114 protein-coding genes, 2 tRNA genes, 1 rRNA gene and 1 other RNA gene (1 of these 118 running past the window's edge) are annotated in these 115343 nt (G+C 48.8%); 86 read left to right on the top strand and 32 right to left on the bottom strand.

The window, feature by feature from the left end:
• From CLV36_RS03320 to CLV36_RS03240, 17 genes are all read left to right on the top strand, one after another.
• On the top strand, window positions 1–798 hold the final stretch of the coding sequence (locus tag CLV36_RS03320) for a phage tail protein (RefSeq protein ID WP_106341754.1). 936 nt of this gene lie to the left of the window's left edge; only the last 798 of its 1734 coding nucleotides appear in the window; its start codon lies off the left edge, out of view; it ends in the stop codon at window positions 796–798.
• Window positions 798–1559 carry a distal tail protein Dit gene (locus CLV36_RS03315; protein ID WP_181352804.1) on the top strand — a complete coding sequence of 254 codons (762 nt, stop codon included), beginning with the start codon at window positions 798–800 and terminating at the stop codon, window positions 1557–1559. The genes CLV36_RS03320 and CLV36_RS03315 overlap by 1 nt, the downstream gene beginning before the upstream one ends.
• 72 nt (window positions 1560–1631) lie before the next feature.
• Window positions 1632–2669: a hypothetical protein gene (locus CLV36_RS03310; protein ID WP_106341752.1), complete on the top strand. Its 1038-nt coding sequence runs from the start codon at window positions 1632–1634 to the stop codon at window positions 2667–2669.
• Between the two features lie 37 nt (window positions 2670–2706).
• Window positions 2707–4176, top strand: a complete 1470-nt coding sequence (locus tag CLV36_RS03305) for a phage tail spike protein (RefSeq protein ID WP_106341751.1) — start codon at window positions 2707–2709, stop codon at window positions 4174–4176.
• 55 nt (window positions 4177–4231) lie between these two features.
• Window positions 4232–4426, top strand: a complete 195-nt coding sequence (locus tag CLV36_RS03300; protein WP_106341892.1) for a hypothetical protein — start codon at window positions 4232–4234, stop codon at window positions 4424–4426.
• 5 nt (window positions 4427–4431) lie between these two features.
• Window positions 4432–5076 (top strand): hypothetical protein, encoded by a 645-nt coding sequence (locus CLV36_RS03295; RefSeq protein ID WP_106341750.1) that lies wholly within the window; start codon window positions 4432–4434, stop codon window positions 5074–5076.
• A complete protein-coding gene (locus CLV36_RS03290) occupies window positions 5073–7583 on the top strand; it encodes a glycosyl hydrolase family 18 protein (RefSeq protein WP_181352803.1) in 2511 nt (836 codons plus the stop codon). The genes CLV36_RS03295 and CLV36_RS03290 overlap by 4 nt, the downstream gene beginning before the upstream one ends.
• A gap of 24 nt (window positions 7584–7607) precedes the next feature.
• A complete protein-coding gene (locus CLV36_RS03285) occupies window positions 7608–8147 on the top strand; it encodes a phage holin family protein (RefSeq protein WP_245888274.1) in 540 nt (179 codons plus the stop codon).
• 50 nt (window positions 8148–8197) lie between these two features.
• Entirely contained in the window at window positions 8198–8899 is a 702-nt protein-coding gene (locus tag CLV36_RS03280; protein ID WP_106341748.1) for a peptidoglycan recognition protein family protein, read from the top strand.
• Window positions 8900–9064: 165 nt separating this feature from the next.
• The gene (locus CLV36_RS03275) at window positions 9065–10132 is read left to right on the top strand and encodes a phage major capsid protein (RefSeq protein ID WP_106341747.1); all 1068 of its coding nucleotides are present in this window, start codon (window positions 9065–9067) and stop codon (window positions 10130–10132) included.
• Window positions 10133–10175: 43 nt separating this feature from the next.
• Window positions 10176–10979: an HK97 family phage prohead protease gene (locus CLV36_RS03270; protein ID WP_106341746.1), complete on the top strand. Its 804-nt coding sequence runs from the start codon at window positions 10176–10178 to the stop codon at window positions 10977–10979.
• 34 nt (window positions 10980–11013) lie between these two features.
• Window positions 11014–11220, top strand: coding sequence for a hypothetical protein (locus CLV36_RS03265; protein WP_146130588.1), 207 nt, complete (start codon window positions 11014–11016; stop codon window positions 11218–11220).
• 492 nt (window positions 11221–11712) lie between these two features.
• Window positions 11713–12375, top strand: coding sequence for a TerC family protein (locus CLV36_RS03260; RefSeq protein WP_106341890.1), 663 nt, complete (start codon window positions 11713–11715; stop codon window positions 12373–12375).
• Window positions 12376–12490: 115 nt separating this feature from the next.
• A complete protein-coding gene (locus CLV36_RS03255; protein WP_106341744.1) occupies window positions 12491–12946 on the top strand; it encodes a hypothetical protein in 456 nt (151 codons plus the stop codon).
• Window positions 12947–12954: 8 nt separating this feature from the next.
• Complete coding sequence (locus CLV36_RS03250; RefSeq protein ID WP_102993554.1) at window positions 12955–13239, top strand: hypothetical protein; 285 nt, start codon at window positions 12955–12957, stop codon at window positions 13237–13239.
• Window position 13240: 1 nt separating this feature from the next.
• The gene (locus CLV36_RS03245) at window positions 13241–14503 is read left to right on the top strand and encodes a glutathionylspermidine synthase family protein (RefSeq protein WP_106341743.1); all 1263 of its coding nucleotides are present in this window, start codon (window positions 13241–13243) and stop codon (window positions 14501–14503) included.
• The gene (locus tag CLV36_RS03240) at window positions 14504–14938 is read left to right on the top strand and encodes a DUF350 domain-containing protein (RefSeq protein WP_022737497.1); all 435 of its coding nucleotides are present in this window, start codon (window positions 14504–14506) and stop codon (window positions 14936–14938) included. It abuts the gene before it with no gap.
• A 73-nt stretch (window positions 14939–15011) separates the two neighbouring features.
• Here the strand turns inward: CLV36_RS03240 and CLV36_RS03235 are convergent, their stop codons facing one another.
• Together CLV36_RS03235 and corA are read right to left on the bottom strand one after the other, a co-directional pair.
• Window positions 15012–15890, bottom strand: a complete 879-nt coding sequence (locus tag CLV36_RS03235) for a polysaccharide deacetylase family protein (protein WP_106341742.1) — start codon at window positions 15888–15890, stop codon at window positions 15012–15014.
• 7 nt (window positions 15891–15897) lie between these two features.
• Window positions 15898–16857 (bottom strand): magnesium/cobalt transporter CorA, encoded by a 960-nt coding sequence (gene corA, locus CLV36_RS03230; protein ID WP_102993550.1) that lies wholly within the window; start codon window positions 16855–16857, stop codon window positions 15898–15900.
• 538 nt (window positions 16858–17395) lie between these two features.
• Here corA and CLV36_RS03225 point away from each other — a divergent pair.
• The 16 genes from CLV36_RS03225 to CLV36_RS03150 all read left to right on the top strand — a co-directional run bounded on the left by CLV36_RS03225 (window position 17396) and on the right by CLV36_RS03150 (window position 37764).
• Window positions 17396–18661, top strand: a complete 1266-nt coding sequence (locus CLV36_RS03225; protein WP_106341741.1) for an argininosuccinate synthase — start codon at window positions 17396–17398, stop codon at window positions 18659–18661.
• Window positions 18597–20027, top strand: a complete 1431-nt coding sequence (gene argH / locus CLV36_RS03220; protein WP_102993548.1) for an argininosuccinate lyase — start codon at window positions 18597–18599, stop codon at window positions 20025–20027. Before CLV36_RS03225 ends, argH begins: the two co-directional genes overlap by 65 nt.
• Window positions 20028–20270: 243 nt before the next feature.
• Complete coding sequence (ftsE, locus tag CLV36_RS03215) at window positions 20271–20957, top strand: cell division ATP-binding protein FtsE (RefSeq protein ID WP_022737502.1); 687 nt, start codon at window positions 20271–20273, stop codon at window positions 20955–20957.
• Complete coding sequence (ftsX, locus tag CLV36_RS03210) at window positions 20947–21846, top strand: permease-like cell division protein FtsX (protein WP_022737503.1); 900 nt, start codon at window positions 20947–20949, stop codon at window positions 21844–21846. Before ftsE ends, ftsX begins: the two co-directional genes overlap by 11 nt.
• Window positions 21847–21882: 36 nt before the next feature.
• Window positions 21883–23034 (top strand): murein hydrolase activator EnvC family protein, encoded by a 1152-nt coding sequence (locus tag CLV36_RS03205; protein ID WP_022737504.1) that lies wholly within the window; start codon window positions 21883–21885, stop codon window positions 23032–23034.
• Window positions 23035–23066: 32 nt separating this feature from the next.
• Window positions 23067–24122 (top strand): murein hydrolase activator EnvC family protein, encoded by a 1056-nt coding sequence (locus tag CLV36_RS03200; RefSeq protein ID WP_022737505.1) that lies wholly within the window; start codon window positions 23067–23069, stop codon window positions 24120–24122.
• Window positions 24123–24274: 152 nt separating this feature from the next.
• Entirely contained in the window at window positions 24275–25357 is a 1083-nt protein-coding gene (locus CLV36_RS03195; RefSeq protein ID WP_022737506.1) for a peptidoglycan DD-metalloendopeptidase family protein, read from the top strand.
• A 223-nt stretch (window positions 25358–25580) separates the two neighbouring features.
• Window positions 25581–26666, top strand: a complete 1086-nt coding sequence (locus CLV36_RS03190; RefSeq protein WP_106341738.1) for a murein hydrolase activator EnvC family protein — start codon at window positions 25581–25583, stop codon at window positions 26664–26666.
• Window positions 26667–26765: 99 nt separating this feature from the next.
• Window positions 26766–28229 carry a S41 family peptidase gene (locus tag CLV36_RS03185; protein ID WP_022737509.1) on the top strand — a complete coding sequence of 488 codons (1464 nt, stop codon included), beginning with the start codon at window positions 26766–26768 and terminating at the stop codon, window positions 28227–28229.
• 77 nt (window positions 28230–28306) lie between these two features.
• The gene (locus CLV36_RS03180; RefSeq protein WP_181352802.1) at window positions 28307–29449 is read left to right on the top strand and encodes a PDZ domain-containing protein; all 1143 of its coding nucleotides are present in this window, start codon (window positions 28307–28309) and stop codon (window positions 29447–29449) included.
• A 279-nt stretch (window positions 29450–29728) separates the two neighbouring features.
• Window positions 29729–31708, top strand: a complete 1980-nt coding sequence (gene uvrB / locus CLV36_RS03175) for an excinuclease ABC subunit UvrB (protein WP_022737512.1) — start codon at window positions 29729–29731, stop codon at window positions 31706–31708.
• Window positions 31709–31714: 6 nt separating this feature from the next.
• Window positions 31715–34594, top strand: coding sequence for an excinuclease ABC subunit UvrA (gene uvrA, locus CLV36_RS03170; RefSeq protein WP_106341889.1), 2880 nt, complete (start codon window positions 31715–31717; stop codon window positions 34592–34594).
• Window positions 34595–34712: 118 nt separating this feature from the next.
• The gene (locus CLV36_RS03165; RefSeq protein ID WP_022737514.1) at window positions 34713–34913 is read left to right on the top strand and encodes an alpha/beta-type small acid-soluble spore protein; all 201 of its coding nucleotides are present in this window, start codon (window positions 34713–34715) and stop codon (window positions 34911–34913) included.
• Between the two features lie 312 nt (window positions 34914–35225).
• Window positions 35226–36293 (top strand): permease, encoded by a 1068-nt coding sequence (locus CLV36_RS03160; protein WP_106341736.1) that lies wholly within the window; start codon window positions 35226–35228, stop codon window positions 36291–36293.
• Window positions 36294–36312: 19 nt separating this feature from the next.
• Window positions 36313–37104, top strand: a complete 792-nt coding sequence (locus CLV36_RS03155; RefSeq protein WP_181352801.1) for a TIGR03943 family putative permease subunit — start codon at window positions 36313–36315, stop codon at window positions 37102–37104.
• A 324-nt stretch (window positions 37105–37428) separates the two neighbouring features.
• Window positions 37429–37764, top strand: coding sequence for a phage holin family protein (locus tag CLV36_RS03150; protein WP_022737517.1), 336 nt, complete (start codon window positions 37429–37431; stop codon window positions 37762–37764).
• 121 nt (window positions 37765–37885) lie between these two features.
• On the opposite strand, the gene CLV36_RS03145 is transcribed toward CLV36_RS03150, so the two are convergent.
• The gene (locus CLV36_RS03145; RefSeq protein ID WP_106341735.1) at window positions 37886–38515 is read right to left on the bottom strand and encodes a class D sortase; all 630 of its coding nucleotides are present in this window, start codon (window positions 38513–38515) and stop codon (window positions 37886–37888) included.
• Window positions 38516–38729: 214 nt separating this feature from the next.
• Between CLV36_RS03145 and CLV36_RS03140 the strand changes: the two genes are divergently transcribed.
• The 7 genes from CLV36_RS03140 to CLV36_RS03110 all read left to right on the top strand — a co-directional run bounded on the left by CLV36_RS03140 (window position 38730) and on the right by CLV36_RS03110 (window position 48583).
• Complete coding sequence (locus CLV36_RS03140) at window positions 38730–39704, top strand: PucR family transcriptional regulator (RefSeq protein ID WP_102993536.1); 975 nt, start codon at window positions 38730–38732, stop codon at window positions 39702–39704.
• Window positions 39705–39833: 129 nt separating this feature from the next.
• Window positions 39834–40943, top strand: a complete 1110-nt coding sequence (locus tag CLV36_RS03135) for an ABC transporter ATP-binding protein (protein ID WP_106341734.1) — start codon at window positions 39834–39836, stop codon at window positions 40941–40943.
• A 69-nt stretch (window positions 40944–41012) separates the two neighbouring features.
• Complete coding sequence (gene hprK, locus CLV36_RS03130; protein WP_102993534.1) at window positions 41013–41948, top strand: HPr(Ser) kinase/phosphatase; 936 nt, start codon at window positions 41013–41015, stop codon at window positions 41946–41948.
• 554 nt (window positions 41949–42502) lie between these two features.
• A complete protein-coding gene (gene lgt, locus CLV36_RS03125) occupies window positions 42503–43513 on the top strand; it encodes a prolipoprotein diacylglyceryl transferase (protein WP_106341733.1) in 1011 nt (336 codons plus the stop codon).
• A gap of 72 nt (window positions 43514–43585) precedes the next feature.
• The gene (gene ppaX, locus CLV36_RS03120; protein WP_106341732.1) at window positions 43586–44236 is read left to right on the top strand and encodes a pyrophosphatase PpaX; all 651 of its coding nucleotides are present in this window, start codon (window positions 43586–43588) and stop codon (window positions 44234–44236) included.
• 5 nt (window positions 44237–44241) lie between these two features.
• Window positions 44242–44739, top strand: a complete 498-nt coding sequence (locus CLV36_RS03115; protein ID WP_022737524.1) for an acyltransferase — start codon at window positions 44242–44244, stop codon at window positions 44737–44739.
• Window positions 44740–45073: 334 nt separating this feature from the next.
• Window positions 45074–48583 carry an efflux RND transporter permease subunit gene (locus CLV36_RS03110; RefSeq protein WP_181352800.1) on the top strand — a complete coding sequence of 1170 codons (3510 nt, stop codon included), beginning with the start codon at window positions 45074–45076 and terminating at the stop codon, window positions 48581–48583.
• 58 nt (window positions 48584–48641) lie between these two features.
• Here the strand turns inward: CLV36_RS03110 and CLV36_RS03105 are convergent, their stop codons facing one another.
• Window positions 48642–48971: a YolD-like family protein gene (locus CLV36_RS03105; RefSeq protein ID WP_106341730.1), complete on the bottom strand. Its 330-nt coding sequence runs from the start codon at window positions 48969–48971 to the stop codon at window positions 48642–48644.
• A gap of 150 nt (window positions 48972–49121) precedes the next feature.
• Between CLV36_RS03105 and hfq the strand changes: the two genes are divergently transcribed.
• Window positions 49122–49358: an RNA chaperone Hfq gene (gene hfq, locus CLV36_RS03100; RefSeq protein ID WP_022737527.1), complete on the top strand. Its 237-nt coding sequence runs from the start codon at window positions 49122–49124 to the stop codon at window positions 49356–49358.
• Between the two features lie 34 nt (window positions 49359–49392).
• Here hfq and CLV36_RS03095 read toward each other — a convergent pair whose 3' ends face one another.
• Both CLV36_RS03095 and CLV36_RS03090 read right to left on the bottom strand, forming a co-directional pair.
• Window positions 49393–50478, bottom strand: a complete 1086-nt coding sequence (locus tag CLV36_RS03095; RefSeq protein WP_106341888.1) for a quinone-dependent dihydroorotate dehydrogenase — start codon at window positions 50476–50478, stop codon at window positions 49393–49395.
• A gap of 118 nt (window positions 50479–50596) precedes the next feature.
• On the bottom strand, window positions 50597–50941 hold the full coding sequence (locus CLV36_RS03090; RefSeq protein ID WP_106341729.1) for an EthD family reductase: 345 nt from the start codon (window positions 50939–50941) through the stop codon (window positions 50597–50599).
• Window positions 50942–51386: 445 nt separating this feature from the next.
• On the opposite strand from CLV36_RS03090, the gene CLV36_RS03085 reads away from it, so the two are divergent.
• From CLV36_RS03085 to CLV36_RS02995, 19 genes are all read left to right on the top strand, one after another.
• Window positions 51387–51950, top strand: coding sequence for a non-canonical purine NTP pyrophosphatase (locus CLV36_RS03085; protein ID WP_106341728.1), 564 nt, complete (start codon window positions 51387–51389; stop codon window positions 51948–51950).
• 94 nt (window positions 51951–52044) lie between these two features.
• Window positions 52045–53241, top strand: a complete 1197-nt coding sequence (hisZ, locus tag CLV36_RS03080; protein ID WP_106341727.1) for an ATP phosphoribosyltransferase regulatory subunit — start codon at window positions 52045–52047, stop codon at window positions 53239–53241.
• On the top strand, window positions 53219–53851 hold the full coding sequence (hisG, locus tag CLV36_RS03075; protein WP_106341726.1) for an ATP phosphoribosyltransferase: 633 nt from the start codon (window positions 53219–53221) through the stop codon (window positions 53849–53851). The genes hisZ and hisG overlap by 23 nt, the downstream gene beginning before the upstream one ends.
• Window positions 53848–55134, top strand: coding sequence for a histidinol dehydrogenase (gene hisD / locus CLV36_RS03070; protein WP_106341725.1), 1287 nt, complete (start codon window positions 53848–53850; stop codon window positions 55132–55134). Before hisG ends, hisD begins: the two co-directional genes overlap by 4 nt.
• Complete coding sequence (gene hisB / locus CLV36_RS03065) at window positions 55131–55730, top strand: imidazoleglycerol-phosphate dehydratase HisB (RefSeq protein WP_106341724.1); 600 nt, start codon at window positions 55131–55133, stop codon at window positions 55728–55730. Before hisD ends, hisB begins: the two co-directional genes overlap by 4 nt.
• On the top strand, window positions 55730–56347 hold the full coding sequence (hisH, locus tag CLV36_RS03060) for an imidazole glycerol phosphate synthase subunit HisH (protein ID WP_181352799.1): 618 nt from the start codon (window positions 55730–55732) through the stop codon (window positions 56345–56347). The genes hisB and hisH overlap by 1 nt, the downstream gene beginning before the upstream one ends.
• A complete protein-coding gene (gene hisA, locus CLV36_RS03055; protein WP_106341722.1) occupies window positions 56348–57097 on the top strand; it encodes a 1-(5-phosphoribosyl)-5-[(5-phosphoribosylamino)methylideneamino]imidazole-4-carboxamide isomerase in 750 nt (249 codons plus the stop codon).
• Window positions 57091–57852: an imidazole glycerol phosphate synthase subunit HisF gene (gene hisF, locus CLV36_RS03050; RefSeq protein WP_106341721.1), complete on the top strand. Its 762-nt coding sequence runs from the start codon at window positions 57091–57093 to the stop codon at window positions 57850–57852. The genes hisA and hisF overlap by 7 nt, the downstream gene beginning before the upstream one ends.
• Window positions 57846–58466, top strand: coding sequence for a bifunctional phosphoribosyl-AMP cyclohydrolase/phosphoribosyl-ATP diphosphatase HisIE (hisIE, locus tag CLV36_RS03045; RefSeq protein ID WP_245888273.1), 621 nt, complete (start codon window positions 57846–57848; stop codon window positions 58464–58466). The genes hisF and hisIE overlap by 7 nt, the downstream gene beginning before the upstream one ends.
• A 212-nt stretch (window positions 58467–58678) precedes the next feature.
• On the top strand, window positions 58679–59263 hold the full coding sequence (locus CLV36_RS03040; RefSeq protein WP_106341720.1) for a hypothetical protein: 585 nt from the start codon (window positions 58679–58681) through the stop codon (window positions 59261–59263).
• A gap of 371 nt (window positions 59264–59634) precedes the next feature.
• Window positions 59635–61266, top strand: a complete 1632-nt coding sequence (locus tag CLV36_RS03035) for a tetratricopeptide repeat protein (protein ID WP_181352798.1) — start codon at window positions 59635–59637, stop codon at window positions 61264–61266.
• Between the two features lie 13 nt (window positions 61267–61279).
• Entirely contained in the window at window positions 61280–61603 is a 324-nt protein-coding gene (locus tag CLV36_RS03030) for a thioredoxin family protein (RefSeq protein ID WP_106341718.1), read from the top strand.
• A gap of 280 nt (window positions 61604–61883) precedes the next feature.
• Window positions 61884–62834, top strand: a complete 951-nt coding sequence (locus CLV36_RS03025; RefSeq protein ID WP_106341717.1) for an ROK family glucokinase — start codon at window positions 61884–61886, stop codon at window positions 62832–62834.
• Window positions 62835–62875: 41 nt separating this feature from the next.
• Complete coding sequence (gene rapZ / locus CLV36_RS03020) at window positions 62876–63757, top strand: RNase adapter RapZ (protein ID WP_106341886.1); 882 nt, start codon at window positions 62876–62878, stop codon at window positions 63755–63757.
• A 2-nt stretch (window positions 63758–63759) separates the two neighbouring features.
• On the top strand, window positions 63760–64764 hold the full coding sequence (locus CLV36_RS03015; RefSeq protein ID WP_102993514.1) for a gluconeogenesis factor YvcK family protein: 1005 nt from the start codon (window positions 63760–63762) through the stop codon (window positions 64762–64764).
• A 14-nt stretch (window positions 64765–64778) separates the two neighbouring features.
• Entirely contained in the window at window positions 64779–65717 is a 939-nt protein-coding gene (gene whiA, locus CLV36_RS03010) for a DNA-binding protein WhiA (RefSeq protein ID WP_106341716.1), read from the top strand.
• 22 nt (window positions 65718–65739) lie between these two features.
• Entirely contained in the window at window positions 65740–65997 is a 258-nt protein-coding gene (locus CLV36_RS03005; protein WP_022737547.1) for an HPr family phosphocarrier protein, read from the top strand.
• 347 nt (window positions 65998–66344) lie between these two features.
• Window positions 66345–67013 (top strand): hypothetical protein, encoded by a 669-nt coding sequence (locus CLV36_RS03000; RefSeq protein WP_022737548.1) that lies wholly within the window; start codon window positions 66345–66347, stop codon window positions 67011–67013.
• Window positions 67014–67090: 77 nt separating this feature from the next.
• Window positions 67091–67447 (top strand): hypothetical protein, encoded by a 357-nt coding sequence (locus tag CLV36_RS02995; protein ID WP_054095760.1) that lies wholly within the window; start codon window positions 67091–67093, stop codon window positions 67445–67447.
• Between the two features lie 237 nt (window positions 67448–67684).
• Here CLV36_RS02995 and clpP read toward each other — a convergent pair whose 3' ends face one another.
• From clpP to CLV36_RS02965, 6 genes are all read right to left on the bottom strand, one after another.
• Window positions 67685–68332 carry an ATP-dependent Clp endopeptidase proteolytic subunit ClpP gene (gene clpP, locus CLV36_RS02990; RefSeq protein WP_281257236.1) on the bottom strand — a complete coding sequence of 216 codons (648 nt, stop codon included), beginning with the start codon at window positions 68330–68332 and terminating at the stop codon, window positions 67685–67687.
• Between the two features lie 529 nt (window positions 68333–68861).
• Complete coding sequence (locus tag CLV36_RS02985; RefSeq protein WP_106341715.1) at window positions 68862–69587, bottom strand: amino acid ABC transporter ATP-binding protein; 726 nt, start codon at window positions 69585–69587, stop codon at window positions 68862–68864.
• Window positions 69584–70243, bottom strand: a complete 660-nt coding sequence (locus CLV36_RS02980; protein ID WP_106341885.1) for an amino acid ABC transporter permease — start codon at window positions 70241–70243, stop codon at window positions 69584–69586. Before CLV36_RS02980 ends, CLV36_RS02985 begins: the two co-directional genes overlap by 4 nt.
• 2 nt (window positions 70244–70245) lie before the next feature.
• Window positions 70246–71058, bottom strand: a complete 813-nt coding sequence (locus tag CLV36_RS02975) for an ABC transporter substrate-binding protein (RefSeq protein WP_106341714.1) — start codon at window positions 71056–71058, stop codon at window positions 70246–70248.
• A gap of 169 nt (window positions 71059–71227) precedes the next feature.
• On the bottom strand, window positions 71228–72433 hold the full coding sequence (locus CLV36_RS02970; RefSeq protein ID WP_106341713.1) for a S8 family serine peptidase: 1206 nt from the start codon (window positions 72431–72433) through the stop codon (window positions 71228–71230).
• A gap of 232 nt (window positions 72434–72665) precedes the next feature.
• Window positions 72666–73001 (bottom strand): hypothetical protein, encoded by a 336-nt coding sequence (locus CLV36_RS02965; protein WP_102993503.1) that lies wholly within the window; start codon window positions 72999–73001, stop codon window positions 72666–72668.
• Window positions 73002–73237: 236 nt separating this feature from the next.
• Here CLV36_RS02965 and CLV36_RS02960 point away from each other — a divergent pair, with 236 nt between their 5' ends.
• Window positions 73238–73828, top strand: a complete 591-nt coding sequence (locus CLV36_RS02960) for a BglII/BstYI family type II restriction endonuclease (RefSeq protein WP_102993502.1) — start codon at window positions 73238–73240, stop codon at window positions 73826–73828.
• A 1-nt stretch (window position 73829) separates the two neighbouring features.
• Here CLV36_RS02960 and CLV36_RS02955 read toward each other — a convergent pair whose 3' ends face one another.
• The 12 genes from CLV36_RS02955 to CLV36_RS02900 form a co-directional block, all read right to left on the bottom strand.
• A complete protein-coding gene (locus tag CLV36_RS02955) occupies window positions 73830–75047 on the bottom strand; it encodes a DNA adenine methylase (RefSeq protein WP_219904889.1) in 1218 nt (405 codons plus the stop codon).
• A gap of 825 nt (window positions 75048–75872) precedes the next feature.
• Complete coding sequence (locus CLV36_RS17995; RefSeq protein WP_375163161.1) at window positions 75873–76061, bottom strand: site-specific integrase; 189 nt, start codon at window positions 76059–76061, stop codon at window positions 75873–75875.
• Between the two features lie 714 nt (window positions 76062–76775).
• On the bottom strand, window positions 76776–77207 hold the full coding sequence (locus CLV36_RS02940; RefSeq protein ID WP_106341712.1) for a hypothetical protein: 432 nt from the start codon (window positions 77205–77207) through the stop codon (window positions 76776–76778).
• Between the two features lie 212 nt (window positions 77208–77419).
• On the bottom strand, window positions 77420–77620 hold the full coding sequence (locus CLV36_RS16930; protein WP_146130584.1) for a hypothetical protein: 201 nt from the start codon (window positions 77618–77620) through the stop codon (window positions 77420–77422).
• Complete coding sequence (locus tag CLV36_RS02935) at window positions 77617–77802, bottom strand: hypothetical protein (RefSeq protein WP_106341711.1); 186 nt, start codon at window positions 77800–77802, stop codon at window positions 77617–77619. Before CLV36_RS02935 ends, CLV36_RS16930 begins: the two co-directional genes overlap by 4 nt.
• Before the next feature lie 15 nt (window positions 77803–77817).
• Window positions 77818–78450, bottom strand: a complete 633-nt coding sequence (locus tag CLV36_RS02930) for a hypothetical protein (protein ID WP_106341710.1) — start codon at window positions 78448–78450, stop codon at window positions 77818–77820.
• Window positions 78429–78824: a hypothetical protein gene (locus CLV36_RS02925; RefSeq protein WP_106341709.1), complete on the bottom strand. Its 396-nt coding sequence runs from the start codon at window positions 78822–78824 to the stop codon at window positions 78429–78431. The genes CLV36_RS02930 and CLV36_RS02925 overlap by 22 nt, the downstream gene beginning before the upstream one ends.
• Before the next feature lies 1 nt (window position 78825).
• Window positions 78826–79053, bottom strand: a complete 228-nt coding sequence (locus tag CLV36_RS02920) for a helix-turn-helix domain-containing protein (protein ID WP_106341708.1) — start codon at window positions 79051–79053, stop codon at window positions 78826–78828.
• 570 nt (window positions 79054–79623) lie between these two features.
• Entirely contained in the window at window positions 79624–80451 is an 828-nt protein-coding gene (locus CLV36_RS02915) for a TlyA family RNA methyltransferase (protein ID WP_106341707.1), read from the bottom strand.
• The gene (locus tag CLV36_RS02910; RefSeq protein ID WP_106341706.1) at window positions 80441–81277 is read right to left on the bottom strand and encodes a TlyA family RNA methyltransferase; all 837 of its coding nucleotides are present in this window, start codon (window positions 81275–81277) and stop codon (window positions 80441–80443) included. Before CLV36_RS02910 ends, CLV36_RS02915 begins: the two co-directional genes overlap by 11 nt.
• Window positions 81278–81331: 54 nt before the next feature.
• Window positions 81332–81607 (bottom strand): PqqD family protein, encoded by a 276-nt coding sequence (locus CLV36_RS02905; RefSeq protein ID WP_106341705.1) that lies wholly within the window; start codon window positions 81605–81607, stop codon window positions 81332–81334.
• Between the two features lie 214 nt (window positions 81608–81821).
• Window positions 81822–82982, bottom strand: a complete 1161-nt coding sequence (locus CLV36_RS02900; RefSeq protein WP_181352797.1) for a radical SAM protein — start codon at window positions 82980–82982, stop codon at window positions 81822–81824.
• Window positions 82983–83141: 159 nt separating this feature from the next.
• Between CLV36_RS02900 and CLV36_RS02895 the strand changes: the two genes are divergently transcribed.
• A complete protein-coding gene (locus CLV36_RS02895; RefSeq protein WP_106341703.1) occupies window positions 83142–83750 on the top strand; it encodes a class I SAM-dependent methyltransferase in 609 nt (202 codons plus the stop codon).
• A gap of 73 nt (window positions 83751–83823) precedes the next feature.
• Here CLV36_RS02895 and CLV36_RS02890 read toward each other — a convergent pair whose 3' ends face one another.
• Together CLV36_RS02890 and CLV36_RS02885 are read right to left on the bottom strand one after the other, a co-directional pair.
• Window positions 83824–84135 (bottom strand): hypothetical protein, encoded by a 312-nt coding sequence (locus tag CLV36_RS02890; protein ID WP_106341702.1) that lies wholly within the window; start codon window positions 84133–84135, stop codon window positions 83824–83826.
• A complete protein-coding gene (locus CLV36_RS02885; RefSeq protein WP_106341701.1) occupies window positions 84129–84317 on the bottom strand; it encodes a hypothetical protein in 189 nt (62 codons plus the stop codon). The genes CLV36_RS02890 and CLV36_RS02885 overlap by 7 nt, the downstream gene beginning before the upstream one ends.
• A gap of 261 nt (window positions 84318–84578) precedes the next feature.
• Here CLV36_RS02885 and CLV36_RS02880 point away from each other — a divergent pair, with 261 nt between their 5' ends.
• A complete protein-coding gene (locus CLV36_RS02880; RefSeq protein ID WP_181352796.1) occupies window positions 84579–85910 on the top strand; it encodes a tetratricopeptide repeat protein in 1332 nt (443 codons plus the stop codon).
• 413 nt (window positions 85911–86323) lie between these two features.
• Here CLV36_RS02880 and CLV36_RS02875 read toward each other — a convergent pair whose 3' ends face one another.
• The gene (locus tag CLV36_RS02875; RefSeq protein WP_106341699.1) at window positions 86324–86878 is read right to left on the bottom strand and encodes a helix-turn-helix domain-containing protein; all 555 of its coding nucleotides are present in this window, start codon (window positions 86876–86878) and stop codon (window positions 86324–86326) included.
• A gap of 767 nt (window positions 86879–87645) precedes the next feature.
• Window positions 87646–88140, bottom strand: a complete 495-nt coding sequence (locus CLV36_RS02870; RefSeq protein ID WP_106341698.1) for a tyrosine-type recombinase/integrase — start codon at window positions 88138–88140, stop codon at window positions 87646–87648.
• 30 nt (window positions 88141–88170) lie between these two features.
• Between CLV36_RS02870 and CLV36_RS02865 the strand changes: the two genes are divergently transcribed.
• On the top strand, window positions 88171–88854 hold the full coding sequence (locus tag CLV36_RS02865; RefSeq protein ID WP_106341697.1) for a TdeIII family type II restriction endonuclease: 684 nt from the start codon (window positions 88171–88173) through the stop codon (window positions 88852–88854).
• Window positions 88855–88859: 5 nt separating this feature from the next.
• On the opposite strand, the gene CLV36_RS02860 is transcribed toward CLV36_RS02865, so the two are convergent.
• From CLV36_RS02860 to CLV36_RS02850, 3 genes are all read right to left on the bottom strand, one after another.
• On the bottom strand, window positions 88860–89825 hold the full coding sequence (locus tag CLV36_RS02860) for a hypothetical protein (RefSeq protein ID WP_106341696.1): 966 nt from the start codon (window positions 89823–89825) through the stop codon (window positions 88860–88862).
• Window positions 89826–90009: 184 nt separating this feature from the next.
• Window positions 90010–91023: a tyrosine-type recombinase/integrase gene (locus CLV36_RS02855; protein WP_181352795.1), complete on the bottom strand. Its 1014-nt coding sequence runs from the start codon at window positions 91021–91023 to the stop codon at window positions 90010–90012.
• A 152-nt stretch (window positions 91024–91175) separates the two neighbouring features.
• Window positions 91176–91250, bottom strand: a tRNA-Arg gene (locus CLV36_RS02850).
• A gap of 217 nt (window positions 91251–91467) precedes the next feature.
• On the opposite strand from CLV36_RS02850, the gene rpoN reads away from it, so the two are divergent.
• From rpoN to CLV36_RS17965, 18 genes are all read left to right on the top strand, one after another.
• Window positions 91468–92823 (top strand): RNA polymerase factor sigma-54, encoded by a 1356-nt coding sequence (rpoN, locus tag CLV36_RS02845; protein WP_181352794.1) that lies wholly within the window; start codon window positions 91468–91470, stop codon window positions 92821–92823.
• Between the two features lie 147 nt (window positions 92824–92970).
• Window positions 92971–94008: a sugar-binding transcriptional regulator gene (locus CLV36_RS02840; RefSeq protein WP_102993499.1), complete on the top strand. Its 1038-nt coding sequence runs from the start codon at window positions 92971–92973 to the stop codon at window positions 94006–94008.
• 55 nt (window positions 94009–94063) lie between these two features.
• Window positions 94064–95074 (top strand): type I glyceraldehyde-3-phosphate dehydrogenase, encoded by a 1011-nt coding sequence (gene gap, locus CLV36_RS02835; protein ID WP_102993498.1) that lies wholly within the window; start codon window positions 94064–94066, stop codon window positions 95072–95074.
• A gap of 142 nt (window positions 95075–95216) precedes the next feature.
• Complete coding sequence (locus CLV36_RS02830) at window positions 95217–96401, top strand: phosphoglycerate kinase (protein WP_106341693.1); 1185 nt, start codon at window positions 95217–95219, stop codon at window positions 96399–96401.
• Window positions 96402–96417: 16 nt separating this feature from the next.
• Window positions 96418–97179, top strand: a complete 762-nt coding sequence (gene tpiA, locus CLV36_RS02825) for a triose-phosphate isomerase (RefSeq protein ID WP_106341692.1) — start codon at window positions 96418–96420, stop codon at window positions 97177–97179.
• A gap of 2 nt (window positions 97180–97181) precedes the next feature.
• Complete coding sequence (gene gpmI, locus CLV36_RS02820; protein WP_106341691.1) at window positions 97182–98723, top strand: 2,3-bisphosphoglycerate-independent phosphoglycerate mutase; 1542 nt, start codon at window positions 97182–97184, stop codon at window positions 98721–98723.
• 42 nt (window positions 98724–98765) lie between these two features.
• The gene (eno, locus tag CLV36_RS02815) at window positions 98766–100052 is read left to right on the top strand and encodes a phosphopyruvate hydratase (protein WP_106341690.1); all 1287 of its coding nucleotides are present in this window, start codon (window positions 98766–98768) and stop codon (window positions 100050–100052) included.
• 183 nt (window positions 100053–100235) lie between these two features.
• Window positions 100236–100469, top strand: coding sequence for a preprotein translocase subunit SecG (gene secG / locus CLV36_RS02810; protein ID WP_054095753.1), 234 nt, complete (start codon window positions 100236–100238; stop codon window positions 100467–100469).
• 107 nt (window positions 100470–100576) lie between these two features.
• Window positions 100577–100691 (top strand): 5S ribosomal RNA (gene rrf, locus CLV36_RS02805).
• Between the two features lie 305 nt (window positions 100692–100996).
• On the top strand, window positions 100997–101743 hold the full coding sequence (locus tag CLV36_RS02800) for an alpha/beta hydrolase (protein ID WP_106341689.1): 747 nt from the start codon (window positions 100997–100999) through the stop codon (window positions 101741–101743).
• 61 nt (window positions 101744–101804) lie between these two features.
• Window positions 101805–104141, top strand: coding sequence for a ribonuclease R (gene rnr, locus CLV36_RS02795; protein WP_106341884.1), 2337 nt, complete (start codon window positions 101805–101807; stop codon window positions 104139–104141).
• A 139-nt stretch (window positions 104142–104280) separates the two neighbouring features.
• On the top strand, window positions 104281–104748 hold the full coding sequence (gene smpB / locus CLV36_RS02790) for an SsrA-binding protein SmpB (protein ID WP_022737568.1): 468 nt from the start codon (window positions 104281–104283) through the stop codon (window positions 104746–104748).
• 91 nt (window positions 104749–104839) lie between these two features.
• Window positions 104840–105203: a transfer-messenger RNA gene (ssrA, locus tag CLV36_RS02785) on the top strand.
• 13 nt (window positions 105204–105216) lie between these two features.
• A tRNA-Thr gene (locus CLV36_RS02780) sits at window positions 105217–105292 on the top strand.
• A gap of 78 nt (window positions 105293–105370) precedes the next feature.
• Window positions 105371–106147, top strand: coding sequence for an abortive infection family protein (locus CLV36_RS02775; RefSeq protein WP_181352793.1), 777 nt, complete (start codon window positions 105371–105373; stop codon window positions 106145–106147).
• A gap of 324 nt (window positions 106148–106471) precedes the next feature.
• Window positions 106472–108043, top strand: coding sequence for an AHH domain-containing protein (locus tag CLV36_RS02770; protein WP_245888272.1), 1572 nt, complete (start codon window positions 106472–106474; stop codon window positions 108041–108043).
• A 52-nt stretch (window positions 108044–108095) separates the two neighbouring features.
• Entirely contained in the window at window positions 108096–108659 is a 564-nt protein-coding gene (locus CLV36_RS02765; RefSeq protein ID WP_022737572.1) for an imm11 family protein, read from the top strand.
• Window positions 108660–109688: 1029 nt separating this feature from the next.
• Window positions 109689–109979 carry an N-acetylmuramoyl-L-alanine amidase gene (locus tag CLV36_RS17965; RefSeq protein ID WP_106341687.1) on the top strand — a complete coding sequence of 97 codons (291 nt, stop codon included), beginning with the start codon at window positions 109689–109691 and terminating at the stop codon, window positions 109977–109979.
• Between the two features lie 200 nt (window positions 109980–110179).
• Here CLV36_RS17965 and CLV36_RS02750 read toward each other — a convergent pair whose 3' ends face one another.
• Window positions 110180–111577 carry a helix-turn-helix domain-containing protein gene (locus CLV36_RS02750; RefSeq protein ID WP_106341686.1) on the bottom strand — a complete coding sequence of 466 codons (1398 nt, stop codon included), beginning with the start codon at window positions 111575–111577 and terminating at the stop codon, window positions 110180–110182.
• Window positions 111578–111837: 260 nt separating this feature from the next.
• Between CLV36_RS02750 and CLV36_RS02745 the strand changes: the two genes are divergently transcribed.
• The 4 genes from CLV36_RS02745 to CLV36_RS02730 all read left to right on the top strand — a co-directional run bounded on the left by CLV36_RS02745 (window position 111838) and on the right by CLV36_RS02730 (window position 114926).
• Window positions 111838–112164 carry a hypothetical protein gene (locus tag CLV36_RS02745; RefSeq protein WP_106341685.1) on the top strand — a complete coding sequence of 109 codons (327 nt, stop codon included), beginning with the start codon at window positions 111838–111840 and terminating at the stop codon, window positions 112162–112164.
• 733 nt (window positions 112165–112897) lie between these two features.
• Window positions 112898–113182, top strand: coding sequence for a VVA0879 family protein (locus CLV36_RS17990; protein WP_106341684.1), 285 nt, complete (start codon window positions 112898–112900; stop codon window positions 113180–113182).
• A 122-nt stretch (window positions 113183–113304) separates the two neighbouring features.
• Window positions 113305–114360 carry a radical SAM protein gene (locus CLV36_RS02735; RefSeq protein WP_219904888.1) on the top strand — a complete coding sequence of 352 codons (1056 nt, stop codon included), beginning with the start codon at window positions 113305–113307 and terminating at the stop codon, window positions 114358–114360.
• 23 nt (window positions 114361–114383) lie between these two features.
• A complete protein-coding gene (locus tag CLV36_RS02730; RefSeq protein ID WP_106341682.1) occupies window positions 114384–114926 on the top strand; it encodes a class IV adenylate cyclase in 543 nt (180 codons plus the stop codon).
• Window positions 114927–115343: the final 417 nt, after the last annotated feature.

Here is a 115343-nt window from a genome sequence, read left to right as displayed (position 1 = left end):
GTGGCTTTCTTTACGACGATCTGGCAATCAATCGTCAATCTGTTCACCAGCTATCTCAATTGGGTGCTGAACACATTTACGTCCATTTGGAACAAAGTGAAAGAAGGCGTCATCCTTGTATGGAACGTCATTCGATCGTTCCTGTCTTCGGTGTGGAATGCGATTGTCGGGATCTTCGCCCCGATATGGAATCGGTTGGTGTCGACGATCACATCCGTGTGGGATCGGATCAAATCGATCACGATGTCCGTTTGGAACACTGTCAAAGGTTGGCTGTCTAGCATCTGGAACGGCGTGAAGAATATGGCCAGCTCGATCTGGAACGGGGTCACGTCCGCGATCACTGGCGCATGGGAAAGCTTGAAGTCCAAAGCGTCGTCCATCTGGGAAGGGATTTTTGGCAGCATTAAAAAGTGGATCAACAAAGCGTTGGATATTGTACGCCCATTTATCAATGGGTTTAACAGTGTCGTGTCCAAGATCAACAGTTTGACTGGTGCCAAGTTGCCAACCCTCTCGTTGCCAGGTTTGGCCAAAGGGGGGATTGTGACCAGCCCTACCATGGCCGTGGTCGGGGAAGGGCGGTACAGTGAAGCGGTTCTGCCCCTGTCCAATAAAACGTTCAGCGCTCTGGCAGAGGGAATCACCAGCAAGATGGCGGGCGTGGGCGGCGGCAATGGGTTCATGATCAATGTGGAGCAGATGCATGTCAGAAATGACCAAGATATCCGCCTGATCAGCCAAGAGTTGTGGAGACTTCACCAGCGCCAAGCGAGATCATTTGGGGGGAGAGTATGATGGGGTTCACGTTTGCAGGCATTCATAGTGAGCAGCACGGATTGCGGGTGTTGGATGTCAAGCGCCCCATATCTCCCGGAATCGCCGCGAAAACGGTGAAAGTCCCCGGTAAGGCGGGCGTGTATGACATGGGGATTGAGGTGGATGCGCTTCACATATCTGTTGAGGTGCTGTTGACGGGCCAAACCCTTTGGGAAATCCGGGATCGCGTGCGGACCGTGGCCGCTTGGCTCAGGAACGACGACCAGACGGGAATGCTTACGTTTGATGATGAACCGGACAAAGCCTACACCGCACGGCTGACCGATCAGACCGAGTTGGAGGAGATGGCTCTGACAGGGCAGGGAACGCTCACATTCCTTGCTGCGGATCCATTGGCTTATGCTGTGGAAGATGATGTGTTTACTAGCGAGTCGGGGGTGTTGTCGTTTCAGCGCAAGGGGACGGCTCCATCGCAACCGTTGATCGAAATCACTGGGGAAAGCGGCGGGATGGACGGAGGATTCGAAGTGGGACTGAATGGCAGCATGATGACATATAAAGGGCCGCTTGGATTTGGTGAACGATTGGTGATCGATTCCCGTCTAAAAACCGCTTATCTATTGAAAACGGATGGCACCAAACAAAGCGCGCTCAATGCCTTTGACTCACTAACCTTCCCCTTAACTCTCCCGGGCAAGGAGAACCAGTTGCAGGTGAGTCCGCTGGGAGCGGCGACGGTGGACCAGGTGAAGATTACGTGCCGCAGTTGTTGGTATTAACCCATGCAAATGGGCGGGCGGGGGGAATCCCGCTCCGCCTTGTTTGCATCAGAATAAAGGAGGCGAGAGTCAGTGGCCAAAACACCCTTTAAAAAACTGGGAAGTGTGGAGATCCTCTCTGCCCATCTCAATGGGATTCAACATGCTGTTAATAATATGGAAGACGTCTTGGGGATGAAGACGGCCCCAAAAGCGGGTGTTCAGCTGTTGCCGTACACGGATATGCCGGACCCGGGTTTGAGGTGCCGGATTTATGAGGGACCCGACAACAATTGGCTTTATGATCCGGAGCCAGTCATCAAGCGGAATGGACAAATTGTCAGCCCATCCGAATATGAGTTGCAGGCGGAATATGGAGCGGTGGTTTTCCATGTTCAGCAACAGGCAAGCGATGTGATCACGGCCGATTATACCCACATCACCAACCAGTCCGCCAAGATGGAACAGGTGGATAGCCAGCATGCCGCGCTTGAAGCGAGAGTAGCGGCGTTAGAACAGAATGGGGGAGGCGGAGGAGGTAGTTTCCTCGCTTATCTGGTAAAGCATTATCCAGGCACATACCGCTCCCACGGCATATCCCCGCAAAACAACGCGACAGGGGTGGCGGTGCTGGCAAACAGCATTGACATCTTTCCATTTGTAGCGCATGAAACCATCATCTGCGACATGATGGGAGGGCAAGTGTCGGCTGCCGTGTCGGGAGGATTAACTTCGTTTGCCGTTTACACGGATAACAATGGGTATCCGGGCACGCTGATCGCACAAACCGGTGCGGTGGATTGTTCGACCACCGGCTGGAAAGAGGCTGCGTTTACTACGGGGCCGGTCACGTTGCAAGCGGGGAACTACTGGATCGGTCGTTTTTGCAATGCAGCTCTTTCTTTCCACGGCTTGAGCCCGGCCGGTATCAATCCTGTGCCGTCGGCTCCACCGCTTGGTTCCGACAACATCAACAACACCAATGGATTAGGGGCGGGCGTGGGCGGCATCCGCTATTCGCTTGCCTTTGGCAATGGTGCGTTTCCGGAGACATTCCCAGCGGTAGGCGATGGCCCGCAATATCTGGAACGCAACGCTTACGGGTCGCCATGGATCAGAAGACAGCCATGATGGTAGCGTAGCGTGCTTTTGAAAGGGGTGGGACAAGGTGAGATATAACCGGTTGGGAAACGGGCGTTACAATCTGGACGGAGTGATCTACAACCAGCCTCTGGCGGCCGATGAGCAACCGTACCACAAGCTGGCGCAAACGCCCATCCTTGTATTGGATCAACAGCGCAGGCGCCTAGCGGTGCTGGATCATCTGACCGAATTGGTGATCACGGAGGAAATCAACGGCGAAGAGACGGTTGATTTATCCATCCCGTATGAGGATGCGAAGCGTGTTTTTTTGGAGAACGAAAACTACATTCAGCTGGGGCAACGGCTGTATGTGATTCGCCGGGTTCATCATTCCCGCAAGGGGTCGGGCAAGAGGGAAACGCAAGTCTACGCCGAGGCCATCTGGTATGACTTGCAGTATGCCGAGCCGATGGCCATAACCCAGTGGCCGGACGCGACGCCCTATGAAGTGATCCGCGACATCCTTACGGGCACAGAGTGGCGGGTGGGCCGGTGCGATATCGGCACCGTGCGCAGCATGTCCGTTGATGAAGGGCTGACCAACCGTTTGACTGCGTTGCGGGAGGTGGCCGACTTATGGGGAGGCTCCATCCGGTTCAACCCGCTGACAATGACGGTAGATCATGTGAAAGAGGGCGGATTCCGCGATCCTGGTATCGCCATCATCTACCGCAAGAACATGGATGAGATTGAGGCTGATTATGATACGACCGATCTGATCACCAGGCTGTACCCATACGGAAAAGGCAACTTGACCATCAAAGACGCCAATGACGGCAAAGAGTATGTGGAGAACTTCCAATATTCCCAACAGATTCGCACGCGCACATTTAAAGATGACCGCTTCACCAATCCTTATCAATTGAAGGAGAAAGCGCAGGAAATCTTGGACAAGCTGAGCAAGCCACGGCTGTCTTACCGGGTTAAAGCCAGCGATTTGTCCATGTTGTCTGGACTGGAACATGAAGCTTTCCGCATTGGGGACATCGTCCGCGTCTATGATGAAGAGTTGGGGATGGATGCAAAAACGCACATTGCCCGTTGGCAGTATGATGTGTTGGCCCCGTGGAACACCGTGTTGGAATTGGAATCGGCGGCCCCTACCTTAACAGACTTATTGAAAGGGGTCGCGCAAGCGGGATTCCTGCAATCGGAAGATTCTGTCGAGCGGACTGAGATGCTGGAATTGATGGTGTTTAACTATCTGCTCAACTCCAGAGCTGACGACGGTTTTGCCTACTGGGTGAACAACGGATGGGAAATCGATGCAACACGGGGTTATTCGGGAAATGCATCGTTCATGTGCCAAGGGCAGCTCGGTGTGGAGAAAACACTGACCCAGACGGTGGAACCTTCCCACCGGGATAGCTACACCGTGAGCATGCAGGCGGCGACGGAGAATCTCAAAAAAGGGCCGAATGGCAAAGTGGGCGTCGAAGTGGTGCTTCATTATGATGACGGGCAATCGGAGACGAAGTTTTTCCCATTGGCCTAAATGAGACAAGATGCGGGTGGCGCAAACCCTTAGACAGGTGAAGGTGGTGATCAACATGTCTTCATTTCAACCGTTTCAAAAAAGTTTTACGTCAAACAGCGGAAAGAATGTGAAGAAGATCGACCTGCGGTTGGTCGTTTCTGATGTGACTGGCAGGATTCAAATCACGGATGTGATGTTGCAAGGTGGTTCCATCGCCACTGTATGGACAGGGCATGCTTCAGAAATTCAATGGTCATTTGACGGGTGATGTGGATGGACAAAAAAGAGTTTTGGACCCGGTATTTTTTCACCTTTCAAGTGACGCCCAATCGGAAGGTGACCCGAATCGATTACCGCTTTGTGATGAATGATTGCGAAGGAACCGCCTGGCTGACCGATTTGATGCTGCAAATCGGACGCGCGACTTCTGGTTATGTTCCCGCCAATAAAGAGTTTTTGCAAAGAGAGAGGGACGGAGCGGGCACGGTGATCCGCCGCAAGCATTACAACGGGGTGATTCGCGGGAAACGGAAGATTGCTGTTCCCAATCGGGAAGCGGTTAGCAGGGAGAAAGACCTGGCCAAGCGGGTGACTGGTGGCGTGGATTTTCACCTTGCGCTGACCCGGAATACGCCACAGGAAGGAATCCGTTTTGCCCATCAACACGGGCAACGGCAACTGATCGTATCGCCTCCGCTCAGCGCCAACGATCGGGTTACGTTGAGCGCGACCAAGCGCCGCGTGGAAATCAACGAGCAGATAACACAAGAATACAGCGGCAATTTCCACACCTGTCCCGCCGGGTTTGGGATCTATCAAGTGGAGTTGGACGATGAACGGGGTGCGGGCCGCGGGGCGGGGCAGTTGGTATGTGAGGTTGACATGTGGCTGAAGGGAAGAGGAGGTGAGCGATTGTGAGTTCATTGCGAACACGCCACCGGGAGTTTTTGTCGTGGATCCGTACGAGCGAGCAGCTGGAAGTGGTAGAGCGGTTTGGCAACAAATTTTCTGCGGTCTGCCTGTTTTGGTTTGACATACAAGCGGACGGCTCGTTGACCGAGGCAATCAGCGATCTGGAAAAGGCGATGGCTCGCGCCCGGCAGATTCATGAGAAATGGCCGCACATCCGCTGGTTGCTGACGGTTAAGAACGATGGGGTGCCATCCAGAATTAATCCGGTGGTGTCCAATCATCAGGGGGCACAGGATCGGTTCATTCAGGAAGTCCACCGCATCCTAAACCAATATGCGTGGGTGGATGGCCTGGATGCCGACTTTGAGCGGTTGCCCAATGACCAAGTGGACAACATCTACCAGCTGTACGACCGCTTGTTTGCCGAAATCAAAAGCCGCACGGCCAACCGGTTTCTCCATCTCGATCTACCGCCGATGGTCGCAGCGCATGAAACCATCGGGCCTGAGAAGTGGTGTGACTACGGGCGGTTAAAAGACCGTTGCGACACAGCGCAGATCATGACTTATGGATTTGCGTGGGCTGGCTCGGCGCCAGGCTCTACTGCGCCGTTGGATTGGCAGCGGAGCGTGATCCGTTATGCTGTTAGCGCTTTTGATCCGATGCAGGTTTACATGGGGGTGGCGGCATACGGTTACCGCTGGGAGATCAGCAAATACCCGAAAACGGCTTCGCAGCCTTATCGCGGTTTCGGGGGCGGATTTCCCGATTTTTTGCGGTGGATGATCGGGGAGCTTTCGCATACCGACTCTTACCGGGGTGGGGCTGAAACGCAAGCCTATATCCCGTTTTTCTCGTATTTTGACGAGCAGGATGCCGTGCACCAACTCTTCTTGCACATCTATGATTATGTGGATGCTGGTGAAGACGCTGATACGACAAGCTTGAACAAGGGCAGGTTTGGGGATCGCTCCTTTTTGACCGCTTACGGCAAGGATCAAGTCGTTTCCTTTGATGGTACAGTGTCTGACCAGACAGTGGCCGACGCGGACGTGGTGCAGGGTGCAATGATCCGAACCGGCGCCTACGTGTCTCCGCGTAAGCCCGCCGCCGGGGAAACGGAAGGCTACGCCAAGTGGACATTTCATGTTCCCCAGGAGGGCGCCTATGATGTCGTAGCGCAAGTGGAGTATCCGTGGTTTGATCAACAGAAGTTGGTGGTGAAAATCGACGGGATTCCTCAGGTGGTCGGTGAAGTGCCCCAACATTACCCTTATCATCGTCAAGTGCATTGGACCAAGGTGGCTCGGCTGACCTTGACGCCGGGAGCGCATGTGTTTGAAGTGTTGGGTGCAGGAAGTCAGTATGGCACCATCTTCTACGGCTTTCGCGTATGCCGGCAGTTCCAGGAGAGCCGTGAAGCGGGGGAAGCCACCTTTACGCTGATGCCCCGCAAATTCCGCGACCGAAATGGGATGGCAGCCTGGCCTTATGAAAACAAGTTTAAGCTGACCTTGGAGGCGGTCAGGCGGCCGCCGGAACCGGCGCTCATCTTTTATGATGATTTTCGAGATTGGCAAAATCAGTTGCCTTCCGATAAGTACATCATCCATTCAGGTGCATGGAAGGTGAACAAAGACAAAAATGATCCCGCCCCCCGCCAGTATGCTTGGGTGTCTGGCTCCGGCAAATTCACACTCAACACTTCCCGCTTCACCAATGTCACGGTGGATGCCAATCTGCGCGTGGAGAAAGAGGGGATGGCAGGGGTGCTGTTTAAAGATCTCTGGTTTTGCCTCAATATGAACTACAAAGGTGGCCGATATGAATTGCATCAGGGAGGTACGCGCCTAGCAACCCAATGGCCAGGTGGCCCTCTCGCCCTGAACACGTATTACCGATTGCGGATGAAAGTGCGTGGACGGGAAGTGGTCTGTCTCCTCAATGATATCCCGGTCATCCGCCACACCTTGGCCGCGGAAGCGGGAGCTGGCGCGTGGGGGGTGCAATCAGATGTTGCTATGTCTTGTGATTTGCTAGTCGGGGCTGATTCCCACTGGCATTACCCGCAAGAAGCGATGGACATCATCCTGCCTGATGGGACGGAGCAGACGTTAGGCCGCATTCCTCGGTCAGGGATCACATGGGATGAGAAGTGGGGCTTTTTTTATTTGGAAAGCGGCGACGAGCTGGACACCCGCCTGGAACCGCCAGACGGGATGGACAAGCTGATCATCAAGGACTGGGATTATCTCCACTCCGCTCCGTTCACTTTGTCGGAAGGCGATTATCCGGTGAAAGTCCGGATGAGGGACCAGGGGATCTGGCTATCCCGTATTTATTTGGGGGATGCCGACGGATTTAGCATCGCCGTGTTCCCCTTCGCTGAGACCATTTTGCGGCAGGGGGACATCGCCGCATATGAGTTCAAAGCCCGTGGCATCGGGTTATGGTCCGTGGGACAGGAAGACCCGCAACTTTGGCACGTGCTGGTGGATCAAGTGGATGGTTAAAGGCAAAGAGGCGAAGTCCCGGTTATGCGGCAAGGGAAACAACCGCTGATGGACAACGAGAAAGTATCATTTTCCGCCATGTGCCCACTGCCGGATGGACTGTGGGCAGTAAATAGAAAGAAAAGGTGGTGCGATGTGAAAGCGATGATCAAACAATTGGCGCAGGAGAGTGTGACGATCAAAACAACGGTCGCAATGACGGGTGCCGCAGCCTCTTATATTTTTGGGGGATGGTCCACGGGATTGATCGTGTTGGGCATTTTGGTGTGCATTGACTTTGTGACGGGCCTGCTGGCCGGATTTTATGAGAAGAAGCTTTCTAGTCAGATCGGCAGCAAAGGCATTTTGCGGAAATTTGGCATGATCTGGGTGATTGCCATGTGCCATCTGCTGGATGTGCTGTTGGGGACCGAGAACTTGCTCCGGGATGGAGCGGTCTTTTTTTATGCTGCCAATGAATGCTTGAGTATTACCGAAAACGCAGGCCGGATGGGCTTGCAACTTCCAGGCCCTATTGAAAAGGCGATTCAGGTGTTGCAAGAAAAAACGGACAAGAAACAATAGGCATCCATGGTGACGAACACCAAATTCCGAGTGAAATGGAGGTTGAAACGATGAATATTCAACAACAATGGATTCCGGTGGCCCATCGACATATCCGCCCCCGCATCACCATGAAACCAGAGTACATCACGATCCATGAAACGGCTAATACCGCCAAAGGGGCGGATGCACAAGCCCACGCCCGCCTGTTGGCAAGAGGGAATACCCGAACCGCGTCATGGCATTTTACCGTTGACGACAAACGGATCATCCAACACATTCCGGAAAACGAGGTGGCGTGGCATGCCGGGGACGGGAGGAATGGCCCCGGCAACCGAAAATCCATCGGTATCGAAATCTGCGTGAACGCTGATGGGGATTTTGTCCGTGCACAAGAAAATGCCATCAGGCTTGTCAGAATGCTCATGAATAAGTACAAGATTCCAGTCAGCCGGGTGGTTCCCCATAAGCACTGGTCCGGAAAAAATTGTCCGGCAAATCTTCTTAAGCAATGGCCGGCATTCATTGCCCGGGTGAGACAAGGCGGTTCTGCGTCGCCGACAGCGGGAAGTGGCCTGTGCCGTTTGTTGAAGGTTACCCGCCCGATGATGCGGGGGGATGATATCAAAAAAGTTCAAGTGAGATTGGGTGTGCCGGCGGACGGAATCTACGGCCCGGTGACCAAACGTGCGGTGCAGGCCTTCCAAAAGGCCCGCGGTCTGGCTGTGGATGGCATCGTCGGCCCGCAAACATGGGGAGCGTTGTTCTCATAAGCGGGGCCGAGGGTGTGAAGGAATTGTCTCTACCCCGGGCGTTTGACCCGCTGTAAAATAAACGTATAGGAGAATATTTATATAAATTTAACCACATAGTTTATGTTTGTTTAAACAGGGTCTGCGCATCGCAGGCCAAATAACATCATTTAAGGAGTGAGCGAGATGTCTACTTATCCATTCGGAAGTACCCGTAGTTATTACGCTGGAGGAACCCCGCGGATCCACATTGGTTCGGGCAAGTACGCAGCTTTATCCCCTGCGGATGAGCAATTGCTGGACGCGATTCTCCACTGCAAAAGCTACAGTGAGGAAATCTCCCTGTCCGATCTGAAAATGATCGAGGCGAAAGCGGCTGGGGAATTGCCGGAGACACAGTGGGAGCCGGAATCGTTGGGCGCGCAGATCATAGACAAAATCCGTCAGCAGTCCAAAGTGCGCAATTACCACCAAATCTTTAATGCTCCCAAGGACCCGTTTGAGCTACCGGTAGTGGCCAGTGATTTCACTGCTTCGCTGATTGGATCGGAAGGGGAGACGGTAGCGTCCCAGCCGGTGAGTGACCACTACGGTAAGGTTGTTTTCAACCACCGCAAACTGATGATTACGGCGGAAGCGACAACCGAATTTGAAGAGGAAAACATCCCGGAAATAATGGCGTTTCTGAAAAACCAACTGGCGGTCAATCTGATGCGGGCGGAAGAGAAAATGCTGTTCCTAGATGATGCCACCCATGGCTTGCTAGCCAACGCTGCCGACAAGACTGCTGCCGTGCCAGGAGGGAGCTTGACCCCAGCTAACGCCGCGCAAACTGTGATGAGTTTGTTATCGGCGATGGGAGCCCCGTACAATTTGGACCCGGCCAACATCGTCATGTATCTCCATCCTGAATTGTATTGGAATCTGGTTCAAGCCGGGGAAGTGAAGACGCAAGACATGTATGGCCCAAGCGCCACGATCATCAGCGGAGAGCTGGGCAAATTTTACGGTATGAGCGTAGCGCCACTCACCACGTTGGACGCTGTTGACGGAACGACCCCCACTTATCCGATCATTTTGGCGAACCGGGCGTCGGTTTTGCTGTCCCAGCGCCGAAATGTAACGATACGGGTCTTTCCGCTGGAGGGTGACAAAAACAAGATTGAAGCGACGGTACGTACTGCCATCGCCTATCCACACAAGAGCGGTGGGTTTGCCGATGGGGTCGTCAAGGCACTGTTGAAGAAAGCGTGAGGCCGGATGCGGCCCCACGCTTCCTTTTGGAAAGGAGGTTCCCATGAGTCGACCATTTCCCGTCATTCATCGCATCCGTAAGGCCAAGGACGTCGAAGAAGGCGCGCTTCTGCTGGAAGGGTACGCCAGTACCTTTCATGAGCGGGATCGCCATGGGGATACGATTGATCCGAAAGCGTTTGACGACAGCATAGAACAATACATGAAGAATCCGATCCTGCTGGCATATCACGACCATAAAAAACCGATTGGCCAAGTGCTAGAAGCGCATCTGGATCAGCGCGGATTGTATGTCATAGCCCAAGTGAACCGATCGCCAGACCCCCACCTTGAGGGGATTCGCAAACAAATCGAGCAAGGCACATTGAGATCGTTTTCCATTGGCGGTTATTTTCACCGCCGGCAATTAGCTCCTCATCGCCATCTCATTGAAAAAATCGATTTGGTGGAAATCAGCGTCGTCAGTGTCCCCGCCAACCCGCATGCTGCCTTTCAAGTGCAGAAGGGAGTTCGGAACGCATGGGGCGCCGACGCGGACTTGGAGTACGGAACGCCAATTGCGTTTAAATCCCTGCTGATTCCGGAAGCGGGTAATGTACGCCAACAACTCCCTTCATTCTCCGCCAGCGAGCCGCTACGCATGCGCGTGTTTGTGACAGGAGCCAACACCGGGCGGTTCCTTCATTATCTGTTTGGCATGAAAGAGCAAAACCGCGTGTCTTGCGCGTTTGAGCTGGAGGGGGAGATGGGGGAGTTGAATCAGCGCCTGCGTGTAATCGAGCACTACGCCAAACGGACAGGGGTGTCTGTCGAAGTGGACTCCCCTTGTGCCTTCAGAAGGGGATAAAGCGGCGTCCCAGCAGAAAAAGGGAGGAATCACCATGAATAAGATTGTGTTGACTGTCGAGTTGGAAGAACCGGTGAGCGAAAAATTTGATGTAAACACCTACGCCAAGAACATCGCTTACCGTGCTTTGAACTGGAGCCGCGCGGTCAAGGTGACTGGCGCGGGTGTGAATGTATGCATGATCAATCAAACGGCTCCCGAGCAGGGGACGCTCAAACGAAATAAAACGTTGATGGCTTAGGGTTTTCAGGAACACAGGCTCAGGCATCAGCGCTGGCTTTTTGCCAACGAACTTACAGCTCCCGGTTTACGGGAGCTTTTTTATTTTCTCATCGTTCTTCTCGTATACGTCTTATTTTTCACTTGCCGTTACATAAGAGGCGACTTTGTGGCGTAAGTATGATATTATGTGAAAAAAGAATTGAAACTTACGAAATTCATCATGGGTTCTGGAAACATTGTCAGCTCTATCCATTGACGGAGAATAAGCCGTTGACTATGATAGAAGGGTAGTTCGCTAATGGAATACTTTCTCGTTTTGAATAAAGGGGAGTAGCTGGTACAGCAAAGTCGTCATTACGGGCATATGCCCCGGCTTTGTTGGCAACGTAACCGTTGTTGGCAAGACCTTTACTTTTCCAAGCGTGATTTTGAGTTTGGAAAAGTAAAGGTCTTTTTGTGTATTTTGCCAATGTGGAAGGATACTATTTTCGGGGGTGTATGATCAAACATGATGGAATTTTTTACAGCGTTGCTATCAATTGTGATCATTGACTTGGTGTTGGCGGGTGATAATGCGATTGTGATCGGGTTGGCCGCACGCAATTTGCCCAAGGACAAACAAAAACAAGTGATTATCTGGGGAACTCTCGGGGCGGTTGTGATCCGGGTATTGGCGACACTGGCGGTCGTCTGGCTGCTGAAAATACCTGGTTTGCTTTTGATCGGCGGGATTATTTTGACTTGGATTGCGTTTAAGCTGTTGATTGAGGAGAAAGATCATGATGTAAAAGCCGCAGATAGCATGTGGGCGGCGATCCGCACAATCATCATCGCCGATGCGGTGATGGGCTTGGACAATGTGTTGGCGGTTGCGGGCGCGGCTCATGGCGACTTTTTACTGGTCGTGCTAGGACTGATCATCAGCGTGCCGATTGTGGTCTGGGGTAGCACCGTCTTCCTCAAGCTGATGGACAAATACCCATGGATCATATATATTGGTTCGGGAGTTTTGGCGTTTACCGCCGCCAAAATGATTGTCGATGAGAAGTTGATCAAAGCGTACTTTGAAGAACCCTCTATCAAATACGGATTCATCATTCTGCTGGTTGCCGCGGTGCTCTTGCTTGGTCGCTGGTTCAAACAAAGACAGAGCAAAGCGGGCGCGCAAAGCTAAAGGTATCGAACCTAGTTGTATGTCAAAGTTGCGCGCCTGTCCGCTGATAAAAGGACCATTGCTGGCGTGCAAACCAAGTCAGATGTGAGAATGGGAGGAAAGTTGGGGGAGCGCCATGGTCAGATTGGAATATCGGCTGTGTGATGAAAAACAGGGGTTTCCCGGCCTTTTCGGTTATTCGTCCTTGTCGAATGGGGAAGTGTTGATGCGGTTTGCTTGCGACTACTTGGTCAAGGGAACCCGCGTCTACGAGAAAACATCCACCGCGATTGAAGGGGATCTGTATGTGATATATGTCATTGAAAGCCCCGATGAGGATGAAGCCCCATCCGGTCCCGTCTTCATGCCAGACTGGGTAGGGATCTGTATGGAGGTGCGCCATTTCCGCGAGGGGATGGACGATTATCCCTTGGTTCACCGGCTTCGTTTCTATGATCCGCAAGAAGCATTATTGCACTTATTGGGTGATTATCTGATGATTGGCGATCAAGAATGGGAGAAGACATCGACGGAAGTGGATGAAAACCGAAAAGTGTATGTGATTTACGCCAAGCCAACAACGGAAGAGTGAGGGGAAAAATGGGAGAGCAACAAGGGAAAAGCCAACGGTTGGTGAAGTTGTTTGCCGCTGCGATGGTTGCCGTGCCCTTGGCCGGGTGCGGCGATGAAGATATCGAGCTGTGTTTTGACGACAATCGGGATCGGCGTTGCGACGATGATGGTAGCTACTATGATCCAGACAATTATGTGGTAAAAAAAGGGAAGCGCTTCGCCTACATCAAACCGGATAGCCGCTTGGTTACCGAGAACGACGTCGATTTCAAAAAAGGGATTGGCCGGAAATCGGGAGGCTCCAGCGGATAAGATGCGACGTGACGATTATGCGCGGCGGCGGACGGAAATTTATGCTCCGATTCGGGAAGCCGGAATTTTCACATGGGATTGGGATAAAGATGATCAATCTGAATATGCATTGGCTACTGTCCATCCCATTAGCGAAGCGTTTCGCCAAGAGCTGGCGTTTGCCACAGAGCGCTTAGGCCAGATTTTCGCGAAAACGGCTCGCATCGTTCAGGAAGGGTCTGATGCCCTCTTAAGGGAGCTGGGCATCCCCGAAGCGGCTTGGGGAGCTGTACGCTTGTCCATCAATTCGTCGGCACCCACTGCCATCGGTCGTTTTGACTTTGCCCATACGCCGCAAGGATTGAAGATGCTCGAATTTAACAGTGACACTCCCACATGTATCGTGGAAGCTTTTTATGTAAACGGATTGGTGTGTAAGGCCTTTGGCGCCACTGATCCCAACCAAGGCGAACACCGCCGTTTCCGCCCGGTTTTCCAAGAACTTGTGGAACGATACCGGCAGAGCGGTTACGCCACCGAACGGGTGGTGTTCAGCGCGTTGGACTGGCACGAGGAAGACGCGGGGACAACCAAGTATTTGCTTCGGGAATCAGGGTTAGAGGCCGCATTCGTCCCGTTGTCGGAGCTGGCGGTCAAGGGGAGCCGCCTGTATGCACCGGATGGCAGCGGGTTTGCCCCGGTGGATGTGTTGTATCGGCTACATGCGTTGGAGATTCTGGCCGATGACGAGGATGAACATGGATATCCGACAGGAAAACATTTGTTGCGATTGGTTGCCGACAAGCACTTGGCGTTAATCAATCCACCCCAGGCGTTGCTGTCGCAAACCAAAGCCATGCAAGCGCTGATATGGAACTTGAGCGACTCACAGTTGTTTTACACCGCGGAGGAACGGGCGTGCATTCAACGCTACATGTTGCCTACCTATATGGATAATCCGTTTCATGGCAAGCGGGCATATGTCCGGAAGCCGATTTTCGGTCGGGAAGGCGGAGCCGTTACCCTGTATGACCGCAACGGCGCGATCATCGCCCATGACAAGGAAACGTTGTATTGGGAGCAGATGATGATTTATCAAGAATTGGCCGAGATGGAGCGAGTGGAAGTGGAGACATGGCGTGGTCCGTTCACTGGGGAGCTGCTGTGGAGCTCGTTTTTGATCGGTGGTCAAGCCTCGGCGATTGTCGCACGGGTGGACAAGCATATCACCGGCGATCGCTCCTATTATTTGCCAGTCGGTCTGCTGGGAGAGAGGGGAAAATAGATGAGTCAACTAGCATTATTCCAGAATTTTGCATTATACTTGGCCGTGACGATCCCGCTGGTCATTGTGGGGTTTATCGCCTTCTTATGGGCGACACCCTACAAGGAAGTGGAATTGATTCGGCAGGGCGCGAACACAGATGATCCCGCCAAAAAAAATGCGGCGGCTGCAGCAGCTCATGATCTGAGCGGCAAGATGCTCGGATTGATGTTGGTGGTGGCTTCGGCGATATTCCACTCGGTGAGCGTGGTCGACTTATTGATCTGGGGTTCCGTGGGGATCGTGTTTCAAATTATCATGTTCTACTTGTTTAACTTACTGGCCCCGTTTAGTGTGGTCAAAGAGATCCCTAAGGGGAATGTGCCCGTCGCCATTTTCGCATCGCGCTTGAGCGTTGGAGTGGGTTTGGTGATGGCCGCGTTGATCAGTTATTAAGGGGCGAGAGATGATTGGCACCGGTTCCCTATGTGAACAAACGAAGGCATGGATCAAAAGATCCATGCCTTTTTCATTTCAACACATCTTCCAGCTTCACAAAGCGGTATCCTTGTTTCCGCAGCAGAGGGATCGCCTGTTTCAACCCTTCGGCGGTGTCCCCTTGCGGCTGATTGAAATGGAGGATGACGATGGAGCCGGGCTTAGCTGTAAGTAAAGCTTGTTTTACTTGGCGGGCGGAGAAGGTGGCACCCGCGTCGCCGATTACATCGAAGTTGACGGGGCGTTCCCCCGTTTCATGGATGATTTTGACCGCCACATCATCATAATAGGCGGTACCCGAACGGAAAAACTTTGGCTTCTTTCCGGTCAACTCCATGATTTTGCGGTCATTGCCCAGCACTTCTTCCAATGCTTCATTCACGTTTGCCGTGCCGCGGATGCCGTAGATGGCGCGCCCATTGACGGAAAGGGGACGGTGAACCGTGCCGTGGTTTTCGATTTCAAACAGCGGCTGCCGCGCCAAGCGCAAGAAAATCTGTTCATTGCGTTCAATCCAGCGGCTGTTGATAAAGAGCGTGGCCGGAATCTGCTCACGCTCCAAGTATTGGATCAGCGGTGCGTCATAGCCGCTACCGTGCTGTCCGCCACAGGCGTCGAAAGTCAGGGCGATCAGTTTTTCCTGGGTCGGTAGGCGATCGATGACGCCGGGAAGGTGCTCTCCCCATTTGCGGGGCTTTTGGCCTTCGAATTTGGTTTGCACCCGTTGTTTGATCTCCTCTACTGAAGGCAATGCGGCTGTGTTGGTCGATGGCTTTGCGGTTGGCGCGGCAGTCGATTGGGTAGTGGGGCGTGCTTGGGGGTGATCGGTAGTGACCTGGGTCCCGGAGCACGCGGTTGTTGCCAGACATAAGGAAATGATTGCGGTCAGTGATTTGATTGACGATTGCATGGGCTGACTACTCCTTTTCAAACCAGCCTTTCTTGCGGAACCACATATACATGGCGACGCCGATGAAACCCATCAGGCCTAGCACGAAGAAATAACCGTAACGCCATTTCAATTCTGGCATATGCTCGAAGTTCATGCCGTAGATGCCAGCGATAAACGTCAGCGGCATGAAGATCACCGTGATGACGGTGAGGGTCATCATCACTGAATTCATCCGGTAGGAATTGAGCGAAAGATAATTGTCGCGGATGTCGGCTGTCATATCTCGGCTTGATTCCACCATCTGGCCAAGCCGTTCCAGATGGTCGTGGATGGATTTGTATTGGCGACGCTCTTCGATTGAAAGATGCAGGCGCTCTGAATTGAGGATGCGGTACAAAAGGTCGCGCATGGGCCAGATGGTGTGGCGCAATGCCAACAGTTCGCCGCGAATTTTGAACACTTCCTTCATCAAGGTGTGTAGCCTCGCATGCGGCCTACGCGTTTTCTCTTCCAATATGGTGAGCTGGTCTTCTAACCCTTGGACGATGGGAAAATAGTAATCGACGATTTTGTCGATGATTTTCACCATGATGAAGGGAGTCCCTTTGGATTGGACCATGGCGTCGGTTTTGACCCGTTCCCAGACTTCGTCGATTTCCTCATGCGCTTGGTAGTGGAAGGTAACGATGTAGCGGGGACTGGCAAACAGGTCAATCTCTTCCGGCTTCCACGTTTTGTTGTTCAAGACTTGCAACACATAAAAGGTATAGGTGTCGTAGTAATCGAACTTGGGGCGTTGCAGATAATGGAGGCAATCTTTGATCGCCAACGAATCAAAGCCCAACTTTTCCAAGTAAGTAGCTTCCTGCATGGTTGGGGCGTGAAAGTCGATCCAATACCATGCGGGATCAAGGGCCTGCACTTCCTCGATCGGCAGGTTTTCAATTATGCGGCCATCTTGGGTATATGCCAATGTGCGGATCATGCGAGTCCCCCCCTGTCGGGTTTGGGTGGTTTGTAACGAGAATGCAAGATTTAAATGATAACCATTGTTTATAGGTTTCCTGCAATGAAATGAGGCTGGATACGAGTTATATGATTTACCAAAGAAATAGAACGTATAGCTAATGATAATATTCAGCGACGCATAACGGAAAGGAAGGCAGGGAAGTTTCGTCAGATTGACATAAAAATTGTTGCTATCGTGACCGTCATCATCTTGCCGAAGTTGAATCATCCAGCGCATGGGGGCTGTCGTGATCCCGGATGCAGGAGGCGCTTCAGGCGGCGATGTGGGTTAGGGCGTGTCAATATCGTTTGCAACCACGCCTCTGCATAAACAAGCGTTTACTTATACACGTTTTTTCCATCATAAATTTTTTTTGTTTTGGCGGCTCCGCCTTGTATGGAGCCGTTTTTTTATTTCAGCCAATGTTTACCATGGGTAGGCATGGGTGGACTTTTTACGCATGTTATGTATAATAATTCATGATGATGAATTTTTATAAAAGGAGAGGGCGCGAATGAAACCCAAAGTGGTATTGGCCTATTCAGGCGGTTTAGATACATCGGTGGCTATCAAATGGCTTGGGGAAACGTACGGATATGATGTGATCACGGTGGCGCTCGATGTTGGGGAGGGCAAGGATTTGGCGTTTGTCCGGGAAAAGGCGCTCAAGGTCGGAGCCGTTGAGTCCATCGTGTTGGATGTGCGGGAAGAGTTTGCCGAGCGTTTCTTGAAGCCGGCCTTAAAAGCCAACGCGATGTACGAGGGAAAATACCCGCTGGCAACGGCGCTGTCCCGTCCCTTGATCGCGGAGAAGCTGGTGGAAGTGGCAGAAGCGCGTGGCGCCGTCGCTGTTGCGCATGGTTGTACAGGCAAAGGGAACGACCAAGTCCGCTTCGATGTAGCCGTGGCCGCGTTGAATCCCAACTTGCAGGTGATCGCGCCCGTGCGGGAGTGGGGCATGTCCCGCGATGAGGAAATCGCGTACGCCGAGCGCCACAACATTCCCGTGTCGGCCAACTTAGACAATCCATTTAGCGTTGACCAGAACCTATGGGGACGTAGCTGTGAATGCGGAGTGTTGGAAGATCCGTGGAACGCGGCTCCAGAAGCGGCATTTGAGTGGACGAAGGCGCTCGCCGATACGCCAGATGAACCTGCTGTGATCGAACTCACCTTCGAAAAAGGGGTGCCGACTGAGCTGGACGGCGTGGCGATGCCTTTCCATGAGATGATTGCCCGGTTAAACCAGTTGGCCGGCGCGCATGGGGTGGGACGGATTGACCATGTGGAAAACCGCTTGGTGGGAATCAAGTCCCGTGAAGTGTATGAATGCCCGGCTACGATCACCTTGCTAACCGCCCACAAGGAGTTGGAATTCCTCACCCACACCCGGGATATCACCCGCTTCAAGCCAATCGTGGAGCAAAAATGGTCTGAACTGATATATGACGGGCTGTGGTTTTCACCGCTCAAGCAGGCGCTTGATGCGTTCATCGAAGAGACGCAACAGCATGTCAGCGGAAAAGTGCGCCTTGCGCTGTTTAAGGGTCAGGTGACCGTTCTGGGACGCACCAGCCCCAGCTCGCTGTATGATGAGAAGCTGGCGACTTACTCCAAGGATGATCTGTTTGACCATACAGCTGCCGTGGGCTTCATCAAGCTGTGGGGCTTGCCAACGAATATTTATGCAAGCGTGCATAGAGGGGAGGGCACTCATGGGCAGCAAACTGTGGAGCGGAAGATTCACCAAGTCGACGCATCGGTGGGTGGAGGAATTTAACGCCTCCATCGCTTTCGATCAAGTGTTGGCGGAAGTCGACATTCAAGGAAGCTTGGCTCATGTGGCGATGTTGGGGAAATGCGGAATTTTGTCCTCCGATGAAGTGGCTCAGATCGAGCAGGGGTTGGAGCAGATCTTGGCAAAAGTGCGGGAAGGCCGTTGTGTATTCACCATCGAGCATGAAGACATTCACATGAACATCGAAAAAATGCTGACGGACGAGATTGGGCCGGTGGGCGGGAAGCTGCACACGGGACGGAGCCGCAATGACCAGGTTGCGTTGGATATGCATCTGTACATTCGCATGCAGACAGTGGAATTGGTCCGCTTAATCCATGAGCTCCACGGTGTGCTACTCAAGCAGGCATCGCAACAAATCGACGTCATCCTGCCGGGCTACACACACTTGCAACGGGCGCAACCGGTGCGGCTCAGCCACCATCTCCTCGCTTACGCCTCCATGTTTGAACGGGATATGGAGCGACTGATAGACAGCTACAAGCGTGTCAATCTCTGTCCATTAGGGGCAGGGGCCATCGCGGGCACCACGTTCCCCATCGACCGTGAATGGGTTGCTGAGCGGCTGGGCTTTGATGGTATCTACGATAACAGCATGGATGCGGTGAGTGACCGCGACTATTTGCTTGAATTTCTCTCGATTGCGTCGATTATCATGGTACATTTGTCGCGGCTTGCTGAAGAATTAATCTTGTGGAGTAGCGACGAATTTAATTTTGTGGAATTGGATGACGCGTTTTGCACCGGCAGTAGCATGATGCCGCAGAAGAAGAATCCCGATATTCCAGAGCTGATCCGCGGGAAGTCCGGCCGGGTGTTTGGCCACCTGATAGGTCTGTTGACCACGCTTAAAGCTTTGCCGCTCACTTACAACAAAGATTTGCAGGAAGACAAGGAAGGCGTGTTCGACACGATCACCACCCTGACCGGTTGTCTCAAACTGATGGCACCGATATTGGAAACGATGAAAGTCAACGCCCAGCGGATGCGGCAAAGCGCTGAGCAAGGGTTCGCCAATGCTACGGATCTGGCCGATTACCTGGTGGAGCGGGGATTGCCCTTTCGGCAGGCGCATGAAGTGGTCGGCCGGATGGTCTTGCATTGCATTCGCGAAGGGAAAGGGCTTGCTGACTGCACCTTGTCCGAGTGCCAAGCATTCTCGCCGCTGATCGGAGAGGATGTGTATGCGCGACTGGGGTGTGAGCAAGTGGTGGAAGCCCGTCGGAGCGCTGGGGGCACGGCGAAAGAGCAAGTGTTGTCCACCCTAAGCCAAAAGAAGGAAAAGTATGACAAAATTAACCAATGGATTAGCGGTGTTTGGAAATTTACAGCGTCAAAAACCCCATGACACAGGTTCTGGGGTTTTTTGGCTTTTTGAATAAAATTTGATTTTGAAAAATATTAACCTGGCTTGCTGAAAAGATGATGTTATAATAAGTAAGAGTTTAGCTGGGGAAATAAGGCGATTTCTAGTTTTTTTGGATGCCCGATGAATGTATTCTCATTTTTTGATACTATTAAGCAATGCAGGAGTTTAATAGATTGAGAGACTAATAATAAGAGAAAAATATGTGTTCCTGGGGTGAGTTTCGTGATTGAAATGCATGATGTGTGGAAGGTTTATCCCAATGGCGTAGAAGCTCTCCGCGGCATCGATGTGCGCATCGACTACGGCGAGTTTGTCTATATTGTGGGGCCGAGTGGCGCGGGGAAGAGTAGCTTCATCAAACTAATGTACAGGGAAGAGAAGCCGACACACGGCGTCGTATTGATCAACGGCGTCAATGTCAAAAGGGTTCGCGACTGGAAGATTCCCCATGTCCGCCGCAAAATCGGCGTCGTCTTCCAAGACTTTAAGTTGTTGCCGCACATGACGGCATTCGAGAATGTCGCGTTTGCGATGGAAGCAATTGAAATGCCACGCCGTAAGATCAAACCGCGTGTGGAGGAAGTGCTGGAGTTGGTAGGATTGTCCGACCGGATGCACGCTTTGCCGTCGCAATTGTCCGGCGGTGAGCAACAACGGGTGGCGATTGCCCGGGCGATCGTCAACAACCCCAGCTTCATCATCGCGGACGAGCCCACGGGTAACTTGGACCCGGAGAACTCCTGGGATATCATGTACCTGCTCGAAGAGATTAACCAACGCGGCACAACCATTGTGATGGCGACGCACAACAAAGAGATCGTGAACACGATGAGACAACGCGTCATCGCTATCGAGCAAGGGGTTATCGTGCGTGATGAGTTGGGAGGTGAATACGGTTATGAAGATTGAGACTTTATTTCGCCACATGCGGGAAGCTTACAGGGGCGTGAAACGGAACACCTGGATGAGCTTTGCCGCGATCAGCGCCGTGGCGGTGACGTTGTTCATCTTCGGTATCTTCTTGATTTTTGCTTTTAACGTGCGTTACATGGTGGCAGAGTTGAACAAACAATTGGTGATTCGCGCTTCTCTGGAAGAATCGATCACCAATCAGGGACAAGAAGAGCTGTTGAAGCAGGTCCGAGGGATCAGTGGTGTGAAAACGGCGAAGCTTGTGCCCAAAGAAGAGGGATTGAGACGGTTCAAGGCCGACTGGGGTGATGATGATGCCGAGAAGCTGTTTGAAGGCTTCGACAAGGACAACCCATTGCCGGACGTCATTGAAATCGAACCGCAAAATCCTGACACCATTAAACAGATTGAAGAGAAGGTGAAAGGGCTCCGGGGGGTAGCAGAAACCACTTCCGGTGACCAAGTGACGGACAAGCTGGTCAGCCTGTCCAGTTTCACTCGTAACATTGTGTTGGTATTCGGTCTGGGTTTGGCGGTGTTGGCAGCATTCTTGATTTCAAACACAATTAAGCTGACGATCATCGCCCGGAAGCGTGAAATCGAGATTCAGCGTTTGGTGGGAGCCAGCAACTGGTTCATCCGTTGGCCGTTCTTTATCGAAGGGGCGTTTATCGGGATCGTTGGCGCGATTGTACCTACCGTGATCGTGTTGACCTTGTACCAAGTAGCTTACACCACCTTGGGCGCAGGGGAAGCCTCTTCCGTCTTGAAAATGATGCCGCTGTTGTCGCTGGGGACATATGTGGCATTGAGCATCTTTGCGCTGGGCGCGGCGATTGGAACCACGGGAAGCTTGATCTCTGTTCGTCGTTTCTTGCGGGTCTGACCGTCAGTGGGACGATCGGGCGTAAGGAGGAGAAACGTGAAACGGAAAATCCTAGTCGGAACCTTGCTTGTGGCACTCGTTTTTTCTTTAATGCCCCAGGGAATCGGTTTGGCGAATCCCACTTCCTCAAGCATTGAACAGCGTAGACAAGACATCAAGAAAAATGACAAGGAGATCCAGAAATTAGAGAAAAAGAAGCAGTTGGCCAAGCAAGACGAACAGGCGATTTTGGCTGAAATCGACGCGAAAGAGAAAGAACTTAACCGGCTGGAGCATCGAGTGTATGAGACCGAAGAACGGATCAAAGAAGGCCAGCGACAGCTAGACGAGATTGAACAATTGATGAATCAGAAACGGCAATCCTATCAAAATCGCCTACGTACCGTCTATTTGCAGGGAAACATGTTTTATCTGCAGATGTTGTTGAAGTCCGCATCATTCGGCGATTTTCTGGAGCGGATTGACATGATCACGATGATCAACCGCTCCGATCGCCAATTGCTGGACAAGTACAATCAAGAGCGGCGCAGACGGGCCCAAGTCCAAGCCGCATTGAATCGAGAGCATAAACGGCTGGAAGTGCAGAATCAAGAAGTCAAACAGTCGTATGATGAATTGCTAGCTCGAATGGATGAACATAAGGAATTGATTGCATCGATCGATTCCAGCTTGCAAGAGTTGGAAGAGAAAAACCAAGCGGCCAAACGCGAGTTGAATCGTTTGGTGGCCGATGCTGAACGCCAGGCCAAAAAGCGTGAACAGCGACAATACGTGTCGGCCAACACGCACGCCAAAGATGGCCTGTTGTGGCCAGTTCGCGGGGGAGTCCTCACTTCTCCTTTTGGCCCGCGTTATCATCCCATTCGTCATACAACCCGCATGCATGAGGGCATTGACATCGGGGCCGCGATGGGCACCCCGATCATGGCTGCGGCACCTGGCGAGGTGATTGCGGCCCGCCCTTCCAACGGTTATGGATACATTGTGGTGATTTACCACGGCAACGGACTGTCCACGCTGTATGCGCACATGTACGCAAGCACTGTCAAAGTGCGAGTGGGCGATCAGGTGAAGCAAGGGCAAGAAATTGCGGCTGTGGGCAGCAATGGCTGGTCGACCGGCCCGCACTTGCATTTTGAAGTGCATGAGCATAGCAACCCTGTCGATCCAATGAAGTACTTCCGCTAAAGGGAGAGCGACAAAGGAAGGGAGCATCGGACATGATACGATCTTTGGGTATCGGTCTCCTGGCGGCGGCCGCCTTGATTCTCCAATCTTGGCCTTCCGGGGTCTGGGCGGAAGGCACCACGTCAGACACGAACAAGCTGAAACAGATTCAAAAAGAAAAGCAGCAAGCGGAGAAAAAAGTGGATGTCGCCCAATCGGAATTAAGTGCGGCCAAAGAGAAAGTGGACCAAATCGAAAAGGAAATCGGCTCAATTGACGACCAGATAGCGAAACACAAAGCGGATCTTCAGAAGAGCCAGCGGGAATTGAAGCAAAAGCAGGAAAAGTTCAACACGGTTGTTGCGCGGATGTACCAGCAGGGCCAATCCCATTACCTTGCATTCATGCTGAACGCAGACAGCTTTAACGATTTCTTGGCCCGGTTCGAGCTGGTGCGCATTGTGCTGAAACGGGAAAAAAACGTGTTGGACGGTTATAAAAAAGCGCAGAGCGACATAGAGAAGCAAATCAAGACCATTGAGCAAAAGAAAAAAGAGAAAGAGCCTTATCTCAAAAAGGCCCAGGCGGAATTGGCCAATTACACCGCCGTGTATAATCAGCACGCATCTAAGCTGAAACAGCTGAAACACGACGAAGCAGTGACCAAAGAAGCGATAGAACGCAAAAACCGCGCTGTCCGCGCGGCCAAGTCATCCGGCACCAGCTACGGCACGGGCAAATTGGCTTGGCCGCAACCGGGTGGCACCGTCACTTCGCCCTTCGGTTATCGGAGTGGGCGCATGCATGAGGGGATCGATATCGGTAACAGCATCGGCTCTCCGATTTTGGCGGCGGACAACGGCGAAGTCGTGCTGACCAAATCCGATCCCGGCGGTTATGGATATTATGTGGTGATCGATCACGGCAACGGATTGAAAACCTTATATGCCCATATGTATCCCAGCACCGTGACCGTCAGTGTGGGTGAACGGGTGCGGAAAGGACAACGGATCGCTTCAGTTGGGAACAATGGCCGTTCCTCTGGACCGCATTTGCATTTTGAAACGCACAAAAACGGCACACCTGTCAATCCGATGAAGTATTATTGACGGGTGAAGAGTGATAAGATAAAGGGTTGGCGGTCGATCTAATGATTCCCACGAGGAATGGTTAGATCGACTTGCCATTTACAGGGCAAATTTGTCCAAACCTTGACGGGGAAATGATCAATAGAGCAAAAATTGAGGGGGGCTACAAACAAATGAGGAAAAAGCTGGTTGCAGTGGCGCTCACGGCTTCTCTCATTGCGACCGCCATGCCGCTACAAGCGGGAGCGGAGATTACGCGGGAGCAAGTGCAACAGCAGCGCGAGAAAAAGGGAGAGTTGTTGGAAAGCAAAAGCAAATATACCGCAGAAATCACTAAATATAAACAAGAAATCGCCAAAATGACGGAGGAAAAGAAAAAGCTGGATGTCAAATTCGCTCCGCAACAAAAACGGTTGAAAGAGGCACAGGATCAGCGGGACAAAGCGTGGGAAGAGTATAAGAAGCTGATCACCCGGCTGTATCAACAAGGCGAAAACCAATACATGGCGATGTTGCTGTCTGCCCGTTCCTTTAACGATTTTCTGCACCGGTTTGAGATCGTGCGCATCATGGCCAAAGCTGATTTTGCAACAGTGGAGAGATACCAGGAACGCCTGAAAATGGTGAAGAAGGAAACAGGCGTATACGATAAGCTGGTCGGCGAGATCCAGAAGAAACAAGATGAGATCAATGCCAAAAACGCTAAACTCTTGGAGTTGATGAAAAAAATCGACAGCAATTTGGAAGCGATTCAGGATTGGGAAGAAGCGAACGAAGATGAGATTTTGCAGATCAACTTGGACGATTGGAAGAACGGGAAGTTGCGCTTCCCATACACCGGGCCGCTCTCCAGACCGACTAACACGAGAAAGACTTCTGGTTTTGGCGGAAGGTTCCACCCGGTGCTAGGGAAGTACAAAAAGCATGAAGGGATCGACTTCGCCGGACCGTTGGGCACGCCGGTGCGAGCGGCGGCCGACGGGGTGGTTGTAGCAAGCCGACCCTCTTCTGGTTATGGTTGGTTGATTACCATATACCACGGACAGTACAATGGCAAACCTTTCTTCACACAATATGCACACAGTTATCCGGGACAAGTCAAAGTACAGTTGGGACAAGAAGTGCATCGTGGAGAACAGATCACTTCTGTCGGAAACAACGGCCGTTCCACGGGTCCCCACTTGCACTTCGAAGTGCGCATCGGTCATGGTGAACGCCCGCCGGCCTATAATCCCGACAATTATATCAGTTATTGATGCAGGCTGTTTTTAAGTGATGGCGATGATGGTTACGAGTTGGTCATTTCGTTTAGGGTGTGTCTGGCAAATCAAGTTGTGTGGGGAAGAAGCGGCGGAAAAACCTTTTCTCGAGGAGCGCCGATGCACAAGTGAAGCGAATGAGAAAAGGTTTTTGGAGCCGCTGGCTTATTCATCAGACACGCCCTAGAAAAGATGGGTTGACACCAAGGGAGGACAGCGCATGAATGCCAAGCGAATAGCCGCCTTGCTTTCGATCGCGTTATTGGCGACGGCGTGCATAGCCCCGCAATCGGCAGATGCGGAAGTGACCCGTGAGGAAGTGCAGAAACAACGGGAGAAGAAGGGGCGCTTGTTACAAGATCAGAGCAAGATGACAGATGAGATGCGACGCCTGGAGAAAGAGATCAATGACCTGAATGATGAGATTAGTCGGCTGTCCAAAAAGTTTGCGCCACAACAGAAGGCGTACTTGAAAGCCAAGCAAGATCTTGAAGTGAAGAAAAGGGAGTACCACAAATTGATCCGCCGCATGTATGAACGAGGAGAGAACCAGTACATGTCGATTCTGTTGTCCTCAGACTCGTTCAATGACTTCTTGCATCGGTTTGGTATGGTGCGAATCTTGGTAAAGTCCGATTTTGCGAAAGTGATGAAATACAAAGAGGCCTATGAAGTGGCGAAAGAAGCAAACAAAGAGTACTTGGCGCTTGTGAATCAAATTGAGGACAAGCAAAATCAGATGAAAAGCAAATTAAAGCAGTTGACCGAAGCGACCAAGAAGATCAACGGGGATTTAAAGGCGATTCATGATTGGGAAGATGCCAATCAGGACGCAATCCTGGAGATCAACTTGGACGATTGGAAGAACGGGAAGTTGCGCTTCCCATATACCGGGCCGCTCTCCAAACCGACTCCAGGGCCCAAGACATCCAATTACGGCATGCGCCTGCATCCAGTGCTCCACTATTACCGCTTCCACGCCGGGGTAGATTTTGGCGGCGGGTTCGGCAAGCCCATCTATGCGCCAGCGGATGGAGTGGTGGTGTCCAGCCGTCCGTCTTCCGGTTATGGTTGGCTAATAACCATCTATCACGGCCAGTACAATGGCAAACCTTTCTTCACACAATATGCACACAGTAGACCGAGCCAAGTGAAAGTGGAGCCGGGCCAAGAAGTGCATCGGGGGGATCAAATTTCTTCGATTGGGGACTATGGGATTGGCAGCGGGCCGCACTTGCACTTTGAGGTTCGCATCGGTTATGGTGAGCGCCCCCCGACTTATAACCCATTGAATTATATGCGGTAGTGCAAAGCACGATTGGACGACTAATTTGTTAATGTGTATCATAGATTGGAGAGTGTACAAGTTTCTCCTTCGGGCGAGTGGCCAAAAGGTGGTGTATCCGTGGTATTTAAAGGAAAAACCGTAGCGATTATCGCAATTGTCGCGGTGATATTCAGCAGTCTCGGCACAGCCCTGATTGTGGGCGAGGGTGGCCTGATCGACCAGTGGGAAGCGGGAACGCTACTCTCCGGCAATTTTTCGCAAGATGCGTCGTTTGAAGAGCATGTGGATAAGCTGCGTCAAGCGTACAGTGCGATCAAAGGGAATTATGTCCATGAGATCAACGATCAGAAGCTGATCGATGGAGCGATTCAGGGGATGGTCAGTTCATTGGGTGACCCCTACTCATCATACATGACCCCCCAACAATCCAGTCAATTTAAAGAAGACTTGCAGTCTTCGTTTACCGGCATCGGTGCCGAAGTGTCCATGAAAAACGGCCGTTTGACCATTATTTCTCCGATTAAGGGATCTCCTGCTGAAAAAGCGGGCATCCGGCCGAATGACCAGGTGCTGAAAGTGAACGGAATCAGCCTAGAGGGCATGGATGTGAATACGGCTGTGAGCAAAATTCGCGGCCCCAAAGGAAGCAAGGCCAAGCTGGAAATTGTTCGGCCAGGCGTGAAGGAAGTACTTCACATCACCATTATCAGGGATGAGATCTCCCTGCAAACAGTTGAGGCGACGATGTTGCCAGACAAAATCGGACGCATAACCGTCTCCCAGTTTTCCGAGAACACAGCCAAGGATTTTGCCAACGGCTTGAAGAAGCTGGAAGGGGAAGGCATGAAGGGGCTTGTCATCGATGTGCGTGGCAATCCCGGTGGTTTGTTGCCCGTTGTGCTGGAAATGTGCGATCAGTTGGTTCCAGGCAAAAAAACGGTGATGATGACGGAAGACAAAAACGGCAAACGCGAGAAGTACACGTCCAAATTGGATGAAGCGAAGCCGTATCCTATCACGGTTCTGATTGACAAAGGCAGTGCGAGCGCCTCCGAAATCCTTGCTGCCGCATTGCAAGAATCGGGCGGGTATCCGTTGGTGGGCGAAACCACGTTCGGCAAAGGAACCGTCCAGACGACGAGAGATTTCCATGATGGCAGCAACATTAAGCTGACCATTGCCAAATGGTTGACACCGAAGGGCAATTGGGTGCATCAACAAGGCGGCACCAAAGGGATCAAACCAGATGTGAAGGTCCCATTGCCCGCTTACATGCATGTGACGCCGTTCCATGTGGAGAAGCCGCTTGGCCGTGATCAGAACTCTACGGAAATCAAAAGCATGCAAACCATCCTGGATGCGCTCGGTTACAACCCCGGCCGTCAAGATGGTTATTTTGACGAACGAACCGAACAGTCGCTTAAAATGTTCCAGAAAACCAAAGGGCTTCCGCAGACAGGCAATCTCGACCAAACAACCGCCGAGGCAGTGCAAGCCGCTTTCATTGACTTTGTGAGCGATCCAAAAAACGATGTCCAGTTGCAAGTGGCTGTCGAATTGTTAAAGAAAAAAGCGAAATAAAGGATTTGCAATGAAATTGTAGAAGTAACCCCAGATATTACCAGTTTGGGGTTACTTTTTATTTTGGAGGAATGCTTGTGGATGCAGTCTGGTCTTCGGTTTGGCAATGGACAAGTGCGTGGGGGCAGTTGGTGATCCATCCGGGGAGTTGGCTGGCGCTGATCTTTTTGGCGATGCATACGGCGGGGCTAGCGCGGTATGAGCGCAAACGGTTTGCGACCCGCTTGACGCCGCCTTTTCCCCTAGCGCTAAGGGCATGGGGGATGGGGCTGGTATTGGGCGCAGGGGTTTCTCTCTGCTCGTTATGGGGCCAATGGGTGATCCGTCCTGCCGATCTCGCCTGGATTTGGGGCTGTACCGCGCTACTTGCCATCATGCGCGCCAGGTGGGCGTGTATCGCCTATTCGGCGGGCTTGGTCGCTTTGTTACAATGCGGGGTGACCATTGCACCGGTCGCGGAATTGCCTGTGGCATGGCAACCTTACGTGCGCAGTTTGCTGGAAGTGCGTGTGTTGGATTGGCTTTGGATCGCCTGCCTGGCGCATCTGGCTGAATGGCTGTTGATTCGGCTGGATGGCAGCCAAGGGGCCCGACCCGTCTTGGTGAAAGGAAAGCCCGCACTTCAATTTCACAGGATTTGGCCGTTTCCGTTGGTGTTGGGGTTTGCGCCCGTTCCCCTGTTGCTCGGTTTTGGTTGCCTTAATTATGACAAGCCGTTGGAGCGGGAAAAGCGGTTGGCCTCAACAATGACGTTGGGCTATACCTTGATTTTGGCAGGGCTGATCACTCTGGCGGAAGTGTGGCCGATGGGGGTGTGGGCGGCAGCGGCCTTTTCCATCGCAGGGCATGAAGGGATCGCCATATGGAACCGCCTCCGTGTAAAGCGGCTTAGACCTTATTATGTTTCAGATGGCAACGGGATCAAGGTTATTGCCGTGATGCCGGGAAGCCCGGCCCAACAGATGGGTATTAAGCCGGGGGACGTGGTACATCGTGTCAACGGCAAAAGCGTCCCTACCATGGCCGCACTTTTGCAAGTGACAGAGAAAGCGGCTTTTTGCAAGCTGGAAGTGTTGGACGAGCAGGACGACCGGCATATTATGCAAAAAGCCCTGTATGAGGATGACCCGCGTCATCTGGGGATCATCGGTTCATCCGGCGCTGGGCTGAGCATACCGCAAACGACAGCGACACGGCCAGGGGCGACAGCGTTGCAATGACCGTATATCACAAACGCTAAAGTGGCAAGATTGCCGTGGCTTTGTCCCAGGCCGGCGGAACTGCTTCCAGCGACAGCGGAACGAAAGGAAACCATCGGTTCCGGGCCATATTGCCAATCCGCATAAGAACCTCTGATGAGCGAGGTTCTTATTTTATGTGTTTCAGGCAATGCTGGAGATACACAAAAGTGACATAAAGCGAGAAAGGAACGGATGTTCCCCGGTCGAAATGGTTTATGGTATAATACCCTTTAAGTGAGAAAAGAGGTGAATGCGAGGATGGAGAAGAGATTTCAACTGGTTTCAGAGTTTCAACCGCAAGGTGACCAGCCACAAGCGATACAAAAGCTGGTGCAGGGGATTGAACAGGGTGAGCGCTATCAAACATTGTTGGGGGCCACCGGAACGGGAAAGACATTCACCATCGCCCAAACCATCAACCGAGTGAACAAACCGACGCTGGTGATCGCGCATAATAAAACCTTGGCGGCGCAATTGTGCGGGGAGTTAAAGGAGTTTTTCCCCCACAACGCCGTCGAGTATTTTGTGAGTTATTATGACTATTATCAACCGGAGGCCTATATCCCGGCCACCGATACGTATATTGAAAAGGATGCTTCCATCAACGATGAGATCGACAAGTTACGCCACTCGGCCACGAGCGCGTTGTTTGAGCGTTCCGATGTGATCATCGTGTCCAGTGTTTCTTGTATCTACGGTTTGGGTTCGCCGACCGAATACAAGGAAATGGTGTTGTCGCTTCGGGTGGGGATGGAAAAAGAGCGAAATGAAGTATTGCGTAAGCTGGTCGATATCCAATACGAACGGAATGACATCAATTTCACGCGCGGCACGTTCCGCGTGCGCGGCGACGTAGTTGAAATCTTTCCAGCCTCTCGCAGTGAACAGGCGGTACGGGTCGAATTTTTTGGAGACGAGATTGAACGGATTCGCGAAATCGATGTGCTGACGGGAGAGATCCTCGGCGATCGGGAGCATGTCGCCATTTTCCCGGCTTCCCACTATGTGACGAGACAAGCTCAATTGGAGCGGGCTCTCACTTCGATTGAGGCTGAATTGGAAGAGCGGCTAAAAGAGTTGCGGGATGCGGGCAAGCTGCTGGAAGCCCAGCGCCTTGAGCAACGGACGCGTTATGATATGGAAATGATTCGTGAAGTTGGTTTTTGTTCCGGGATTGAAAACTATTCGCGACACCTCGTGGGGAAACAACCAGGGGAAGCTCCTTACACCTTATTGGATTTTTTTCCTGATGATTACCTGATCATCGTAGACGAATCACATGTGACTATCCCACAGATCAACGGAATGTACAATGGGGACCAAGCGCGCAAAAACATGTTGGTGGAGCACGGATTCCGATTGCCGTCGGCGAAGGATAACCGCCCGCTCAAGTTTGCCGAGTTTGAAGAGAAAATCAACCAGATCGTATTTGTTTCGGCGACTCCAGGGCCGTATGAATTGGAAAAATGCCCCACGGTGGTCGAACAGATCATCCGTCCGACCGGTTTGCTAGACCCTGTGATTCACATTCATCCGATTCAGGGGCAAATCGACCACCTGATCGGAGAGATCAACAAGCGAATTGCCGAAGACGAGCGGGTATTGGTAACCACCTTGACCAAGAAGATGGCAGAGGACTTGACCGATTATCTCAAAGAAATTGGGATCAAGGTGCGTTATTTACATTCAGACATCAAGACGATTGAGCGGATGCAAATTCTGCGCGATTTGCGTTTGGGTGAATTTGATGTGCTGATCGGGATCAACCTGTTAAGAGAAGGGTTGGATCTGCCAGAAGTCTCGTTGGTCGCCATTTTGGACGCCGATAAAGAAGGGTTCCTGCGCTCAGAACGCTCCCTGATTCAGACGATCGGCCGGGCGGCGCGAAATGCCAGAGGGGAAGTGATCATGTATGCTGATAAGATCACAGACTCCATGCGGCGAGCGATAGAGGAAACCGAACGCCGGCGCGAGATTCAGATGAAGTACAACGAGGAACACAACATTACGCCGCAGACGATTCGGAAAAAGGTGCATGATGTCATTGAAGCGACCAAAGTGGCTGAAGACCAAGCAGAATACAAAGTGGACAAGGAAATGAAGAAATTGTCCAAGGGTGAGCGATTGAAGCTGATCGAGCAGATGGAGAAAGAGATGAAGCAAGCTGCCAAGGAGCTCAATTTCGAACGAGCGGCCGAATTGCGCGACCTCATCTTGGAGCTTAAAGCGGAGGGTTAAGTGATTATGGCACAAGAAAATATTGTGATTCGCGGAGCGCGGGTTCACAACTTAAAAAACATAAATATCACCATTCCGCGAGACAAGTTCGTGGTGGTGACGGGACTGAGCGGATCGGGCAAATCGTCGCTCGCTTTTGACACCATCTACGCCGAGGGGCAACGGCGGTATGTGGAATCGTTGTCCGCGTATGCCCGACAATTCTTAGGGCAGATGGACAAACCCGATGTGGATGCGATTGAAGGTTTATCCCCCGCCATTTCGATCGACCAAAAAACGACCAGCCGCAATCCGCGTTCTACCGTGGGTACCGTGACCGAGATTTACGATTACCTGCGCCTGCTGTTTGCTCGGGTCGGCCATGCGCACTGTCCTGAGCACGGCATCCGCATCACCTCGCAAACGGTGCCGCAGATGGCTGACCGCATCATGGCCTTGCCAGAGCGGACGCGGATTCAGATCATGGCACCGCTGGTAAAAGGGCGCAAAGGAGAACATGTCAAGTTATTGGAGGATGTTGCCCGCCAAGGTTATGTGCGGGTGCGGGTCGACGGGGAGATTCGCGATCTGTCCGAAGAGATTCGGTTGGAGAAGAATAAAAAGCATACGATTGAAGTGGTTGTCGACCGGGTGGTGGTAAAGGAGGGGGTGCAGGCGCGTTTGACCGACTCCTTGGAAACTGCCCTTTCCTTGAGCGGAGGCGAAGTGCTGATCGACGTGATTGACGGAGAAGAGCTGTTGTTTAGCCAAAACCTCGCCTGCCCAGAATGCGGTTTTAGCATTGATGAACTGTCACCGCGGATGTTTTCCTTTAACAGCCCGTTCGGCGCCTGCCCGACTTGTGATGGGCTGGGGTCGCGCATGGAGATCGATCCCGATTTGGTCATCCCCAATCCGCAGCTGTCGTTGGCCGAAGGGGCGATCGAGCCTTGGTCTTCGGGAACGAGCAGTTATTATCCACAGTTATTGGAAGCCGCTTGCCGCCACTTCGGCATTGATATGAAGATTCCGTTTGCGGAGTTGGACAAAAGGGACAAAGCGATTATCCTGCATGGATCGAAAGAGCGTTTTCCTTTCAAATACACGAATGAAAACGGCTTTACCCGAGAATCGCAAGCGCTGTTTGAGGGAATCATCCCCCATCTGAACCGTCGTTACCGAGAGACCAGCTCTGAGCTCATGCGCGAACACCTAGAAAACTACATGAGCAACAAACCTTGCCCAACGTGCAAAGGGGCGCGGCTCAAAAAAGAGATTCTCAGTGTGACCGTTGGCGGCAAAAACATCGACTATGTGACCAATCTGTCAATCAAGGAAGCCCATGAGTTTTTTGCAACACTGGAATTGTCGGAGAAAGAGATGCAGATCGCCCGCCAAGTGTTGAAAGAAATCAAGGAGCGGTTGGGATTCCTCGTCAATGTCGGCTTGGATTACCTGTCATTGAGCCGCTCGGCGGGAACCTTGTCCGGAGGGGAAGCCCAACGGATTCGCCTGGCGACGCAAATCGGTTCCAGCTTGATGGGTGTTCTGTACATCTTGGATGAGCCGAGCATCGGCTTGCACCAACGCGATAACAACCGTCTCATTTCAACGCTTAAGAAAATGCGCGATCTTGGCAACACGCTGATCGTGGTGGAGCATGATGAGGATACCATGCTAGCTTGTGACTACATCATTGACATCGGGCCAGGTGCCGGAGCACATGGCGGGCGTGTGGTGTCGGCCGGAACGCCTGCCGAGGTGATGGCTGATGAAAATTCATTAACCGGGCGGTACCTCAGTGGGCGCAACTTTATTCCCGTGCCGGAACAACGAACCAAGCCGGGCGACAAGTGGATCACCATCAAAGGGGCCAAAGAAAACAACCTGAAAAACATCGACGTCAAGTTTCCGTTGGGCGTGTTCACTTGTGTGACTGGGGTGTCCGGCTCCGGCAAGAGTACGCTGGTTAATGAGATTTTGCTTAAGGCGGTGGCGCGCGAGGTGAACAAAGCCAAAGCGGTGCCAGGCAAACACCGCAAAATCGAAGGTATCGAACACATCGACAAAGTGATTAACATCGACCAGTCACCCATTGGTCGGACGCCGCGTAGTAACCCGGCTACCTATACCGGTGTGTTTGACGATATCCGTGAAGTGTTCGCTTCAACCCAAGAAGCCAAAGTGCGTGGTTACCAGAAGGGACGCTTCAGCTTTAACGTCAAGGGCGGTCGGTGCGAAGCGTGCCGCGGGGATGGCATCATCAAGATTGAGATGCACTTCCTGCCCGATGTCTATGTGCCTTGTGAAGAGTGCAAAGGCAAACGCTACAATCGCGATACCCTGGAGATCAAGTACAAAGGCAAAAACATTTCTGATGTGTTGGAGATGACGGTGGAAGAAGCGCTCGACTTTTTCCAAAACATCCCACGCATTAAGCGTAAAATCCAAACCCTGTACGACGTCGGCCTTAGTTACATGAAGTTGGGCCAACCAGCAACCACCTTGTCGGGTGGGGAAGCGCAACGCGTGAAGTTGGCTTCGGAGCTGTACAAACGGAGCACTGGGCGAACATTATACATTTTGGACGAGCCGACGACTGGCCTCCACATTGACGATATCGCTCGTTTGTTAAAAGTGCTTGGCCGGTTGACTGCAAACGGGGACACGGTGGTCGTCATTGAACACAACCTAGATGTGATTAAAACAGCGGACTACTTAATCGACTTGGGGCCTGAAGGTGGCACCGGCGGTGGAACGATTGTAGCCAAAGGCACTCCTGAGGAAGTGGTTCAAGTGAAGGGCTCCTATACAGGCCAATTTTTGGCACCAGTGATGGAACGGGACAAAGCGCGGATGGCCAAACGATTGGCCGCACAGGAGCAACCGACTCCGGCGACGACGTGACTCAAGCACGGATGGCATACGTTTCCGCTTATTTCCGGCATAGAGCGATGTAGGACAAAGCATGCTAGAAAGTAGGCAAGACGTCTTTCATATCCTACAGACAAGGGAGTGACGGGACATGGCGAGAAACAACAAACTGTTGGTTCCTGGCGCGAGCGCTTCACTTGATCAGATGAAGCGGGAGATTGCGAACGAGTTTGGTGTTGAGCTGGGTGCGGACGCAACCGCCCGTGCGAACGGTTCTGTAGGCGGTGAAATGACAAAACGTCTTGTTGCTATGGCTTCGCAGATGTTGAAGCAGAAAAACGCGGGGGAATAATCCCCGCGTTTTTTGTTGTGTGAGAGAGCTTTTGATGATTGTGAGCGTTTGATGGCGAGATGTGATTGTTCGCAAAATCTTAAGACGCGGTCGGATTGACAGTTGGCGCCATGAGCCATACAATGCCAATATGACCAATATAGGAATCATTCTTATTTGGTTGCATAGTTTAGGTTATAGCAAATGAATAGAGATAAGCTGGTAAGATGCATGATTATGCGCTACATTCCCTATTAGATTTGGGAATTAGTTGATTATAAACAGCCGTTTTCTCATACTAATTAGGAATAAAACATATTTAGGAGGGTGAAGATGGGTCGGATTCTCAAAAATTATTACCCTGAATTGACAGGGGTGTTTGTCTTGGGGCTGATCTTCTTCTTTGTGACCACGGGAGTCCCCTTGCTTGCCCCATTCACCGAGGTCACGCGCGAGTGGAGTAGCGGGCTGTCAAGTGAGTTGCACAATTTCACCACCATTTTCCTCAGCCTGTTTATTGAAGGCTTGCCATTCATCCTGTTTGGCACCTTGTTGTCCAGTTTTGTACATGTTTATGTGAAACAGGAGACCTTGTGGCGGTTTTTGCCCAAGCATCCGGTGCTATCGATTCCGTTGGCCGCCAGTTTCGGCCTGTTTTTGCCGATTTGTGAGTGCGGCATCGTGCCCGTGGCTCGGCGGTTGGTGCAAAAAGGGCTTCCCAGCTATGTCGCGTTCACCTTTTTGCTTGCCGTGCCGATTGTGAATCCGATCACCATCGCTTCTACTTATATGGCGTTTGGCGATTCGTGGGAGATGGTTTGGAAACGCATTGGTTTGGGAGCTGGTATCGCCATTTTTATGGGAGTCATGTTTTACCTGTTTTACAAAGGCAGACCCGTGTTGAAAGAGGAAACGGGGGGACAACGGACGGAGGGTTGTTGTGGCGGAGCCCACGACCATGACCACGAGCATGGGTCTCATTGCGCTGAGCGCTCGCATGAAGGGCAAAGCCGGCTGATGCACGCCTTGTCCCACTCCGTGTTTGAATTTATCGACATGGGCAAATACTTCTGCTTGGGCGCGTTGATTGCCGCGGGCTTCCAAACCTTTGTCGGCGTAGCCGCGATCAAACAGTTGGCCCAATTCGACGGCTTGGCTTTAATCCTGATGATGGCGTTGGCGTTCAGCTTGTCGATTTGCTCTTCGGCAGATGCTTTCTTGGCGGCTTCTTTCCGTTCGGTGCTGAGTCAGGGGCCGCTGTTGGGCTTTTTGGTGTTCGGGCCGATGGTAGACATGAAAAATGTGTTGATGATGGCTGGTGGTTTCAAACGGTCGGTGATTTTCTTCTTCGTCGGTTGTACCACGTTGGTTACCCTACTCACTCTGTGGATTTTCTTCTGATATAAAGGAGGGAATGGTGTTGAAAGCTTGGTTGCGTGTGGGGATTTGCTTGGGTATGTCGGTTTTGCTGGTGCAACTGATCATAACCGGTGAGCTGTCGTTGTTTGTCAATCCTCGGTTTACGTGGTTGATCGTTGCCAGCGTCTTGATCCTGGTGCTGCTGGGATTGGTTCAGCTGTGGAACATGAAGGGGAGCGAGTTGCATCGGATCGGCGCTTGGGGGTACTTGGTGTTGCTGTTGCCGATGGCGATGTATCTCTTGATCCCCCCAAAAGCGTTGGATGCATCCATCGCGAGCAAAAAAGGGGTGAGCTATTTATCGGCCAAAAGCGTGAATGAACAGCAACAAAAGAAATCCGCCCCATCGTCTGCATCAGATACCAACGCGGATCCTTTGGCGGTGCCAGAAGACCCCTACAAAAAATTTATTCCGCAGTTGCAACGCGAGCCTGTGATCCATCTATCACAGGAAACGTATGCCGATTACTACAATACGCTCAACTTCTATCCACAACAATTCAAAGGGAAGAAGATCAAGCTAAAAGGGTTTGTTTACCGCGATGACACGATGAAAAAGAACCAGTTGGTGGTGGGTCGCTTTTCAGTTACCTGTTGCACGGCGGATGCGATTGTGATTGGGTTTTTGACTGAGGGGGCGAAGACCGCTACTCTCAAAGACAACGATTGGGTGGAAGTAACCGGGTCGCTGGATGTGGGGATGTATGATGGAGTTGACATGCCGGTAATCAAATTAGAGGCGGTAGAGAAGGTCAAACCGCTGAAAGACCCGTATATCTATTTTACATATTAGAGCGTAGGTCGATAAGCGGCGAAGGGAAATCAATTACCACCCGGCGCCGCTTTTATGTTTGAACAAGGAATGGTTTTAGTCTGATTGCACACACTCCTACCGGCCCGTCGCAAACAAGAAACGGTGAAATGCAATAGCATACAGAAGGCTCATTTCCCTATGAGCTTCGCCTAGGGCAGGTTTTAGCGCCAATCGGTTTTGTACCATGTAGAAACAGGTTTTAGAACCTGCTGACGTGGTATGCTATTGCTAAGGTGTGCAAATTTGGTTCAGAACATGTAATATATGTAGCGATGAATTGAAAAAGACAGGGAGATGGGACAAATGGGTTTATTGGTGCGTTTTTTGGCCAGCGCAGTCGCAGTGGTCGCCGCGGCGAAATGGATTCCCGGTATTGAGGTGGCAAGTTGGGGAACGGCATTCATGGCCGCTTTGGTGCTGGGGCTGATCAACTTGATTGTGCGCCCGTTAGTCATGTTGTTAACCTTGCCGATCAACCTGCTGACATTGGGTTTGTTTTCCTTGGTGATCAACGCGATTCTGTTCTGGTTGACTGGGGTGTTGGTGGACGGTTTAGAGGTCAGCGGCTTTGTGCCTGCATTTTTGGGTGCTTTGCTGGTGGCTGTGGTGACTTGGGTGGCTGATAAGTTTGTTGATTAGGGTGTGTTAGACATCACGCGTGACGAGATGTACCAGACACATCCCTGACGTATGCCCGCTCGTTCTTCTGATAAGCATGGCAACGATAAAGGAGTGCTTCCATTGGCAGAAGCACTCCTTTTTATGCAGATGATGGGTTTGCCTTGTCGGGCTTGATTTCAATCAATTCTGCGCGAATGATGTAACGGTCGGGGGCGTCCCCAATGTAATCAAACGGGTAACAGGTAGTCAAAGTCAACACGGGCCGTGGTATAGGTACGATCACCGTCCGGTCGTCAGCATGGGTGATCCAGTGTTTGCGAAACTGATAAGTAAAGATGTTTCCATTGTACCGGATATACAACTTATCACCGGCCTTCAGGTCGCCCAATCCGCGAAAAACTGTATCACGGTGTCCGGATAGAACCACATGTCCCGTCTCGCCGGGGTTGACTGTGCCGTAGCCTTCATAGAGGCCGACCCCTTTTTTAAGGGATTGATCATCCGTTCCCTGGACGATGGGCAAGATGGCTCCCATTTTGGGGATAACCAGCTCCCCGACTTTGACACCATTTGCAACTTGTGCGCTGTCATCTTTCTTGCCCTGCGGCAGGGCCGGCGCCTTGGCGGTTTCGTTCCAGTCATCCGATATGGACATGGCCAACTTGGGATCGACCACGGCGATGCTGATTTCGTTCCACCAATGAAAAGCGTTGTATCCTAAAATCAGCGCACCAGCGATCATCAAGAGCCAAGCCGCTTTCTTGGCCATGTGTATCACTCCTTTGTGAGGTGCATGAATCTGATGTGTAAAAGTTTCGCGTTGGTTCATTCGTTTCCTTCACTATATTTATTCGTAGGACAAGGGCGTTTTGTGTCTGTGCGGTTGTTGTGACGACAAGGGCGTTTTGCCCCGCTTTCATATCTCCGCCAAAAACGATATCCTAACATTGTCGGACAAAAGAGCGGACAAAGGAGTGACATCGATGCATGCGTGGGAAAGGGTGAGGCGGATTGAACGGATTCTTGGCGTCCGAGCTAACCGCGTAAAGCCGTCGCGCCCTGCGCCGGGGGAGACGGCATTCCAACTTTCTTCAGGAGAGTGGATTACCTTTGGCTTGGCATTGACAAAACGGGAACAAGCGTTGATTGAGTGGTTGCTAAATGAAGAAATGAAGCCAGCGAAGCGCCTGGGGTTGGAGGAATGGATCAAAGGCGTGTTGGACGGTGGGCCACCCGCACCGGTACCGGCGCATCTTAACCATCACCTTCCCGGCGGGCGGATGCCGGCGCTATTGATGTTTGAGCAAGGGCGCCCTTTTTTCGCCAAAGAAGATTTGTCTGTGCTGTTGGATACATACTTTGCCGGGAGTTCCCCGTGGTTGGTGGGTCTAAACGAGAGTGACTGGTTGCTGTTCGTCCCGTTGCGGGAGTGGATCGGTGAGGAGAAGTTCACTTTGGAAGCAGAAGAGCTGTTGCTCGAAGCGGCATCTGGATTGCAGGAGGCTTTAGCCGATGAGTTGGGGCTGACAGCGAGCATGGTGCTGGCTCCGCCGATTGTTTCTTGGGAACAACTCCCCGGCATGTGGCAGCGCATGGCACAGGTGCGGGAAGCGGTGCGTTCGTTCCGCATGGAAAAAGCCGTCTGGGTGACATGGAAACCGCGGTTGGAACGGCTGTTGACGCAATTGGACGATCAGGCGGTCAAAACCTTTTTGGCAGAGATGCCGGGCTTGGCTTTGTTGCGGGAAGAGGAAATGCGCAAAACGATTGAGGCCTTCTTGCGGTTGGATCTAAATATCAGTGAAACGGCCCGCCATCTGTATGTGCACCGCAACACTCTTTTATACCGGTTTGACCGGGTGAAACAGGAAACGGGACTCGATGTGCGGCGGTTTGCGGATGCGATGCTGATCAAGGTGGTGCTGTTGCTTTTGAACCATCAGGAAGGCGAAAGGTGAAACCATACAGAGCTTTTTGTGACCTTTGCACAATGATTCATCGCCCAACCTGTCATAGAATGAAGCTGAGGGATGTCCGGAGAACGAGGCGGACATGCATTAGATCATGCTTCGGGAGGGTGTATGACAATGGCGAAAGTGTGTCTGAACCATGTGTATAAAAGATATGGGGACCATTTGGTGGTGAAAGACTTTAATCTTGAAATTAAAGATAAGGAATTCTTGGTGTTGGTGGGGCCGTCGGGTTGCGGAAAATCGACTACTCTGCGCATGATTGCGGGATTGGAGGAGATTTCGGAAGGGGAATTGTACATCGGCGATCGCTTGGTGAACGATGTGGCGCCGAAAGACCGCGACATTGCCATGGTGTTCCAAAGCTATGCATTGTATCCGCACATGACCGTTTATGAAAACATGGCGTTCGGATTGAAGTTGCGCAAGTTTAAAAAAGATGAGATTGAAAAGCGGGTACGGGAAGCGGCTAAGATTCTCGATATCGAGCATCTGCTTGACCGCAAGCCCAAGCAACTTTCCGGTGGCCAGCGGCAACGCGTTGCACTTGGGCGGGCGATTGTCCGCGAACCGCAAGTGTTTTTGATGGATGAGCCGTTATCCAACCTAGACGCCAAATTGCGCGTGCAAATGCGCACAGAGATCAGTAAATTGCATCAGCGCCTTGAAACCACCATCATCTACGTCACCCACGACCAAACCGAAGCGATGACGATGGGCGACCGCATCGTAGTAATGAAAGACGGAGTGATCCAACAAGTGGACACGCCCACCGAGATTTACAACAACCCGGCGAACATGTTTGTGGCCGGTTTCATTGGGTCGCCAGCCATGAATTTCGTCGAAGGGGTTCTCAAAGAAGAAGACGGCGAGATTTATTTCCAAACAGAGGGTGCAAAAGTGAAGATCCCGACTGGTCGGGCCCATGGTTTGCGTGAACAGGGGTATGTAGGCAAAGAGGTCATTTTCGGCATCCGCCCGGAAGCCGTTCACGACGAACCGGTCTTCATTGAGGCGTCGCCGGACAGCCGTTTCACCGCCAAGGTGGAAGTAGCCGAAAACATGGGTTCGGAAATGTACCTGTATGTCAGCGGCTTGGGAGACAAGTGGCTGACCGCCCGCGTCAACGCCCGCACCCAGTACGTGCCAGAAGCGCAAGTTACGTTGGCGCTCGATATGAACAAGGCACACATCTTTGACAAAGAAACAGAAAAAACGGTACTGTAGTGGTAATAAAGACGAGAGCGGCTGGATGTCAGTCGCTCTGTCGCATATGCGACGGTAGGAGAGTGCCAGATGAGCAAAGTGACGATTAAAAGCATCGTTCAACAATTCGACTTGGAAGTGATCTCTGGTTGGGATCAATTAGACCGGCGCCGGGTCACGGTCGCGGACTTGTACCGCCCGGGCTTGGAATTGGCCGGCTTTTTCACGTTCCACCCCGTTGAGCGCTTGCAGCTGCTTGGAAAAACGGAATTGTCCTTCATTGAAGGATTGACGAAAGCGGAACGACAAGAGCGGTTTGACCGATTGTGCCATCCGGAGATTCCCTGTTTCATTTTGACGCGGAACTATGACGTGCCTTCGGAGTTGGTTCAAGCCGCCCAAGAGAAAAAAGTTCCGATTCTCAGAACCGAGATGGCGACCACCCGTTTTGCGAGCAAGCTGACCAACTATCTGGAAAAGTTGCTTGCCCCCACCACCACCATGCACGGGGTGTTGGTTGACATTTACGGGATTGGCGTGCTGATCACCGGCTCCAGCGGCATCGGGAAAAGCGAAACCGCTTTGGAACTGGTAAAGCGCGGTCACCGTTTGGTGGCGGATGACGCGGTGGAAATCACCCAAACGGAGGAAGGCAGCTTGGTGGGGCACGCCCCTGATTTGATTCGCTATCTGCTGGAAATCCGCGGTTTGGGCATCATCAATGTGATGACTTTGTTTGGGGCCGGTGCGGTCAGGGATAAAAAGCGGATATCGTTGACGATTCATTTGGAAGCATGGCAAGAAAAAAGGCAGTATGACCGACTGGGCTTGGATGAGGAGAAAGTCCGCATCATCGACACGGAGCTTCCCAAGCTGATCGTCCCCGTGCGTCCAGGGCGGAACTTGGCTGTTATCATTGAAGTGGCGGCGATGAATTTCCGACTGAAGCGACTGGGCTATCACGCGGCACAACAATTTGTGCAAAAGCTGGGAGAAGTGATCGATGAAGGGGACGAGATCGATTAAGGGATAGGGGACAAGCTTAGGCTTTCGAGGGCGGAACCTGGCATCCGAAGCCGCCGCCAGCCATGGGCATCCCCACAAGACTCTTTTAGCGACGGCTCCGTAGCAAGTCGTTGATCATGGATCGAAGTCGTTCATAAATGGGAAAAAAGGGCGGCCTTGGCGGCTTGCTTTGGGCTTGGGCCAGTGCGGAAAATAGACGAACTGGATCGGTGTGTCCCGTAGGCATCCCGGTGTGAGGCATGTCCCTTTCCCATTTTTGACGCTTACGCTTGCCAGCTTGTTACATTCTAAGCAATCGTAGCGTTCGTTTATTTTATTATCAGAAAAATATATCGGATGCAAAATAAATACCTCCGAGGCGTGTGTAACCTATTTTAATAAATCAGACATTTTGTGTCTATGGATGAGATGTTAAAATATGGATGAATAAACAAATTACGGGGATGAAGAGAAGGGTTTTTCCTGATTGCTCTTAATCCCTTTTCCTATCTGAATCGTTTGCGATAAAATACAAGGGATAGTGGATGCGAAGGGAAGAAAGGAGTGTGCGAACCATGTGGCAAGCAGTCATTGATCCGGTTGCGTTTAAGCTGGGTCCATTTCAAGTGCATTGGTATGGTGTCATCATGGGGACAGCTGCGTTGCTGGGATTGATCCTGGCCGTTCGCGAAGGCGAGAGGCGCGGGCTGGACAGTGACACGATTCTTGATATGATGCTGTGGATACTGCCCTCAGCGATTGTCGGCGCCCGCCTATATTACGTTCTGTTTGAGTGGGAATACTATGCCATGCATCCTGAGGACATCGTAGCCGTCTGGAAAGGCGGGCTGGCTATTCACGGAGGCTTGATTGCCGCTTTTCTCGTCGGATACATATTTGTGAAGAAAAAAAACATCGATTTCTTGCAGTTGGCCGACATTGTGATTCCTAGCGTGCTTTTGGGCCAAGCGATCGGACGATGGGGCAACTTTATCAACCAAGAGGCCCACGGCGGTGAGGTGAGTCGGGCCTTTTTGGAAGGTTTGCATTTGCCGGATTGGATTATCGAGCAAATGAACATTCAAGGGGCTTACTATCATCCGACGTTCTTCTATGAATCGATGTGGAATCTGGTCGGGTTCGGCTTATTGTTGTTGATCAGGCATTTTAACCCACGCCGCGGCGAGGTGCTGTTTAGCTATATGATCTGGTACTCGCTCGGGCGCTTTTTCATCGAAGGATTGCGTACCGACAGCTTAACCTTTACCGGCCCTGACTGGTTAGTGTCGGTGATGGAGCTGTTATGGTCTCCGATGTCGCTCATGTTTGACCCGGGGATGATGGATGGAGGGAACGTGCGGATCGCCCAGCTGGTGAGCTTAATCTTAGTCTTGGTAGGCGCTTTTCTCATCATTTGGCGTCGGGCCACGGGAAGAGCCACGGCCTTTTATCGGGATGAAGCGACCATAGAGGCGCCAGCCACAGCCAGTGCACAAGATTCCGCCGAAAAAGAACCATCGGCATCGCCGGCGGAAACGAAAACCAATGCGCAAGCGGAGGAGAAAGAAGGCCAGGCAAAAGCGTAGAGCTAGCACCATCGGGAGATCGGAAGAGGTGTCTTCCATCTCCTTCTTTCATGCCAAAAATGAGGTGACAATGTGAAATACACAGTGATATTGTTTGATTTGGACGGAACGCTGATCGACACCAACAACTTAATTCTTTCTTCATTTATGCACACGCTTGAGACGCATTGCCCGGGAAAATACACTGAGCAGGATGTGCTGGCATGCATGGGTGAACCGTTGCTTGACCAAATGCGCCGGTTTGACCCTTCTCAAGCCGAAGAGATGGTCAAAACGTACCATGCCTATAACGTGGCCAAACACGATGAGCTGGTGGCATCGTTTCCCCATGTGCGCGAAGTGTTAACTCAGTTGCATGAAGCGGGAGTCGTCTTGGCTGTCGTGTCCAACAAGCGTCGCCTGGTTGTGGACATGGGCTTGAAACGGATGGGGCTGGATCACTTGATGTCAGCTGTCGTCACCGTGGATGACGTGAAACGGGGCAAACCGGAACCGGACATGATCCATCTCGCGCTAGACAAGCTGCAAGCCACTGCCGAGCAGGCATTGATGGTGGGTGACAGCCGCTATGATCTCATGGCCGCCGAAAGAGCCGGTGTGGCCGCGGTAGGGGTGGCTTGGAGTTTGCACGCCGATGAGTTGAAACGGCTGGCTCCCGCGTATTTTATCGATGATATGCGTCAACTGCTTGACATTGTCCAGATCCAATCGGCCAGGGGATGATGGAGATGAGAAAAACAGAGCGCTTCCCAGTGCAAGGAAGTAATGCATTATGGCAACTCTATCAAACGATTCCCTTTTGGAAAGTGTTTTGGAACACCTTGATCATCTTGATTGCTCGTTATGTTCCCTTTTTGTCGATGAAACGGTGGTTGTACCGCACCTGCTTGCGGATGGAAATCGGGGAGCAAACGGCCGTGGCACTGATGGCCACGATGGATGTGCTGTATCCTGAAAAAATCCGTATCGGTAAAAATACCATCATCGGGTATAACACAACCATCCTGACACATGAATACTTGATCCACGAATACCGACTAGGTGACGTGGTCATTGGCGACCATGTGATGATTGGCGCCAACAGCACCATTTTGCCCGGTGTCACCATCGGCGATCACGCGATGGTGGGAGCGGGGTCGGTGGTTACCAAAGATGTGCCACCCCATGCGCTCGTAGCCGGAAACCCGGCGCGGATCATACGCGAGCGGGCCACCGAAGGCACATGATACGGCATCTGCCACAGGCATCTGATTTTTAATATCAGATGCCTTTTTTACGTTTCTAGCGCGGAAAAAGAGTGAACCGCCCTCAGATGGCAGACAATAGGAATAAATGGTGTTGGGGGCGGACAAAAGCGCTGTTGGGCTAGGAGTGTGACCAGGTTGTGACGGGAAGGCCATTTCCCGGGGAATATTCACAAATCAGAAATTGACTCAATATATACTGTTCGGTAATATTGGGGTGATTTAAGGCCGGTTTCGAAAGCGAAAACAAACATCGAACGCATCAACGTTCAGGGTTTAGCTCATCATGTATACCCTGGTGCAAAGGAGGATCCAAGTGAACTGGCTGACACGATTTTCTGTTCGCAATGTCGCCGCCGTTTTGATTTTGACCCTTCTCATATCTGGCGGAGGACTTTATACAGCGACACAATTGAAGATGGAATCGATGCCAGACATCAGTTTTCCAGTGGTAGTGGCGATTACGCCTTATCCTGGCGCTTCGCCAGAAGACATATCTAAAAAGGTGACCGATCCGATCGAGAAGGCGGTTCGGGGGATGAAAGGCTTGCAAAAGCTGAATTCCGTCACCGCTGACAGCACCTCGGTGATTGTTGCTCAGTTTGATTTTGACGTAGATTTGGACAAAGCGGAACAAGAGATGGAAAGTCTCATCAGCAAAGTTCGCTTGCCCGAGGATGTGCAAGACACCGTGTTCAACCGTTTCGGTTTTAACACGACCCCTGTGGTCAGCTTGTCCGTTTCCAGCAAGGACAAAACGGCTGCGCAATTGGAACGGTTGATCAATGACAAAGTGAAACCCGCCCTGGAGGGAGTAAATGGGGTGGGGGAAGTGCAAGTGAAAGGGGAAGGACCCAAAGCGGTTTACATCCGCTTGAAGCCGGAGCAACTAAAAAAATACAACCTTTCCGCTCAAGCCGTCCAACAGGCTTTGCAAAGTGCCAACATGTCGTTGCCGTTGGGTGATTTGAGCACGGACGGTATCGAGTTGCCGGTGCGTATCGATCAGAAAATCACGAGTGTGGATCAGTTGCGAAATTATGAACTGACCGTTCCGCCTAACCAGATGGAAGGCATGCAACAAGCGTTTGACCAAATCGGCCAAGGTTTTCAGACGATGGGCCAACAGATGGGCGCACTTGGCCAGGCTGTCGGTGGCTTGGGCAATGCGGTCAACGGAATTGGCCAAGCGGTAAATGGATTAGGGCAAGGGGTTGCGGGCCTGTCACGGGCGCAAGCGACCCAGGCTGATTTGGTGGCCAAGCTGATCGGCTTGCAGATCGCCTTGAACAATGAGATGAGCAAGCCGGAACCGGACATGAAAAAAGTCGGTCAATTGTACGGTGCGATCAATGGGGTGAAAACCGGGCTTACCCGGCTTTCGGATCAACTGTCCAAAGTGAAGGGCCCGTCCAGCAAGAAAGTGCCGGGCATGAAGATGCCTAAAGGCAAGGCGTCTACCCCGCGCCCAGCTGGCAAACCAAAGCAACCGAAGCTCGCCGAAGCGGAGATCAAGACGGTGAAGTTGGGGGACATCGCCTCCATCACCGAGTCGGCTGCTGAGCAGTCCCTGATCACCCGCACCAATGGCAAGCCTTCTGTCAACATCGATATCATCAAAGATCAAGATGCCAACATTGTGGAAGTGGCCGACGGGATCTTCGCCAAGCTGGGGCAACTCACCAAAGAACACCCCGAGCTGAAGGTTATCACCTTGTATGACCAGTCCAAAAGCGTTAAAGCCTCCATTCATTCCATGGTGCGCGAAGGGCTTTTGGGTGCGTTGTTCGCTTCGGTCATCATTTTGATCTTCTTGCGTGATTTCCGCATGACCCTGATTTCCATCGTCTCCATCCCAGTGTCTGTGTTGGCGACGTTGATCTTGTTGAAACAAGCAGATATCACGCTCAACATCATGACATTGGGTGGAATGGCGGTCGCGATCGGGCGAGTCGTGGATGACAGCATTGTCGTGATTGAGAACATCCACCGCCATCTGATGCGCAATGCGGATCGCAGTGTGAACATTATTCAAGTAGCGACCAAAGAAGTGGGCGCGGCCATCACGTCGTCCACCTTGACCACTGTGGCGGTATTCATCCCGCTCGGCTTTGTGACCGGCATTGTCGGTGAAGTGTTTTACCCATTTGCATTGACTGTGGCTTTTTCGTTGTTGTGCTCATTGGTGGTGGCAGTCACGGTTGTGCCCGTGCTGTCCAAGCTGATGCTACTCCGCGGCACCCCGATGCGCCACAAACGGGCGGAAAGCCGGATGGCCCACTGGTACCGGAAGTCGTTGGCGTGGGCGCTGAACCATAAAGCAACCGTGATGAGTCTGTCAACGGTGCTACTGGTGGCCAGTCTCTTCTTAATTCCGTTGGTGGGAACGTCGTTTTTGCCAGCGGAAAAGGATAAGGCGTTGCGCGTGACAGTAGAGCTACCGTCGGGCACAGAGTTGCAACAAACCGACAAATTAAGCAAGCAGATCGAGCAATTGTTGCGGAAGCATAAAGAAGTGGGAGTCATCTCCACAACGGTCGGTAGCATGGCTGGCCAATTGGGCGCCGATGGCAGCATTGGCAGTGCCAATCGGAGTACGATGGTAGTGATCCTGGATGATAACACCAACATGGAACCGTTCTTGGCTGATGTGCGCAACCAAGTGAAGCCGTTGGCAGAGGAGCATAAGGCTGAAATCAACGTAACCGAGATGAGCAGCATGGGCGTGCATGGAGGCGGGATCAACGCCAGCGTTCGCGGGGACAACATGGCAGACGTCAAGCGGGTGACTGATGAACTGACCGCAAAGCTGAAAAGCGTTGATGGGCTGACCAATGTGTCCAACAACTTAAGTGCCCAAAAAGAAATCGTCACTCTGCAAGTGGATGAGGCCAAAGCGGCCAAAAAAGGACTGGTGGCCCAGCAAGTGGCCATGTCGGTACGCGGCCTGCTCCAGGCGGACAAAGTGATGGATATCGAGCAAGGTAACGAAGCACAGGAAGTGAAATTAGGCTTAGAGAAAGAAGGGCTCGCCTCGGTTGAGCAACTGAAAAAGGTGGAAATTTTGTCGCAGACGGGAGACATGATCCGCTTGGATGAAATCGCCACCTTGAAGGTTGAAAAGGGACCGGTGAGTATTCAAAAAGAAGACGGCCAATTGTATGCCTCCGTCACGGGAGATGTGATGGTCAAAGACACCGGAGCGGTTTCCCGAGAAGTGATGGACATCATCTCCAAAATGAAGAAGCCGTCCGGCGTTACCATCAAATTGGGCGGTGACACCGAAGAGATGAATAAAAGCTTCGCCCAGTTGGGAGTAGCTATGATTGTCGCCATTTTCGCCGTCTACTTGGTCATGTTGATTGCGTTTGGCGAGGCGACGGCGCCTTTCACCATTCTGTTCTCCTTACCGTTTGCAGTGATTGGCGGTTTGGTCGGTCTTTATGTGGCGGATCAGCCGATTAGCGTGTCGGCGATGATCGGGGCGTTGATGCTGATTGGTATCGTGGTGACCAATGCCATCGTCTTGATTGACCGCGTCATGCAGAAACGCAAAGAAGGCTGGGAGATCACAGAGGCTTTGCTGGAAGCGGCAGGCACCCGGCTCCGGCCTATCTTGATGACTGCCTTGGCGACCGTGTGCGCGCTCCTGCCACTTGGATTGGGTTATGGAGAAGGGACGTTGTTGTCGCAAGGGCTGGCAGTGGTGGTGATCGGCGGATTGCTTTCGTCGACGCTGTTGACGCTGTTCATCGTGCCGATCGTGTACCAGCTGTTCGCAGGGCTACAAGCGCGGTTTGGCGGCAAAAAGGAAAAAGAGGCATAAAATCAAAACAAAAACATCATCCCCTGGCGAGCATCGGTTGCCAGGGGATGATGTTGTATCACAGCCAATCAACATTGATTAATTGGGAGAAGCTGATCCGTTTTTTCCATTCACCATTGGCGATGATAAACCATTCTTCAAAAGGCTGGATTTTGGCGACCCGCCCAAAAAACTGCAATGGAGAAAATCGACCACTATAGGTGACCAGGACAGGCCGTTCTAAATCATATGCTTCTTCTAACAGAAAACCCATATACTCGCGCTGTTCCTTTGTAAGTGGGGGTGGCTGGTATGATGGGAGTGTGTCTTCAATGTGCTTAGTCGGTTGCGTAAAGGCGGATTGGGCCCGATGGTGTTCATACCACCGGTGAAAATGAATCGCGTTCATGGTTGATCTCACCGTCCTTTGCTTTTGATGATATACGAATATATGTTCGTATTGCAAGAGGGGAATTTCAGTTAATTGATGATGAGGCGCGAAATGATGTGCAACAGGGGGAGGATTTTTCGAGATTAAAGGGGAAATGGGAAGAAAACAGTGACTGAAAAATGGGGTGAATCGATGAACAATGTGCAGGACTTGTTTTTGCAGGAAGTGATGGACAAACAATTGCCGGTAACCCTGTTTTTGGTAAATGGCTTTCAGTATCAAGGGCGGATTCGGAAGTTTGATAAGTTTACGGTTTCCATCGAAGTGGATGGTAGCGAATTTTTGATCTTTAAGAAGATGGTCAGCACTGTGCAGACCGCGGCGCCTTTGCAGTTGGATTGGTAAGAAAAAAGCGGAGTCCCATATGGGCTCCGCTTTTTTACCGATGCGCCGAACCGACGGCTTCCTTCACGCTGTTGAATCCCTCTTGTTCCAGCAAGCGCAATAGCTCTTGGTTGATCCATTTGGCAATGGAAGGGCCGCGATAGATCATGCCTGTGTATACTTGCACTAAGTTGGCGCCGGCCTTGATCTTATCGAGGGCGTCTTGGCCAGTGAAAATGCCACCTACACCAATGATTGGCACCCTGCCTTGAGTGAGCTGGTAGACATGGTGAATAAACGCAGTGGATCGGGATGTGAGTGGCTTCCCGCTGAGTCCGCCCGTTTCTTTGCGGTGGTTGGCAGTGAGACCGTCCCGGGCCAATGTGGTGTTGGTCGCGATGATGCCGTCAATGCCGAGTTGGAGGGCGGCGTCGACGATTTCTTCCACTTGCTCTTCTGTCAAGTCAGGAGCGATTTTCAATAACACCGGGCGAGTTGTTCCATGCTCAGCCGCAAGCTGTTCCCGTTTGCCGATCACCGCGGACAGAAGCTCTTTCAAGGCGGTAGCATGTTGTAGATCACGCAAACCAACGGTGTTGGGGGAACTGATGTTAATTACAAAGTAATCGCCATGGATATAGAGGGCTTCCAGTCCCTTCTGGTAATCGGAGGCCGCTTCTTCATTGGGCGTGTCTTTGTTTTTACCCAGATTGATGCCGATGGGGATGGAAGGGCGCGTCAATGTTTCAAATGCGCGTTTAGCCTGTTCCACGCCATGGTTGTTGAAACCCATGCGGTTGATGACAGCTTGGTCTTCGGGAAGACGAAACAGGCGCGGTTTGGGGTTGCCGCTTTGGGGACGGGGGGTCAGGGTGCCTACCTCGACAAAACCGAATCCGAGCGCCGCTAGGCCGGGGTAAACAGTGGCGTGCTTGTCAAAACCGGCTGCGAGTCCAACTGGATTGGGGAAGGTTGTGCCAAGGCAGGTGGTTTGAAGGCGGGGATCGACCACGGTCATGCTCTTCTGGTACAAATGGCGAACGGGTGGTGTGTTTTGCAACAATTGCAACCCTTTGATGGTCATTTCATGGGCCGTTTCCGGGTCCATCTTGAACAGCATTCGGCGAAGTGCAGAGTAAATCATACCGATAACTTCCTTTCCGATATCCGCGCATAGGACGAGATTTCTCTAACCAACACACCATTATAGCAATTTTCCCCCAAAAAGAAAGCCGGCTATCCAAATAGCCGGCGTGGGATTACTTGATGTAATGCGGTTTGGTAAAGATGTTGGTTTTGAAGGATTCTTCTTGGCCAACGTACGCTGTCAAAAACTCTGATGACTCTTTTAACGCAGTGGCGAGTGCGGCTTTTCCTTCCGGAGTGGTCAGGGTGCGTTGGAAGGACTCATAGCTGGCGAAATAAGTCTCACCCATCAAGAAGTAATTTGAGTCGCCGCTGACTCGCGTGGAGTGAAGTCGGGTCACCTCCACTTTCAGGACACCGGGAATGTTGAGCAACTGAGGTACGACGACATTGGTGTAATAGTCATAAAATTCATCTTCATTATCCATTCGCTTGTATAAACCAACGGTTTTATACATGATGGGATCCCTCTTTCGTTATTGGAGAAGTATAAGGAAAATATAAACAGATAAGTTCTGTGTATATATGAATATTTTTATTTTATCATCCAGTATATATTTATGGGTAAAAAGTGTAAACTGTCATATAGATTTCAAGAGGTTGTCTAAATTTCGAAAGTAGCAACCGGTTTCAGTCCCGCTTGGCCACGTGTCATTGGGAGTGTTTGCTGGGTTGTCGGCCTTGGCGGCGCATGCTATTTTGGGAGAATGCGTTGATATAGAAGTCAGATAGGTTGATTGATTATGTGTCTCTTGCAGATGATGGTGGACGTCGCATCTGCAACTCTTACCCACGGTCATCTTCGCTTCCTGCCATTTAATGGCTTAATATTATACGTGATAGAATATCAATAAATCATTTCAACAAGGACTCTTCAAGAGATAGCAGCTAGGGGGAACGACCTTGAAAATTTTATTCGCGACACAGAACGAAGCCAAATTAAAAGAAGCGATGGATGTTTTGGCGCCCATGGGGATCGAAGTGGAAAGCCTGCCAATCGTCCTGCACGAACCGGATGTGGGGTCGATGGCGGAGGTGGCGGAAATCAAGTTGAAGCAGGTGTTGGAGCAGGGATATGACACGGTGATGGTAGATGATGCGGGCATCTTCTTCGCCGCGTTCGATTCGTTTCCAGGCGTGTTGACCAAGCGCGTGTTTGACCGCATCGGTTATAAAGGAATCCGCAAGCTTTTGGAAGGGGAAGTACGGGATGCTTGGTTTGAAGGGGCGGTCGCCGTCGCTTGCAAGGGGCAGACGGCCATATTCACGGCCAAGACGCACGGGCGGATCTGTGATCAGATTGATGATGAGATGATACCCAACCGGGCCATTCCGTTTGACCGCATCTTCATCCCTGACGGGGATACGCGAGTGTTACATGACGTGCCATTGGAAGAGCGGCTCCGCTATTCTTATCGGCGCAAGGCGATGGAAAAGATGGCGGAGTGGTTGAAAAAATTACCGTAAATAACAGTGGTCAGACATTCACCTTCATGTTATAATAACGAAAACACTTTAGTTTGGTAACGTGATAATAAGATGAAGCGCGAAGGAGAGACCGATGGAAAAACCGCGAGAGTTTGAAAAGCCCATGGGATTCCGGGACTTGCCGCCGAAGCTGGCAGCGCGGAAGCGGCGGTTTGAAGAACGAGTGCACGCCCGGTTTTCCGCATGGGGTTATGAGGAAGTATGCACCCCGACACTGGAGTTTTTTGAGACGGTCGGCCGCGCGAGTGCGATTTCGGAATCGCGCATGTTCAAATGTTTGGATCGGGAAGGCCATGCATTGGTGCTGTGTCCTGACCAGACTGCTCCCATCGCTCGGATGGCGGCCAGCTTGCTTAAAGATGAGCCATTGCCCCTGCGCTTGTGTTACCATGCCCGCGTGTTCCGAGCCCAAGAAGTGGAAGCCGGACGGCAAGCGGAGTGGTTTCAATCGGGCGTGGAGTTGGTAGGTTTGGAAGGGCCGGCAGCCGATGCCGAGGTGATGGCGCTGGCCCTCGATTGTATGCGGGCATGCGAAGTGGAAGATTTCCAATTGGCGTTCGGTCACACTGCCCTGCTGGACGGTTTCTTGCGGGAGCGGATATCTGACGAGTCGGTATTGGAACAATTGAAAGAAAAGTTGGGGGAGCGGGACTTAGTCGGGTTTCAGGAAATTGTGAACAACAGTCCACTTCCGCAACAGGCTAAGCAGGAAGTCCTTTTTCTTCTGCATGTGGATAAAGGTTCCGAGGGGATGAAGGAACTGGCGAAACGAACCCGAAGCGAAACAGTTTTGCAAGCAGTCGCTTACCTGGAAGCGTGCCGCGCATGTCTGGAAGCCTACGGGTTTGGCGAGTATTTGGTGTTTGACCCTTGCTTGGTTGGGAACTTGGGGTATTATTCCGGCGTTTATTTTGAGGGCATGGGGAGCGGACAGGCGTTTCCGTTGTTTAGCGGCGGTCGGTATGACAGATTGTATGAGCGTTTTTCCAAGCCGATGCCCGCGACGGGATTCGCCATCACGTTGGACCGATTGATGGCCAGCGGCAAGTTGGAAGTTCCTGAAACGAGGTGCGTGGGCGTTTTGTATCCTCCCGCCGCGATGCGCCCGGCTATGGCCCTTGCGGAAAAATTGCGCAACGAAGGAAACCGGGTGATCGCCGAGGTGTGGCGAAGCGAGCGGGACGAGGCACGGATGCGGCGGAAAGCGAAGCAAGTCCTGCTATTGGATGAGAAGGGGGGCGTGCGACGTGTTGACGATTGCTCTGCCTAAAGGGCGGGTGTTAGAAGAATTGATTCCGCTGTTTGCGAGAGGGGGCTATGTGTTTCCAAGCGAATGGTTCACATCTTCACGCAAGTTGGTATTTGCCTTGCCTGAACAGGGGTTCACCCTTTTCTTAGCCAAACCGATGGATGTGCCGACTTATGTGGAATACGGTGTGGCCGACTTGGGGATCGTGGGAAAGGATGTTTTGCTCGAAGCTGCCCGGGAAGTGTATGAACTCCTCGATTTGCGCATCAGCCCCTGCCGATTGGCGGTTGCGGGCAAACCAGGTGCCGAACCGGCGCTTTACCCACGGGTGGCGACGAAATACCCCCGCATTGCCGAACGTTATTTCAAAGAGCGGGGGCAACAGGTAGAGGTGATCTTCCTCAATGGTTCGGTCGAATTAGCGCCGCTGACGGGGTTGGCAGAGCGGATCGTCGATATCGTGTCGACGGGCAAAACCTTGAGGGAGAATGGCTTGGTTGAGCTGGAGCGAATTACGGAGGTTACGGCGCGGCTAATCGCCAATCAAGTGAGCTACCGTTTGAAGCGGGAAGCTATTCAGACGTTGGCTGAGCGGTTGGGCAAAGCTGTGGAAGGGGAGGTGTCTGCATGATAGAAATAGTGGGGCGCGAGGCGCTTTTAAGAAAGCGGAAGCGGGCGGAATTTAGCGATGAAGAGGTTGCAACGGTGCGGAAGATCATCACCAGCGTCAAGGAAGAAGGGGATCAGGCACTGGTGGCGTTCACCAAACAATTTGACGGGGTGGAGTTGGATTCGCTTCATGTAGAAGAAGCAGAGCTTGCCGAGGCTGTACAGGCGGTGGAGCCGAAGCTGATGACCGCGCTTCGCCACGCCGCAGAGCGGATTCGCCGTTTTCATGAGAAACAGCTGACTGCCTCGTGGATCATGGAAGAAGCAGATGGCACGATATTGGGGCAACGGGTTCACCCACTAGAACGCGTGGGTGTCTATGTGCCAGGCGGCCGGGCGGTTTACCCCTCCACGGTGCTGATGAATGTGATTCCGGCCGTGGTTGCGGGAGTGAAGGAAGTAGTTATGGTGACTCCGCCGCAACCGGATGGCTCGATACCAGCAGCCACATTGGCCGCAGCCACGGTTGCCGGTGTGAACCAGGTTGTGAAAGTGGGTGGGGCTCAAGCCGTGGCCGCTTTGGCCTACGGAACGGCATCGGTACCAAAAGTGGATAAGATCGTGGGGCCGGGCAACCGCTTTGTCGCACTGGCTAAGCAACTGGTCTTTGGGGAAGTGGACATCGACAGCGTCGCCGGGCCAAGTGAGATCGTGGTGATTACCGATGAGACGGCAGACCCTGTGTTTGTAGCGGCCGATCTGCTGTCGCAAGCGGAGCATGGGGAGGATTCCTCCGCTATTTTGATAACCACTTCTGCTGATTTGGCTACCAACGTGCAAACCGAGGTGGCGCGTCAATGCAAGCGGTTGGAACGGGGCCGGATTGCGCAAACGGCACTGGAGAAGTATGGGGCGATCACTGTTGTCGGCGACTTGCAGGAAGCGACCGAACTAAGCAACCAGCTGGCTCCAGAGCATCTGGAGTTGATGGTCGCTGACCCATGGGGTCTATTGGGGCGGATTCGGCATGCCGGAGCGGTTTTCCTCGGCCCTTACAGCACTGAACCGCTCGGGGATTATGTGGCTGGGCCCAATCATGTGTTACCGACGGCGGGTACGGCTCGTTTCTTCTCCCCGCTGGGCGTGGATCACTTCCTCAAGAAATCCAGTTTGCTCTGTTATGGCAAAGAGGCGCTTCTGCGGGACGGCCCGCAGGCAATGGCATTGGCTGAAGCGGAAGGGTTGGGAGCCCATGCCGCGGCGATCCGAGTGAGGTTGGAACGGGAAGGGGCGAAAGGCAGATGAGTGAACGGCAAGCGCGGGCGGCAACGGTCACCCGGACAACGGCTGAGACGGACATTGCCCTGACATGCAACCTAGACGGTCAGGGACATGTCAAACTGGATACAGGAGTTCCATTTTTAGAACACATGTTGACGTTGCTCGCCAAACATGGGCAAATGGACTTGGAAGTGAAAGCGCGCGGTGATTTGGAAATCGACGCCCATCACACGGTCGAAGACATCGGCATTTGCTTAGGGCGGGCAATCAGGGAAGCGCTCGCTGATAAGCGTGGAATCAAGCGCTACGGTGCGGCGTATGTGCCAATGGACGAAGCCTTGGCGCAAGTGGTGCTTGATTTGTCCGACCGCCCGCACTTCGTTTTTCGTGGGGAATTCCCACAACCGCGCGTAGGGGAGTTTGACACCGAATTGGTGCATGAGTTTTTTTGGAAGTTGGCACTGGAAGCGCGGATGACGCTGCATGTGATCGTTCACTACGGCCGGAACACGCACCATATGATCGAAGCGTGCTTCAAGGCGTTTGGCCGGGCCTTGGATGAAGCGTCCAGCTACGATCCGCGCGTCCAGGGGGTGCCATCGACGAAAGGGGTTTTATGATGATTGCCATCATTGATTACGGGATGGGAAATTTGCATAGTGTGTCCAAGGCATTGGAGCGGCTGGGGCATACCTGCATCATCACCTCCGATCCAGATGAAATCGAATGCGCATCCGGCGTCATTTTGCCCGGAGTGGGCGCGTTTGGTGATGCGATGCGCGAATTGGAGGCGCGCGGCTTAGTTGCCGCCATAAAAAAAGCGGCGTTGGGGGGCAAGCCATTGCTGGGGATTTGCCTCGGCATGCAACTGTTGTTCACAAGCAGTGATGAGCATGGCTTGCATCAAGGGTTAAATTTGTTGCCGGGTCATGTGGTTAAGTTCACCGGTGATTATCGGATTCCTCACATGGGCTGGAACTGGCTGTCGTTTAAGTTTCCCCATCCCCTGTTCCGCGGATTGGAAGAAGGGCATGTGTATTTTGTCCACTCCTTCCACGTCAAGGCGGCCAACCCGGAGGATGTGATCGCCACTACCGATTATCACCAACCCGTCACGGCGATCATTAACCGCAACCAGATTTACGGTATGCAGTTTCATCCGGAGAAAAGCGGCAAGCTTGGGTTGGGGCTGTTGGATCGGTTCGCCCGGATCGCCAATCAGGGGGTGCATGTGTAAATGACTTTTACCATCTATCCAGCCATCGACATTCGGGGCGGGAAATGCGTCCGCCTGATTCAAGGGGATTACGCGCAAGAAACCGTATATGGGCATGATCCGCTGGATGTGCTGAAGCGCTTTGTCGACGCGGGGGCAACGTGGGTACACGTGGTTGATCTCGATGCGGCCAGAACCGGAGAATTGGTCAACTTTCCGCTCATTCACGAGTTGGTAAAGCAATCCCCCATCCCAGTGCAAGTGGGCGGTGGCATTCGGGATGAAGCCAGTCTGGAGCGTTTGCTCGCAGCTGGGGTCGCCCGGGTGGTGATCGGATCGGCGGCGATCGAGCAACCGGCGTTTGTCAAAGCCTCTCTGCGGCGCATGGGTTCCAAAATTGCTGTTGGGTTGGACGCACGCGGTGGCATGATCGCCACCCATGGTTGGCTGCGAACCCAGACGGTGACAGCGGCCGAATTGGCGCAAGAGATGGCAGAGCATGGAGCGGAGACGTTCATCTTTACAGACATTGAACGGGATGGCATGCTGTCGGGCACCAATCTCACTGCGGTGCGAGAATTGGCTCGGGCCACAGGCAAAGCGGTCATTGCTTCTGGTGGCGTTCGCTCATTGGCGGAGCTGAACGAATTGAGAGAGTGCGAAGCGGAAGGGGTTACCGGAGCGATCGTCGGCAAAGCGATTTATACGGGGGCAATCCCATTGGCGGAGGCGTTCCGCGTGACACGAGGGGGGGTAAGGCGAAGATGCTGACGAAACGGATCATTCCATGTTTGGACGTGAAAGACGGCCGTGTGGTCAAAGGGGTTTCCTTCAATCATCTGCGGGATGCGGGGGATCCGGTAGCGTTGGCGGCACAGTATGATCGGGAACAGGCTGATGAATTGGTGTTTCTCGATATCTCTGCCACCGTTGAAGGACGCAAGACGATGCTCCATGTGGTTGAACGGGCGGCGGCAGAATTGACGATCCCGTTCACCGTTGGGGGCGGGATCAGTAGCGTGGAAGAGATGACGGCCCTGTTGCGGGCCGGCGCGGACAAGGTGTCCATCAATACGTCCGCTGTCTTAAACCCAGATTTGATTACCGAAGGGGCAGCTCGCTTTGGAAACCAGTGCATCGTCGTGGCGATCGACGCCAAATATGATGACGAGTGGCGGGATTGGGTGGTATACACCCACGGTGGGAGACAGAAGACCGACATGCGCGCGGTGGATTGGGCTCAAGAAGCGGTTGCCCGCGGGGCAGGGGAAATCCTGCTTACAAGCATGGATCGGGATGGGCATAAAAACGGGTTTGACGTGCCCCTGTTGGATCAAATTTGCCAATCGGTCAACGTTCCCGTGATCGCATCCGGAGGAGCGGGGGAAACCGCGCATTTCGTGGAAGTGTTTGTCAAAACCGATGCAGCGGCGGCATTGGCTGCTTCCGTCTTCCACTTCCGGGAACTTACAATTTGCGAAGTGAAACAGGCGCTTGTGGAGAAAGGGGTGGAGGTGCGGTGTTAGTCAATGTGGATCCGAGCGAGTTAAAATTTGGCACGGACGGATTAATTCCGGCGATCGTGCAGGATGGGCGCACCAAGCAGGTGCTCACCTTGGCTTATATGAACAGGGAATCGTTAGACAAGACGCTTGAGACCGGGGAAACATGGTTCTTCAGCCGATCGCGGCAAGCGCTATGGCATAAAGGCGCCACATCCGGACATACGCAAAAAGTGATCGCGGTAAGTAGCGATTGCGATCAGGATGCGCTGTTGGTTCAAGTTGAACCGCATGGACCGGCCTGCCACACGGGAAGCGCCAGTTGTTTCGGAGGAGAAGCGGACAAGCCGGAGCCCGAATCGATTCTCACCCAGTTGGAAACAGTGATCGCCGAGCGCCAGCTGGAACGTCCGGAAGGCTCTTATACGACTTATTTGTTTGATAAAGGGATCGATAAAATTCTGAAAAAAGTGGGTGAGGAGGCGGCGGAGGTGATCATTGCCGCCAAGAATGAAGGGCAGGCAGAGTTGCGATATGAAGCCGCCGACTTGCTGTATCATTTGCTTGTTTTGTTGCGAGAAAAAGATTTGCCGTTTGGCGATGTTCTGGCGGAATTGCGTGAACGGCACGGAAAATGAGGCCTGGCGGCGCTGATCGTTTATGAATGGATTGCCACTCTATGCAAGGAGTGGCTTTTTTTATGAAATCAACCGCAGAGTTTGCCAAAAAAAGGCGAGGGATGTGAACAGGATGTGACAAAAAGACCAAGTGGGATGAAATATGTGATAAAATAATTTTATGAATAATGTTTTTTTTATAATTTATTAATGGGATGTGAGGGGGGCTAGGGATGGAACCGTGGTATCTCAATTGGGAAATGTGGGGAGCAATCGGGCAATGGGCTGGTGCGATAGCCACCGTGGCGGCTGTATGGGTGGCGTTGCAACAAACCAGAGAAGCGCGTGATGCGATTAGGCCTTCATTAGAATTAGTTTGGACCTTGATCGAAGAAGAGAAGGAGTACCTTGTGGTGCGGGCGGTCAATCAGAAGCCGATCTCCATCTACGTCATGAATGTGCACAGTCTGATCATTTTTGAGAATGATCATGGTTCCATTCGTGTGCCTTTGCCGCAGACATTTATGGAAAGTGACATTCCGCAATCCTTGCCGCCGGGAAATTTCCTCATTTGTAAAATTTCATTGACTGATTTGGTACTGATGCTCAAAGATTATGGACTAAATGACAAAAGCGGCTTTTACTTACGCGTCATTTTCCGCGATTCTCTCTACACACCGTATACCTTGAACCTGTTGGGGCAATGGTTTGATGATGGGGAGTATGTGGGGATGAGAGTGTGGGAGCAGGTGGGCCGAATTAAAGGATACAAGCCTGAAAACGCTGACAATGTGGTCAAAGTGGTGAAAGATGAGTAAAGGATTTTTGATGTATCAAGCTGACCGATCGAAGCGGCGAAAAAACCTTTCCTGATGGGCGCTAAGAGGCAAGCGAAGCAAAAGAGGGATGGTTTTGGAGCCGCTAACATGTTTTCCGCGCTAAAAAGAGCTTGGGTTCATCATGTCCAGACGTAGGGCGAGAAGTGGTTCGAAATGTAACGCCAAACACCGACCAAACGGGGTTCTTTGGCGAAGGGGGAACGTTCCCGTCGTATTTGCCGTCGACTTGGGTTATAATGTTCCTGAACCCAAGAGATTGTCCCGGCGCACCCGTTTTGCGCCAAATAACGATGCTCTGGCGCAGGCGTCAGACCACCAGCTTTGACAGAAGTGCTGGTTGGAGGGAAAATATGAAAAAAACACAAGTTGGCTTAAATAAAAAAGTTGTTCGTTTGAATATGGATGCCGGATTCTTTTTTGAGCGGGCGGTGCGTTCGTTGGATCGCCACCGGTACGATCGCGCGGTCAAGTATTTCCGTCTGGCGATGGAGAAAGAACCGGACAATCCGATTAACCACTGCAATTTGGCGGGGATTTTGTCAGAGTTGGGCCGCTTTGAAGAGTCGAATGAAGTGTTGGAGCATGTCCTTAACACGGTTGCGCCTGACCTGCATGAATGCCTGTTTTATATGGCGAATAATGCGGCCAACATGGGAGATCTGGAGTTGGCCGAAGATTATTTGCTCGAATACCTCCAGCATGATCCCGATGGGGAATTTGCGGAGGAGGCGGAAGAAATGCTGGTGATGTTGGCGCAGGAATTGGGGCGTCCACCCCGGGAGCCGTTGCCACCCCATCAGCCGATTCATGTGCAACAACATGAAGAAGCCCGCCAACATCTAGAACAGGGTCGCTTTTTGCAGGCGATTCAAATGATGGAGGATATGTTAGAGGAGTATCCTGATTTCTTGGCGGCCCGCAACAACTTGGCTCTCGCGTATTATTATATCGGGGAGATGGAGCAGGCCTTGGCGGCCATCAGCGAAGTGCTGGAGATGGATCCCAACAATTTGCACGCCCTATGTAATTTGGCGGTCTTGTCCCAACATATGGGGGAGACGGAAATCAGTACGTTGATCATCGACATGTTGAAGAAGCTGATTCCCCTGAATCAAGAACACGCCTGCAAGCTGGCGACCACGCTGGGGATTTTGGGCGAACACGCCGTGGCTTACGAACTGTTTGCGCGCTTGGTGAAATATGATGACGCGCAGACAGTCAGCTTGTACCATTATGCCGCGGTGGCTGCCTGGAACAACGGGAACCCGACGCGGGCTTTAAGTTACTGGCGTCGCGCGGTTAAGCTGGCCCCAGAAGAGGATGTTCCTGCTTTTCATCTTATCCATGCCCAAGAGTTGATTGATCAGGAGCCGTTGCCCAAACTCCAATATCATTATCAACTGCCGTTTGAGGAGCAGTACTTGCGCTTGCAAGACTTAGCTTCTGATCAAGCGTTGCTGGAGCAGTGGAAAGGGAACCCGCTGATCCGCTCTTCTTTTTTCTGGGCCTTGAGTCGTGGCGACTTTGAAACCAAACGCCAGGTGCTGAATCTGCTTGGTTGGATCGCCGACGAAGAAGTGTCGCGCTTGTTGGAGCAGTTCATACGACAAGAAGGCCTAGAGCCAGAGCTGAAGAAGTTGGCGGAGGCGATTTTGTTGCGGCTAAAAGGGGACGTGCCCCCGCGAGCAGAGGCGGGTCGGCAGATCTTAGCATGCTGCTTGTCCCACATGTCCGATGCATCTGCAGAGATGAAACAAGCTGTGGAACGATTGTGGATGCTGGTGCGGGATGAACATGAAGGGCAATGGCGGCAGTTGCGAAAAGCCGAAGGTTGGGCTGCTGCGCTGGAGTACTTGGTGTCTAAGCACTTGGGCGTTCGGATCACGCAGAAAGAAGTGGCTGAGAAGTATCAAGTCTCGCTTTCATCCGTGTCCCGTTACGTGAAGTTGCTGGGTCCATTGTCGCAACGCTGCTTTGATTAAGGAGGAACATGGGATGCAAAAATTAAATCAAGAAAGCTTTGCTGACTTTATCACGGAAGGCAAGAAAGTGGTTGAGTTTAGTGCAGACTGGTGCGTGGATTGCAAGCGGGTTGCGCCGGACATGCCCGAATTGGCACAGAAATTTGCCGACCACATGACTTTTGCCGAAATCGATGTGGATGAAGCGCGCGAGGTTGCTGAAGAATACGGCGTGAAAGGCATTCCGACTTTCATCGTGTTTGAGGGAGGCAAAGAAGTGGGGCGGTTGCCGAGTCGCTTTGCCAAAACGAAAGAACAAATCGATGCTTTCTTGCAAGACTATATCGATGGAAAATAATTTTAACCAATTATTAAATAAACAAACACACAGAACACAAATGCAAGCATTAAGCTAAAAGAGCAAAAAGCCCCCTTGAATATAAAGGGATCACTGCGTTGAAGCCGTTGACCTGGGCGATGTCAGCGGCTTTTTTTGTGTCGAGAAGTCCGCGGGTGCGGCTCCCCGATTTTTGTGTTATTCTTATCGTTAAAGGTGTAAACGGATTCAATTTTTGTTGAGAAATCACGGAATCAATGTTAAAATAGATTATTTTCGAACAACAATTGAGGTGTCAGCAATGGGAAAACGATGGATTGGCATTGACCTCGGTGGGACAAGCATGAAACTGGGGCTGGTGGACAGTCACGGCAACACGGTGTTGGAAATGGAAAAACCCACGCTTGCGCAAGAGGGCGTTGACGGCGTCATCGGCCGGATGGTTTCCCATGCGCGCGAATTGGCTAAGGAAGCGGGACTCCGCTGGGCTGATGTAGCGGGAGTGGGTGTTGGCCTGCCTGGATTTTTGGATGTGAAGGCGGGTGTTGTCAAACAGCTGACCAATCTTGGTTGGCATGAAGAAGTGCCGATTCGCCGGTTGCTCGAAGAAGCCTGGCAAATTCCGGTCAAAATTGACAATGACGCCAATGTGGCCGCTCTGGGTGAAGCTTGGTGTGGAGCCGGTGCCGGCGTGGATGATGTGGTGTGCATTACCTTGGGAACCGGAGTAGGTGGCGGCCTTATTCTGGATGGCCAATTGTTGCATGGCAGATACGGCTTTGCAGGGGAAGTGGGGCACATGACCATCGACCCTGAAGGCCATCCGTGCAACTGCGGCATGCGGGGATGCTTGGAAACCTTCTCTTCCGCCACGGGGATGGTACGCATGGCCAATGAAGCGATTGTAGCCGGACGGAGCACGGTGTTGGCGGATGTGGAGAAAGTCGGAACCAAAGAGATTTTTGCGGCGGCGGCAGCCGGGGATGCGGTGGCGCTGGAAGTGAAGAAACGAGCGATTGATGCTTTGGCGCAGGCGATGTCAGCCTTGTCCGTGGTGTTAAACCCGGCGCGTTTCATCATCGGAGGCGGGGTTTCCTATGCCGGAGAAGCGCTGATACAGCCGCTTCGCGAAGCGTATGCTAAGCGGACGCAGCCCAATGCCCGACAAGGGGTGGATGTGGTGTTGGCTCAGTTGGGGAACCGGGCCGGTTACATTGGGGCCGCCGGACTTTTAGCACGCGAGCGAAAATAAGGTATAATAGATGATAACCAGTTGAGATGGAATTAGAGGTGATGGCTGTGAATAAAAGCAAAGAAGGAAAGCTTGTTGTCATCACCGGGATGTCCGGGGCGGGTAAATCCGTCGCGATGCAAAGTTTAGAGGATAATGGGTTTTTCTGCGTTGACAATCTGCCGCCTGTCTTATTACCCAAGTTTGCGGAGTTGTTGGAGCAGTCCCAAGGGAATTTGAACCGGGTGGCCTTGGTGATCGATTTAAGAGGGAGGGAATTCTTCTCCTCCTTGTTTGAAGCGTTGAACCAACTTGAACAATGGCATGGCATTCAGCATCAAATCTTGTTTTTGGATGCGGATGACCAGACTTTGGTGCGAAGGTATAAGGAGACGAGGCGCCGCCATCCGCTCTCGCACAACGGCACGCCCCTTGAAGGCATTCTCCAGGAGCGCAAGCTGTTGGAAGAGCTGAAGGGCAGGGCGCATCAGATCATAGACACCAGCCGGCTCAAACCGGCCGAATTAAAAGAAAAGATTGCGAGACGCCTGTTGCACATGGAATCCAACAACATGGCGGTCACCTTTATGTCGTTCGGTTTTAAGCATGGTATACCGATCGACGCCGATTTGGTGTTTGATGTGCGTTTTCTCCCCAACCCCCACTATGTGGATGCATTGCGTCCACAAACCGGCAAGGACGCCGCTGTGGCAGAATACGTCATGAAGTGGGCTGAAACCAAGCAATTCATGGAGAAAATGGAGGATTTGTTTCAGTTTTTGATTCCGCAGTACCAACGTGAAGGCAAGCAACAATTGGTTGTTGGGATCGGTTGTACAGGAGGGAAGCACCGATCTGTGGCATTGGCTGAAGCGTTCTGCGGGAAATTTAAAGAGCAAGTTCATTGCCGGGTAGCCCATCGAGACATCGAGAAAGGCGGATAAGCGTGGCGAGCAAACAGAATTTCAATGGGGAATCGTTCACCCGCCCCAAAGTCGTATGCATTGGAGGGGGAACGGGCCTCTCTGTCATCTTGCGAGGTTTGAAGAAATTGCCCATCGATATCACTGCCGTGGTGACGGTCGCTGATGATGGGGGGAGTTCCGGGCGTTTGCGCAACGATTTGCAGATGCCCCCTCCCGGCGACATTCGGAATGTGCTCGTCGCCCTGGCCCAGACGGAACCTCTTTTGGAAAGCGTGTTGCAATACCGGTTTGAAAATGGAGAAGGATTAAAAGGGCACGCACTGGGGAATTTGATGTTGGCGGCGATGACCGAGATCACTGGTGACTTCACTAAAGCGGTCAATGCGATGAGTCGCGTGTTGGCCGTGCGGGGACAAGTGTTGCCGGCTAGCGAGCAGGATGTTGTCCTGATGGCGGAGATGACGGATGGAACGATTGTTGAAGGCGAGTCGCAAATTCCCAAAACGGGTAAACGTATACGCCGGGTGTTTTTAAATCCGCAGGACCCCAAACCTTCGGACGGCGTGTTGCGGGCGATCGAAGAGGCGGATGGCATCATCGCAGGGCCGGGAAGCCTTTACACCAGCATATTGCCCAACCTCTTGGTAAAGGATGTGAGCGAAGCGATCCGCGCTTCCCAAGCGTGCAAGGTGTATGTGTGCAATGTCATGACCCAACCAGGGGAAACGGATGGCTTTATGGCCAGCGATCATTTGCGGGCAATTTATGATCATGTCGGCGAGCGCTTGTTTGATGTTGCCATCATCAACAACGAGGTGCCGCCACTCAAGATTCAACGGCAGTACGCCAAAAAGAAACAGCGCATGGTGATACCCGATATCGAACGGATCAACAAATTGGGTTGCCATGCCGTCGCCGATAATCTACTTTTATACCAGTCTGTTTTGCGTCATGATGCAGACCGAATCAGTGCTCATATCCTTCGTTTGATTCGCGAACGCATGGCTCAGCGGCAAAGCGGATAAAGAAGGGATGCTGTATGTCGTTTACTTCCACCATAAAAAAGGAATTGACTCAACTGGAATCAGATGATTGCTGTAAGCGTGCCGAGCTGTCAGCCTTAATCAGAATGAACGGTTCCGTGCACGTCAAGCAGAAAGCGTTGGTGCTTGATCTCATCACTGAGAACCCATCGACAGCGAGATATGTCTTCTCTTTGATCAAAAAATTGTATCAGTTGCAGCCCGAAGTGCTCGTCCGCAAAAAAGTGCGCCTCAAAAAGAACAATGTGTATCTGATTCGCTTATCGACCCGTACAGAAGAGATTTTGGCTGATCTCTGCATTTTCAAACAAGGATCGTGGGAGCGGGTGACGGGGATTTCACCGGACCTGTTCACGGAACCTTGTTGCAAGCGGGCGTATTTGCGGGGGGCTTTTTTGGCGGCAGGTTCGGTAAACAATCCGGACAGCGCCTCGTACCATCTGGAGATTGTGTCCACGTATTATGATCATAGTGAAGCGTTATGCCAGTTGATGAATGATTTCCAGTTGCACGCCAAAACCATTGAGCGAAAAAAAGGTTTTGTCGTTTATATCAAAGAAGGGGACAAGATTGGGGAATTCCTTAATATTATTGGAGCCCACCCGTCACTCTTGCGTTTTGAAGACGCAAGGATTTTGAAGGATATGCGGAACTCAGTCAATCGCTTAGTCAATTGTGAGACCGCCAATCTCAACAAAACGATTCAAGCGGCCATGCGTCAGATCGAGAATATCCGCCTGATTGAAGAGGTACTGGGACTGGATCATTTGCCCGACCGTTTGAAGGAAGTGGCGGAGACGAGGTTGAAGTATCCCGATGTGAACTTGGCTGAATTGGGGCAGCTTCTTCCGAGTGGGAAAGTGAGCAAATCAGCGATCAACCACCGTTTGCGCAAGTTGGATGAACTGGCTCACAAATTGCGCGAGGCGGAATGAGTAACCATAGGAGGAATGTGTGATGGTAGAGAAAAAAGTAGTAGTGCAATTGGAAACGGGATTACACGCCCGCCCTGCGGCGCTGTTTGTGCAAGAAGCGAACAAATTTGCCTCCGATGTATTCGTGGTGAAAGGCACGAAGAAAGTGAATGCGAAGAGCATTATGGGTATCATGAGCTTGGCGGTGTCCCGGGGCACGGAAATCACGATCATCGCGGACGGTTCCGATGAGGAAGAAGCGGTGAAAGTGCTGGCAGAAATGGTCGGCAAGTCAGAGTGAACACGTACGTGCCTTCCAAAGGGAGCGCCATCCATGCTTGAAAGGTCGTCCGCACATGCCGGTGGGGACGACCTGTGAATGAAGAGGCCCGTTGCGACGTCCGACAAAGCGGATGAGCGGATAGCAACGAAGCAATGGGCCGCTTTGCTTTGCCTGTAGCGCCTTGAAGAGCCGATGATTGGCTCTTTTCTTCCGATTGGGCCGATAAAGACAGACACGCCTATGCCCAAACCGTATCAATCATGTCACAATTGGCGCGGTCACGGGGGAGCCTTTTTTTATAAGATGGAAGTAACAGAAGAGGAAAAAAGTACAATTTGAGAATGTACGTTCCATTGGAGGAAATTATGGACGTTTTTCTGTATCCGATTCTTACGGTTGCCTATATTGCACTTTTTATTTGGAGTTTTCGTTTTATTCGCGAGTCGGCCTATTGGGGAACCTACTGGCTGATGTTTATCACACTGGCGATGATCTACGATAACGCCATCTTGGCGCTCGGCAATTGGATTGGCGAAGGTGATATGTTGGAAGGCCTGAGTTTGGTTCGTTCCTTGTTCCATGTCTTGCTCACACCAACATTGGTGTTTGTTGCGTTAGATATTGTGCGCCGTTTGCGGCTGGAGTGGACAGAGAGTCTGCTCGTACAGGTGCTGTATCACTTATATACCTTTGTGGTGACGGTGATGGGCATCTTTATGGAGATCTTGTGGGTTGACATGGAGCCGGTGGTTGAACGCGGCTTGTTGCGTTATGCGCCGGTGCAACCCCAAATTCCGTGCGCAAGCGCATTGGTGCTGGTACCGCTTCTCATATCGGGGATATTGGTATGGCGCAAACTGCGATGGCCCGTGCTATTGATCGGACTGTTGTTAGTCATGATCGGAGGGGGCGGTGCAGTTTTGCTCGGCCAACCGGCGCTGTCGGCGGTGTTCGTATTCATTTTCATCTGGGTGCTCGTACTAACGGAACAAATGCTACTGCCAGAGGATTATGGTCCAATCAACCGGGTGTAGAAAGTCGCGGCGCAAAGCTGCGGCTTTTTTTGCATAAACGGCTCACCAAGTCAAACACTAAGGCTGGAGGTGAGCACATGAGGAAAGGTTGGATCTTTTTGTGCATGGTTGTGCTGGTGCTGACAGGATGCCAACGGTTTGAAAAGCCGACGGAGCGCACTGGACTTGATAAAGATAGCCACTCATACAGCTACGTCAGTTTCCAAGAAAGCAAATTCAAGCAAATCGCGATGAACGTGCCGGGCGTTCGCGATGTGCGCATGGAGTACGATGGACGCAAAGTGATCTTGATGGTTTTGCCGGAGAAGGGATGGCGTCCGGAACAATACCGAATATTGGCGAATCGGGTTTACCACAAGGTGAACATGGGTTCACCGGTCACCCCTGTCCATGTGAAAGTCATCGCCCCGGAAAATTGGATACAAACCCCGTGACAAAGAAAATCAACACCTGATCTCTCTCGGGAATCAGGTGCTTTTTTGGGCTGATTGTATCAATCAGTGGAAAAGCTTGCTGAGGAAGGACAAGCCCATAATGGCGGCGATCGCCATGCATACCCAGAATAAAGCACGGTCATGACGGTTTTGCATCAGGCATCTCCCTTTCATTTGGTGTCCACTCTATGATAAACGAAAAAAGGCCCGGGGGAGGAGAATCCCCACAGGCACTTTTTACCGTTGGTTGGTAGAAGTCAAGATTTTGTCAACCAATCCATATTCGAGCGCTTCTTGCGCACTCATGAAGTTGTCACGGTCTGTGTCGCGCTCGATTTTCTCCAATGGTTGGCCTGTGAATTCGGCCAGTTGGCGGTTGAGATTGTCACGCATGCGGATGATGCGTTTAGCGCGGATCTCAATATCCGAAGCCTGCCCTTCTGCTCCGCCGAGCGGTTGATGGATCATTACTTCGCTGTTGGGCAGTGCGAACCGCTTGCCTTTGGCACCGGCAGCTAACAAGAAAGCGCCCATGGAAGCTGCCATACCGACGCAGATGGTGGAGACGTCAGGTTGGATGAGTTGCATGGTATCATAAATGGCCATCCCGGCTGTAATGGAACCACCCGGCGAATTGATGTACAGGGAAATATCTTTCTCCGGGTCTTCGGCAGCCAAAAACAGCAATTGGGCCACAATCAGGTTAGCCACATCATCGGTTACAGGGCTGCCGAGGAGGATGATCCGGTCTTTGAGCAAGCGGGAGTAAATATCATATGAACGTTCACCACGATTGGATTGCTCTACTACAATAGGGACTAGGTTCATTTGTTGTTGGGTGACTGTTTTAGCAGAACAGCCCCCTTCCCCCTTTCTTTCGCAAATTGGTGTGTAACCTTATCATACTCTATTGGTCAAAAAAGGTCAAATGAGAGAGGGCCAGATTATACATGGCGCCATCCCCGCGAGAGGAGTGGGTACCACACGCATAAAAAAGCGGATTGCCTCCCAGCAAGGGAGCATCCGCTCTTTCAATAATGAATCTTTGATTGTATTTTTTATGGAGATAATTGGATGATTAAGGCAAAAATAACGAGATAAAATACCATTCTATCGACACGCCGATCGGGATGAGCAATAATAAGGCCGCACAGGCCAAACCAAATTTTTTTATCCAACTTGCCATTGATGATTCTCTCCTGATGATATGATTTTTGTTGGATACATTGAGATATTCTATCATATTGGTTGTAAATGATATTTGAACACCATTGTTCAATTGTGCGGACGATTTGTGAAAGCGGCCTCATCCGAAATGTGGCGTGTTCTTCTCGTTATCTCTCCTTGGTGCAGGTAAAAGGGAAAAAGTCTGTAACCCATTTGCAATGGTGCGGCAGATGGCTTACAGGCTTTCTCAATTGTAGATCTGGCTCACGAAGCGCTGGGTTCGTTCTTCTTGGGGCGCGCCAAATATCTGTTCTGGTGTGCCTTGTTCAATGATGCGCCCTTCGTCCATATAAACCACTTTATCGGCCACTTCGCGAGCGAAGCCCATTTCATGCGTGACCACAACCATCGTCATTCCGTCTTGAGCTAGCTCTTTCATGACGGAAAGCACTTCACCCACCAACTCGGGGTCCAAAGCGGAAGTAGGCTCGTCAAACAGCATGACCCGTGGTTGCATAGCTAAGGCGCGGGCGATGGCCACCCGTTGTTTTTGTCCACCAGACAGTGAATGGGGATAGCTGTGCATTTTATCAGCCAGTCCTACTTTCTGCAAGAGCTCTGTCGCCAAGCGCTCCGCCGCGCGCCGGTTCATCTTCTTCACGTGGATGGGGGCTTCTATCACATTTTCGATCACCGTCATGTGCGGAAACAAATGAAAATGTTGAAACACCATGCCGACTTGTTGCCGTAGCTGGTCCAAGTCTTTGTCTGTCTGGTTGATCTCCCGGCCCAGGATGTGAATCTCCCCCCGATCGGCGCGCTCTAAGCGATTGAGACACCTGAGCAGGGTGCTTTTACCCGATCCGCTGGCGCCGATCAAGACGACCACTTCTCCTTCATCCACCTGCAAGTTGATATCACGCAAGACGTGCAGGGAGTTATACCATTTGTCCAATCCTTTGATGGAAATCATCCTTGTGTCCCCCTTTTCTCCACCTGAAGGCGCCGCTCTAGTTGCCGTAGCAGACCAGTGAACAGCAGGATGAGTGCTAAATAATACAAGCCGTTAATAAAGTACGTCTCAAATTGCTTGAAATTGTCGGCAGCAGCTCCCAGACCGGCTGACCATAGTTCGGTGCCGCCGATATAAGCAACGAGTGAGGAGTCCTTCAAGCCGATGATAAACTGATTGCCTAAGGGGGGAATGGATCGTCGGAAAGCTTGGGGCAAAATGATGAGGCGCATGGCCAGCGAGTAACTCATGCCGAGAGAGCGGGCCGCTTCCATTTGGCCGCTGTCAACAGCTTGGATGGCGCCGCGAAAAATCTCAGCGATGTAGGCGCCAGCGTGGATGGCCAACGCGAAGACCCCTGCGGTAAAAGAGTCCAAGACAATAAACTCGGCCAGCCCGAAGTAGATGGCAAAAATCTGGACGATTAGGGGAGTGCCGCGAATCACGGTGATGTACAATTGGGCGAGGCCGTTTAATAACTTGTTGCTTGATATTTTGCAAAAAGCGAACACAAGGCCGATCGCCGTTCCGACCAGCAACGACCAAAAAGTGAGCAATACCGTTTGCCAAGCGGCCTTGCTAAAGCCGATGAAGGTGGTTTGGAAAATCTCCAACAAAGTCATGGTTTAGAAATGGCCTCCTTTTCGGCATTAGATGACAAAATATTTCGATTAAAATACTTGCGGCTGATTTTTTCATATGTTCCATCTGCAATGATCTGAGCTAGTGCTTGGTTCAGCCTTTGTCGCAAGCGTTCGTCTCCAGAGTGCACGGCAATGGCCATGTTGTCTAGCGTCAGAGGCTCTCCAACCGTTTGAATAGGGAATTTCATTTGCTTCATGGCGTACAGCCCCACCGCTTGATCGGTGATGACGGCATCGATGCGTCCCGTCGGCAAGTCTTGCAAAGCCGTGATGTCGCTGGTGTATTCCACGATCGATGGGGAGTGAGTCAACGCCACATCTTTGAAGGTGCTCGCTTTCACCACGCCGATGGTCTTGTTTTTCAGATCTTTGATTGACGTGATAGTGCGATTCTCTTTTTTCACGAAGACCTGCGCTCCCGACCGGTAGTAAGGGTCCGTGAAGTCCACCGCTTGGTCGCGCTTTTTTGTGATCGCCATGCTACCTAAAATCGCATCGTATTTGCGTGCCTCCAGCCCGGCGATGATGGTTTCCCAAGGCGTGGTGACGGGGCGTGGTTTCATACCCATTTCTTTGGCCAACGCATAGCCAATCTCCACGTCAAACCCGCTGATTTTCCCGTTTTGCTGAAAGTCTCTGTAACTGAACGGTTTGTACAAGCCGCTCATCGCAAAGGAGAAGGTTCCCTTTTCCAGCGTCAATTGATCGGCAGGCTTGGCGGGGGAACAGCCGATGGGAATGAAACAGAAACACGTCAGAAAAAAATAGATGAAACAGTTGCGAAACATAAAACCCTCCTTTGCTTCGATGATTGAGCAACCAGGAGCGAGGTTTTCCGGTTTGAAAACAGTTACCCTTTGTCAGCGACGATGAAACGGAAGATTTCTGCGCGGACAATGAAAAAGCCGACTGGCCATTTTTGTGGCGCCAGTCGGCATGGTTGCCCTGTACGGGATGTTAATAAGATATCGCGCGATAGGCATTGACACGCCCATGTGTCCAGTCGGTGCCTGTGCCGGGCACTTTATCGGCAGTGTTTTCAATCGCAGCACGGATTTGGGCGTTCGTCCGGCCTTGGCCAGCTAACAACCCGGCAATACCTGATACGTGGGGGGCGGCCATCGAGGTGCCGCTGTCGTATGCGTACCCACCTCCAGTTACGGTTGAGTAGATGTTGCCTCCAGGTGCGGCCACATCCACCCAATGTCCATAATTGGAAAACCAAGAGCGCTGATCGTCAGAATCGGTGGAGGCGACAGCCAGTGCCCGACTGTAATAAGCCGGATAGCTGGGTTGATCGGTGCTTTCATTGCCGGCGGCGACCACGACGATCGCCCCTTTGTTCCAAGCGTAATCTATTGCATTTTTAATGGTGAGGCTGTTCTCCGGCCCGCCCAGGCTTAGATTGATCACTTGAGCTCCCTGGTCGGCGGCGTACTTGATTCCGTCAGCGATGTCGGCGGCAGTTCCTTCGCCTTGCTCATCTAACACGCGTACGGGAAGCAACTTGGCGTTGGGAGCTAGGCCAGCGATTCCAATTCCGTTGTTGGATGTCGCGGCGATGATGCCGGCGCAGTGGGTGCCATGCCCGTTGAGATCCTGTTGGGTATTATCGTCATCTACAAAATCCCAGCCCCTTAGCACCTTGCCCCGCAAATCAGGATGATTGGGTTGGATGCCCGTATCGACAACCGCGATTTTTACGGTTTTGCCAATCGGAGCCGTTTGCCAAGCCAAGTGAGCCTGCACGCGCTTGGGGCCCCATTGTTTGTTCCAAAAGTAAGGGTCATTAGGCGTGATAGAGAACCGGGTTTGCCATGAGCGGATATGCCGCGCGGAGGGTAGGACGCTGGCGCGGTAGACATAGTTGGGCTCCGCATAGGCTACATCGGGATGTTGCTTGTATTTCCGTAACAACGTAGCCAACGAACTGCGTTTCACCTTCACCACTTGGTGGCCAAGAGTAGAAGTTTCTTCCACCTCCGAACGGATCTCGGCGTGGATGGCGGCCATTTTTTTCTTGGAGGTGTGTGGTTTGAATTTTACAATGATTTCTTCCGTCGCTTTGTCGGGAGTGAGCGTTGGCGCCGCGCTAGCAACCGTGGACCACGAAGCCACTGTCAGTGCGACGGTTAGGGCAACGAAGCCTAAAATGGGTTTCATGTGTACCTCCCGTAGGTGGTTTGTTATATTTAACAGGAAAGTTAGTGTTCATCAGCATGAACGAGATCATTATATATTAAAAATAGATATATGAAATGTAAGGAAACATGGCAATAAAACGAAAAAACCGTCCCTCACAAGAGGAACGGTTTTCAAACGCGCAATATAATGCGCCTAATTAGTGATTTTTAGCGGATTGCTCCGCTAATTTTCCCAACGCGTCCTGCGCCTGCTAAGCGCTAACCACAAACAGTACGACATTTTCCAATTTTTTCTGCATGTTATTTAGTCGGCGTTCGTGTTCGCTTGGCGGATCGACAGGCGAAAATAGCACGTCCTCGGCCTGCTTCTGAATGTCTTTCACAATGCGCTGGTAATCGCGCTTGAGTTTATGAGCAAGCTGTAGCGCTTTGTGTTCATAGTCCTTCGAGGCTTTTCCTTGTGCTTCAATTTCCCGTAAGGGATATATAATACGTTTCAATTTCTGCGTATTTTTGCCTGGCTTCAATAACGCGCCCCGTACCTTCGCTGTGTCTTCACATACAAGCACTTCTGCTAGGGCGTTCACTTTTTCATATCATCAGCAATAGTGCAACTCATGTATGAGCAGCTGGCGTAAATTCTCTGACACGCTTGTGGATGCTAAAAGCATCTTCATAAAAGAAAGGACATCTAAAGGTAAGGCCTCCTATATTTATTAGATTCTTATGGATTCTCGTAAAACTGCTTAAGTGTATGTATAATATGTGTAGTATTAAAAATATTTCTTTATATAAAAAATGTTCTAAAGAGGGTGTTTATAACGTGGGCATTGAACTACTACCTAAACATATTACTGATTTGTATGAAGTACATGAATGGCGCCATGCTTGCGCAATATTAAAAAATGATTTTCCAAACGAATGGGACGATATTCTTACTGTTCTAGAAAATTTTCGATTACCAAAAAGTAGTATAGTAGATGGAGGGGGCAGAAAGTCTAAAGTTTCCAATATGATTGATAAACACTTTTATAGCCTTGGTTGGGAAGAGAGGTCTTTTAAAACACAAGTAGTTATAGACGACAATGCTTTTGATTCACCAACACATAAGGTTGATTGTTATAAGAATAAGATAGCCTTAGAAATTGAGTGGAACAATAAAGACCCTTTTTTTGATCGTGATTTAAATAATTTCCGTTTGTTGTTTGAGTTACAAGCAATAAGTGTTGGTATTATTATAACTAGATGCGACCACTTACAAGAATTATTTAATAAACTTGGAAAAGGAAGTAAGTATGGCACTTCTACTACACACATGTCAAAATTATTGCCCCGCATCCAGGGTGGAGGGGGCGGAGGTTGTCCATTATTAGTATTTGGCATCTCTAAAGAGCTCTATGTAGAAGATAATTAAGTCATTGGGTTTTAGCTATCACTAGACACTCTTTCACGTCTCTGCTTTTATCTTCTCTGCGCCCCATCGTACTATGTTGGTAGTCAAGTAGCCTTACATCGATTTGATAAGCAGAACCTAGAATTTTTTGGGATAACTTTAACAATTTTTCTAAATCAATCATGCCTGTGTTACTGTAACTGAGCACTAAGTTAGCCTCTTTTTGCTTAATCTTACTAAACATGGCTTCAAATGCGCCTGCTACCTGAGTACGAATGCAGAAAGGGGACTGGTGTCGATCAGTTCTGTATCTGCCTTTATACTTGACCTCTGGATAGTCGTATTTTACAAGTGTCTCAATTGCATGATAGAAGCGGGAATAATGTACAAAACAGTAGGGTGGGTCAGCATAGACAGTTGCTCCAGATGGAAGAATATCTAGGCAGTCTCTGTAATCCATCGAAACTATTACATGCTTTAGCTGATTCCGCCCGAACTTTTGCTTAAATTCTTCCATTTTACGTATAAAGAATGGAAGTATTTCTTTCCTACGATAAATTAGAATGTCGTTCATTGACGCAACGGACGTAGCATCTCTATATTGCGCATAATGCCCTGTACTTTGAGAATTGTACGACATAGCAAACATTAGGCTAGAGATAATAGCATAATAATAAGGTGTACCTTTGTAATCATCAGCTACCGCTCTAATAGAATCGATCCATACACATTGGTCGTAAGACCAATACCTTCCTGAATAGTTTTTTGTGAAAAGGTGATAAGGGAACTTAGAAAAGTCCTCATTTACCAGCTGGCGCTGCTCTTCTTCTAGCTTAATAAACTCATCTAATGTAAAAGGGCGATCATAATCAAAGTATAAATACGGGTAACTTTGCTTAAACTGCTTTACAATCTCAGATGCTTTACTCACAACATCCTCAATTAGTGTTGTATTGTCGCTCCACTTATAATCTCCTAGGTATGTCTTAGCCAATACCGCAGAATACTCCTGAATATCGTTAGACAGTATAGGAACCTGATCTCTTAGAGCGCCTGCTAAGACGCTAGAGCCTGCAAACAAGTCGCAAACTACTCCACCCTTATATACTTCTGAAATGCCCTCAACTACAAAGCCCATTAAGTTTCGCTTTGACCCCATATACTTAATAATGTGTGGTACATCCTCGTCATAGTTTAAACGGTAATAGCTACTTAAGTCTAACTTATTTGTAGCAGTCATTTTCACACATCCTCACGGCTTAAGGTGATTAAAGCCTATAATAAAGGCTACCATTATTGTTGACGAGCGTCAACTATTTTTAGGTCTACCCACTTTAGGATTGTAGCTAGTTCTTACGTAATCATGTAGGTCTTCCTCTGTTATAATAAGTAAGTTATTAGTTCCTACTTTCATGTGCCTTAGAGCACCGGTACTACATAGTTTATGGATATATTGCTTTGAGTATGGCTTGTCACGTCCGACTATTTCCGCCAATCTTTTACCTGCTTCTGAGGAGGTATATGCCATTTTATCACCTAGTTTTTCCTCTTTGCTTTATAAGTTTATCTGACCTTCCGTTAAAATAAAAGCGGCATTAAGAATCTGCGATACATATAAAGTTTACCAGTCTTATAATACTTATAAATAATATTATTCACATAGAAGATGATAAGACTTCAATCTTTTGCATTGTTATATTCTACAGTCATTTGAATTAGATTTAATGCAAAACGGATACAAAGAAATTCCGCGGCGCAGGAAACACCCTTATATCAGGCAAAATTTCCGTCTGCTGTCCCTTAATTTTCCATAGCAATTTCCTAAGTTACATATTCTATACTGAACCCCTCAGACCAGTGGATATTTCAGCATGTTCTGCAATACGTTGTTACGTGAATATATCGCCACCGTTTAGAACATATGGCGGAATAAATGCGAGCTTACTCGTTTTTCGATGCCTGCTTTTTCATTATAAATGAGCAGGCGGCGTCTAAATGAATTAGGGTTATATTGAGTGCTGCAGTTAGACAGGAAGACATATTTTGTATCAAAGTGCGCCTTGTTTTAGGTTACAGGCTCTAACAGCAGCTTTACTACGTGGATAGATAATGTTATGATTCGTAGCTTTCGGTTCTTGTTCTTGTGTGCGGGCAGAATAAAAGCTCGTGTTTTAAAATCAATGTCTTGTAGCTCTAGGTTGCAGATATCGGAAATACGCATGCCTGTGTCCAGTATCAGGTACATAATTACCAAGTCCCTGAATTGCGCTTATTCTCTGGTATTTGTTAACGGTGGTAAATAGAAAGCCCTTTTTCGCGTCTGCTTGCTCGTTATAGCGATAATTGCTTAGGTAAATGGTGTAGGCGCGAAGTATGGCGGCATTAATTGGTTTATGGTTTTAATATCGGGGTAAGTTTCGTTAAGCCGTTGAGGAAATTGCCCATAAGCATGTGGTAATCGCTTGTATGCTCGCGGACGCCTTCGTTTTCTTCAAGTTAATGAAGTGGTTAAAGGTCTATTATAGGAAGGTCAATAATGGGGGATAGTTTCGTGAAGTCTCTGCGTCTGGTTATAATGTGCTTACCTTTTTAGACATGAAAAACACCTCCCAGCATGTTCTGATCCGCTAAGATACAGAAACACGCTAGAAGGTGTTGTGCAAACCGGCAGTTTATTTGCGGTATTAGACAAGCGCTCATAAATTGCGGTGATATCTGGTTTTGGTGCGCCTACCAGGATTCGAACCTGGGCACCTGGTTCCGGAGACCTAACGAGTCCCCAAAATGCGCTATATCAGGCGATCAAATGCCGAAATATCAGTCGTTGTGCTAATCGAAGCCTTTACCGTAGACAGCACACGTTTTCATTCCGTCTAACGGTCTTGTGCTTAGCGATATTGTCGGTTAAATTATAATCTCTTACAGCCCTTTAGCGCAATATCTAGGAAAGCCTTCTTTTGAAATAATTTTATTCTGTTTGAGAAGCGATAATCGTCAGGGTGTCGCGGTCATCTTTAAGTTTTCGTACCTCAGACTGTATGCGATCTAAAAACCGTGGTGTAGCATAGTCTACCGTTAAAACATAATCCAATCGAACATCTCCCTTTTCTCGAGCATTTCTCTCCAAGTTGCTATACTGATTAAAATAAATAGCACACTTAATCTTGTCATCAAAACTTTTCTTGAGATGTTTGAACAGCCGAAGAAATAGTTCTGTTTTATGGAATGTCCCTTCACCAAGCACGGAAAATTTAATTTTAACATCCCAAGGCCCAACAACCGGAGAACTGAATATTGTTTTGCCAACATACTCATTAATAGCTTCGATAATACCGTTTGTTGATTCATCGATCTCTCGATATTTGGAATAGTCAATGATACCGTCTTTATCTTTTACCATAGCAATACCTCCGTTTTGCTTTTTATTATTAGGAACATCATTTGTTCCTTGATCAGTATCTGTTTTCTAAGCGCAAGCACCTTAGAGACAGGGACACAAGAGATAAAAATTTTTTTGTTGTGTCACCCTAAGTTAATCACTTATATTAGCGCAGCCACTTTCTTAAAAAGGACATTCTTACATTCAACAACATAAAAAAAGTGGGGCGGTTTTTATTCCGCCCCTAATTCGTTCTTTTGTCTTTGTCTTTCGCGTCTTTCCCGATCAACCAACCGGCTACAATGGATGCACTTTCCCTTGGTATACTTCGTAAATTGGTCGAGTGTTTTAACCGTACCGCATCGGGAACAGTATTTCCCATACCGAATGATTCCGTCTATTTCGATTCGCAACACACGAGGTAACGCAATCATTTTCCTTCTTCTCCGCTTTCTTGAATTTCCAGCAGACGTTTAACCCTGCCGTAAAGTACGCGATAATCTAAATTGCCACCGGATCGGCTAGCTGCATCATATAACCTGTCTTTCAGTTCTTTCGTCACTTTTCCGTTATTAACTGCTTCCTTCGCTTCTGCATATACCGCTCTGATATTCATTAACGATTCCCCCTATTATAATACTGTTGGCTTTCGTTTAACATCGCTTGGCAATTGACCGCGTTCAATCATTTGTAATTCCTCATCGGTGATTAGTTTGGCTAATCCCAATGACAGAACTGGGCCCATAACAACCCATGAGCCTTCTTCATTTCTCACGTCACCTATTTTGTCTTTGACTTCTTTGTATTTCTCATCGTAAAGGTCAATCATCTTCAACAAATCGAGAAGTGAATTGTAATATTCAGATCGTGCTTCTTCAATTCGTTTTAAAATAGGTTCGGCTTGCTTTCGAACACTTTCGGCATACTCACCATGCCAGGAACGGATTAGATTAAGCCTCGTTATTTCGGCTTTTTTGGATTGGCTAATGACCGAATTTGCCTGGTCGCGTTCTTCGATTGCATGATTAACGGCTTCTTCGGTCTTTTTAATTTCGGCTCTAAGTTTTTCCTTTTCACCGGATAAATCTACTTCCTCAGTCACTTCCCGATAAATGACCGCTTTTAATTCGTTATGAAGGCAGGATAATTCGTCTTGGGTTTCCTGCACCTTCTCATTAAACCGTGAAGATGCGCGAGCTAATTTAGATTGCTCTTTTTCAAATTCCTCCATAAGTTTCCATCTTAGAACTTTGAACTCACCCATAACCAAAATCTCTCCCATCTCGTTAAATGCTCCGTTTCCTTCGTTACAAGAAACAAAGACTGTATAGCTTCGAACTCCCTTGTCGCGGGATCAAACAACTTATACAGCCGTTCAAACTCGTTACAGGGGAGAAAGTGAGCGTGTAATCCGACTATCGGCAATGCTGTTTTATACACTTCCTCGCTGTCTGTTCTGATCTCGCAGGATTTCGATAAATCGTGTTGTACGATCAGGTCAACCAACAAATCAAGAATAGACGAATCTGCTTGGATTTCCCGAACGTTGGTGTCGATATGCCTTCCGTCTTTGAAAACATGAGTGGCAATGAACTTTTTTCCTTGTAACTCTGTCGTGATCGCTTCGATAATGTCCATATTAGACACTCCGCAATTGCTCCATGATCTTGCGCAACTTTGCCAGTCGGTAGTCACTGAGCCCTAACCGATTCCGTATGTCGGTTTCACGATCTTTCGGGATTCGGCATTCATCCCTTTCAATAAGCGCCACATATGGGTAACTGATTTCGAGACGGTCGGCAAGGTCTTGGCGTGTAAGACCATGGGCAAATCGGTATATCTGTAAGTCCTTACCGGTTAATTCCATCGTACAACCCCCTTTGCGAAATTAGATACAAACAAAAAGACCGCCCAGCATTGGACGGCCAAAAGCGGAAAGGAGAAGTTTAGAAGAGCAAACAGGAAGTAAACCAAGAAGTTTAACGAAAGGACAAGATCGCTAATCATCGTCCCCTCATTCATAATTAATAGCTGAGAGTCTGATTTTTGTATTTTCTACAACACTAATCACCGGAATAATAATAGTTTCGGATGTAAAGTTTATTAAGACCACGCTCCACAAGTCGATTACTAATCTCTATCGGGCGGAACGGTATTATGACTGGCGGCGGTGGTCTTTTATTATTGTCTTTTAACGGCCTTTACTTTTAACGGCAGTGACCTTATCCCTTATTCCGAATAAAAAGTAATCGTAATTAGATAGATATAAATGCCGCTAACAAGTACAGTCGCAAGACTGGGCTTGTAATCATTAATTCTTGTTCTTTAATTCTTGTTTAGTAATTCTAGTTTACCGTCAATAATTGACTATCCCTCTTTACGATTTTTGCACTCCTCTTTTTTAAAAATCACAGAACCCTAATACCATTAGCTCTTTCTAATTATTTTTGTATGGTTGAAGTTTCATTACTCTGTCTATTGCAGTTCTAATATCTTCGTCTAAATTCCGTCTCTCTTTTGACTTATCTAAAGATGTCCATAGAAAAAATTCATGTGTTCCTTTATTACCGGTAACTGGACTATGAGTAACACCTAAAGTATTTAAACCAAACTCATCGGAAAATTCCACGAGGTCTTCTAATACTGCCTTATATTGGTCTGGACTTTCAATTTCTCCAGTTCTTCTAACTTTGGAGTCCTCAATTTCGAATAACGGTTTTACTAAACATAACATTTCTCCATTTTCATCTAACAGTTCACTAATAATTGGTATCGCCTTTTTCAAGGAGAGATAAGACAAGTCAACTGTAGCCAGAGATGGACGCGGAGTTAGATGTTCAACCTTAACATCACCAATATTGGTTTTTTCCATGTTTACAACTCGTTCATCCTGTCGTAGTTTTCCAGCCAGTTGACCAAATCCCACATCAATTGCATATGTACGGCTGGCTCCATGCTGTATGAGGCAATCCGTAAACCCGCCCGTAGATGCTCCTGTGTCCAAGCAAACCCGTCCATTTACATCAATGCCAAATTGAGCGATTGCGCCTTCTAATTTAAGTCCACCTTTACCAACATATTTCAGGTCAATTCCTTTAACTTGGATATTTGCATCTTCTTTGACCATTTCACCAGCATTAGAAGCACGTTGTTGGTTGACAAGAACTTTACCCATCATAATCCAACTTGTAGCAGTTTTCCGATCTTCAAAGAAACCTCTATCAATTAGCGCTTCCCAGAGAGGTTGCTTCTTTTTAGCAGCCATAATCAATCTCCTCGCTATGTTTTAAACTAAATCGTTCATGTGCTTGTTGAACGATTTCTTCAATGTGTAAATCAATCTGTTCTTTTTCATACTGAAATTTACAGTAGGCAAGGAATTCAATATTCCCTTCATTACCTTGAATTGGAGAAGGAGCAAGTTGAAAAGCAGTAAAACCATTTGATTGAACTATCTGAACAAAACGTTCCAAGACTTGCTGATGAATATGCTTGTCTCGAACAATCCCGCGATTTCCTACTTGATGTCGTTCAGCTTCGAATTGTGGTTTCACAAGTGAAACCACTTCTCCATTAGGAAGTAACAATTCTCGTAGTTTTGGGAAGATAAGGGACAGAGAAATAAAGGAAACATCGATTGTCGCTAAGTTTGGCGGCTCACCTGTGAGGTCTTCTTTTTTTAGATAGCGGAAATTTGTCCGTTCCATCACGATAACTCGGGGGTCTTGTCTCAGTTTCCACGCTAGCTGTCCGTATCCTACATCAATGGAATAGACCCGCTTAGCTCCACGTTGCAAAGCGCAATCCGTAAACCCGCCCGTAGATGCACCAATGTCTAACATTACGCGATCTTCCATATGTACGGGAAAGACCCGAAGTGCTTCTTCTAGCTTAAGGCCTCCCCTACTCACATACTTTAGATTTTTAAGTTTTAACTCTATAGAGCTGTCGATTTTGATTTTAGTCCCTACATGTTGCATTCTTTCCTGATTAACAAAGACATAACCCGATAAAATCATTCGTTGAGCAATGTCTAGAGTAGCGCATAGGCCTTTTTGAACAAGCAAAACATCCAAACGTTCCTTTTTCATCACAGACACCACAATTCTATACTTTCAGTAATATTAGAATATATTATAGCGGAATTATGCAGTTTCTTCCACAAGTATAATGCTTTCCTCTTTTAACAGTTCAATGACTTGCAATATATCTGCTTCAACCAAATCCGGCTCACAATCATAGTATTTTTGAAATGACTGGATAAGTTCCTGAACTGTTACAGCCTTTTCAATTAATATTTGCCAAATAAATTCGCTTGTTTCATTGCAAACGAAATATTTTTCGTTTTCTGGGCGATAAATGACCAACTGCCCATCAATTCTAGTCCATCCCACTTTAGCCAAATTCACTTGAATGCGCATATTCTTTCTCCTTTCTAAAAAAGGCGGGGGATTTTTAATCCCCCTAGGGTATCAGCGAATAAGCTATACACAGCAAGTTCTGCAACTATTCGAAGACTTCCCAGTGAACGCCACTGCTTCCACAACACCATAAGGGCGAATAACGGGTTTCACATATGGACGTTTGACCGTCGCGGTCGTTTTGTTCGCTTTTATCGGAATCACCTCCCTTCAATCACATTCGTGGCTTCAATCCTAGGTTTCTCGTTCTCCTTATTCCGGCAGGTTCGAAATTCTCGTTTCTTAACTTCATGCTTGTTGCTGTCTTGTTGCAAGTTGATGGACCGGCAATATCGATCACTCCCCAAGCACGGTAATTATTAGCCATACATTTCGGACAGTCCTTAAAGGCATCGCATGTCGTACAGATTGTTAAGTCTCGTGCTGTAATCGAACGGATTTTTTGAAACATTGGAGATTGATTCCAAATCTCTTTAAAGGATTTTTCTTTGATATTTCCACAGTTTGCGGATGGTCCATTGCCGGCCCATGATGTAGAGCTACTACTTTCTTCACCCATTCCAATTTTGAATTGGAGACAAGGATATACATTTCCTTTGGCATCAATAAAACAGAAGTTACGACCTGCGCGGCATAGTCCATCTGAATCAGGATTCGGGTCGAGGTTTGCATAATCTGGAGGGAACATTAGGAGACTTGAATATTGCGGAAAATCGACCCAGAACTGCTTCATGTCCTCATAGGTGAGAGAAAAATCATCAGTTGGAACAAAGGAACCTTCGTAAGTGGGTGTAATATCGACATCTACATTCCATTCAAGGCTAAGTTCTTGCAGGAGGGATTCTAATTTTTTCAAAGAAGGAAGTGCTTTTCTTGTAACCGGGGTTTTTACAAGGACTTTCGTACCATTGGCGTGGATATTCTTGATTCCTTGGAGTGTCTTATAGAAGGAGCCTTTTTTTCGGGAGAGTTCATCATGAATTTCTGAATCGCCAGCTAATATGCTGATCTCCACTTCTGCAAACATCCGTGATACTTTTTCTGCTATTTCTGGATCAGCTAGTTTTTCACCGTTGGAGTACAGGCAAAGAACTATTCCCTTTTTCTTCGCATACTCAGCAATCTGAAATAAATCTTTTCTTACTAAAGGCTCACCGCCTGTTAAGATAAGTTTGAGAGTTCCCAATTCACTAAAATCATCAATAACACGCTGAATTTCTTCTGTACTTAATACTTCTGTGATATGCTCATCCTGGTAGCAAAATCTACAGTTCCAGTTACAGCGTTGAGTGATTTCCCATTGAACAATCATTGGAATCAGTTGTTGACGGATCTTCTTAGCAATATGCACGTCTTGTGGGACTTGCTCTTGCATTTTACCCCTCATTTCCGTCTATAAGGTAAAAATAAATAAATTTTCATAATTCATTATACCTTATAGTTGTTTTCATTCGCATTGTTTTTTCAGTATTTCATTCACTTTTTCAAGAAATAATAACAAGCAACAGGAGCCGAATAAGCAGGGGAGAACACAATGATAGTTAACGAACAAATCACTGACGAAAAACTTCTCAAATATTATCTGGATTCAAGACAACCCGAAGCATACGAATGGAACATTTCCCCGCAAAATCTTTACATCGAATCAACAATTCGAGATTTTGTGCAAAAGCATCTTAATTTATTTCCAGGAATCCAAGTTTGCAATGTGGGAATCGGATCGGGGGAATGGGACGATTTTTTGGGTTTTTGGCTAAATGGAATGGGTCAACTCACGAGTATAGATAAAAACAAAGATATTTGTGACATATTTCGTTATAGACAATCCAAAGAAAACCATCCCAATCCATCGAAAGTTATTTGCGAAGATGTATTATTCACAAGTTTAGACAATGCGCAGTTTGATATTGTTACTGTTATTGGGTCAACAGTGAAAGAATCTGGAGCATATGACGATATACTAAACCAGTGTTTCAATTTGGTTAAAAAGGATGGTCGCATCCTTTATATGGACTTTGTAAGATACCACCATCCAAGACAATTCGAAAATTACATTTATGAATCCAAATACACTATTGAGAAAGTGTACATGGATAATAAATACCCGGAGCTTTCATTTTATATCTTTTTGGCAGGTAAATGAAATCAGAAAAAGGGTTGACAACAAAAACATCTTCATTTATGAGCCGAATAATATCGGCTCTTTTTTTCGTCTACTACTTTAAAAGCCTTGGTGTTACTTTACCCGAAACAGAAATAACATCACCGATTCTAAGGACACTTCCCCGCAACAATGCAAATGTTAAATCTTTTCCATCGGGAGTTCCAAATGTAACAGTGATCGGCTGATGAATCACGTTTAACGGATAATATTCGAAGTGACAAAACGATCTCACATCACCGTTTTCCAAATGCTCATCCTGGTACGGTTTTGACGTAGCTTTCACATTATGTTGTGGAAGAACCGAAAAATCGCGAATGAATGTCCTTACCTGATTAGCTGGCCCTTCTACTCGAAGTCTTAGCATTTGCTAACCTCCTCAAGTTCACCAAGTGCCATTTTTAACTTTCTCCAAGTTTCATTGACTGATTTTGTCTTTCCTGCATCAGATGTCGCTACGGTAGGCAAAAGTTTTAAGCAGTCTGGGCATCGATAAGCAGATACTTTCAGATCAATTTTGTTTCCGCAACAACACACTGCCACGTTCATGCCATTCCTCCTTCTCCAAAGCAGTAGATTTTGATTGATCGGAATTCCTTGATAATTAAATTATAACCTTCCATTTTTTAGCTTTGTTTAATGTTTGAATTGAAATCGGACCCAGTAAAATACTGAAACACTCGTTTATGCTGTTTTTGTCATCTTCTAATCACATAAACTTTAAAATTCGGCCTTAAGCTAAATATGTGTCTATGGTCATTAGACTTTATGCCATAATATAATTATCAGAATTGAATGAAGGTGGATAAAATGAACAATCGAGATGAAGTTTTAGTTCGGTATGTCGTTAAAAAAATGAGAAAAGCGCACGGACTTCGTCAAGAAGATATTGCTGGCATATCAACTGCTACGGTAAGTAATATTGAAAATGGAAAAATCCCAGTCACAGATGATACTTTCATTCACTTTTTGAAACAGATTAACCTTTATCCTGTTGAAAAACTGCATCAAGAGGTAAAAAAAGAAAGAGAGAAAATGGAGGACTTAAATCTTACTCTTAAAAGTATTGAAGCGATTATGGAGAAAGGGAACGAAGAGATAGCGATGGAACAGCTAAAAAATATTGAGATTGAAAACTTTCATCCACTTGCGCTGTCCATTCGTTATTTGGAGGGAAGATACTACCGCCTTAAAGATGATTTAAAAAAAGCCAATGATATATTCATCAATGTAATTAGGCTTGCCGAAAAAAACAACATAGACCCGCCAACCAATGTTTTGGCCTATTGTTATAAAGAACTGGGCAATAATTCGTTTCTGAAAAATGATTTAACCAATGCTCTTCACTATGTGAATAAGGGATTAGAGGTATTTGATGAAAATAAAGGAAGAAAAGAGGTTAAGCAACGTTTACAAAGCAATAAAATACAATATCTTTTGAAAATGGGGCAGTCTGATCACGCTGCTCAAATCCTTAATGACCTCTGGCAACATCTTTCGGAAATCGAAAATATTCGTGTTGTTCTCAACATATATCGTTTTCGTGCTGCTATCTTAAGGGGAAGAGGGGATTATGAAGAAGCGATTAAAGTCTGTCAAGAAGGAATCGAAATTGCTGTAAGAAATGACATTAAAAACCGTCACCTTGATTTGTTAAATATATTAGGGACAGTTTATCTAAAACAAAATAGATATGAAAAAGCCCGAAAATGCTTTCAAATTGTCCTTTGGATGGACGCAGGTAGCAATTATCCCCGTAGAAACATTGATTCTCTAAGTAATCTTGGGACTCTTTTCATCCAGTTAGCCGATTGGAAACAGGCTGATGTACATCTGGACGAAGCTATCAGGATGGGGCGAGAAGTTGGGGATTCTTACCGGTTGGCGAAGGCTTTAATTGTTCGAGGGAATTATTTCTTTTATCAAGGACAATATAATAAGGCGGTTCCCTTTTACGAAGAAGCTGCGGAACTACTGCGAACACACGGCTTTAAACAAAGGCTTAGTACGGCTTTATTGATGTTATCTCATTGTTTTGATAAGATGGATAAAAACGATGACTTGGTTCGATGTTATAAAGAGTTGCTTAAAATCCAAGGCGACATCGACTTGCAAAGCGAGGAGGAGCTTTATGATTTTTAGTTTATCTATCCGGTTGGGTGATGACGATAGTGATGACGATTAGCAAGTAAAGTAATCGTCCGGATGGTATCACAGTAATAATAAGATTTTAATGATTGGTAATAAAAAAGAGCTTTCGGGCATTCCGAAAGCCTTTTTAATTTAAATCGGATTATTTACGGTCTTTAAAATATGTTATCTCTTTATCGTCCTTTACTTTGTTTTAACGGCAGTAACCTTATCCCTTATTCCGAATAAAAAGTAATCGTAATTAGATAGATATAAATGCCGCTAACAAGTACAGTCGCAAGACTGGGCTTGTAATCATTAATTCTTGTTCTTTAATTCTTGTTTAGTAATTCTAGTTTACCGTCAATAATTGACTATCCCTCTTTACGATTTTTGCACTCCTCTTTTATAAAAAATGCTGAACCCTAAAGCCAGTCCAACATTTCCTTTAGTGTCATAGGCTGTTGTTCTTGGTTAACTACACTTTCTTGATTATCTACACTCCTAAACTTTCTTTTTGCCTTGGATCGCTGCCGTTCTTTCTCGACTTGGGTTTCGGCTTTCTTCCGTTCTTCCATTGCTTCGGGAAAAACTCCGTAAAAATCGGCTTCCTTTAGTGGATAAAGCGGGCGATAAATGCTTGAATATCCTTCCCTATGTGTGATTTCTAAAAGTCCAACAGCTTGAAGTACCTTTAAATGTTGCCGGGTTGTTCCCTCATTTCTTCCATAGCGAATAGAAAGCGTTCCAACCGAAGGGAAAGCATAACCTTCTTCACTGTTGTAGTAATCGGAAATCAACGCATACAAATAAATCATTTCGGGACGAAATTCAGGGATATAGACATAGTGTTCGATCTCTTTGGGTAGTCGGAAAAAGATCGATTCTTTTTCTTTCGTCTTGTCATAGACGCGTTGTTTCGGAATTGACCGTCCGTTTAGTCGTTCTTTTATGCGATTTCCTACGGTTTCATTTGCCATTCCGATTTCCTCCTGATTGTACTTCAGTAATCTTTGACGGGGTAACACTCGTCTTTTACAAAAGCGCATAGGAGTAACCAAAAAAGGACACAAAAATAAAAGTCGGAATCATTTTCCCGATAGCATGCATGAATAGTAATCGGAATCTTTAAAACGATTAACCCCTCGGTTTGAAAATGGTATGCGTGATCTTTGACAGCCAGCCGAAGCCATAATCAATACCCCCTTTGGGGGGTGTAATTATCCGAAAACTCATAACAGGAGCCGCTTATTCTCATTTTAAGACGGTTAAATTTCAGAGAAGGGAAATTATCATAAGAACAAGTTAAAACCCTACAGAGCGCGAATAAATGGCACTGAGATGCGTTCCTAACGTTTATCCTTTTAATTTTGTTGACCAAAACAAAAAAGAAAAACGGTTCCTTGTTATCTCCTTTGTATTCTTTTCATGCAACAATTAATGAATAACGAAAACATTGAGAATGAGAAGAACGAAACAATTAAAGCCATAGCCGTTAGATCGTATCTATTCGCTATTGGTTCGTCAGTCTGATTCTGTTAAGTCAAAGAGTATACGACCATCTCCCGCTATCAATCTTCTAAGAAAGAATAGAACAATTAGCCATGCTCTCTTCATAGAATAGGCGTAAGACTATGTAGACGGGTGGGGATGATAAGAATCCCTATAGACGTTACACTGTGGGAGTATGTTCCGGTATGTTAGGGTATCGGCCAATAAAAAAGCGGTAGACCGTATGTCTGCCGCCTTATAGTTTGAAGTTAACGAGTGAGTTTTCGATTTCCTCCGCGGTGATCCCGATATATCTAAGCGTTATGGACGGATGCCAATGATTTAGGATTTCCTGGAGTTTTGCTACGTCCTTTGTCTGTTTATAAAACCAATATCCGAACGTCTTTCTCATCGTGTGCGTTCCGATCGAATCAACTTCCGCCATGTCTGCCGCTTTTTGCAGTTGGCGGTATGCTTGCGTTGTGGTGATCGCTTTGTTTCCCTTGCGAGACGGAAACAACCAGACGGAATCGATTGTTTTTATGTACTCTTGGATTTCATCGTATATGTTAACGAGACTGATTGTTCGAGGTTTCCCGGTTTTACCCTCTTTAATAACGATTCGCTTTTTTCGTCTAACATCCGATACTTTCAGCTTTAGCAAGTCTCCAACTCGTAGTCCCGTATTTATCCCGATTAAAAACAGAATGTAATCCCTTTGACTACAGAACTTTTTTAATGCCCATTTCATGTTTTCGATTTTCTCGAGGTCGCGGATAGGTTGAAGTTCGGCTATCGATTAGCACCTATTGAAGTTTGGAAAGGATCGACATTTGAACGTTCTTTCTCGAGTAGCTTAGGATCGGCGGTTTTTGAACAAATCGGAAGAATTATTGCAGAAGGTAGTGGTGCATATGCAAAGAATCAATATAAAACCGAACTAACTATCAATTCTTGGCGTATTGATGAAATAGAAAGATTAGTCAATAACCCCAAAAGGACTCAAGGCAGAAGAAAAGAATTTCCTGACTTGCAGGCAGAATTGGATAAGATCATTAGTCTTGATATTGACAAATACCAGCAGGTTAAGGTGATCTCCGACCTTTATGTCCGTCGCCCAGATGGTCATGAAGAGTATTATTCATTCAAAACAGTAAAGCCAAATAAAGACCAAACCAAAGAGGCAAAAAGAAACCTCTTGTATTTACGCTCTACCGATCCGAATTGTGAGGCCTTTTTTGCGCTTCCCTATAATCCATCAGGAGAAGGAAAGCCATATAGAAAAAGCTGGACAGTTCCTGATCCGTGGTTCGATATGGAAGACGATAGATTCGTTTTAATTGGTTCCAAACTTTGGAATAAACTTGGCAACGATCCTAATACCTACGAAGAACTCTTAGATGTTTTTGCTGAGGCTGGAAAAATAACATCAGCAAGAATTCGAAAAGAATATTTTTGTTTGTAACATCTCTAACTAAATACACGTCTCATGGGAAAGTTGCCAAACCCATAAGATTGCGCAATTGATCTTCTAACCGCAGCCGCCTGTTCTTCCGCAACTGCTTGGAATACTTGCGAAACATGCCAATATAACAATGCAAAGAAATCACGAGCCTTACCCGTCTTCTCGGCATTAACAACTGCTTTAATCCTGCGAACTAATTGATCGAGTATGTATTCGTTATGAGCTAAGATATGGTCTAGGCTATACACGTCCTTATTCTCGATGTGGCTGTTTTTGAACGCTAACCGAATTTTAGACCATATCCGATTAATAACGTTAGCTTTGCGGCTAATGGGAACTAATGCCCGAATCACTTCTTTCGGAATCGTATTGTCTGCGTAAGTTTCGTCTAGGTCGCCGTCTACGTTAATATCTGTTTTTAAATTAATAGATTCCCTGCTAAAAAAAGAACTTGATAGGGACGCGCTTTTTGTTGCATCGTCTTTTGATTCGCAAGGGTTTTCGACTTGCTGACGGCTCCCGAAAGACGGTTCCCGATGCGGTTCCCGTTTAGATTCGTTATTTGTTCCCTGCCGTTTATTTTTGCCTGGTAGCTCTAATAGATCATCCATAGGAACGAAGACAAAAATGAGATGGGCGTCTCCGCCTGACTTCTTTTTACCGCCTTTAGGCGATTGAGCGCGTACAGTGCGAAGGAATCCCCGTTTTCTGGCATAACGAAGAAAGTCGTCAAGGCTCGTTTTGCCGCATTCGGCTCTGGTTGCAAGTTCCATTCGACGAAAAAAGGTTACGCCGATCAGTTCCGCCGAACATTGGAATAGTTTGTCCAGAATGCGAACCCATGTCGGGCGTAATTCACTGATAATCGTTAGTTTTAGACGACGATAGTATTTGTTAAACTGATCGATGCTTTCGAATAAAGAAAGTTCCTTCATTGCGGTTTTGTCCCCTGCATAGATGACCTTTTCCATGATGCGAATCTCCTCTTTATAAAGACACACCCCGAAGGAACGCACGTTCTATTTGCTTCGATAACGAACTAAGGCTTGCATGTCCGCCTTTTTTTGGGTACGATGGTTTTGGGTAAGGGTGTACCTTAGAGGCGGACTTCCAAGCGGAGTTCCTTCGAGGGTATGCCTTTTCTTTTTCCGTTAACTACTTGAATTTTTTTCTAATCCTTAATACAGGACTAAACTGTGCATGTTGATCCTTGATTGCTTTGTCGTCCATTTGAACATATTTGCGAGTGGTTGATATATCGGCATGTCCTGCAATTCGTTGTAATGTGAACACATCTCCACCATTTAAAATGTAATTCCGACAAAACATATGACGGAATAAATGAGGGCTGACCCTCTTTGTGATTCCTGCGTTCTTTTTATAAATCAGCAATCGTTTACGAAATGAATTTGGATTGTACCGAGTTCCACAGTTGGAGACAAATACGAAATTGGTATCAAAATGAGTTTTATTCTCTGTGACTAACTCCATTAGGAGCTTTAAAACGTGATTAGACAAAGGGAGTATCCTTGGTTTGCGATTTTTGTTTTTATGTGATGGAAGGATAATTGCCCTTGTTTTAAAATCGATCTCGGAAACCTCTAAATTGCACACTTCGGAAATGCGCATACCTGTGTCCAACATCAAATACATGATGACCAAATCACGGAATTGGGCATATTCGCGGGTATTTGGTGCGCCAAGTAACCTTTCAATTTCATCGTCCGTTAATGGCTCGAATGTGTCCTCATTCACCCGCATTAGGCTTACTCCCTCACACGGATTTCTACGAATGATTTCCTCACGGTAAAGCGCATTAAAGAATGCTTTTAAGAATCTGATGCGAACGTTAACCGTGTAAGGTGATAGTCCATATTCCCCTGTCTGCTCGTTAAATCTTTCTTCGCTCAAATAGATTATGTATTCCCGGATCGTTCCTGTGTTGATGTTTTCGATTCTTTCGATAGAAGGGTGTTGTTCGTTTAGCCACTCGGTAAAATAACCCATTAACATGTAATAATCGTTAATTGTACGCTGTTTTACTCCTTCGGTTTTCTTTAAATTAACGAAATAATCAAATGCCTCTTGAATCGTCATATCGGAATCCGTCGATGTTGGTTCAATAAACTCTCTGCGTCTAGTTACGATACGCTTTCCTTTTCTGGACATAACAAAAGACGCCTCCTTTCGTGTCATCGCTAAGCGCAAAAACACGTTAGAAGACGTCTCCCGGTCGCCTTTATTATCGAGCAGAAACCGTGTGCTATCGGTTAGCCTGACGATCAGACAATCGCTTGATAATATCGGCATTTATTAGGTTTTGGCGCGCCTACCAGGATTCGAACCTGGGCACCTGGTTCCGGAGACCAGTGCTCTATCCCCTGAGCTATAGGCGCAAGTCAATATAGCAATCCGACAAAAAAGATTATAGCATGTTCAATATCCGTGTGCAAGTAAAAAGTGAAAAATATGCGATTCTCAAGTGGGAAAGTTGTTGGAAAAAAAAGAATCCAAAGCTGGCACAGGGATTGTGATAAAATGAAATTAATAAGAACTGACATGGAGGTTCACACTTGCCCTGATCTTACACGGCAGCGGAGGTGGGAGGGGAGAATGGCTTTACAAATGGGTTTTAGCTTGGTGCAAGAGCAACGGATGAAATTGGTGATGACGCCGGAATTGCGCCAAGTCATTCAGCTGTTGCAATATTCCGCGGCGGATTTGCAGACGTACTTGGAAGAACAGTTTGCAGAGAATCCGGTTCTGGAACTGGAGGATGCCGCATTTGCCGAATTGGAGAAGTGGCTGAAGCGTCTGACGGAGCATCCAGAGCCCAGGCGTAAGGGTTACAGCCGAGAAGAACGGGCAGATGCGAGGGATTATGCGCGGGCCCAAACCGGAACGCTTGCCGATGAGCTGATTATGCAGTTGCGAGAGATGCGTCTTCCCAGGCAAGAACGGAGCATTTGCGAATACATGATATACAGTTTGGACGAAAGAGGCTATCTCGATCTGGAGCTAGTAGAGATATGTAAGCGCTTTCAGATAAATGAGAAATTGGCGGTGAAATGTTTATCCATCATTCAGGGAATGGACCCGATCGGTGTGGGGGCCAGAAATTTGGGAGAGTGCCTCGAAATTCAACTTCGCCACCGTGACACGCCTAATGAACTAGCGATTCGCATTGCTCGAAGCCATTTAGAAGACGTGGCGGACGGCAAATGGCGCAAAATCGCCCAAGCTTTGGGGGTGGATGTGCCTACCGTACAGGCGGCGGTAGATGAAATCAAATCCTGCCACCCGCGCCCGGGGGCAGCATACGCATCGGAACCACCGCGATATGTGGCTCCCGATGTGGTGGTGGAGAAAGTGGATGGCGAGTATGTGGTGCTACTTGAAGAAGGAGAGGCTCCCCGCTTGACTATCAACGCCGCCTATCAGCGGTTGATCAAACAACGGGAACGGTTGGATGAAGATGTGGCCCAATACCTGAAAAATTGGGTGCAGTCAGCCATGTGGCTGATTAAAGGGATTGAACAGCGCCGGGACACCATCATACGGGTCGCGGAAGCCATCGTGTCAAAACAAAAGGCCTTTTTGGATCACGGGGTGGATTATCTGCGGCCGCTGACGTTAAAGCAGATTGCTGAGGATGTAGGGTTACATGAATCGACGGTCAGTCGGGCGACCCAACATAAATACATTCAGACCCCCCGGGGGTTGTATCCTTTTCGCTTCTTCTTCCCGTCAGGCCTTTCCACGCATTCGGGTGAAGGCATGTCACAAAAAACGGTACAGAAAAAGATTAAGATCTTAGTAGAAGGGGAAGATAAGAAACAACCGCTGTCCGACCAGAAAATAGCCGATTTGTTGAAAATGGAAGGAATCCGCATCTCCAGAAGGACCATCGCCAAATATCGCGAAGAGCTGGGGATTGCCTCTTCAACGGGACGTAAGCGTTTTCTGTGAATTTTCAATAAAACGGGCCGACGAACTTGTCAAAGAAACTTTATTTAGGCTAAAATGAAAGTGATCCCGATACGGGGATTTTTTTTGAACGGATCGGGACACTTTTGTCTTATGCGGGACATAATGTGTCCTACGATGGGGGATCCGATGGAAAAGATCTTGAACTTACAAAAGCAATTATTGCCTGATCTGTTACAAACCATGCAGAAAAGATATGACATCTTGCGTCATATCCAGTTGATGCAACCGGTAGGACGGAGAAGCCTGACGTTCGAGTTGCAAACGACTGAGCGGGTGTTGCGGGCGGAAGTGGATTTCCTGCGGGCGCAGGGATTGGTGGCGGTCGGGTCTGCCGGGATGGAGTTGACCCAAGAAGGCATCGATCTTTTGTCCGAGATGGAACCGCTGATGAAAGAGTTGTTTGGTTTGAACCAGTTGGAAGCGGAGTTAAAAGCGTTCCTGGGTGTGAAGCATGTGGTGATTGTGCCAGGAGACGCGGATGCCTCTGACTGGGTGAAAAAGGAGATGGGCAGAGCGGGCGCCCGATACTTGAAACAACAGGCCGCGCCAGAGCAGATCGTCGCCGTGTCAGGTGGAACCACCATGTTAGCGGTCGCTGAGATGATGATGCCGACGCCGGCGTTCAAACAAACAACCTTTGTGCCGACGCGCGGTGGTGTGGGGGAGGCGGTAGAGTTGGAAGCCAACTACATCGCCTCGCTGATGGCCAAGCGCACCGGCGGAACGTACCGCATGTTGCACATCCCCGATGAGCTCAGCGATGAAGCTTACCAAACCTTGCAGAAGGAGCCTCACATCAGGGAAGTGTTGGATCTGCTCCGATCGGCGCGCATGGTAGTACACGGGATTGGAGACGCCAAAACGATGGCCATCCGCCGGAAATCTTCGGCAGAGGTACTTGCCAAGCTAGAGGCAGGAAAGGCAGTCGGGGAATCGTTCGGCTACTATTTTGACCGGGACGGCCAGATTGTACATCGCGTCCGCACTTTGGGATTGGATTTGGAAGGATTGGAGCGCGTTGAACAGAAAGTTGCCGTCGCTGGGGGTGCCAGCAAGGCGGAGGCGATCGTGGCTGTCTGTTCGCTGGTTTCCCAGGATACGCTCATCACAGATGAAGGGGCGGCGAGAGCCATCCTGAAAAATGCGATTGTCCATCAGGAATGAATGGCGCATTCAATCGGTGATAATACAACAAGAGATTAAGAGGAGGATTTTAATCATGGCAAAAGTGAAAGTGGGCATCAATGGTTTCGGCCGCATTGGCCGCAATGTGTTTCGGGCAATGCTTAATCATCCCGAATTGGAGATCGTAGCAGTAAATGACTTGACTGACTCCAAGACACTTGCCCATCTGTTGAAATATGACTCCGTCCACGGCAAGCTGGACGCTACCGTGATTGCAACGGAGGATGGCTTCACAGTAGACGGTCGCGAAGTAAAAGTGTTGGCTGAACGTGATCCGGGCCAAATCAAATGGGCTGATTACGGTGTAGATATCGTGGTTGAATCAACTGGTCGTTTCACCAAACGTGAAGATGCGGCGAAGCATATGAACGGCGGAGCTAAAAAAGTGATCATCTCCGCACCGGCCTCCAACGAGGACATCACCATTGTGATGGGCGTAAACCACGAACAATACGACGCTTCCAAACACCATGTCGTATCCAACGCTTCTTGCACCACCAACTGCTTGGCTCCATTCGCCAAAGTGTTGCATGAGAAGTTTGGTATTGTACGTGGTCTGATGACAACCGTTCACGCTTACACCAACGACCAACAAATCCTTGACTTGCCGCACAAAGACTTGCGCCGTGCGCGTGCAGCTGGCGAGTCCATCATCCCCACCACCACCGGTGCAGCTAAGGCGGTTTCTCTGGTGTTGCCGGAGCTGAAAGGCAAGCTGAACGGTTTCGCAATGCGTGTGCCGACCAAAAACGTGTCTGTTGTTGACTTGGTTGCTGAGCTGGAAAAAGAAGTAACGGTTGAAGAAGTGAATGCTGCACTGAAAGCAGCGGCTGAAGGCGAGTTGAAAGGTATCCTCAATTACACCGAAGAGCCGCTCGTATCGATCGACTACAATGGGGATCCTCACTCCTCCACCATCGACGCCCTGTCCACCATGGTGATGGAAGGCAATATGGTGAAAGTCGTTTCTTGGTATGACAATGAATGGGGTTATTCCAACCGTGTTGTCGATCTTGCAAGCTATATCGCAAGCAAAGGCCTATAATGTTATACTAATGTAAAATGTGTTATCCTATTTCTCGGGTAACCATGAGTATAAAAGAGGAGAGCTTTTCTCCTCTTTCTCATGCTCACAGGCGCGGGTTGATGAGATGAACCGCCTGTGCTGAACATAAGGAGGAAGGGCCATGCATAAAAAGTCGGTCAAAGATGTTGATGTTCGCGGTAAACGCGTGTTTTGTCGGGTTGATTTCAATGTGCCGATGGAGAATGGGCAAATCACTGACGATACGCGGATTCGCGCCGCATTGCCCACCATCCAAACATTGGTGGAGCAAGGGGCTAAAGTCATCTTGGCTAGCCATTTGGGGCGTCCCAAAGGAAAAGTGGTTGAAGAAATGCGGCTCACGCCGGTGGCGACACGCCTGTCAGAGCTATTGGGAAAACCAGTGGCCAAAGTGGATGAAGTGGTTGGAGCCGAGATGGAAGCCCGTGTGTCCGAGCTTGCTGACGGCGAAGTGTTGTTGCTGGAAAACGTCCGTTTCGAACCGGGTGAAGAAAAGAACGATCCCGAGCTGGCAAAAGCATTTTCCAACCTGGCTGATCTGTACGTGAATGACGCGTTTGGTGCTGCTCACCGCGCGCATGCATCCACGGCAGGCATCGCAGAGCATCTTCCGGCCGTTGCCGGTCTGCTGTTGCAAAAAGAGCTGGAAGCTCTCGGAACGGCGCTTGCCAATCCAAAACGTCCCTTCACTGCTATCATCGGTGGGGCGAAAGTGAAGGACAAAATCGGCGTGATTGAAAACTTGCTCGACAAAGTGGACAATTTGATCATTGGTGGCGGATTGTCTTACACCTTTATCCACGCGCAAGGCCACGGGATCGGCAAATCCCTGTTGGAAGAGGACAAAGTGGAGTTGGCAAAGCAGTTCATTGCGCAGGCTGAACAGAAAGGCGTTCGGTTGTATTTGCCAATCGATGCCGTCGTCATCGACGAGTTCGGTCCCAATCCTTCCATTGTGAAAACCGTGTCCATCGATCAAATCCCAGAGGATTTGGAAGCGGTAGATATCGGGCCGAAAACCAGGGAATTGTTTGCTGATGTGGTGAAAGCGTCCCAATTGGTGATTTGGAATGGACCGATGGGCGTGTTTGAATTTGAACAGTTTGCTAAAGGGACGAATGCAGTCGCTCAAGCGTTGGCCGAATCCACGGCGTACACGATCATTGGTGGCGGGGATTCCGCGGCAGCAATCGCCCAAGCGGGCATGGCCGACCGGGTGGATCATATCTCCACTGGCGGTGGGGCTTCGCTGGAATTCCTGGAGGGCAAAGTGCTGCCGGGTGTAGCGGCTTTGGATGATAAATAAGTGAGGAGGAAACCGCATGCGTACTCCTGTCATTGCGGGTAACTGGAAAATGCACAAGACGGCGGCGGAGGCCCTTTCCTTTGTTGAAGAAGTGAAACGGACCACGTTGCCAGCTGATGTGGAAGCGGTGCTGTGTGCTTCTTATCTCGCTCTTCCGGCATTGGCCGAAGCGACCCAAGGGACAGATATCGGCATTGGAGCGCAAAATGTCCATTGGGAAGAGCAAGGGGCATACACCGGTGAAGTGAGCGTGCCGATGCTAAAAGCGGCCGGTGTCCAATATGTGATTATCGGTCACTCCGAACGGCGCGCCTATTTCGCGGAAACGGATGAGACAGTAAACAAAAAGACGCGGGCGGCACTGGACGGCGGGTTGACCCCTATCGTGTGCGTGGGTGAGACGCTTGCCGAGCGCGAAGCTGATAAAACCAAAGAAGTGGTGCAAACGCAGGTGAAAGCGGCTTGCGCGGGGCTGTCGTCGGCGGAGATGAAGCGGACGATCATCGCCTATGAACCCGTCTGGGCCATTGGCACAGGCAAAGCGTCAACAGCGGCAGATGCGGAAGAAGTGTGTGCTTACATCCGTAAAACCGTGGCTGACCTTTATGATCAACAGGTGGCTAATGAAGTGCGGATTCAATACGGGGGCAGCGTGAAACCGGAAAATATCCGCTCCTTCATGGCAGAGCCCAACATCGACGGCGCGTTGGTGGGCGGAGCCGCCCTCAAAGCGGATTCGTTCATTCAGCTCGTACAAGCAGCAAGTGCAGGTGAATAAAGATGAGCAGACCAAAACCAGTTCTGTTGTGCATCTTGGACGGGTTTGCCCTGCGTGGGGAAACGGAAGGAAATGCCGTTGCCCAAGCGAACAAGCCCAACTTTGACCGATATTGGAATACGTATCCCCACACGACGCTGACCGCCAGTGGAAACGCGGTGGGCTTGCCGGAAGGGCAAATGGGGAATTCAGAAGTGGGACATCTTAACATCGGGGCCGGTCGGGTGGTTTATCAAGACCTTACCCGCGTGACCAAATCTATTGAAGATGGAGAGTTCTTTCAGAACGAAACCTTCTTAGGTGCGATAAAGCATGTCAAAGAACATGGTTCCGCCCTCCATCTTTATGGGCTGTTGTCTGATGGTGGCGTGCACAGCCATATCCGCCATTTGTTCGCCTTGCTGGATTTAGCGGCGAAAGAACAAGTGGAGCGCGTTTACGTCCATGCCTTCTTGGACGGGCGTGACGTAGCACCGGACAGTGCCGTTACCTACATCAAACAACTGCAGGCTAAACTGGATGAAGTGGGCGTTGGCCAAATCGCTACCGTTCAAGGCCGTTATTATGCGATGGACCGCGACAAGCGCTGGGAGCGCACGGAAAAGTCCTACCGGGCGATGGTTTACGGCGAAGGGCCTACATATCGCGATCCTGTGGAGGCGGTGCAAGCCTCTTATGAGCAGTCAATCTATGATGAATTTGTGATGCCGACGGTGATTGTCGATGAGCACAATCAACCGGTGGGTACGATCACAGACAATGATGCTGTCATTTTTTACAACTTCCGTCCCGACCGGGCGATCCAGATCTCGCTGGCCTTTACCAACGATGATTTCCGCGGATTCGACCGGGGGCCGAAACGGCCGCAACATCTGTATTATGTCTGCTTGACCAAATTTAGCGAGACGGTGGACGGTTATGTGGCGTACAAGCCTACCGACTTGGACAACACCTTTGGGGAAGTCGTGTCGCAACAAGGATTGAAGCAACTGCGCATCGCTGAAACGGAAAAATACCCTCACGTCACCTTCTTTTTCAACGGCGGGCGGGAAGAGAAGTTTCCAGGGGAAGAGCGCATCCTGATCAACTCCCCCAAAGTGGCTACCTATGACCTCAAACCGGAGATGAGCGCCTACGAAGTGACGGAAGCGCTTCTCAAAGAAATCGAAGCTGAAAAGTATGACACCATCATCCTCAACTTCGCCAACCCGGATATGGTCGGCCATTCGGGTAAGTTGGAACCTACCATTAAAGCAGTAGAAGCAGTGGATGAGTGCTTGGGTCGCATTGTTGACCTGGTGATTTCTAAAGGTGGCGTCGCCGTAATAACCGCTGACCACGGCAACGCGGATATGGTCATCGATGAGAATGGTCGTCCGCATACGGCACACACCACCTTCCCGGTACCGTTCATCGTGACCAAGCAAGGCGTCACGTTAAGAGAAGGCGGCATCTTGGCGGACATTGCGCCGACCATGCTTGACTTGCTGGGGTTGGAGAAACCTGAAGAAATGACTGGTAACACGTTGCTCAGCCGTTCGTAAGACAACGATTCAATCACATTTTGAGGAAAGAAGGAATGTTCCATGACGACCATTATGGATGTATATGCTCGCGAAGTGCTGGATTCCCGCGGGAATCCGACTGTAGAAGTAGAAGTGGTGCTTGAATCGGGTGCCATCGGCCGCGCCATTGTGCCATCTGGCGCTTCCACCGGTGCGTATGAAGCTGTGGAATTGCGCGACGGCGACAAAGGGCGCTATATGGGCAAAGGTGTGCTCAAAGCCGTGCAAAACGTAAACGACGTGATCGCTCCTCACATTGAAGGGATGGATGCACTGGATCAAGTAGCGATTGACCATGCTCTCATTCAACTTGACGGCACACCGAACAAAGGCAACCTGGGTGCCAACGCGATTTTGGGTGTCTCCATGGCGGTAGCGCACGCAGCTGCTGATGCTTTGGGAATGCCGCTTTATCTCTACCTGGGCGGATTTAACGCCAAAGCGATGCCGGTGCCGATGATGAACATCTTAAACGGTGGCGCACATGCCGACAACAACGTGGACATCCAAGAATTCATGGTGATGCCAGTTGGCGCTGAAAACATGCGTGAAGCGATCCGCATGGGCGCAGAAATCTTCCACAACCTCAAATCGGTATTGAAAGCGAAAGGATACAGCACTGGCGTGGGCGACGAAGGTGGGTTTGCGCCGAACCTGAAGTCCAATGAAGAAGCCCTGTCCACCATCGTGGAAGCAATTGAAAAAGCGGGTTACAAACCGGGCGTTGACGTCATGCTGGCTCTGGACGTGGCTTCCACTGAGATCTACAAAGATGGGGCTTACCACTTCGCAGGCGAAGGCATCACCCGCACATCCGCTGAAATGATCGACTTCTACGAAGAACTGACCAACAAATATCCGATCATCTCCATCGAAGACGGTCTGGCTGAAGATGATTGGGAAGGCTGGAAGCAACTGACCGAACGCCTGGGCAAAAAAGTGCAGCTTGTCGGTGACGACCTGTTTGTAACCAACACCGAGCGCCTTGCTGAAGGGATCGAAAAAGGCGTAGGTAACTCCATCCTGGTTAAAGTGAACCAAATCGGTACCCTGACCGAAACGTTTGACGCTATCGAGATGGCGAAGCGCGCTGGTTACACCGCTGTCATCTCCCACCGTTCGGGTGAGTCCGAAGACACCACCATCGCCGACATCGCTGTGGCGACCGGTGCTGGCCAAATCAAAACCGGTGCACCATCCCGCACTGACCGGGTGGCTAAATACAACCAATTGCTCCGCATTGAAGATCAATTGGGTCACACTGCCCAATATCCTGGCCGCACCGCGTTCTACAACCTGCGCGGCTAATAAGAAGAGACGCCGTTTGGCAGATCGAGATAAGGGAGAAGGTTCTCATCGTACATTGCGACGAGAACCTTCTCTTTTTTAAAAGCGGCGATTGGATGGATGGGTACCGTTTGTTTTTCATTGAAAACAAGCGTCAAATGTGTTAAAGTCAATGCAGTGGAATAGAAGCAAGGAGGGACGCTTGTGGAACTCGCAGCAAAAATTGTCCTTGCAGTCATCAGTGTGATTCTCATCATTGCTGTATTGCTCCAATCGGGTAAGAGCGCGGGATTGTCCGGAACCATTGCCGGTGGGGCGGAACATGTGATGGGAAAAGCGAAAGCGCGCGGTTTTGATGCTTTCCTCGGCAAAGCGACGGCTGTGCTGGCTTTCCTGTTCATGGTGATGGCGCTGGTGGTTGGATATTTCGTAAAATGAAGCAATACAGCCGATGTTTTTGGTCGGCTGTTTGTTTTGGGGAGAAATTTTTATAAAAACCTCTTGCATTTTTCGTAGATGCTTGTTATTATAATCAATGTAAGATGTCTGGTGATGATGGCGGAGGGGATCCACCCGTTCCCATACCGAACACGGAAGTTAAGCCCTCCAGCGCCGATGGTACTTGGGCATGAGCCCTGGGAGAGTAGGTCGTTGCCAGGCCACAGAAAGCCGCTCAGTGTGAGTGGCTTTTTTATTTTTTATAACTGGACCAAAGCTTCAGGGTGCTGTGATTGGCCCTGAAGCTTTTTTTGTTTTGGCAACAGCTTGGTGTTTGGGCCGAATGGGAGGGATCACCCGGGAGAAATGGGAATGAACCGTTATTCCCTGCGAAAAATGGGTAATTTTTATAATGAGGACGTGCCCGTAACCGTAAACGGGAAACGTAGTGTTGCAAATTGGCGGCGGTGTGCTATCGTTAAGATGATCTAGAAACATTCATGCAAATCGAACGGTGGGGAACGTCAATGAAGACTGTACAAAGATCTCCAGAACCTTTTTTTTATCCAGGAGGAAAAACGGGCATTCTACTGTTACATGGGTTTACCGGAACTCCCTCAGAATTGAGACCGATGGGGCAATACTTTAAAGACCGGGGTTACACTGTCCATGCGCCGCTTTTGGCTGGCCATGGCACCAGTCCGGAGGAGATGGAGCGGACCGGTTGGCGCGATTGGTGGCAAAGTGCTGTAGACGCGTATGACAGGATGCGTGCGGAGCCGCTTGAGAAATTGTATGTGGCTGGATTATCGATGGGTGGTTGCCTGTCGTTGGCGTTGGCGGCGCAAAAACCAGTAGACGGCGTGATTCCGATGTGTGCCCCTATCTATATCCGGGATCGGCGTGCGTTCTTGGCTCGGGTGGTGGCTCCTTTTTATCGTTATAAAAAACGGTCCACTCATCGCGACCCACATATTGAGGCGCATCTGTGCCCATATGACCGGACGCCGGTGAGATGCGTGGCCGAACTGACGCGGTTGATCCGCCATGTCAAAAGCCAGTTGGCGGAAGTGAAGGTGCCAGCGCTGATCGTGCAGGCCGGCAAGGATGAACTCATTCTGGAGAAAAGCGCCGATTACATCTACGAGCATATCTCATCAACGGATAAAGAGATTTCGTGGTATGAGAGATCCACACACATCATCACCGTGGATCGCGAGCGCAATGAGTTGTTTAAAGAAATAGAGCAATTTATCTTGGAACGATCGTCCTAGACGAAAGTGAGGTGGCAGTCTGCCTTTGGGGCCTTGGTAGGCCCCGGGGGCGGATGAAGTGATGTTGACTGAACAGCAGATTCGGCAGTTTATGCTGGAACAAGCGTACAAACCGCTCACCCTGGCTGAATTGATCGATCAATTCCAGGTGGCGGAAGAGGAGCGGGAGGCGTTTGCCGAGCTCTTAGAGACCATGGAGGCGGATGGGAAAATCGTTCGCACGCGCACGCAGCGGTACGGCGTGCCGGAGCGGTTTAACCTGATCCGCGGCACCTTGCAGGGCAGTTCCAAGGGATTTGGCTTTGTCATCCCGGATACGCCCGGCAAACAGGATATTTATATCCATCTCAATGATATGAACGGCGCGATGGACGGCGATTTGGTTTTGGCGCGAATTCACAAGAGCAAGACAGAGAGCCGCCGTCCAGAAGGGGAGATCATCCGTGTCCTGAAGCGAAAACGGGACAAAATCGTTGGGACGTTTTCCCGGTTGTCCTCGCACTTCGGCTTCGTGATTCCGGACGACAAACGCATTGCCGCTGATATCTTCATTGCTCCCGAATTGCAGATGGATGCCCGTGATGGCCAGAAAGTCGTGGTGAAACTACACCATATCACCGGACGTCATTCGGCCGAGGGGGAGATCATCGAAATTTTGGGTCACCGCAATGATCCCGGCGTTGACATTGTGTCCATCATCCGCAAGCACGGATTGCCGGAAGCATTCCCGGAAGCGGTGATCGCCGAAGCGGAGGCCATACCGGAAACGATCAGCGAAGAAGACCTGAAGGGACGGCGCGACCTGCGCGGGCGAAACATGGTGACAATTGACGGCGAAGACGCCAAAGATTTGGACGATGCTGTGTCAGTGGAGCGGTTGCCCAACGGCAATGTGCGTTTAGGCGTCCATATCGCCGATGTCAGCTACTATGTCCAGGAAGGGTCTGCGCTGGATCGGGAAGCATATGAGCGGGGATGTAGTGTCTACCTCGTCGACCGGGTGATTCCGATGTTGCCTAAGCGCCTTTCCAACGGCATCTGTAGTTTGAACCCACAAGTGGATCGCCTGACCATGACCTGTGACATGGAAATTGACCCCACAGGCGATGTGGTCGACTACGAAATCTACCCCAGCGTCATCAAAACCAACGAGCGGATGACTTATTCCGACGTTAAAAAGATTGTCGTCGACGAAGATCCGGAATTGATCGAGCGCTACCGGCCGCTTGTTGATGATTTCCGCCTGATGGCTGACCTGGCGATGCTTCTGCGCAAGCGGCGCCTTAGCCGGGGAGCGATTGACTTTAATTTCACCGAAGCTAAAATCATTGTCGATGAAAAAGGGAAGCCGGTAGATGTGGTGAAACGGCCCCGCACCATTGCCGAGCAACTGATTGAAGAGTTCATGCTCAAAGCCAATGAGACAGTGGCGGAACATTATTTCAATCTGCAAGTGCCGTTTGTCTATCGGATTCATGAGAATCCCGATGCTGAGAAATTAAAGAATTTCTATGAGTTTATCACCAGCTTCGGTTACTCGGTAAAAGGCAAACCGGATCAGGTCCGCCCGCATGCCTTGCAGAGCTTGCTGGAAAAAATATCCGGAAAGCCAGAAGAGCATGTGATCAGTACCGTATTGTTGCGTTCGATGAAGCAAGCCAAGTATGCGACGGAAAACGTGGGACACTTTGGCCTGGCGGCGCCCTTCTATTCGCACTTCACGTCGCCCATCCGCCGTTATCCCGACCTGTTGATTCATCGCGTCATCCGCGAAATCGTGGAGAAAGGGGCGTTAACCGTCGAGCGGATCGACGAATTAAACGCCTATTTGACCGATGCGGCCCAACAATCTTCCATCCGTGAGCGGGTCGCCGTTGACGCCGAGCGGGAGACCAACGATCTTAAAGCGGCTGAGTTCATGATGGATAAAATCGGGGAAGAGTATGAAGGCATCATCTCCAGCGTCACCTCGTTTGGGATTTTCGTGGAGTTGGAGAACACGATTGAAGGATTGATCCATGTCAGCTTCCTGACAGACGATTATTACCGTTACGATGAATCCCATTACTGCCTGATCGGGGAGCGGACTGGCCGCATCTTCCGGATTGGGGATCGCGTGCGCATCAAGGTCAGCGGTGTTAACATCGACGAACGAAAAGTGGACTTCGAACTCTTGGAGCACTTCTCTGATGAGCGCTTTGAACGACCAGCCAAAGGAAAGAAGAAAAAATTTAAGCGCAACAAAGATGCTGACGCCGCTCGTGCCACCAAAGGTAAAAAAGGCAAATTCTATGAAGTAAAATGGGAAGATACTGCTGTCAAGAAAAACGGAGACAGCAAGAAAAAAGGGAAAAAGAAAAAGAAGAAAACCTATCGCAACAAGAGCAAGAAGAAATGACAACAATAAGGAAAAAGCCAGGCTTGCGGGCTTTTTCCTTTTCCCGCTGTGCTTTGCCATGGCCATCAAGCATTGACTCTTTCCCAAACTTTTTGATAAAATATAGGTTACACGACTTTTGAGGGCTGAGGTGAAAACGATGGGAAGCAAATCATCTAAAATCATTGCCAAGAATAAAAAGGCATTTCATGATTACCATATCGAAGAACAATTCGAAGCCGGCATCGTTCTCACCGGGACGGAGATCAAATCGATCCGCCAAGGCAAAGTGCAACTCAAAGACAGTTACGCCCGGATCGACAAAGGGGAAGTCTTTATCGTTGGCATGCATATCAGCCCCTTCGACAAAGGCAACCGCTTCAACGTCGACCCTACCCGCACCCGCAAATTGCTCATGCACAAGCGTGAGATTGACAAACTGCTGGGTATCACCAAGATCAAAGGGTTGACCTTGGTTCCGCTCGACGTGCACCTGAAAAACGGTTTCGCCAAAATCCAGCTTGGACTGGCGCGCGGGAAGAAGCTCTATGACAAGCGGGCGACCGAAGCGAAGCGCGAAACGGATCGGATGATTCAACGGCGCTTGAAAGAACAAAACATGCGATAAAAAAATGAAATAACCCCTTGCATAATGCATGGAACCCTGCTATAATCTAAAACTGTGATCGACATATTCGTTCGACAAACAGTTGAATTCCGGGGGCGTTCTTGGGATTCGACGGGGATAGTTCGAGCGTCAGTAGCGAGCCGAGGGGTTGCGTCTCTCGTTAAACACGCAAATGCCAAATGTAACTGGCAAAAACGAAAACTTTGCTCTGGCTGCTTAATTAAGCGACCAGGATCCGCTTCTCCATCGCCCATGTGGAGCTGTCGGGTCTCATACCTTAGTGGGCTAGCTGCCTGATCGGCCACTGGTCAGAAAGCGAATCTCAAGTGGCTAGTCTCTATAAACGCCTGTCACTGGGCAGTTATCGAGGCGAACACTCAATACAGTGACTGCGCTCGGAGAAGCTGGCGTGGCGATGTCTTCGGACAGCGGTTCGACTCCGCTCGCCTCCACCAACCAATACAATATGCTGATGTAGCTCAGCTGGTAGAGCACTTCACTCGTAATGAAGGGGTCGCAGGTTCGAATCCTGTCATCAGCACCAAACCTAAGCCCGAGATGTCGGGCTTTTTTTGTATAGTTAAGAATGGATGAGGTGTTTTCGTTTGTAAGGGGGAATTTGATGCTAACAGGCATTCATATCCAAAAATTAGTTTATAAATACATTGAAGTCCATAGCGGTTATTTAGGTGATTTTTCTTATAAAACTCATGCTGAATTTTATCCATTATATTGTGATCTAGATATTGATCCATATGAATATGAAGGTACAACAAAAGAACGCTTTATTTCTATACTTAAGAGTAGTAATGCTTCAACACAAGCCAAAATAATTAGAGGAATATTTGAAAAGTACCCTTTAAGTTACTTTGAACAAAAAAACTATACTAAGGAGGAAATAGAAGAGAAAAGAAAAATATATGAGGAGTTCCAAGATGTAATAAAAGATCTCGAGAATGAGGTTTATTTACAGCCTCTCGACTTAAAACAATACAATGATCTTGTGGAAAGGGCGCTAGATGAAGCAGAGACATTAATCAAAGAACATGATGCAACTAGCGCTTTAGATCGAACTCATACTGCAATGCATGGATATCTTAAAGAAATATGTAAAAATGCGAATTTACAATGTAAAAAGCATGATTCCATAACTAATCTATTCAAATTAATAAAGAATGAGCACCCAGTATTTCTAAATGAGTTAGAAAAAGATGAATATGTTAAGGCAATCATAAATTCTATTTCTAATGTTCTTGATAAATTAAATACTATTCGAAACCGCTCGAGTTTGGCACATCCTAACGAAAAATTACTTAAACCGGAAGAAGCAATGTTTGTAGTTAATATTTCTAGAGCGGTTCTATATTATGTGAAAACTAAATCAGATGGAAGTAGTTAATAGGCTAAGAAGAACATAGTTAAGGAAGGAAAAAATGCTAGTTTTGCGATTATGGTATTAACGCATATGTAATGAGAGAAAAATAAATAGAGATAATTGCTTTATTTAGATAGTATTGATAGGAGCAATATGTTGTTTTAAATCAATTAGTGAAGGCAACGGAATATCCGTTGCTTTTTACTTTTCAACTTAAAATATTTCCTTCTATTTCCAGTTGACATAAAATAGGGTTGTAACAAAAAATAACCGGAAGGTGAACGCCTATTGAAAAAATTTGTAAGTAGAATGGCCAGGGTACTGCAGAGTCGCAAAGGGTCGCCAACAATGGAATATGTGGTGGTCATCGCCTGTGGAGTTGCGCTGGCTTTATTGTTAAACCAAGTGATGGCCTTTGCAGAGGTGCAAGGAGCACTGAAAGATAAGATCATGCAAGTGATCACAGGACAAAACATGGTTGTCTCAGTGGATGAAGACTCTAAAGAACAATCATTTGACGAAAGAAAAAACGATTTTTTTAGAAGGCCAGAATGGATAAACGATCTTGCATCTGGTTATCAAGCATTAAAAAACAAGTTCAAAGAAGGATTATCTGAAACCTGGGAAAATATAAAAAACATCGAGTTGGGGGAAGTCGCCCAGTCTTTATGGAATAACACTGCCAGTGCTCTAGATAGCGTATGGCAATGGGTGAAGGAAAATAAAGAAGTGGTTGCTTCAGCTGGGGTGATCATTGCTGGAGTCGGGCTCTTACTCATTCCGGGATTGGAGCCGTTGGGGCTCATGCTATTGGCGAACTGGGGTCTTTCACTTGGCTTCGGGGCGTTACTTAATGGCGGCCAAGTAGACAAGACGGTGCTGTTGGGAGCGGCTATTGGTGGAGCGGCTGGAGCCATTGGTGGTGGAGCAGCGAGTGCGCTCTTTTCCGGTTTGGCAAAGTTTGCGCCAGGGCTTGGAGCCGCTATAACAGGATCGCGTTTTCTAGGTCCTATTATCAGTGGTGGGAAGCAGATTCTTGGTAAAGCTCCCGCTTTTGTCCAACGCATGGCCAGCGGACTCTTTAGCAAAATGGGTGCCATGGCGGCAACAGAAGGGGCTATCACCAGTGGCGTAGATGACTGGTTAAGAGGGAAAGAGCTAAATTGGAAACGAGCTATTCTCTCAGGGTTGGCTGGAGCTACATTAGTTGGTTTTGCTTCAGGTACGTATCCGCTTGTGCAACCGCTGCTTAACAAAACGACGGCTACGATTGAAAAACATGCTGGCCCGGTTGTGGCTAAGATAAAGCCGGTTGTTCAAAATGCAGGAAAATGTTTAGGTTACCAGCAGACTCCGCGATATTTTGCGTTGATTAAACTTGGCAATGGGAACTTTATTGAGTGTTTGTATGCACAAGCGGATCGAGGAAGTGGTGGGGGGAGTAGTAAAAGCAGTAATGGAGCAAAAGTAACTTCAGCTCAGGGATATGCTACCCTAGTCAGTAACCGTACTCAGTTAGCAGGGGATTATAAGGAAGGAACACAGGCATCCGTTATATTGCGTGAAGAGCTCAAGAAGGCAGGTGTCGAAACTCCTCCTTATCCTAATGCCGCGCATCATATTATCCCTTGGAATGATCCGAGAGAGCGAGAAGCTCAACAGCTGATGAGGGAATTCGGCATAAACGAAAACTCTGCAGCGAATGGAGTGTTTTTGCCTTACGTTGACAGTAAGCATCCACAAGGAAAGTATGTTGGGAGCGAGTCATTGCATCGAGGAAATCACTCTGGCGCATATATTGAATATGTCACTAATCGTTTGATAAAAGTAAGAGAAACTGGTGGGACAACTGCTGATGCTGTAGATGAGTTGAATGACATACGGGCTAAGCTTTTAAATGGATCGTTGTCATTGAATTGATGTTCAAAAAAAGTGTTATACTGTTTTTAACATTAGTAATGGAGGAACGAACGTGAAAATATGGGAGTTAAAGGCGTCTTTGGATGAACGTTTTGAAACAATACAGCTAGTGAATTTCGATCAAGATTATGAAAAATATTTTAAGGAAAGGTTTAATTCCATTACTCCTTTAGAAGATGTCTGGGAAGAAGTTAAAATATATACATTGGAAGAAGGGGAGTCTAGCGATTGTCCAAAGTTTTGGGGTCATTCAGCTGCACCTGTTTTCAGTGAGAGAGCCCTTGATGTAACCCAAGATTTTTTGAAGGATAAAGTAGAGGTATTGCCACTTGCCCATCCAGAAAAAAATTATTTTGCTATTCATGTTATGAATGCAATTGATGCAATTGATTACAATCGTGCAGTTATCAGACAATTGAGATCTGGGCTTAGAGTAGGATTTGAAAAGTATGCGTTTATTAAGGAAAAGGTTAAAGGTGAACACATTTTTCGTATTTTCTTAGATGACCGGATTCGCTCGATGGTGTTTGTTTCTAATGAGTTTAAAGAAGCTGTTGAGTCTAATGGGTTGGTTGGATTTCAGTTTAATGAAGTTTGGGATTCAGAGAAAGAATAATTTCGAGGAAATATGTTATAGCGGTTTTTTAGCTAATGGCTTTTTACTTTGAATATTTTTTGTCTGATTCTATAAGGATTGCTTTATTTTGCATGATAAGGTCCACTCCTACTCTTCAATTGGCCTTCTAACAAATCTTCTAATGAAACTTCTAATGTGCGGCATACTCTGGGGTTTCATCCGGTTTACTAAAATCGGCGGAACCTTTGATATGACTAGGGTTTATTTGCTTCTAATGCTTCTAATTTACCCTATGCCTTTCACTCGTAATGAAGGGGTCGCAGGTTCGAACCCTGTCATCAGCACCAAACTAAAGCCCGAAATGTCGGGCTTTTTTTGTGTTTGAAATTGCTCATGAAATATGGCGGGTTGCACCGTAGCCATATTATAAAAATCTAGCCGAGCAACTCTTATATTCTTTGTTGAAATCAGAGGATATAGATTAACATTAGTTTCTTGAAAATGAAACGGACGAAGTAGCCCCCCTTAGTTTCAGGGGGTATAACTTACTAATTTTATTGTCCTTATTCTTTCAAACCAATCCACAGCTTCCTGTTGCATGTTGGTAAGTACATGGCTATAAATTTCCATTGTGATCCGGGTATCTGAATGGCTCAACCGTTGCGCGATTTCCGCGCTTTTTTTGATGCTTCAAAAATAAGGTGATGAGTTGTTCAGGATGAACCGCATGTTACCTAAATTACGTGACCCCAAGGTATGGGTTGTTATTCGCTTTTGTAAAGGTATTTTTAGACGCGCTGCACGTCAATATTGGCCCTGAAGAGTGGCTACTGTGGGAGGGCGTTATTAACTCCGCTTGCAGCGTTGCAAATGGCAGAATTAGTTGGAGAAAAGTTCAATGACTATAAAGGGGTGGCAGTTATATTCCCGCGTAACAAAAATACCTCATCCTCATATCCGGGGCCGCCTGAAGGACTCCGCAAACGGATCGCTTATGCGAATAATAAAAATTCTAATTTTTTCCTGTTTCTGCATTGCAATGCAGGTGGCGGTGGCTTTTAGTCCTTTGTGGCCCAAAATGCACCGGCTCGGATCAAGCAAATCCAAAAAGCAATTAACAAGGTACTGCTTTATCTCAAAGGCTACGGCTTTGGGCCACATGGGAACCCGGCAAAAGTTGATAGTCAGGCAGCTCGTTCCGGGATCGCGGTTCTCCGGGATACCAAAATGAGTGCCGTTTTGCTGGAGAACCTTTTCATCGACAATCTGAAGGAAAACAAGATGTTGCGTGATCGTCGATTCTTGGATGGGCTGGCATGGGCCATCGTTAAGGGAATAGTTTTTGCTAAGAAAAAGTGAACAAGCCGAAGCCGATGTACAGAGTGATGGTGGTTGGGAAGGAGTTTTTTGATACGGCTTATGTGGCGAAGAGTTGAAAAGGCGGTCAAAAACAACAGAAAAGAAGTTAGCATCAAACGGATTTAACAACTTTCCCAAAAAAGAAGAACCCATTTATTTTTAGATGGGTTCTTCTTTACATAAATAATTGTGTATAGCATTTAGTCATCGGGGGGCTCTGGCTGGAATTCCCTTTCAGCATGTGTATTATTGGAATAGCTTTGGTGCATAGTTAATTCACCTCCATTCTGGGATTTTATACTGAGCTCATAAAAACGGGAAAGATATTTGTTGTATTTTACTGTGTCCCTTTTCTCATAGCACTGTGCTAATTTTAGCATAATATCTTTTTCTTTTTTAGTAAAATGCCTTTCGGCTATTTTACCAGCTTCATCAAATTGTTGAATAGCCTCAGTTATTTTGTTCTGCTGAAAAAAACATTCACCTAAAGCAACTTGGGCCTCCAATTGTTTAAGTCCATTATTTACTTTTTTACTTAATTTAACTGCAGAGGTTAGGTATTTTTCAGCAAGTTCCATATTGTTTAACTGTTTGTAGAGTTTCCCTAATTCTGTGTAGTTATATGCTGGTAGCAAATACTTGTCTCGAAGCTTATTTTTAAATCGGTATGCTGTGTTGAAGCAGGTTTTTGCTGAATCAAAATCGCCTAAGTTCTTATAAGAAACGCCAAGTGTCGTCCAAAGCTCAAAACAATGGTCGAAGTGTTTAGAACGTTGAGCCATATCAATAGCTTTATTGATACATAATATTGCTTCATCATGATTCTTAAGTTCGTTGTGAAGAATCGCTTGAAGACTATACATAGTTAATTGGGTTTCAGTGTCCATCTCAGATAAGTAAGTCCACATTCTTTCTAGTGCTTTCATAGCGGCATTTGTAAAGCCTAATTTACTTAAATATATTGCTTCACTTATGAGAAGGTAATGTTTGTAGTAATTTCTTTCTCCTTCTTCTTTAAGAGCAGTTAGTCCTTTTTGAAGAAGTTTTAACGCTTGCTCAAGATTGTTTTTGCGATAGTAAACTCTCGCTAGTCCATAAAAGCAGGCTGATTTCAGATTAGACTTGGAAAGCTCCTTATGTTCATCAAAGAGGCGAATACACTCATTGTAATGTTCTTTAGACTTATCCCATCTCCCTTTTTTATAAAAGCATTTTCCCTTTAAATATTCGACGGTTGCATGGATATATGGATCGTTTGGAAGGTCTAATTTCTTGAGTCTTTTTATTGCAAAGTCAGGGCTTACACAAAAAATGTCATTTTCAATTGACTTCAGGCTTAACTTTAGTTTGGAAATATAGTCGAGTTCTTTCTTTTTAGTTTCTTCTATGTATTGTGGAATTTTTTCTAGTTTCCAGTTTAGCTTTTGGCAGTAGTAGGAAATTTTTTGTATCCCTACTTTTTTCTTTCCTAGCTCGATATTGCTAATTGTCGCAGATGTTAAAAGATCGTCAACTAAGTCTTTTTGTTTAAGTCCAAGCTCAATTCTTCGTTCTCGAAGGATTTTACCAAGCTGCTTTCGATCATCTAGATACCACATAGCAACCCTCCTATTAGCGAAATGATAATTTATTTTTCTGAATTTATCAACTCGCCTCACTGGAGAAGATGCCTTTTTTGGTAAAACTATTCTTGGTTTAGGTTTAATTCAACTGAATTGTTTGGTCTAAACTGAATTTAAAGGGAAGAATTAACCTAAGCAAACGGTTAAAATAGTTAAAATTTATTGATTTGCATGATTTTTTACCTTGTTTTATACTGCGTATACAACCAAAAATAACCCCGAAGAGGTGATTGGAAGTGTTGAAACTCCAAGTTGAAGGCAACGCAAATCAAGTTCAACCATTCCTGCTAGATTTGGATCGTCGCTCAGATCTTGTTGTTAAAAAATACGAAAATTTTATCGCAGATCTTCAGCCGGAAGACAAGGTTTCTGTCACTTGCTACGTTGACCGGAGTCCAAATCCACGGCGGCGAATGCGAATTGCCCAATTGCTTTGCCAGGATGGAGTGGAAATTCAGATTCCGCTTATTGATGTTATCGAAGCTGATATGATGAATGGGATTCGGCTGATAACAGGGAGATCATACGACATCTTTGCAGACAAGAAAAAAAGAGCCATATAAAAATGGCCCACACAAGTAAGTAGATTATCTCCATTATAGCATAAATGGAATTGCCAGAAAGGGGTTCCTAATTAATGGAGGCAGTAGCGATCCGCTATTGGCACGATGAATTAACAAACCAGTTACATGTGATCATATTCTGAGCGGAACAACAAAAAAATAAAAGGCAGAAAAAAAGTTTATCGCTTTTTACAGGTATATCAGGTCACAAGAGACGATAGTAAGAGGGTAAAATGTGGGGACGATCGGTTGGGACTGTTTAAAAGAAAGTGGTTAGGTAAGTGAAGGGGTAACGGAAAAGCAGTATAACACATGATTGGATACTTGAACAGAGGCCGAGTATCCAATCTCTCTCTGTCGAAGAAATGTGTGGGTGAATGCAATGAAGGATATTACCTCGAGTTGAATGGGCGCAAACTCACCATGCTGTAGGGCATTTAATAGAGGGTGATTTAAATCAACTCTTATATCATTGGTACTGGAAAGATAGAATGATGCTTAATCAAATTGCGAGTGAGCTTTTATGTTAGTGTATCCACTGTTCAAAGAATATTTGTTCTATTAGGAATGCCAAAAAGGCTACGCGGCAGGACAGGCAATTAAGTATGAGAAAGATTGTCCAAATTTATGAGACAAGCTCAACAACAATTTTTATGTGGTTACATCGATTTAAGATTCCAACACGGAGTCGACGAAGTAATCAATAATCATTGAAGATAAGCGGTGTGGTTTTATGATCAGACAAACTGATGAAGAATGGTACAGGGAGATGCTAGATAGGTATCGTAATTTGAAGAAGGTAACATTTGAATGTCCCAATTGCGGTCACCTTCAGTCTATCGAAGACTTTGTAACTCTTGGACTTGATGCAACAAGAGCATATCAAGATTGTTTGGGACGGTACGTGGATAACTTGGGTTGTGAATTTTCAGTGGATAATGGAGAGTGTTTGCTTGATAAGATACGGATCATTGTATTGCAAGATGGAAGTGAACGTAAGGTATTCCATTTTGTTTAGAAGAATGTAAACAAACGGGTGGATGTGCATCATCATTATACCGATAATTTAGAATTGAATAAATGTGCATCCATCTGTATTATATAGTGAGGTGGATTCCCATAATAGAATCTTACATTCCGGTGTATGTGGATAAAACTAGTACACTGCGTGTTAAAATCATTGATGCTTGTGGAATGACTTGTAGCTTTTGCCACAATGAGGGGACACCTGTCACGATTGATAATCTAAGCCGTGAAGTGGGCAATTGGACAAAAGCAGGTTCATCGGGTCGGGTGTCGATCTATTCGACTACAAATGGGGTAAGGTTTCTACCAGTTACAGTGTTGCCTGATAAAGAATTTGCTCAAACAATATCTTTGCTTCGTGAGACTCTAAATGTAGAAGAGTTACACCTTACCGGAGGAGAACCAACTCTTCACCCCCTGTTGCCAGAGATCATTAGAATGGCTACGGAAAGCGGATATCGCGTATGTATGACTTCTAACGGTGAAAATGGAGAACGTGTCCTTTCGGCTTGCGCAGATGCAGGACTTGATCGGGTAAACTTTTCCATCTTTGGCACGACTCCTGAAGAACTTGTACAGGTTCAGCATAAGAAGTACCAAAATCGGCAGCTTGCTGAACGTAAAATTAAAGCATTACAAAAGTCAGTTCAGGTTGCGATTAATCATGGGATAAAGGTTAGTGCAAACATTGTAGTGCCCGATTATAAGCACTCTCCACGCGTTCGACGGCTCATGGAGGAATATGCACCTGAGTTATCTGTGCGTTTACTTAACTCCCTAGACGAGGGTAAATGCTCCATTGATGCAATCCACCAAATTCTAACCGAGCTAAAGGCAGTGCCTGTTGCGGAGTATATTACATCCGGGGTATCAGGGAGTAAGATGGCATATCAATTACCATCTGGACGTATGATCTTCTTCAAACAAATACGACCCATACGTTTGCCCAAAACTTGTGTTGGATGTCGCTTTAATAATGACATTGACTGTCAAGAAGGATATTATGGCGTAAGACTCTATCGGGATCAAAGCGGAAGGTATCAGGTTGGGGTTTGTATTCAACGTATGGATCTATGTATGCCAGTAGAAGACTTTGTTGTCAGTGACCTGTGTAATGAAATCGTAGAACTTCGTGAAGCGGAATATGATGCTCTTATTAAGGGTTTATGAACTAAATAAAGGAGGAAGCAACCATGACAATTGAGTATGAAGCCAAAGTTATTAACGTTGATTTAGATGAGATTGTGGAGAAAATCAATGCTTGTGGGGGACGGAAGGTTGGCGAGGCGTTCATGCGGCGTTATGTTTACGATATCGTACCGGGAGATAAGAGCAAATGGATTCGGCTACGTGATACAGGGAAAGAAATTACACTCACAGTTAAGAAAATTGTTCATGATGGAATTGATGGGACTCATGAGGTGGAGATTACTGTGGATGACTTTGAATTGACAAATAAGCTACTCAATCAATTGGGCTATCAACCAAAGAGCTATCAGGAGAATCGTCGTACCAGCTTTACACTCAATGGCGCTCGGCTTGAGATTGATCAATGGCCGCTGATTCCTCCGTATCTAGAGATTGAAGGAGATTCTCGTGATCATGTGATACAAGTAGCATCCTTACTTGGCTTCGATGAAGTTCAACTGACGGGAGAAAACACTATCAAGACCTATGCTCGATATGGAATCGATCTGAATAGTATTAAGGAGCTTCGCTTTCAAGATCAGGATTGAATCAATAAGCAACGGAGATTCCGTTGCTTATTTTGACCGGACAAATTTACCGCTCAATTCAACATATTACTAACGAGTAAATATGATATTTCCGTTTCAGGATTATAGTTTAAGTTGCTGATCAACGAGCCTTTGCTCAAGAATTCCTTCTTTCACTAGCTCTACATACAACTATACACATTATATATTTATAAGTAGATTCATCAACGGATTAATAAAATAATGCATTCGTCAGTTTTGGGAGAGATAGTTATGATGATATACCAGCGAACGGGCGAAGATAATTAATAGGTAACCAGTAGGGACAGGAAAAATCAAAGGGCGGATTAACCCCTTAATTTTGGACAGAGTGTATCTTAAGCTCGCTTTTTCACCCTTTTTCAACTAAACTCGAACGGTTGAAGTCAAAATCAAATG

Origin of the sequence: Laceyella sediminis (assembly GCF_003003125.1) — a bacterium.
Classification (GTDB): Bacteria; Bacillota; Bacilli; order Thermoactinomycetales; family Thermoactinomycetaceae; genus Laceyella; species Laceyella tengchongensis.
Note: the sequence above shows the minus strand (reverse complement) of the source record. Positions and strands in the feature narration are given on the sequence as shown.

Excerpts from the sequence above, each read along its gene's own strand:
- CLV36_RS03315 (WP_181352804.1), top strand. The coding sequence starts at position 798 with ATGGGGTTCACGTTTGCAGGCATTCATAGTGAGCAGCACGGATTGCGG.
- CLV36_RS03300 (WP_106341892.1), top strand. The coding sequence starts at position 4,232 with ATGTCTTCATTTCAACCGTTTCAAAAAAGTTTTACGTCAAACAGCGGA.
- CLV36_RS03295 (WP_106341750.1), top strand. The coding sequence starts at position 4,432 with ATGGACAAAAAAGAGTTTTGGACCCGGTATTTTTTCACCTTTCAAGTG.
- CLV36_RS03285 (WP_245888274.1), top strand. The coding sequence starts at position 7,608 with ATGCGGCAAGGGAAACAACCGCTGATGGACAACGAGAAAGTATCATTT.
- CLV36_RS03280 (WP_106341748.1), top strand. The coding sequence starts at position 8,198 with ATGAATATTCAACAACAATGGATTCCGGTGGCCCATCGACATATCCGC.
- CLV36_RS03275 (WP_106341747.1), top strand. The coding sequence starts at position 9,065 with ATGTCTACTTATCCATTCGGAAGTACCCGTAGTTATTACGCTGGAGGA.
- CLV36_RS03270 (WP_106341746.1), top strand. The coding sequence starts at position 10,176 with ATGAGTCGACCATTTCCCGTCATTCATCGCATCCGTAAGGCCAAGGAC.
- CLV36_RS03265 (WP_146130588.1), top strand. The coding sequence starts at position 11,014 with ATGAATAAGATTGTGTTGACTGTCGAGTTGGAAGAACCGGTGAGCGAA.
- CLV36_RS03260 (WP_106341890.1), top strand. The coding sequence starts at position 11,713 with ATGGAATTTTTTACAGCGTTGCTATCAATTGTGATCATTGACTTGGTG.
- CLV36_RS03255 (WP_106341744.1), top strand. The coding sequence starts at position 12,491 with ATGGTCAGATTGGAATATCGGCTGTGTGATGAAAAACAGGGGTTTCCC.
- CLV36_RS03250 (WP_102993554.1), top strand. The coding sequence starts at position 12,955 with ATGGGAGAGCAACAAGGGAAAAGCCAACGGTTGGTGAAGTTGTTTGCC.
- CLV36_RS03245 (WP_106341743.1), top strand. The coding sequence starts at position 13,241 with ATGCGACGTGACGATTATGCGCGGCGGCGGACGGAAATTTATGCTCCG.
- CLV36_RS03240 (WP_022737497.1), top strand. The coding sequence starts at position 14,504 with ATGAGTCAACTAGCATTATTCCAGAATTTTGCATTATACTTGGCCGTG.
- CLV36_RS03235 (WP_106341742.1), bottom strand. The coding sequence starts at position 15,890 with ATGCAATCGTCAATCAAATCACTGACCGCAATCATTTCCTTATGTCTG.
- corA (WP_102993550.1), bottom strand. The coding sequence starts at position 16,857 with ATGATCCGCACATTGGCATATACCCAAGATGGCCGCATAATTGAAAAC.
- CLV36_RS03225 (WP_106341741.1), top strand. The coding sequence starts at position 17,396 with ATGAAACCCAAAGTGGTATTGGCCTATTCAGGCGGTTTAGATACATCG.
- argH (WP_102993548.1), top strand. The coding sequence starts at position 18,597 with ATGGGCAGCAAACTGTGGAGCGGAAGATTCACCAAGTCGACGCATCGG.
- ftsX (WP_022737503.1), top strand. The coding sequence starts at position 20,947 with ATGAAGATTGAGACTTTATTTCGCCACATGCGGGAAGCTTACAGGGGC.
- CLV36_RS03200 (WP_022737505.1), top strand. The coding sequence starts at position 23,067 with ATGATACGATCTTTGGGTATCGGTCTCCTGGCGGCGGCCGCCTTGATT.
- CLV36_RS03195 (WP_022737506.1), top strand. The coding sequence starts at position 24,275 with ATGAGGAAAAAGCTGGTTGCAGTGGCGCTCACGGCTTCTCTCATTGCG.
- CLV36_RS03190 (WP_106341738.1), top strand. The coding sequence starts at position 25,581 with ATGAATGCCAAGCGAATAGCCGCCTTGCTTTCGATCGCGTTATTGGCG.
- uvrB (WP_022737512.1), top strand. The coding sequence starts at position 29,729 with ATGGAGAAGAGATTTCAACTGGTTTCAGAGTTTCAACCGCAAGGTGAC.
- uvrA (WP_106341889.1), top strand. The coding sequence starts at position 31,715 with ATGGCACAAGAAAATATTGTGATTCGCGGAGCGCGGGTTCACAACTTA.
- CLV36_RS03165 (WP_022737514.1), top strand. The coding sequence starts at position 34,713 with ATGGCGAGAAACAACAAACTGTTGGTTCCTGGCGCGAGCGCTTCACTT.
- CLV36_RS03160 (WP_106341736.1), top strand. The coding sequence starts at position 35,226 with ATGGGTCGGATTCTCAAAAATTATTACCCTGAATTGACAGGGGTGTTT.
- CLV36_RS03150 (WP_022737517.1), top strand. The coding sequence starts at position 37,429 with ATGGGTTTATTGGTGCGTTTTTTGGCCAGCGCAGTCGCAGTGGTCGCC.
- CLV36_RS03145 (WP_106341735.1), bottom strand. The coding sequence starts at position 38,515 with ATGGCCAAGAAAGCGGCTTGGCTCTTGATGATCGCTGGTGCGCTGATT.
- CLV36_RS03140 (WP_102993536.1), top strand. The coding sequence starts at position 38,730 with ATGCATGCGTGGGAAAGGGTGAGGCGGATTGAACGGATTCTTGGCGTC.
- CLV36_RS03135 (WP_106341734.1), top strand. The coding sequence starts at position 39,834 with ATGGCGAAAGTGTGTCTGAACCATGTGTATAAAAGATATGGGGACCAT.
- hprK (WP_102993534.1), top strand. The coding sequence starts at position 41,013 with ATGAGCAAAGTGACGATTAAAAGCATCGTTCAACAATTCGACTTGGAA.
- lgt (WP_106341733.1), top strand. The coding sequence starts at position 42,503 with ATGTGGCAAGCAGTCATTGATCCGGTTGCGTTTAAGCTGGGTCCATTT.
- CLV36_RS03115 (WP_022737524.1), top strand. The coding sequence starts at position 44,242 with ATGAGAAAAACAGAGCGCTTCCCAGTGCAAGGAAGTAATGCATTATGG.
- CLV36_RS03105 (WP_106341730.1), bottom strand. The coding sequence starts at position 48,971 with ATGAACGCGATTCATTTTCACCGGTGGTATGAACACCATCGGGCCCAA.
- CLV36_RS03090 (WP_106341729.1), bottom strand. The coding sequence starts at position 50,941 with ATGTATAAAACCGTTGGTTTATACAAGCGAATGGATAATGAAGATGAA.
- hisZ (WP_106341727.1), top strand. The coding sequence starts at position 52,045 with ATGGAAAAACCGCGAGAGTTTGAAAAGCCCATGGGATTCCGGGACTTG.
- hisD (WP_106341725.1), top strand. The coding sequence starts at position 53,848 with ATGATAGAAATAGTGGGGCGCGAGGCGCTTTTAAGAAAGCGGAAGCGG.
- hisB (WP_106341724.1), top strand. The coding sequence starts at position 55,131 with ATGAGTGAACGGCAAGCGCGGGCGGCAACGGTCACCCGGACAACGGCT.
- hisH (WP_181352799.1), top strand. The coding sequence starts at position 55,730 with ATGATTGCCATCATTGATTACGGGATGGGAAATTTGCATAGTGTGTCC.
- hisA (WP_106341722.1), top strand. The coding sequence starts at position 56,348 with ATGACTTTTACCATCTATCCAGCCATCGACATTCGGGGCGGGAAATGC.
- hisF (WP_106341721.1), top strand. The coding sequence starts at position 57,091 with ATGCTGACGAAACGGATCATTCCATGTTTGGACGTGAAAGACGGCCGT.
- CLV36_RS03040 (WP_106341720.1), top strand. The coding sequence starts at position 58,679 with ATGGAACCGTGGTATCTCAATTGGGAAATGTGGGGAGCAATCGGGCAA.
- CLV36_RS03035 (WP_181352798.1), top strand. The coding sequence starts at position 59,635 with ATGAAAAAAACACAAGTTGGCTTAAATAAAAAAGTTGTTCGTTTGAAT.
- CLV36_RS03030 (WP_106341718.1), top strand. The coding sequence starts at position 61,280 with ATGCAAAAATTAAATCAAGAAAGCTTTGCTGACTTTATCACGGAAGGC.
- CLV36_RS03025 (WP_106341717.1), top strand. The coding sequence starts at position 61,884 with ATGGGAAAACGATGGATTGGCATTGACCTCGGTGGGACAAGCATGAAA.
- rapZ (WP_106341886.1), top strand. The coding sequence starts at position 62,876 with ATGGCTGTGAATAAAAGCAAAGAAGGAAAGCTTGTTGTCATCACCGGG.
- whiA (WP_106341716.1), top strand. The coding sequence starts at position 64,779 with ATGTCGTTTACTTCCACCATAAAAAAGGAATTGACTCAACTGGAATCA.
- CLV36_RS03005 (WP_022737547.1), top strand. The coding sequence starts at position 65,740 with ATGGTAGAGAAAAAAGTAGTAGTGCAATTGGAAACGGGATTACACGCC.
- CLV36_RS03000 (WP_022737548.1), top strand. The coding sequence starts at position 66,345 with ATGGACGTTTTTCTGTATCCGATTCTTACGGTTGCCTATATTGCACTT.
- CLV36_RS02995 (WP_054095760.1), top strand. The coding sequence starts at position 67,091 with ATGAGGAAAGGTTGGATCTTTTTGTGCATGGTTGTGCTGGTGCTGACA.
- CLV36_RS02985 (WP_106341715.1), bottom strand. The coding sequence starts at position 69,587 with ATGATTTCCATCAAAGGATTGGACAAATGGTATAACTCCCTGCACGTC.
- CLV36_RS02975 (WP_106341714.1), bottom strand. The coding sequence starts at position 71,058 with ATGTTTCGCAACTGTTTCATCTATTTTTTTCTGACGTGTTTCTGTTTC.
- CLV36_RS02970 (WP_106341713.1), bottom strand. The coding sequence starts at position 72,433 with ATGAAACCCATTTTAGGCTTCGTTGCCCTAACCGTCGCACTGACAGTG.
- CLV36_RS02955 (WP_219904889.1), bottom strand. The coding sequence starts at position 75,047 with ATGACTGCTACAAATAAGTTAGACTTAAGTAGCTATTACCGTTTAAAC.
- CLV36_RS02940 (WP_106341712.1), bottom strand. The coding sequence starts at position 77,207 with ATGGTAAAAGATAAAGACGGTATCATTGACTATTCCAAATATCGAGAG.
- CLV36_RS16930 (WP_146130584.1), bottom strand. The coding sequence starts at position 77,620 with ATGATTGCGTTACCTCGTGTGTTGCGAATCGAAATAGACGGAATCATT.
- CLV36_RS02935 (WP_106341711.1), bottom strand. The coding sequence starts at position 77,802 with ATGAATATCAGAGCGGTATATGCAGAAGCGAAGGAAGCAGTTAATAAC.
- CLV36_RS02930 (WP_106341710.1), bottom strand. The coding sequence starts at position 78,450 with ATGGGTGAGTTCAAAGTTCTAAGATGGAAACTTATGGAGGAATTTGAA.
- CLV36_RS02925 (WP_106341709.1), bottom strand. The coding sequence starts at position 78,824 with ATGGACATTATCGAAGCGATCACGACAGAGTTACAAGGAAAAAAGTTC.
- CLV36_RS02920 (WP_106341708.1), bottom strand. The coding sequence starts at position 79,053 with ATGGAATTAACCGGTAAGGACTTACAGATATACCGATTTGCCCATGGT.
- CLV36_RS02915 (WP_106341707.1), bottom strand. The coding sequence starts at position 80,451 with ATGGCTGCTAAAAAGAAGCAACCTCTCTGGGAAGCGCTAATTGATAGA.
- CLV36_RS02910 (WP_106341706.1), bottom strand. The coding sequence starts at position 81,277 with ATGAAAAAGGAACGTTTGGATGTTTTGCTTGTTCAAAAAGGCCTATGC.
- CLV36_RS02905 (WP_106341705.1), bottom strand. The coding sequence starts at position 81,607 with ATGCGCATTCAAGTGAATTTGGCTAAAGTGGGATGGACTAGAATTGAT.
- CLV36_RS02900 (WP_181352797.1), bottom strand. The coding sequence starts at position 82,982 with ATGCAAGAGCAAGTCCCACAAGACGTGCATATTGCTAAGAAGATCCGT.
- CLV36_RS02895 (WP_106341703.1), top strand. The coding sequence starts at position 83,142 with ATGATAGTTAACGAACAAATCACTGACGAAAAACTTCTCAAATATTAT.
- CLV36_RS02890 (WP_106341702.1), bottom strand. The coding sequence starts at position 84,135 with ATGCTAAGACTTCGAGTAGAAGGGCCAGCTAATCAGGTAAGGACATTC.
- CLV36_RS02885 (WP_106341701.1), bottom strand. The coding sequence starts at position 84,317 with ATGAACGTGGCAGTGTGTTGTTGCGGAAACAAAATTGATCTGAAAGTA.
- CLV36_RS02880 (WP_181352796.1), top strand. The coding sequence starts at position 84,579 with ATGAACAATCGAGATGAAGTTTTAGTTCGGTATGTCGTTAAAAAAATG.
- CLV36_RS02875 (WP_106341699.1), bottom strand. The coding sequence starts at position 86,878 with ATGGCAAATGAAACCGTAGGAAATCGCATAAAAGAACGACTAAACGGA.
- CLV36_RS02870 (WP_106341698.1), bottom strand. The coding sequence starts at position 88,140 with ATGAAATGGGCATTAAAAAAGTTCTGTAGTCAAAGGGATTACATTCTG.
- CLV36_RS02860 (WP_106341696.1), bottom strand. The coding sequence starts at position 89,825 with ATGGAAAAGGTCATCTATGCAGGGGACAAAACCGCAATGAAGGAACTT.
- CLV36_RS02855 (WP_181352795.1), bottom strand. The coding sequence starts at position 91,023 with ATGTCCAGAAAAGGAAAGCGTATCGTAACTAGACGCAGAGAGTTTATT.
- rpoN (WP_181352794.1), top strand. The coding sequence starts at position 91,468 with ATGGCTTTACAAATGGGTTTTAGCTTGGTGCAAGAGCAACGGATGAAA.
- CLV36_RS02840 (WP_102993499.1), top strand. The coding sequence starts at position 92,971 with ATGGAAAAGATCTTGAACTTACAAAAGCAATTATTGCCTGATCTGTTA.
- gap (WP_102993498.1), top strand. The coding sequence starts at position 94,064 with ATGGCAAAAGTGAAAGTGGGCATCAATGGTTTCGGCCGCATTGGCCGC.
- CLV36_RS02830 (WP_106341693.1), top strand. The coding sequence starts at position 95,217 with ATGCATAAAAAGTCGGTCAAAGATGTTGATGTTCGCGGTAAACGCGTG.
- tpiA (WP_106341692.1), top strand. The coding sequence starts at position 96,418 with ATGCGTACTCCTGTCATTGCGGGTAACTGGAAAATGCACAAGACGGCG.
- gpmI (WP_106341691.1), top strand. The coding sequence starts at position 97,182 with ATGAGCAGACCAAAACCAGTTCTGTTGTGCATCTTGGACGGGTTTGCC.
- eno (WP_106341690.1), top strand. The coding sequence starts at position 98,766 with ATGACGACCATTATGGATGTATATGCTCGCGAAGTGCTGGATTCCCGC.
- CLV36_RS02800 (WP_106341689.1), top strand. The coding sequence starts at position 100,997 with ATGAAGACTGTACAAAGATCTCCAGAACCTTTTTTTTATCCAGGAGGA.
- rnr (WP_106341884.1), top strand. The coding sequence starts at position 101,805 with ATGTTGACTGAACAGCAGATTCGGCAGTTTATGCTGGAACAAGCGTAC.
- smpB (WP_022737568.1), top strand. The coding sequence starts at position 104,281 with ATGGGAAGCAAATCATCTAAAATCATTGCCAAGAATAAAAAGGCATTT.
- CLV36_RS02775 (WP_181352793.1), top strand. The coding sequence starts at position 105,371 with ATGCTAACAGGCATTCATATCCAAAAATTAGTTTATAAATACATTGAA.
- CLV36_RS02770 (WP_245888272.1), top strand. The coding sequence starts at position 106,472 with ATGGAATATGTGGTGGTCATCGCCTGTGGAGTTGCGCTGGCTTTATTG.
- CLV36_RS02750 (WP_106341686.1), bottom strand. The coding sequence starts at position 111,577 with ATGTGGTATCTAGATGATCGAAAGCAGCTTGGTAAAATCCTTCGAGAA.
- CLV36_RS17990 (WP_106341684.1), top strand. The coding sequence starts at position 112,898 with ATGATCAGACAAACTGATGAAGAATGGTACAGGGAGATGCTAGATAGG.
- CLV36_RS02730 (WP_106341682.1), top strand. The coding sequence starts at position 114,384 with ATGACAATTGAGTATGAAGCCAAAGTTATTAACGTTGATTTAGATGAG.